74 protein-coding genes and 2 tRNA genes (1 of these 76 only partly in view) are annotated in these 82,366 nt (G+C 59.9%); 46 read left to right on the top strand and 30 right to left on the bottom strand.

Features of this window, described 5'->3' with window-relative positions:
- Positions 1-140: 140 nt before the first annotated feature.
- Both KW838_RS25225 and pcaR read right to left on the bottom strand, forming a co-directional pair.
- Positions 141-1,487, bottom strand: a complete 1,347-nt coding sequence (locus KW838_RS25225) for an MFS transporter (RefSeq protein WP_102701024.1) — start codon at positions 1,485-1,487, stop codon at positions 141-143.
- Between the two features lie 124 nt (positions 1,488-1,611).
- Positions 1,612-2,454, bottom strand: a complete 843-nt coding sequence (gene pcaR / locus KW838_RS25220; RefSeq protein ID WP_007986334.1) for a pca regulon transcriptional regulator PcaR — start codon at positions 2,452-2,454, stop codon at positions 1,612-1,614.
- A 687-nt stretch (positions 2,455-3,141) separates the two neighbouring features.
- Between pcaR and KW838_RS25215 the strand changes: the two genes are divergently transcribed.
- Together KW838_RS25215 and KW838_RS25210 are read left to right on the top strand one after the other, a co-directional pair.
- Positions 3,142-3,342, top strand: coding sequence for a hypothetical protein (locus KW838_RS25215; protein WP_007976673.1), 201 nt, complete (start codon positions 3,142-3,144; stop codon positions 3,340-3,342).
- 376 nt (positions 3,343-3,718) lie between these two features.
- Positions 3,719-5,194, top strand: a complete 1,476-nt coding sequence (locus KW838_RS25210) for an inorganic phosphate transporter (protein ID WP_102701023.1) — start codon at positions 3,719-3,721, stop codon at positions 5,192-5,194.
- A gap of 271 nt (positions 5,195-5,465) precedes the next feature.
- Here KW838_RS25210 and ccoM read toward each other — a convergent pair whose 3' ends face one another.
- The 3 genes from ccoM to KW838_RS25200 all read right to left on the bottom strand — a co-directional run bounded on the left by ccoM (position 5,466) and on the right by KW838_RS25200 (position 6,326).
- Positions 5,466-5,576 carry a cytochrome c oxidase subunit CcoM gene (gene ccoM / locus KW838_RS29735; RefSeq protein ID WP_007976669.1) on the bottom strand — a complete coding sequence of 37 codons (111 nt, stop codon included), beginning with the start codon at positions 5,574-5,576 and terminating at the stop codon, positions 5,466-5,468.
- Between the two features lie 146 nt (positions 5,577-5,722).
- A complete protein-coding gene (locus KW838_RS25205) occupies positions 5,723-5,884 on the bottom strand; it encodes a hypothetical protein (RefSeq protein WP_173900828.1) in 162 nt (53 codons plus the stop codon).
- A 100-nt stretch (positions 5,885-5,984) separates the two neighbouring features.
- On the bottom strand, positions 5,985-6,326 hold the full coding sequence (locus tag KW838_RS25200) for a hypothetical protein (RefSeq protein ID WP_008054180.1): 342 nt from the start codon (positions 6,324-6,326) through the stop codon (positions 5,985-5,987).
- Between the two features lie 218 nt (positions 6,327-6,544).
- On the opposite strand from KW838_RS25200, the gene rapA reads away from it, so the two are divergent.
- Positions 6,545-9,391 carry an RNA polymerase-associated protein RapA gene (gene rapA, locus KW838_RS25195; protein ID WP_104450611.1) on the top strand — a complete coding sequence of 949 codons (2,847 nt, stop codon included), beginning with the start codon at positions 6,545-6,547 and terminating at the stop codon, positions 9,389-9,391.
- Between the two features lie 200 nt (positions 9,392-9,591).
- Here rapA and KW838_RS25190 read toward each other — a convergent pair whose 3' ends face one another.
- Positions 9,592-10,941 carry an MFS transporter gene (locus KW838_RS25190; RefSeq protein WP_218503868.1) on the bottom strand — a complete coding sequence of 450 codons (1,350 nt, stop codon included), beginning with the start codon at positions 10,939-10,941 and terminating at the stop codon, positions 9,592-9,594.
- Between the two features lie 361 nt (positions 10,942-11,302).
- On the opposite strand from KW838_RS25190, the gene KW838_RS25185 reads away from it, so the two are divergent.
- Positions 11,303-11,668: a YkgJ family cysteine cluster protein gene (locus KW838_RS25185; protein ID WP_102701020.1), complete on the top strand. Its 366-nt coding sequence runs from the start codon at positions 11,303-11,305 to the stop codon at positions 11,666-11,668.
- A 146-nt stretch (positions 11,669-11,814) separates the two neighbouring features.
- The gene (locus KW838_RS25180) at positions 11,815-14,031 is read left to right on the top strand and encodes a bifunctional diguanylate cyclase/phosphodiesterase (protein WP_305730006.1); all 2,217 of its coding nucleotides are present in this window, start codon (positions 11,815-11,817) and stop codon (positions 14,029-14,031) included.
- Here KW838_RS25180 and KW838_RS25175 read toward each other — a convergent pair.
- Entirely contained in the window at positions 13,988-14,884 is an 897-nt protein-coding gene (locus tag KW838_RS25175; protein WP_218503866.1) for an NAD(P)-dependent oxidoreductase, read from the bottom strand. The genes KW838_RS25180 and KW838_RS25175 overlap by 44 nt on opposite strands.
- A gap of 195 nt (positions 14,885-15,079) precedes the next feature.
- Between KW838_RS25175 and KW838_RS25170 the strand changes: the two genes are divergently transcribed.
- Positions 15,080-17,278 carry a hypothetical protein gene (locus KW838_RS25170; RefSeq protein WP_102701017.1) on the top strand — a complete coding sequence of 733 codons (2,199 nt, stop codon included), beginning with the start codon at positions 15,080-15,082 and terminating at the stop codon, positions 17,276-17,278.
- Between the two features lie 274 nt (positions 17,279-17,552).
- Here the strand turns inward: KW838_RS25170 and KW838_RS25165 are convergent, their stop codons facing one another.
- Complete coding sequence (locus KW838_RS25165; protein WP_102674187.1) at positions 17,553-17,858, bottom strand: DUF2288 domain-containing protein; 306 nt, start codon at positions 17,856-17,858, stop codon at positions 17,553-17,555.
- 350 nt (positions 17,859-18,208) lie between these two features.
- Here KW838_RS25165 and KW838_RS25160 point away from each other — a divergent pair, with 350 nt between their 5' ends.
- The 5 genes from KW838_RS25160 to KW838_RS25140 all read left to right on the top strand — a co-directional run bounded on the left by KW838_RS25160 (position 18,209) and on the right by KW838_RS25140 (position 23,212).
- On the top strand, positions 18,209-19,336 hold the full coding sequence (locus KW838_RS25160) for a branched-chain amino acid ABC transporter substrate-binding protein (protein WP_095965097.1): 1,128 nt from the start codon (positions 18,209-18,211) through the stop codon (positions 19,334-19,336).
- A 233-nt stretch (positions 19,337-19,569) separates the two neighbouring features.
- Positions 19,570-20,493 carry a high-affinity branched-chain amino acid ABC transporter permease LivH gene (livH, locus tag KW838_RS25155; protein WP_007976647.1) on the top strand — a complete coding sequence of 308 codons (924 nt, stop codon included), beginning with the start codon at positions 19,570-19,572 and terminating at the stop codon, positions 20,491-20,493.
- The gene (locus KW838_RS25150) at positions 20,490-21,746 is read left to right on the top strand and encodes a high-affinity branched-chain amino acid ABC transporter permease LivM (protein ID WP_102701016.1); all 1,257 of its coding nucleotides are present in this window, start codon (positions 20,490-20,492) and stop codon (positions 21,744-21,746) included. The genes livH and KW838_RS25150 overlap by 4 nt, the downstream gene beginning before the upstream one ends.
- The gene (gene livG / locus KW838_RS25145) at positions 21,743-22,510 is read left to right on the top strand and encodes a high-affinity branched-chain amino acid ABC transporter ATP-binding protein LivG (protein WP_007976644.1); all 768 of its coding nucleotides are present in this window, start codon (positions 21,743-21,745) and stop codon (positions 22,508-22,510) included. Before KW838_RS25150 ends, livG begins: the two co-directional genes overlap by 4 nt.
- On the top strand, positions 22,511-23,212 hold the full coding sequence (locus KW838_RS25140) for an ABC transporter ATP-binding protein (protein ID WP_218503865.1): 702 nt from the start codon (positions 22,511-22,513) through the stop codon (positions 23,210-23,212).
- A gap of 162 nt (positions 23,213-23,374) precedes the next feature.
- Here the strand turns inward: KW838_RS25140 and KW838_RS25135 are convergent, their stop codons facing one another.
- Positions 23,375-24,283 carry a LysR family transcriptional regulator gene (locus KW838_RS25135; RefSeq protein ID WP_102701015.1) on the bottom strand — a complete coding sequence of 303 codons (909 nt, stop codon included), beginning with the start codon at positions 24,281-24,283 and terminating at the stop codon, positions 23,375-23,377.
- Positions 24,284-24,390: 107 nt separating this feature from the next.
- Between KW838_RS25135 and KW838_RS25130 the strand changes: the two genes are divergently transcribed.
- On the top strand, positions 24,391-24,990 hold the full coding sequence (locus tag KW838_RS25130; protein ID WP_218503864.1) for a short chain dehydrogenase: 600 nt from the start codon (positions 24,391-24,393) through the stop codon (positions 24,988-24,990).
- Between the two features lie 12 nt (positions 24,991-25,002).
- Here KW838_RS25130 and KW838_RS25125 read toward each other — a convergent pair whose 3' ends face one another.
- Positions 25,003-25,359 carry a hypothetical protein gene (locus tag KW838_RS25125; protein WP_218503863.1) on the bottom strand — a complete coding sequence of 119 codons (357 nt, stop codon included), beginning with the start codon at positions 25,357-25,359 and terminating at the stop codon, positions 25,003-25,005.
- A gap of 173 nt (positions 25,360-25,532) precedes the next feature.
- Here KW838_RS25125 and KW838_RS25120 point away from each other — a divergent pair, with 173 nt between their 5' ends.
- Both KW838_RS25120 and KW838_RS25115 read left to right on the top strand, forming a co-directional pair.
- The gene (locus tag KW838_RS25120; protein WP_218503862.1) at positions 25,533-26,201 is read left to right on the top strand and encodes a COG3650 family protein; all 669 of its coding nucleotides are present in this window, start codon (positions 25,533-25,535) and stop codon (positions 26,199-26,201) included.
- Between the two features lie 95 nt (positions 26,202-26,296).
- A complete protein-coding gene (locus KW838_RS25115) occupies positions 26,297-27,910 on the top strand; it encodes an NAD(P)/FAD-dependent oxidoreductase (protein ID WP_218503861.1) in 1,614 nt (537 codons plus the stop codon).
- A gap of 95 nt (positions 27,911-28,005) precedes the next feature.
- On the opposite strand, the gene KW838_RS25110 is transcribed toward KW838_RS25115, so the two are convergent.
- Positions 28,006-29,103 (bottom strand): PLP-dependent cysteine synthase family protein, encoded by a 1,098-nt coding sequence (locus KW838_RS25110; protein ID WP_177323520.1) that lies wholly within the window; start codon positions 29,101-29,103, stop codon positions 28,006-28,008.
- A 247-nt stretch (positions 29,104-29,350) separates the two neighbouring features.
- On the opposite strand from KW838_RS25110, the gene nhaA reads away from it, so the two are divergent.
- Entirely contained in the window at positions 29,351-30,538 is a 1,188-nt protein-coding gene (gene nhaA / locus KW838_RS25105; RefSeq protein WP_218503860.1) for a Na+/H+ antiporter NhaA, read from the top strand.
- 103 nt (positions 30,539-30,641) lie between these two features.
- On the opposite strand, the gene KW838_RS25100 is transcribed toward nhaA, so the two are convergent.
- Positions 30,642-31,106: a glycine zipper 2TM domain-containing protein gene (locus tag KW838_RS25100; RefSeq protein WP_007971612.1), complete on the bottom strand. Its 465-nt coding sequence runs from the start codon at positions 31,104-31,106 to the stop codon at positions 30,642-30,644.
- Between the two features lie 164 nt (positions 31,107-31,270).
- Here KW838_RS25100 and KW838_RS25095 point away from each other — a divergent pair, with 164 nt between their 5' ends.
- A complete protein-coding gene (locus tag KW838_RS25095; protein ID WP_218503859.1) occupies positions 31,271-31,507 on the top strand; it encodes a hypothetical protein in 237 nt (78 codons plus the stop codon).
- A 5-nt stretch (positions 31,508-31,512) separates the two neighbouring features.
- On the opposite strand, the gene pdxH is transcribed toward KW838_RS25095, so the two are convergent.
- The 5 genes from pdxH to dinG all read right to left on the bottom strand — a co-directional run bounded on the left by pdxH (position 31,513) and on the right by dinG (position 39,386).
- Entirely contained in the window at positions 31,513-32,160 is a 648-nt protein-coding gene (pdxH, locus tag KW838_RS25090) for a pyridoxamine 5'-phosphate oxidase (protein ID WP_218503858.1), read from the bottom strand.
- 24 nt (positions 32,161-32,184) lie between these two features.
- A complete protein-coding gene (locus KW838_RS25085; RefSeq protein WP_218503857.1) occupies positions 32,185-33,192 on the bottom strand; it encodes an OmpA family protein in 1,008 nt (335 codons plus the stop codon).
- 113 nt (positions 33,193-33,305) lie between these two features.
- Positions 33,306-34,451 carry a serine hydrolase domain-containing protein gene (locus tag KW838_RS25080; RefSeq protein WP_218503856.1) on the bottom strand — a complete coding sequence of 382 codons (1,146 nt, stop codon included), beginning with the start codon at positions 34,449-34,451 and terminating at the stop codon, positions 33,306-33,308.
- Between the two features lie 192 nt (positions 34,452-34,643).
- Positions 34,644-37,145 carry a beta-galactosidase gene (locus KW838_RS25075; protein ID WP_218503855.1) on the bottom strand — a complete coding sequence of 834 codons (2,502 nt, stop codon included), beginning with the start codon at positions 37,143-37,145 and terminating at the stop codon, positions 34,644-34,646.
- A gap of 96 nt (positions 37,146-37,241) precedes the next feature.
- Positions 37,242-39,386, bottom strand: a complete 2,145-nt coding sequence (gene dinG / locus KW838_RS25070) for an ATP-dependent DNA helicase DinG (RefSeq protein WP_007971623.1) — start codon at positions 39,384-39,386, stop codon at positions 37,242-37,244.
- 99 nt (positions 39,387-39,485) lie between these two features.
- Between dinG and KW838_RS25065 the strand changes: the two genes are divergently transcribed.
- Entirely contained in the window at positions 39,486-39,950 is a 465-nt protein-coding gene (locus tag KW838_RS25065; protein WP_218503854.1) for a CopD family protein, read from the top strand.
- A 189-nt stretch (positions 39,951-40,139) separates the two neighbouring features.
- On the opposite strand, the gene KW838_RS25060 is transcribed toward KW838_RS25065, so the two are convergent.
- From KW838_RS25060 to KW838_RS25045, 4 genes are all read right to left on the bottom strand, one after another.
- Complete coding sequence (locus tag KW838_RS25060; RefSeq protein WP_218503853.1) at positions 40,140-40,898, bottom strand: collagen-like protein; 759 nt, start codon at positions 40,896-40,898, stop codon at positions 40,140-40,142.
- A complete protein-coding gene (locus KW838_RS25055) occupies positions 40,891-41,169 on the bottom strand; it encodes a DUF1145 domain-containing protein (RefSeq protein WP_218503852.1) in 279 nt (92 codons plus the stop codon). Before KW838_RS25055 ends, KW838_RS25060 begins: the two co-directional genes overlap by 8 nt.
- 148 nt (positions 41,170-41,317) lie before the next feature.
- Positions 41,318-42,025 carry an OmpA family protein gene (locus KW838_RS25050; protein WP_218503851.1) on the bottom strand — a complete coding sequence of 236 codons (708 nt, stop codon included), beginning with the start codon at positions 42,023-42,025 and terminating at the stop codon, positions 41,318-41,320.
- A gap of 91 nt (positions 42,026-42,116) precedes the next feature.
- Positions 42,117-42,806 (bottom strand): OmpA family protein, encoded by a 690-nt coding sequence (locus KW838_RS25045; RefSeq protein WP_102702555.1) that lies wholly within the window; start codon positions 42,804-42,806, stop codon positions 42,117-42,119.
- A gap of 189 nt (positions 42,807-42,995) precedes the next feature.
- Here KW838_RS25045 and KW838_RS25040 point away from each other — a divergent pair, with 189 nt between their 5' ends.
- Positions 42,996-43,493 carry a DUF6231 family protein gene (locus KW838_RS25040; RefSeq protein ID WP_007971634.1) on the top strand — a complete coding sequence of 166 codons (498 nt, stop codon included), beginning with the start codon at positions 42,996-42,998 and terminating at the stop codon, positions 43,491-43,493.
- Positions 43,494-43,795: 302 nt separating this feature from the next.
- Here the strand turns inward: KW838_RS25040 and KW838_RS25035 are convergent.
- Together KW838_RS25035 and KW838_RS25030 are read right to left on the bottom strand one after the other, a co-directional pair.
- Positions 43,796-44,975, bottom strand: a protein-coding gene (locus KW838_RS25035; RefSeq protein ID WP_218503850.1) for an IS3 family transposase whose coding sequence is annotated in 2 segments (ribosomal slippage) — positions 43,796-44,711 and positions 44,710-44,975 — 1,182 coding nt in all. Because the reading frame shifts where the segments join, the coding sequence is not laid out codon by codon here.
- A 110-nt stretch (positions 44,976-45,085) separates the two neighbouring features.
- Positions 45,086-46,882 carry an ATP-dependent endonuclease gene (locus KW838_RS25030; protein WP_218503849.1) on the bottom strand — a complete coding sequence of 599 codons (1,797 nt, stop codon included), beginning with the start codon at positions 46,880-46,882 and terminating at the stop codon, positions 45,086-45,088.
- A gap of 396 nt (positions 46,883-47,278) precedes the next feature.
- On the opposite strand from KW838_RS25030, the gene KW838_RS25025 reads away from it, so the two are divergent.
- The 3 genes from KW838_RS25025 (at position 47,279) to KW838_RS25015 (ending at position 48,552) form a co-directional block, all read left to right on the top strand.
- Positions 47,279-47,755: a YchJ family protein gene (locus KW838_RS25025; RefSeq protein WP_218503848.1), complete on the top strand. Its 477-nt coding sequence runs from the start codon at positions 47,279-47,281 to the stop codon at positions 47,753-47,755.
- 87 nt (positions 47,756-47,842) lie between these two features.
- On the top strand, positions 47,843-48,337 hold the full coding sequence (locus KW838_RS25020; RefSeq protein ID WP_102702557.1) for an LEA type 2 family protein: 495 nt from the start codon (positions 47,843-47,845) through the stop codon (positions 48,335-48,337).
- Positions 48,334-48,552 carry an SEC-C metal-binding domain-containing protein gene (locus tag KW838_RS25015; RefSeq protein ID WP_218503847.1) on the top strand — a complete coding sequence of 73 codons (219 nt, stop codon included), beginning with the start codon at positions 48,334-48,336 and terminating at the stop codon, positions 48,550-48,552. The genes KW838_RS25020 and KW838_RS25015 overlap by 4 nt, the downstream gene beginning before the upstream one ends.
- A gap of 210 nt (positions 48,553-48,762) precedes the next feature.
- Here KW838_RS25015 and KW838_RS25010 read toward each other — a convergent pair whose 3' ends face one another.
- Positions 48,763-49,269, bottom strand: coding sequence for a cysteine hydrolase family protein (locus KW838_RS25010; RefSeq protein ID WP_371317890.1), 507 nt, complete (start codon positions 49,267-49,269; stop codon positions 48,763-48,765).
- Between KW838_RS25010 and KW838_RS29655 the strand changes: the two genes are divergently transcribed.
- The 9 genes from KW838_RS29655 to KW838_RS24970 all read left to right on the top strand — a co-directional run bounded on the left by KW838_RS29655 (position 49,198) and on the right by KW838_RS24970 (position 59,323).
- A complete protein-coding gene (locus tag KW838_RS29655) occupies positions 49,198-49,458 on the top strand; it encodes a hypothetical protein (protein ID WP_256358967.1) in 261 nt (86 codons plus the stop codon). The two genes, KW838_RS25010 and KW838_RS29655, sit on opposite strands and share 72 nt — an antisense overlap.
- An 87-nt stretch (positions 49,459-49,545) precedes the next feature.
- Entirely contained in the window at positions 49,546-51,996 is a 2,451-nt protein-coding gene (locus KW838_RS25005; RefSeq protein ID WP_218503845.1) for a penicillin acylase family protein, read from the top strand.
- A gap of 202 nt (positions 51,997-52,198) precedes the next feature.
- A complete protein-coding gene (locus KW838_RS25000; RefSeq protein WP_218503844.1) occupies positions 52,199-53,233 on the top strand; it encodes a ligase-associated DNA damage response exonuclease in 1,035 nt (344 codons plus the stop codon).
- Positions 53,230-54,900 carry an ATP-dependent DNA ligase gene (locus tag KW838_RS24995; protein WP_218503843.1) on the top strand — a complete coding sequence of 557 codons (1,671 nt, stop codon included), beginning with the start codon at positions 53,230-53,232 and terminating at the stop codon, positions 54,898-54,900. The genes KW838_RS25000 and KW838_RS24995 overlap by 4 nt, the downstream gene beginning before the upstream one ends.
- A gap of 225 nt (positions 54,901-55,125) precedes the next feature.
- Positions 55,126-55,908, top strand: a complete 783-nt coding sequence (locus KW838_RS24990) for a transporter substrate-binding domain-containing protein (protein ID WP_008052144.1) — start codon at positions 55,126-55,128, stop codon at positions 55,906-55,908.
- Positions 55,909-55,964: 56 nt separating this feature from the next.
- Positions 55,965-56,693, top strand: a complete 729-nt coding sequence (locus tag KW838_RS24985) for an ABC transporter permease (RefSeq protein WP_095943917.1) — start codon at positions 55,965-55,967, stop codon at positions 56,691-56,693.
- Entirely contained in the window at positions 56,690-57,400 is a 711-nt protein-coding gene (locus KW838_RS24980; protein WP_102702564.1) for an ABC transporter permease, read from the top strand. The genes KW838_RS24985 and KW838_RS24980 overlap by 4 nt, the downstream gene beginning before the upstream one ends.
- A 26-nt stretch (positions 57,401-57,426) precedes the next feature.
- Positions 57,427-58,545 (top strand): succinylglutamate desuccinylase/aspartoacylase family protein, encoded by a 1,119-nt coding sequence (locus KW838_RS24975; RefSeq protein ID WP_218503842.1) that lies wholly within the window; start codon positions 57,427-57,429, stop codon positions 58,543-58,545.
- A 13-nt stretch (positions 58,546-58,558) separates the two neighbouring features.
- The gene (locus KW838_RS24970; protein ID WP_104450648.1) at positions 58,559-59,323 is read left to right on the top strand and encodes an ABC transporter ATP-binding protein; all 765 of its coding nucleotides are present in this window, start codon (positions 58,559-58,561) and stop codon (positions 59,321-59,323) included.
- Between the two features lie 130 nt (positions 59,324-59,453).
- On the opposite strand, the gene KW838_RS24965 is transcribed toward KW838_RS24970, so the two are convergent.
- Both KW838_RS24965 and dcd read right to left on the bottom strand, forming a co-directional pair.
- Positions 59,454-59,663 (bottom strand): hypothetical protein, encoded by a 210-nt coding sequence (locus KW838_RS24965; protein WP_015093806.1) that lies wholly within the window; start codon positions 59,661-59,663, stop codon positions 59,454-59,456.
- A 107-nt stretch (positions 59,664-59,770) separates the two neighbouring features.
- The gene (dcd, locus tag KW838_RS24960; RefSeq protein ID WP_007940589.1) at positions 59,771-60,337 is read right to left on the bottom strand and encodes a dCTP deaminase; all 567 of its coding nucleotides are present in this window, start codon (positions 60,335-60,337) and stop codon (positions 59,771-59,773) included.
- 353 nt (positions 60,338-60,690) lie between these two features.
- Between dcd and KW838_RS24955 the strand changes: the two genes are divergently transcribed.
- On the top strand, positions 60,691-60,900 hold the full coding sequence (locus KW838_RS24955; protein ID WP_002554837.1) for a cold-shock protein: 210 nt from the start codon (positions 60,691-60,693) through the stop codon (positions 60,898-60,900).
- A 136-nt stretch (positions 60,901-61,036) separates the two neighbouring features.
- On the opposite strand, the gene KW838_RS24950 is transcribed toward KW838_RS24955, so the two are convergent.
- On the bottom strand, positions 61,037-62,044 hold the full coding sequence (locus KW838_RS24950; RefSeq protein ID WP_218503871.1) for a DUF481 domain-containing protein: 1,008 nt from the start codon (positions 62,042-62,044) through the stop codon (positions 61,037-61,039).
- A 165-nt stretch (positions 62,045-62,209) separates the two neighbouring features.
- Between KW838_RS24950 and KW838_RS24945 the strand changes: the two genes are divergently transcribed.
- The 4 genes from KW838_RS24945 to KW838_RS24930 all read left to right on the top strand — a co-directional run bounded on the left by KW838_RS24945 (position 62,210) and on the right by KW838_RS24930 (position 66,999).
- On the top strand, positions 62,210-62,563 hold the full coding sequence (locus KW838_RS24945; protein ID WP_007971652.1) for an MGMT family protein: 354 nt from the start codon (positions 62,210-62,212) through the stop codon (positions 62,561-62,563).
- 44 nt (positions 62,564-62,607) lie between these two features.
- Entirely contained in the window at positions 62,608-64,167 is a 1,560-nt protein-coding gene (locus KW838_RS24940) for an AmpG family muropeptide MFS transporter (protein ID WP_102702777.1), read from the top strand.
- 143 nt (positions 64,168-64,310) lie between these two features.
- Complete coding sequence (locus tag KW838_RS24935) at positions 64,311-66,026, top strand: proline--tRNA ligase (RefSeq protein WP_102702778.1); 1,716 nt, start codon at positions 64,311-64,313, stop codon at positions 66,024-66,026.
- Between the two features lie 19 nt (positions 66,027-66,045).
- A complete protein-coding gene (locus tag KW838_RS24930) occupies positions 66,046-66,999 on the top strand; it encodes a hypothetical protein (RefSeq protein ID WP_102702779.1) in 954 nt (317 codons plus the stop codon).
- Positions 67,000-67,109: 110 nt separating this feature from the next.
- Here the strand turns inward: KW838_RS24930 and dinB are convergent, their stop codons facing one another.
- A complete protein-coding gene (dinB, locus tag KW838_RS24925; RefSeq protein WP_218503841.1) occupies positions 67,110-68,171 on the bottom strand; it encodes a DNA polymerase IV in 1,062 nt (353 codons plus the stop codon).
- A gap of 301 nt (positions 68,172-68,472) precedes the next feature.
- On the opposite strand from dinB, the gene KW838_RS24920 reads away from it, so the two are divergent.
- The 4 genes from KW838_RS24920 (at position 68,473) to KW838_RS24905 (ending at position 73,074) form a co-directional block, all read left to right on the top strand.
- Positions 68,473-68,549: transfer RNA gene (locus KW838_RS24920), tRNA-Met, on the top strand.
- Positions 68,550-68,781: 232 nt separating this feature from the next.
- Positions 68,782-68,858 (top strand) — tRNA-Met (locus KW838_RS24915).
- A gap of 278 nt (positions 68,859-69,136) precedes the next feature.
- Positions 69,137-71,779, top strand: a complete 2,643-nt coding sequence (mprF, locus tag KW838_RS24910; protein WP_102702693.1) for a bifunctional lysylphosphatidylglycerol flippase/synthetase MprF — start codon at positions 69,137-69,139, stop codon at positions 71,777-71,779.
- The gene (locus tag KW838_RS24905; RefSeq protein WP_218503840.1) at positions 71,779-73,074 is read left to right on the top strand and encodes a virulence factor family protein; all 1,296 of its coding nucleotides are present in this window, start codon (positions 71,779-71,781) and stop codon (positions 73,072-73,074) included. The genes mprF and KW838_RS24905 overlap by 1 nt, the downstream gene beginning before the upstream one ends.
- 244 nt (positions 73,075-73,318) lie before the next feature.
- On the opposite strand, the gene KW838_RS24900 is transcribed toward KW838_RS24905, so the two are convergent.
- On the bottom strand, positions 73,319-75,220 hold the full coding sequence (locus KW838_RS24900; protein WP_102702691.1) for a potassium transporter Kup: 1,902 nt from the start codon (positions 75,218-75,220) through the stop codon (positions 73,319-73,321).
- 286 nt (positions 75,221-75,506) lie between these two features.
- Here KW838_RS24900 and rimO point away from each other — a divergent pair, with 286 nt between their 5' ends.
- The 6 genes from rimO to tsaA all read left to right on the top strand — a co-directional run bounded on the left by rimO (position 75,507) and on the right by tsaA (position 80,747).
- Positions 75,507-76,844, top strand: a complete 1,338-nt coding sequence (rimO, locus tag KW838_RS24895; protein WP_025110809.1) for a 30S ribosomal protein S12 methylthiotransferase RimO — start codon at positions 75,507-75,509, stop codon at positions 76,842-76,844.
- 112 nt (positions 76,845-76,956) lie between these two features.
- Positions 76,957-77,430, top strand: coding sequence for a GNAT family N-acetyltransferase (locus KW838_RS24890; protein ID WP_218503839.1), 474 nt, complete (start codon positions 76,957-76,959; stop codon positions 77,428-77,430).
- A gap of 191 nt (positions 77,431-77,621) precedes the next feature.
- Positions 77,622-78,332, top strand: a complete 711-nt coding sequence (locus KW838_RS24885; RefSeq protein WP_007971163.1) for an rRNA pseudouridine synthase — start codon at positions 77,622-77,624, stop codon at positions 78,330-78,332.
- Between the two features lie 76 nt (positions 78,333-78,408).
- On the top strand, positions 78,409-78,879 hold the full coding sequence (locus KW838_RS24880; RefSeq protein WP_007971161.1) for a DUF1456 family protein: 471 nt from the start codon (positions 78,409-78,411) through the stop codon (positions 78,877-78,879).
- A gap of 210 nt (positions 78,880-79,089) precedes the next feature.
- On the top strand, positions 79,090-79,860 hold the full coding sequence (locus KW838_RS24875; RefSeq protein ID WP_218503838.1) for an SDR family oxidoreductase: 771 nt from the start codon (positions 79,090-79,092) through the stop codon (positions 79,858-79,860).
- A gap of 185 nt (positions 79,861-80,045) precedes the next feature.
- Positions 80,046-80,747 (top strand): tRNA (N6-threonylcarbamoyladenosine(37)-N6)-methyltransferase TrmO, encoded by a 702-nt coding sequence (gene tsaA / locus KW838_RS24870; protein ID WP_102699343.1) that lies wholly within the window; start codon positions 80,046-80,048, stop codon positions 80,745-80,747.
- A gap of 140 nt (positions 80,748-80,887) precedes the next feature.
- Here the strand turns inward: tsaA and fpr are convergent, their stop codons facing one another.
- Positions 80,888-81,667, bottom strand: coding sequence for a ferredoxin-NADP reductase (gene fpr, locus KW838_RS24865; protein ID WP_003443014.1), 780 nt, complete (start codon positions 81,665-81,667; stop codon positions 80,888-80,890).
- A 145-nt stretch (positions 81,668-81,812) separates the two neighbouring features.
- On the opposite strand from fpr, the gene KW838_RS24860 reads away from it, so the two are divergent.
- Positions 81,813-82,366 carry the 5' portion of a LysR family transcriptional regulator gene (locus KW838_RS24860; protein WP_033047456.1) on the top strand. 373 nt of this gene lie beyond the right edge of the window, so only the first 554 of its 927 coding nucleotides appear in the window; it begins with the start codon at positions 81,813-81,815; its stop codon lies off the right edge, out of view.

The following is an 82,366-nucleotide window of genomic DNA, read 5'->3' as shown; positions in this document are numbered from 1 at the left end:
CATCGCCGTTGCCACTCTGCCTCGAACAACTTGCCGCCTGCGCTGTATGAGCAACAGGCGGCTTAATGCTCCTACAGAGCGGTTCAAAAAAAATGAACCACTACACCGCAGGCTGCGATCTTTTCTGGCTACACCCCTAATCAGGTCGCATCCGCATGACTGACCATGCCCTTGATCACCACGGCCGTGGTCGCCAGCGCCGCCGGAATCACCAGTGCCGTCAGCACTTGCTCGAAGTTCCAGCCCAGCCCCAGCAGCGTCGCGCCCATCCACGCCCCGAGAATGGCGCCGAAGCGGCCGATCCCGAGCATCCACGACACGCCGGTGGCCCGCCCCTGAGTCGGGTAAAAACGTGCCGCCAGTGACGGCATCGCCGATTGCGCACCGTTGACACACATCCCCGCCACCAGCACCAGCGTCGCCAGTATTGTGATGTTGCCCAGGCTCTGCCCCACCGCGTAGGCAAACACCCCGGCCAGCAGGTAGAAAGTGCCGATGACCTTGTGCGGATTGAACCGGTCCATCGCCCAGCCCACGCCCACCGCACTCAGCACGCCACCGAACTGGAACAACGCGCCGATGAAGGCGGCCTGCTCCATGCTCGCGCCACTGTCACGCATCAGCGTCGGCAGCCAGCTGGTCAGCAGATAGACGATCACCAGGCCCATGAAGTAGGTCAGCCATAACAGCAAGGTGCCGACGCTGTAGGTGCCGGAGAAGATCACCGCAAACACATTGCGCGCCTTCACGGTTTTCTGTTCCGGCACGCTGAAGCTGGACGCCTGGGCCACCACCGTCGGGTCAATCGGCGCCAGTGCCTTGCGCACTTTGTCCGTCCCGCGGTTACGCACCACCAGGTAACGCGCCGACTCCGGCAGCCAGAACAGCAAAACGACGGCGAGGATCAGCGGCAGGACTCCGCCGATCAGCAGCAGGCTGTGCCAGCCAAAGGCCGGAATGAGCTTGGCCGAGATAAATCCGCCGCCGGCCATGCCGAGGTTGAAACCGCAGAACATGCTGGTCACCAACAGAGACTTCTTGCGCTCCGGGGTGTACTCCGACAGCAGGGTCGTGGCGTTCGGCATGCCGGCGCCCAGGCCCAACCCGGTTAAAAAGCGCAACACCAGCAATTGCTCGACGTTGGTGCTGTAGGCCGAAGCCAGGCTGAAGGCACCGAACAACAACACCGCCCCGACCAGTACGACTTTTCGCCCAAAGCGGTCAGCCAATGGCCCGGAGCCCAGTGCACCAAAGACCATGCCGATCAGAGCCGCGCTCATCACCGGCCCGAGGCTGGCGCGATCGATTCCCCAATCCTGCGAAAGGGCCGGCGCAATGAAGCCCATGGCCGCGGTATCGAGGCCGTCGAGAAAGACAATCAGGAAACACAGGATGACTACCCGCCACTGGTAGCGCGAAATGGGTTGGGCATTGATGAAGGACTGCACGTCAAGGCAGTTTCCTACAGCAGACTGGGGCTGGTTCATTATTTTTATTCCATGGATCACAGTCGAAAAGGGGCCAGCCGGGGCTGACGCAGACGCGACATTAATGATCCACAGGAAAGAGCGTCAATTCGCCAAACGCGACTCTGTGCGTTTATCGAACAGCTTAGGTGAACAATTGGGTACTGAGGTCGCGGCTGGCACTCAGCAGGCCAGGCAGAAAGCGTTGTTCCAGCTCGTTACGACTGACTCGCCCGGCGTGGGTGCTGACATTGAGGGCCGCGACCACCTGGCCGGAGGCGTCGTACACCGGGACGGCAATCGAGCGCAGCCCCTGCTCAAGCTCCTGATCGACGATGCACCAACCTTGCTGTCGCACCTCTTGCAGGCATTCGAGCAATGCCTCGGGGGTGTGAATCGTGCGACTCGTCTTGGCCTGCAGTTCGGCGTGGTCCAGGTATTCGCCCAGCGACGTGTCATCCAGAGCGGCCAGCAGAATCCGCCCCATCGACGTGCAATAGGCCGGCAGGCGCCCGCCCACCGACAGGTCCACCGAAATCAGGCGCTGGGTGGTCGCGGAGCGGGCGATGTACAGAATGTCATCACCTTCCAGCGTGGCCATGTTGCAGGCTTCGTGCAGCTGTTCGCTCATGCGGTCCAGATAAGGTTGGGCGGAAACCGCCAGCGGCGTTGATGACACATAGGCATGGCCGAGGGTCAGCACTTTGGGCAGCAACGAATAGGTGCGGCCGTCGGTGGTGGCGTAGCCGAGTTTGATCAGGGTGTGCAGGCAACGGCGCACGGCGGCGCGGGGAATTTCCGTGCGGTGGCTGATCTGGGCAATGGTCAGGTGCCGTTTGCGCTCCTGGAACGCTTGCACCACAGCCAGGCCACGGGCCAGGGACGTCATGAAATCCGGGTCGCCGGTCAGTGCCTGGATCCGTTTGGCCGGTGAGGCAACGATGGGGGGAGCCACTGAAGCGAAGGAATTGCGCATTTGATCGTTCATACAAGGTCCTTTTACCCACTCGGATCAGCGACTATTACAAAGGGCTACCGCCTTACGCTCAAGCCCGGCCTCTCAACTCCGGGCGATTATCGAACGCTCGACCGATAATCGCAATCCACTGTGTCAATCACCGAGTGCGCTGATATCCGTTTTTCGCTGAATCACGAACTCGTTTACAGCCGATCGCCCCAGGGCCTTAATGAGGCATTCTAAATACCGTAACTTGTTCGACTTAATGGCGTCAGAAAGGCATCGCAGCAATCAGGGATCAGTCGACGTTCTAGTAGAACGTAAAGTTCTGCACAACAAAACTGCCCCTCCCAAGACCTGCTTTTAACTCTTGGATATAGTGTTCTTCAAATAGGCCGCTATAATACAATTCAGTAGCACTCCGGTTTTTTTACTTGCCGGACCTGCTGCCCGGCAATGCGATGTTCCATCTCCGTTGCCCATTGCAAGCGCCAGATCTGCATTGCACCGCCTTGCCAGTGCGCTTGCTGAAACAGGAAACTGAAGCTACGTCAGCTGTTTATCTCTGGTGCCGTGGCCGCCTGTGACATGGAAGTATTGATCCCGGTTGTTGCCAAAACGATGCCTTGACGGGCATTGCCATTCGACGGACGTGATCAATCGATTTGATGCAGCGCGTTTTCACCAGAATTTATCCCAACTCAATCAGGTAGCACTGTGACGAAAGACGAACTGCGCGCGGAACTAGAGCGCCAGGAACAACGCTACAAGGAAGTTTACGGCGGAGAAGTCACCACTTACGCCGCTCAACCCGAACCGGAACGCAAACCCTGGCGTAAACGCGCCACCGTTCAGGATCAGGTTTTCCAGCAAGAACTTGAAAAAATGGAAAAGGAACTCAAAGCCGAAGAGCCATGACTGCTTCGGCCTGAACCTTACAAGGACCTGCCTCTGCACCTGTTAAAAGCGGGATGTATAGAGGTCGCCTTGCGCGCCCGCTACGAGCGGGCAGCGGCCACTGCCCTCCCCGGATGAAGGCAGATTTTGGTATCTGACATATTTCTCAGATATTTCGTACAGGTATTCGCCCCCATCCTTCAGCGGTGCGAATCTCTTGCTACGTCGATCTTTTCAAGAAAAATCAACAAGTTAAAAAACACAGCAAAACCCTTGGGTTTTGGGTGCCGCGGCAAAAAAATTCGTTGAAGAATGTTACCGATGAGCAGCTAGTGCATTGATTGGCAGTCTTTTCTGGCATAATCGCGCCCCCTTATGACCGGGTCAGAAAACCTTCATGATCGATTTATTCAGCGGACTGGATGCTTGGGTGCTTGTGAGCCTCTTGCTCGCCCTGGCCTTTGTCCTCGCCTTCGAGTTCATCAACGGCTTTCATGACACCGCTAACGCGGTGGCCACCGTTATCTACACCAAAGCCATGCCGCCTCACCTGGCGGTGTTTTTCTCCGGGGTGTTCAACTTCCTCGGCGTGCTGCTGGGCGGGGTCGGCGTGGCGTATGCCATCGTCCACCTGCTGCCGGTAGAACTGCTGATCAATGTGAACACCGGTCACGGACTGGCCATGGTGTTCTCGTTGCTCGCCGCCGCCATTACCTGGAACCTGGGCACCTGGTACTTCGGTATTCCCGCTTCCAGCTCCCACACGCTGATCGGTTCGATCCTCGGTGTCGGCCTGGCCAACGCCCTGATCAACGATATTCCGTTGGCCGACGGCGTGAACTGGCAAAAGGCGATCGATATCGCCATGTCACTGGTGTTCTCGCCAATGGCAGGTTTCCTGATCGCCGCGCTGATCCTGATCGGTCTTAAATGGTGGCGTCCGCTGTCGAAGATGCACAAGACACCGGAACAGCGCCGCAAGATCGACGACAAGAAGCATCCGCCGTTCTGGAATCGCCTGGTACTGGTGATCTCGGCCATGGCCGTGAGTTTCGTGCACGGTTCCAACGATGGCCAGAAGGGTATCGGCCTGATCATGCTGGTCCTGATCGGTATCGTGCCGGCGCAGTTCGTCCTCGACCTGAACAGCACGACCTATCAGATCGAGCGTACCCGCGACGCCACGCTGCACCTGAGCCAGTTCTACCAGCGCAACTCGGAAACCCTGGGCGAGTTCCTGGCCCTGGGCAAGAGCGTGGAAGGCGATCTGCCGGAGAAATTCCGTTGCAACCCGCAACAGACCGAACCGACCATCACCGCCCTGCTCGGTACCCTCAAGGGTGTAGCTGACTACCACTCGCTGCCGTCGGAAAGCCGCATCGAAGTACGTCGTTACCTGCTCTGCCTGGACGACACGGCGAAGAAGGTCAGCAAGTTGCCAACCCTCGGCGCCCGTGAAAAGGCTGACCTGGACAAGCTGCGCAAAGACCTGACCACTACCACTGAATATGCCCCGTTCTGGGTGATTCTGGCAGTGGCGCTGGCCCTGGGCCTGGGTACCATGGTTGGCTGGAAACGCGTGGTACTGACCATTGGCGAGAAGATCGGCAAGCAAGGCATGACTTACTCTCAAGGTATGTCGGCGCAGATCACCACCGCCAGCCTGATCGGCATGGCGAACATCTTCAGCCTGCCGGTTTCCACCACCCACGTGCTGTCCTCTGGCGTGGCGGGCACCATGGTCGCCAATAAAAGCGGCCTGCAAGGCGGCACCGTCAGAACCATCCTGATGGCCTGGGTATTAACCCTGCCAGCCACCGTGGCCCTGTCGGCCGGGTTGTTCTGGCTCGCTTCGAAGGCGCTTGGCAGCTGACAGGCAGCCAAACCAAAAAAGGCGCGCTCCGCAAGGAACGCGCCTTTTTTATTGCCATAATTGTCGCCACACCACAAATCATTGTGGGAGCGAGCTTGCTCGCGATAGCGGCCTTGCAGTCAATATAGATGCTGAATGTTATGGCCTCATCGCGAGCAAGCTCGCTCCCACAGGGTTTGCGTGTATCGATAGAGTTTTACAGGCAAAAAAAAGGGCAACCGAAGTTGCCCAAAATGCCTTGCGTGCTCATTACATCCAGAAAGAACTACGGTTATTTCCGCTTGTGCGAATCCTTCCAGATAAAAAGTCCGAACCCTGCAAAAAACACAAACATGAGGCTGACAGTCAGCACTCCGGCGATCACCACGTTGTCGAAAAACATGACGCGTCTCCTGCACTTGCCCTGTTGCGATAGAGCCAAGTTAACCAAACGGGCAGGAGAGAATATTGACCGGGATCAATGTCGCCCGAGACTGGGCAAGAGGAAGGGTAAAGATTGACCCGCATCAATGAATGCGGGGGGGAGGGTCAGCGCTTTTTCGGTTTGCTTTTCGGCTTTTTCTTCACCTTGCCCAACGGCATGGCTTGTTCGAACGCCTGGCGAACTTCATTGAGCCGTTTGTCATTGAGGTCATGAACACGCTTGGCGCGTTCCGCGTTGAGGTCAATCAGTTTGTCGTCTTGGCTCATGGCAGTCTGTGCATCGCTTGAAATGAGTTTCAGCCGCCGTAGCGTTCGGCAACCCTGCGCCAATAATGCGGCCTGACGGCCGCGCTGACCAGCCGCGCGCTCAAATCTCGATGTCGACCCACAGCCCCTGCCGCGGCTGATCTTCCATCAGCGGCGCCACCGGCACAGTGTTGTCGGCATTGAGTTCATCCCCGGGAATCGCCAGGTGCGCCTCGGGATCATTATCAGCCTCGTGGCGACGCCGTTCCTGCTCCTGCCTGCGCCGCTGCTCCTCGCGCAGCACCAGCCCGTCCTCTTCAGGATTACGCTTTTGCAGGTCGATGGTGCTTTCACTGGAGCTTTCCTGCACCGGCACCACCGGTGGAATATCCGGGCGCTGGCGGATCGGATCAGTCTGTGAAGTGATCGGCACGGCACTCAAGGGAAGCATCGGTGGCAGCATGGTTTTCGGTCTCCTGTCAGCAGGCTGTCGGCTGCGGGGATGGCGACTTGAGCCATCGGTCGCAAACTGTGACCCAATTGGCACTCATTAGTGCACTGAGCGGCGCGACATGCACAGGTGGGCTAACGTTTGACTGTGAGTTTTTCTGAGAGTCCTTTGGCCCTGAAGCCCTCATTCCGTTAAGATAGCCGGCTTTTTCAAGGTGGGAGTCAGGCAGCATGGCGCAGCAGTATCAACCGGGGCAACGCTGGATCAGTGACAGCGAAGCCGAGCTGGGTTTAGGCACCGTTCTGGCACAGGACGGCCGCTTGTTGACCGTGCTCTACCCGGCCACTGGCGACACCCGCCAGTACGCGCTACGGAATGCGCCTCTGACCCGCGTGCGATTTTCGCCGGGTGACTCCATCACTCACTTCGAAGGCTGGAAGCTGACCGTCCGCGAAGTCGATGACATCGATGGCCTGCTGGTTTACCACGGCCTCAACGGGCAGAACGAAGTGGTCACCCTGCCGGAAACCCAACTGTCGAACTTCATCCAGTTCCGCCTGGCCAGCGACCGTCTGTTCGCCGGCCAGATCGATCCGCTGGCCTGGTTCTCCCTGCGTTATCACACCCTGGAACACACCAGCCGTCAGTTGCAGTCCTCCCTTTGGGGCCTGGGCGGTGTGCGTGCGCAACCGATCGCGCACCAGTTGCACATTGCCCGCGAAGTCGCCGACCGTATCGCGCCGCGGGTTCTGCTGGCTGACGAAGTGGGCCTGGGCAAAACCATCGAAGCCGGCCTGGTGATCCATCGCCAGTTGCTCTCGGGCCGCGCCAGCCGTGTGCTGATCCTGGTTCCGGAGAACCTGCAGCACCAGTGGCTGGTCGAGATGCGTCGCCGTTTCAACCTGCAGGTCGCACTGTTCGACGAAGAGCGCTTCATCGAAAGCGATGCCAGCAATCCGTTCGAAGACACCCAACTCGCGCTGGTCGCGCTTGAGTGGCTGGTGGACGACGAGAAGGCCCAGGACGCGCTGTTCGCGGCAGGCTGGGACTTGCTGGTGGTCGACGAGGCGCACCACCTGGTGTGGCACGAAGATCAGGTCAGCCCTGAATACTCGCTGGTCGAGCAACTCGCCGAAACCATTCCTGGCGTACTGCTGTTGACCGCCACCCCGGAACAACTGGGCCAGGACAGCCACTTCGCCCGTCTGCGCCTGCTCGACCCGAACCGTTTCCACGACCTGCAAGCCTTCCGCGCCGAGAGCGAAAACTATCGCCCGGTGGCCGAAGCCGTTCAGGAGTTGCTGGATCAGGGGCGCCTGTCGCCGCAAGCCCACAAGACCATCCACGGTTTCCTCGGCAACGAAGGCGAAGCCCTGCTGGCCGCCGTCAACGATGGCGACACCGAAGCCAGCGCGCGCCTGGTGCGCGAATTGCTCGACCGTCACGGCACCGGCCGCGTGCTGTTCCGCAACACCCGCGCCGCCGTGCAAGGCTTCCCGGAACGCAAGCTGCACCCGTACCCACTGCCGTGCCCGGACGAATACCTCGAACTGCCGCTGGGCGATCACGCCGAGCTGTACCCGGAAGTCAGCTTCCAGGCCCAGCCGGACGCCAGTGAAGAAGAGCGCTGGTGGAAATTCGACCCGCGCGTCGAATGGCTGATCGACCAGTTGAAGATGCTCAAGCGCACCAAAGTGCTGGTGATCTGCGCCCACGCCGAAACCGCCATGGACCTGGAAGACGCCCTGCGCGTGCGTTCAGGCATCCCGGCCACGGTGTTCCACGAAGGCATGAACATCCTCGAGCGTGACCGCGCCGCCGCCTACTTCGCCGACGAAGAGTTTGGTGCGCAAGTGCTGATCTGCTCGGAAATCGGCAGTGAAGGCCGCAACTTCCAGTTCTCCCATCACCTGGTGCTGTTCGACCTGCCGTCCCACCCGGACCTGCTGGAACAACGTATCGGTCGACTGGACCGGATCGGCCAGAAGCACATCATCGAACTGCACGTGCCATACCTGGAAACCAGCCCGCAAGAGCGCCTGTTCCAGTGGTACCACGAAGCGCTGAACGCATTCCTCAACACCTGCCCGACCGGCAACGCCTTGCAGCACCAGTTCGGCCCGCGCCTGCTGCCGCTGCTCGAAGAAGCCGACGATGGCGAGTGGCAAGCGCTGATCGACGAAGCCCGCACCGAGCGTGAACGCCTGGAAGCCGAGCTGCACACCGGCCGTGACCGCTTGCTGGAGCTGAACTCCGGTGGCGCGGGCGAAGGCGATGCACTGGTGGAAGATATCCTTGAGCAGGACGACCAGTTCGCGCTGCCGATCTACATGGAAACCCTGTTTGACGCCTTTGGCATCGACAGCGAAGACCATTCGGAAAACGCCCTGATCCTCAAGCCGAGCGAAAAAATGCTCGACGCCAGCTTCCCGCTGGGTGACGACGAAGGCGTGACCATCACTTACGATCGCAACCAGGCGCTGTCTCGCGAAGACATGCAATTCATTACCTGGGAGCACCCGATGGTGCAGGGCGGCATGGATCTGGTGCTGTCCGGTTCCATGGGCAACACCGCCGTGGCGCTGATCAAGAACAAGGCGCTGAAGCCGGGCACCGTGTTGCTGGAACTGTTGTACGTCAGCGAAGTGGTTGCCCCGCGCTCGCTGCAGCTGGGCCGCTACCTGCCGCCGGCCGCCCTGCGCTGCCTGCTCGATACCAATGGCAACGACCTGTCGGCCCGCGTGTCGTTCGAAACCCTGAACGACCAGCTCGAAAGCGTGCCACGTGCCAGCGCCAACAAGTTCATCCAGGCCCAGCGCGACCAGTTGACGCCACGGATCAACGCCGGTGAAGCGAAGATCCTGCCGCGCCACACTGAACGTGTCGCCGAGGCGCAGCGTCGCCTGGCGGCCGATACCGACGAAGAACTGGCGCGCCTGACCGCGTTGCAAGCGGTCAACCCGACCGTGCGCGACAGCGAACTGGTGGCCCTGCGTAAACAACGCGAGCAAGGCCTGGCCATGCTCGACAAGGCTGCGCTGCGACTGGAAGCGATCCGGGTGCTGGTGGCGGGTTAACAACCCTCCTCCACCGCTATAAAAAAGAAGGCCCGCAGCGATGCGGGCCTTTTTTGTTTGCTTCAATTTCAGTAGTGCTGCTGATGACCTCATCGCGAGCAAGCTCGCTCCCACAGGTTTAGTGTTGACCACATAACCTGTGAACAACACTGACCACTGTGGGAGCGAGCTTGCTCCGGGCGGCGCTCCGACGATAGCGGTTAAGCAGTCACCACAGAACCTCCAGGCTCACCCACCGCCACCAACCCCTCCTTCATCCGTTTGGCATCGCGCACAAAACACCGCGAAGCCAGGAACAGAAACACCACGGTAAGCAACAGCGCCACCGGAATCAGGTACATCGCGTCATGCAGGCCAACCGCCTTGAACGCTTCGGTCATCTGCTCGGCGCCGGCGGCGAGCATCGCCGTGTGGGCGAAGTGATCGGACAAGGCTCCGACCACCACCGGCCCCAGGCCACCGCCCAACAGGTACAGCCCGGCAAAGAACAGCGCCATGGCCGTCGCCCGCAACCGCGGTTCGACCACGTCCTGAATCGCCGTGTAGACGCAGGTGTAGAAGTTGTAGGCAAACAGCCAGCCGACACTGAATACGGCGACGAACACACCGATCTCGATTCGCCCGGAATGCAGCGCCCACGCGGTGCAGATCGTCGAAATCACCAGGCTGAAAGCGGCAAACAATAGCCGCCCGTTGGCGACCCGCTGGTGAATCTTGTCCGCGATCCAGCCACCGAGGGTCAGGCCGACCAAACCGGTCACACCGACAATAACCCCGGTCGCCACCGCGGCTTCCTGCAACGGCATGAGGAAGTAGCGTTGCAGCATCGGCACCAGAAACGAATTGCAGGCATAGGTGGCGAAGTTGAAACACAGGCCCGCCATCACCAACCACAGGAAGGTGGGTACGGCCAGTACCCGACGGATCGGTCGATCGATCTTTTCCTGCGAAACCTGCACGCTCTCGGCGGCGCCGCGCTTCGGTTCCTTGATGAAAAACATGAAGATCGCGAGGACCAGCCCGGGCACCGCCGCGATAAAGAACGGCGCGCGCCAGCTGTCGAAGGCCTTGACCATCGCGCCGATGGTGAAGAACGCCAGCAACAGCCCCAACGGCAGCCCCAACATGAAGATGCCCATGGCCCGTGCCCGGCGGTGAGCCGGAAACAAATCGCCGATCAGCGAGTTGGCGGCTGGCGCGTAGCTGGCTTCGCCGATGCCAACGCCCATGCGCACGATCAGGAAGCTCCAGAAACTGCCCACCATGCCGTTGACGGCCGTCAACCCGCTCCACACCGCGAGTCCCCAGCCCATCAGCTTGCTGCGCGAGCCGGTATCGGCCATGCGCCCCAGCGGCAAGCCGGCAATGGCGTAGACGATGGTGAATGCCGTTCCGATGATCCCCAACTGGAAATCACTGAGGTGCCATTCCATGCGAATGGGCTCGATGATGATGGCCGGGATGGTGCGGTCGAAAAAATTGAACAGGTTGGCCAGGAACAACAGGAACAGGATGCGCCAGGCATTGGCCGCTTGGGTCGAGTTCTGCATGGGTCCGTCTCTTTTATTGTTTTTGGGGCGTCACTGCCCCCGGACTTTGCAATCTAGACAGACCGGCCACAACTGTCTTTCATTATTCGCCTGGCTGATACCTGCCCATGGCGCACATGCCTGTGGGAGCGGGCTTGCTCGCGAAGGCGGTGTGTCATTCAACAACTTTACTGACTGACCTGACGCATTCGCGAGCAAGCCCGCTCCCACAGAAGGTACGGCGTTCGCAGAGCGGATATTTCGCAGTTCGTCCGGCCGAAGAAAAATACCCTTCGCCCCCCCTTCCCAAGCCGTTGCCGAAGCCTAGAATAGCGGCCTGATTCCCCCCCTGTGTCTCCACTCCTCCTTACGATAATCGCCCATGTCCGAAGCCAGTCCGTGTCTGAATTGCGGTGCCTGCTGTTCTCATTTTCGCGTGTCATTTTTCTGGGGGGAGTGCGCCTCGTCCGGGGGGACGGTACCCGATGAACTTGTCGAGCAAATCAGCCCCAGCCGGGTCGCGATGATCGGCACCGGCTGCAAACCCGTGCGCTGCACCAGCCTGGTCGGAGACGTGGGCAGTACGGTGCAGTGCTCGATTTACGAAAAACGCTCCAGCACCTGTCGGGAGTTCGACGCTTCATGGGTCGATGGCCAGGCCAACCCCGATTGCGACGCAGCCCGTGCCGCGTTCGGCTTGCCGGCCCTGCAACCGGTGTTCGAGACGCCTCAGAAGCAAATCGCCTAAGTAATAGCACCAATCGCTATTAGGTTAATGTCAAAATATTTGGCACCAATGTGCCACTATCGCTTGCGCTCCATCCATGCCCTCTATACTCCATGACGTTCGCTGGCGCTCTTGCTCCGGCCTGAAGGATAACGATGGGGCATGCTATGGAGTGGCTTGGTCTGCATTTCATTACCGAGCTACCAGAGAATGGGCAGGTCATACTCAATTGCACACATGACCCTTTTCTGGTGCTGCTGGCTTATCTGGTCGCCTGTGTCGGCTGTTTCGCGACACTGGACATGGCCGAGCGGGTTGCCCACGCTGAAAAAACCGCGTCCAAAACGCGCTGGCGCTGGGTGGGCAGCGGTTGCCTGGCGGGCGGTATCTGGGCCATGCACTTCGTCGCGATGCTGGCATTCCAGGCGCCTGTCGACCTTCACTACCAACTGCCTGTCACGGTGTTCTCGCTAACCATCGCGCTGCTCGCCGCGTGGCTGGCTATGCATACCCTCAGCCTTCCCGAGCTGAGTTTTCGACAGTGCCTCACGTCATCGATCGGGATCGGCCTGGGTATCGCGACCATGCATTACGTGGGCATGGCGGCCATGCACTCCAATGCTTCGGTCTATTACCATCCTGGCCTGTTTGCCCTCTCCATCGTGATCGCGATCGGTGCCGCGCTGGCAGCCCTGTTGCTGGCATGGTATCTGCGCAACGGCACCGGCATGCTGCACCAGCTCTTCAAATACTGCGCCAGCCTGCTGCTCGGGGCAGGCATCCTGAGCATGCACCTCACGGCCATGGCCGCCTTCAATCTGGTGTTGCCCAGCGACAGCCTGCCAGTACAAACCGGCGAACACAGCCACCTGCAACTGGCGCTGACCGTGACGGTCATGACCCTGCTGATCATCGGGAGCAGCATCAGCGCGGCACTGGCGGACAAGAAACTGCAACACAAGGACCACGACCTGCAGCGGGTCAACTCCCTGCTCAGCCAACTGGACCAGGCGCGCATGTCCCTGCAGCAGGTGGCGCACTACGACGCGCTGACCAACCTGATCAACCGTCGCGGGTTCAACCAGATCTTCGCCGAAAAACTCATCGAGAAAACCAACGAAGGCGGGATGCTGGCAGTCCTGTTCCTGGACATCGACCATTTCAAGCGGATCAACGACAGCCTTGGCCACGATGCCGGAGACGAACTGCTCAAAGTGCTTGCCGCGCACATCAAGAGCTCGGTTCGCAGTCACGAGGATGTGGTCGCACGCTTTGGCGGCGACGAGTTCTGCCTGCTCATCGACCTGCATGATCGTGACGAAGCGCGACAGTTGGCCCAACGCATCATGCTGAAAATGAAGGAGCCCATCGAACTGGCCGGCAGGCGCATGGTGATGACCACCAGCATCGGTATCAGCCTGTTTCCGGAAGACGGCAAGACCTGTGAGGAACTGTTGAAGAACGCCGACCTCGCGCTGTATCAGTCCAAGGGCAGCGGCCGCAACGGCTTGAATTTTTTCAGCGCCAACCTGAAAACCCGCGCCACGCTTGAGCTGCAACTGGAAGAAGAATTGCGCCACGCCCTGCGTGAAGACACCGGCCTGATGCTCTATTACCAGCCGATCTATGACCTCAAGACCGGTCAGGTCAGCAAGCTAGAAGCCTTGATCCGCTGGCAACACCCGGTCCACGGATTCCTCGTGCCGGATCGCTTTATCGCCATCGCCGAGGCCAACGGCCTGATCGCCGAACTGGACAACTGGGTGCTGCGCAAGGCCTGCGAGGATCTGGGCGAGTTGTCGCGCCAAGGCTGTGAAGACCTCAAGATCGCCGTGAATTGTTCGCCCCTGAACCTGGCGCGCGAAGAACTGGCCGATGAGATCGAGTACGCGTTGCGGGCCGCCGGTGTGGAGCCCCATCGGCTGGAGCTGGAAGTCACGGAAAACGCCTTGATGGGCAATATCGCCAATACACTGGTGTTGCTGCGGCAGATACGCGCCCTCGGCGTATCGCTGTCTATCGATGACTTCGGCACCGGCTATTCATCCCTGGCCTACCTCAAGCGCTTGCCGCTCAACACGCTGAAAATCGACCGTTCGTTCATCCAGGACATTCCCAAGGCGACCCAGGACATGGAAATTGTCCAGGCAATTATCGTCATGGCCCATACCCTGCAACTGCAAGTGGTCACCGAAGGGGTCGAAACCTTCGAGCAATACCAGTTCCTGGAAGACCATGGCTGTGACTTCGTTCAGGGCTATTTGCTCAGTCGGCCGGTGCCGCTGACCGAGTTACTCCCGGTGCTGAACGAAATCAACCAGCGCAAGCACGCCTACACGGTCACGACGCTGAGTCTGGCTCACGGTACATCTGCACTAATGTAGACGGGTCTTTTTCAAGGAAACCCTGGCTCCCGTGCAAACGCATCAACTGCGCGGCCAGCCCGCTGATCGGTGTCGCCGAACCCTGCTCACGGGAAAACTTAACTGCGGCATCCAGATCCTTGAGCAAGGTGCGCACGTGCCACTTGACCGGTTCGAAACGGTTTTCAGCCATCTGCGGGGCCAGGAACTGCAAGGGTTTCGAATCGGCAAAGCCGCCGGCCAGCGCTTCGGCGATCAGGCTTGCGTCAACCCCGGAACGTTCCGCCAGCGCGACCACTTCGGCAATCACCAATGCATTGCAGGCGACGATCATCTGATTGCACGCCTTGGTCACCTGCCCTGCCCCGACACCGCCCATGTGTGTCACACGTTGCCCCAGGTTCAACAGGACAGGCCGGACCCGTTCCAGATCCTGTGCGTCACCGCCGACCATGATCGCCAGGCTTCCAGCTTCTGCGCCGACCACGCCACCGGACACCGGCGTGTCGAGCCAGTGCATGCCGGTTCTACCGGCGAGGTCTGCGGCCATCTCCCGCGTGGCGTTAGGCTCCAGGCTGGAAAAGTCCACCAGCAGCTGGCCTTTTCCTGCCCCCTCGACAATGCCTGCCGGACCAAACACTACCTCGCGTACGACCGCCGTATCGGCCAGGCACAACATCACCACGTCAGCGTGCTGGCACAGTTCGGCCGGGCTGGCGACCTGGCGCGCGCCAGCCTCGACCAGTGGCTTGCACTTGTCCGGATTGCGATTCCATACCGCCAGCGGATAACCCGCGGCCAGCAGTCGCCGGCACATCGGCAACCCCATCAGGCCGATCCCGGCAAACCCCAACGAAGGTAGCGTTGACATCATTTAGCCTCCTTTTGATTAAAGATCGCCAAATACTGGCCGATTCATCATGACTTAGGGAAGGATTCCCCCGAGCAATGCTCAGGCCAAAGACCAAGGCATGGTCCAGGTACGCGCTGAAAAAAGACGCGATTCTATTCCGTGACGGTTCGACGACAGTGAGTCGGCCAACCAATCAGCCCAGGTAGATGGCGAACAATGACTTCTAAAAACAACCCGGCCACTGCGGTAACCGATCTGACGTTGAGCCCCGCGGCCAACAGCCCGTCATCACCGAAGCCATTGATTCAATCCCGCCCGCTGGCGACCCAGCAATACCTCTACTTCACCGAAACCAACACCGACCGCATCCTCGATAACCTCGATGGCCTGCGCGACATGGTCTTCCCGCGCCCACCGCATCTGGAAGGCGACAGCGAACAGCACAGCGACCAGGAATTCCCCTCGGTGTGCCTGATCGGCCTGGGCCGCTGCGGCTCGAACATTGCGCTGGACGTGGCAGAGCTGGTGTACAACGCCCGCAAGTTCTACCTCAACGAATTCAACAACGAAGATCGCCTGTCACCGGACAAGCGTTTCGCCGAAAAGGGCTACAGCCCGGCCCAGTGGATCCGCAACAACCTGCGCCTGGGCCAGAACAAGAACACCAAGCCGGTGTTTCTGGTCGAGCCGCTGGTGATGCTCGGCGACCTGGACAAAGACATCGCCGGACGCATCCGCTTCTCGCGCAAGGGCGAGAAAAGCGGCTTCCTGCGCGACTACAGCAAAATGAAAATCATGGACCTGTCGGAAGTCCACGCCGGTGGCGCCGGTAACGCGCCGATCCTGGGCCAGTACCTGGCCAAGATCATCCTGAACAAGGACACCCAGCGTTTCTCCAGCCCTGACTGGAAAATGATTCACTCGTACCTGATCGACAGCTGCGGCATCAAGGCCAACCAGTCGCGCCTGTATTTCTCGATCTTCAGTGCCGGCGGCGGTACCGGTTCGGGCATGGCCTCGGAATTCGGACTGGCCCAGCAGCACTCGTACATGAACAAGACGTTCGACACCAAGCCGATGGACGAGCACGACAGCAAGAGCGGCCACTCCTTCGTCTTCGAACCGATCTTCACCAGCGGCATCTGTGTACTGCCGAACATTTCCGACCACCGCAGTGAAATGTCCGAGGCGCTGCACATCAACGCCGGCCGCCTGCTGTGCAAATACCTGTCGGAAGAGTGGGACTTCTCCTACAACTTCGCCAACGAAGACAGCAGCGAAGCCAGCGTCATGGGTCGCATCCGCCCATGGAACGCGATGATGCTGATTTCCAACGACATCATGCGTTACGCCGAAGAGAACGATGACGGCAATATCCAGAACATTGATGTCAATGCCATGGAAAAGCACGCCAACCAGTACATCTCGCAGCAGATATTCAACATTCTGACGGCTCAGGCGGTCACCACCGACTACGACCAGAACTATTTCCGTCGGGCCGGCATCGACATCGGCGAAACCATTCGCCTGGACGCCAACGACCTGTTCATGAGCCTGGCCGGCCCGGTGGCGATTGCCTATGCCGAGTCCGTGGTGCCGGAAACCCCGCCGCCAAGCAACGACAAGTTCAAGGTGTTCGAGAAAGAGCCGCAGCGCCTGAACATCGACGACCTGTTTTTCCGTTCGATCGACCTGCCGCACTTCAACAAGGTCACCCAGGCCATCGAAGGCATCAGCCTGTTGCCGATCGAGTCCAAGCGCTATCGCGCGTCGCTGGAGCAGTACAAGAACTCGGGTTACGACGCGGCGGCCCTGCACGACCTGCACTTCTTCAAGAATTGCTCGTCGGTGGTGTCGATCGTTTCCTTGCCGAAGGACTACAAGCTGTCCTACATGGACCTGAACCGGTTGAAGACCCACCTCAACAGCCTGTTCCCCAACACCACGCTCAAGCGCTACGCCCTGGTGATCGGTGCCTCGGCCAACCTGTCCCTGACCACCCTGATCGCCAAGAGCCCGTGCCTGTCGGACGATTTCCTGACGCTGATCGTGGCCTTTATCAAGCGCTGCTTTGCAAAGAATCCGTACCGATTCGACGAAACCCTGGATAACTCGATCCTGGACTTCATCATCAACGAACAGTTCGATGAAGACCGGATCGACGAGTTGCTCAACGAATTCGAGAATCCGGCGAAGATCCTCGATACCAACTGGTACGCGATCAAGCCGATGTATGAGAAGAAGTATCGCGAGCTGATCAACGACAAGGAAAAATTCGTCTCGATCAACGACATCCGCCTGTCGCGGGACTGCGTGAAGAAATCGATCAAGTACCTGCGCGAGATCTATCGTCACCGCATCGGCAAGACCAAGGTTATTTCGCTGAATAACCATACGGGCAAGACTGCTTACTAAGGCGCAAAACCGCGTCGCCCGCATCGCGAGCAGGCTCGCTCCCACAGTTGACCGCGATCCCTGTGGGAGCGAGCTTGCTCGCGATGGCGGCCTTGAATTCACTGCAAATCCACATCCAGAAACAATTGAGCAGCCGTTCAGTTGCCCTCCCAACTGTTCCCGTTACGTTTACGTCACCGTGAGGCTGTGGCCTTTCTCTACGGCAACATGCCATCACGCTACTCGGCTACACACTTTCCTGCCTGAAGGGAGTGCACCAAACCGGTGCAACCGTTTAAACCTGCGCCCTTTCCTGGATCAGAATCCACGGCGAAACAACCACCGCCCACAACTGCGGATCACGTTCAAAAAGATCCAGCGCCCGCGTTTCAGACAGCTTGGCGAGCTTGTCAGCAGCCAGCCAGGCAGCCACTTTCTCCCCTTCATCCTGGGCCACGGCCTCGGCGGCGGCGATCAGATCCAAGCCAGGATCGACCCACAATAGGGCACCCTTGGCAAAGAACGGCTCCAACTCTTTCCAGGTAATAGATGCGGTTTCACCAAGCAGCTTGGCATAGAGGGTGCTAGGTTCTTGATTCATGGGACTGTCCGAAAAAGAAATCGACGCAGATGATAACGTCGGTGGACTGGCAGAAAAACCCGGATGCAATTGAGTGACCGAAATGAAAAGCGCAGGAAAGCCAGGGAATGCAGTGAATCCGGCTATAAGCCCCTCAACGCCCCGCCGCAATTCTGTCTTTTTCTTTCAATAAAGCGACACTTGCAGGTTTTGCCCCTCGGCGCTGCCTTCCCAGGCTGACAATCGGCGCTCTACACTGTACCGGTACAGTTGCCGAGGGGCTTTTCCGGGGAATGTCGTAGATATCTGACCCGGTTCTGCTGCTTACGGCGCCAGGACTATAAAAACTACAACAGTAAGAGTGGAGCACTATGACTAAGGCTACTAAGCAGATTTCCAAACTGTTTGCCGCTATGGTTCTGGCCGGGGTTGCCAGCCATTCGTTCGCAGCTGACACCATCAAGATCGGCATCGCCGGCCCTAAAACCGGTCCTGTAGCCCAATACGGCGACATGCAGTTCAGCGGCGCCAAAATGGCCATTGAACAAATCAACGCCAAGGGCGGCGTAGACGGCAAGAAACTCGAAGCCGTTGAATACGATGACGCCTGTGATCCAAAACAAGCGGTAGCGGTCGCGAACAAAGTCGTCAACGACGGCGTCAAGTTCGTGGTCGGCCACCTGTGCTCCAGCTCCACTCAACCGGCTTCGGACATCTACGAAGACGAAGGCGTGATCATGATCACCCCGGCTGCCACCAGCCCGGACATCACCGCCCGTGGTTACAAAATGGTCTTCCGTACCATCGGTCTGGACAGCGCCCAGGGCCCTGCCGCCGGTAACTACATCGCCGACTTCGTCAAACCGAAAATCGTTGCCGTCCTGCACGACAAACAGCAGTACGGTGAAGGCATCGCCAGCGCCGTGAAGAAAACCCTGGAAGGCAAAGGCGTCAAGGTTGCCGTGTTCGAAGGCGTCAACGCTGGCGACAAAGACTTCTCCTCGATGATCGCCAAGCTCAAGCAAGCCAACGTCGACTTCGTCTACTACGGCGGCTACCACCCTGAGCTGGGTCTGATCCTGCGTCAATCCCAGGAAAAAGGCCTGAAAGCCAAGTTCATGGGTCCGGAAGGCGTGGGTAACGACTCCATTTCGCAGATCGCCAAGGACGCTTCCGAAGGCCTGCTGGTGACCCTGCCGAAATCCTTCGACCAGGATCCGGCCAACGTTGCCCTGGCTGATGCGTTCAAAGCCAAGAAAGAAGACCCGAGCGGTCCGTTCGTGTTCCCGGCCTACTCGGCTGTGACCGTGATTGCCGATGGTATCAAGGCTGCCAAGTCCGAAGACTCCGCCAAAGTGGCTGAAGCCATCCACAAAGGCACCTTCAAGACCCCTACCGGCGACCTGAGCTTCGACGAGAAAGGCGACCTGAAGGACTTCAAATTTGTGGTTTACGAGTGGCACTTCGGCAAACCAAAAACTGAAGCCAAGCCTCAGTAAGGCGCTGCCTGACTGACTGCCAATAAAGCCCACGGCGTGCCGTGGGCTTTGTTTTACGAACGTACTTGGGCCGCGCTGGCGTGATCCGCCAGTCTCCCCACCTGAAAATCTCAAAACCGTCATCAGCGGTTCGCTGGCAAACCCCGAATTCGAAGTGGATGCAGATCCACGGGGCTCGGGCGGGAAAATGACTCCACCAGTGAAATGCGTATCAGGTTTTTAGGAGCGCTGTAATGCCTGACATCTATCACTTTTTCCAACAGCTGGTTAATGGCATGACCATTGGCAGCACGTATGCCCTGATCGCCATCGGCTATACGATGGTCTACGGCATCATTGGAATGATCAACTTCGCCCACGGCGAGGTGTACATGATCGGCTCCTACGTGGCGTTCATCGCCATCGCCGGGCTGGCCATGCTGGGACTCGACAGCGTTCCGCTGTTGATGACCGCCGCTTTCCTTGCAACCATCGTTGTCACCAGTGCATATGGCTACAGCATCGAACGGATCGCCTACCGCCCCTTGCGCGGCAGCAACCGTCTGATCCCGCTGATCTCCGCCATCGGCATGTCGATCTTCCTGCAGAACACCGTTCTGCTGGCGCAAGACTCCAAGGACAAATCCATCCCCAACCTGATTCCGGGCAATATTGCCTTTGGGCCAGGTGGCGCACATGAAGTGCTGATTTCCTACATGCAAATCGTGGTGTTCGTGGTGACCCTGGTCGCCATGCTCGGCCTGACGCTGTTCATCTCCCGCTCCCGCCTGGGCCGCGCCTGCCGCGCCTGCGCCGAAGACATCAAGATGGCCAACCTGCTGGGTATCAACACCAACAACATCATCGCCCTGACCTTCGTCATCGGTGCCGCGCTGGCGGCCATCGCGGCCGTGCTGCTGAGCATGCAATACGGCGTGATCAACCCGAACGCCGGTTTCCTGGTCGGCCTCAAGGCCTTCACCGCAGCGGTACTGGGCGGTATCGGCAGCATTCCGGGCGCCATGCTCGGCGGGCTCGTCTTGGGTGTGGCGGAAGCCTTTGGTGCCGATATCTTCGGCGACCAGTACAAGGACGTCGTGGCGTTCGGCCTGCTGGTTCTGGTGCTGTTGTTCCGGCCAACCGGCCTGCTGGGCCGTCCGGAGGTTGAGAAGGTATGACTAGGAATCTTAAACAGGCGCTGTTCAGCGCCTTGCTGGTGTGGGCCGTGGCCTACCCGGTACTCGGTCTGAAGCTGACCATCGTCGGCATCAACCTCGAAGTTCATGGCACCAGCGACGCCACCCTGATCACCATCGCGGTGTGCTCGGTGCTGATGTTCCTGCGTGTGCTGTTCGACCAGCAGATCAGCTCGGCCTGGCGTTCGTCGCCAAGCATGCCGCTGATTCCGGCCAAGGCCAGCAACTTCCTGACCCTGCCGACCACGCAACGCTGGGTCATCATCGCGCTGATCGCCGGTGCCCTGGTCTGGCCGTTCTTCGGCTCCCGCGGTGCGGTGGATATCGCCACGCTGGTGCTGATCTACGTGATGCTCGGCCTCGGCCTGAACATCGTGGTCGGCCTGGCCGGCCTGCTCGACCTCGGTTACGTCGGTTTCTATGCCGTCGGCGCCTACAGCTACGCGCTGTTGTCGCATTACTACGGCCTGAGCTTCTGGATCTGCCTGCCGATTGCCGGCCTGATGGCGGCCACTTTCGGCTTCCTGCTGGGCTTCCCGGTGTTGCGCTTGCGTGGTGACTACCTGGCGATCGTGACCCTGGGCTTCGGTGAAATCATCCGTCTGTTCCTGCGCAACCTGACCGACATCACCGGCGGCCCGAACGGCATCAGCAATATCGAGAAACCAACGTTCTTCGGCTTGACCTTCGAACGAAAAGCCGCGGAAGGCCTGCAAACCTTCCACGAGTACTTCGGCCTGGAATACAACTCGATCAACAAGGTGATTTTCCTTTACCTCGTTGCCCTGTTCCTGGCGCTGGCTGCGCTGTTCGTCATCAACCGTTTGCTGCGCATGCCGTTGGGCCGTGCCTGGGAAGCGTTGCGTGAAGACGAGATCGCCTGCCGTGCACTGGGCCTGAACCCGACCATCATCAAGTTGTCGGCCTTCACCCTGGGTGCGAGCTTCGCCGGTTTCGCCGGCAGCTTCTTCGCCGCTCGCCAGGGCCTGGTGACGCCGGAGTCCTTCACCTTCATCGAGTCGGCGATCATCCTCGCCATCGTGGTACTCGGTGGCATGGGCTCGCAGCTGGGCGTGATCCTCGCTGCCGTGGTGATGATCCTGCTGCCGGAAATGATGCGTGAGTTCAGTGAGTACCGCATGTTGATGTTCGGTGCCTTGATGGTACTGATGATGATCTGGCGCCCTCAGGGTCTGCTGCCCATGCAACGTCCTCACATGGAGCTGCGCAAATGAGCCGCGAGATCCTTAAAGTAGAAAACCTGAGCATGCGCTTCGGCGGCTTGCTGGCGGTCAATGGCGTGGCCTTGAGCGTAAAAGAGAAACAAGTGGTGGCATTGATCGGCCCTAACGGCGCTGGCAAGACCACCGTGTTCAACTGCCTGACCGGTTTCTACAAGCCGAGCGGCGGCAGCATCCTGCTGGACGGCGAGCCGATCGAAGGCCTGCCGGGTCACAAGATCGCCCTCAAAGGCGTGGTGCGGACCTTCCAGAACGTACGGTTGTTCAAGGACATGACCGCGGTCGAGAACCTCTTGATCGCCCAGCACCGTCACCTGAACACCAACTTCCTGTCCGGCCTGTTCAAGACTCCGTCGTTCCGCAAGAGCGAGCGCGAGGCCATGGAATACGCCGAGTACTGGCTGGACAAGGTCAATCTGCGTGAGTTCGCCAACCGTCCGGCCGGCACCCTGGCCTACGGCCAGCAACGTCGCCTGGAAATCGCCCGCTGCATGATGACCCGTCCACGGATCCTCATGCTCGACGAACCGGCCGCCGGCCTGAACCCGAAGGAAACCGAAGACCTCAAGGCGCTGATCAGTGTGCTGCGTGAAGAGCACAACGTGACCGTCCTGCTGATCGAACACGACATGAAACTGGTCATGAGCATTTCCGACCACATCGTCGTGATCAACCAGGGTACGCCCCTGGCCAACGGCACGCCGGAACAGATCCGCGACAATCCTGAAGTGATCAAAGCCTACCTGGGGGAAGCGTAAATGCTGCAGTTCGAAAACGTTTCCACCTTCTACGGCAAGATCCAGGCTCTGCACAGCGTCAACGTCGAAGTCCGCCATGGCGAGATCGTGACGCTGATCGGCGCCAACGGTGCCGGCAAGTCCACGCTGCTGATGACGCTTTGCGGTTCGCCGCGCGCCCACAGCGGCAGCATCCGCTACATGGGTGAGGAACTGGTCGGCCAGGACTCTTCGCAGATCATGCGCAAGAGCATTGCCGTGGTGCCGGAAGGTCGTCGGGTGTTTTCCCGGCTGACCGTGGAAGAAAACCTGTCGATGGGCGGCTTTTTCACCGCCAAGGGCGACTATCAGGAACAGATGGACAAGGTCCTCGGACTTTTCCCACGCCTGAAGGAGCGCTTCAACCAGCGTGGCGGCACCATGTCCGGCGGCGAACAGCAAATGCTCGCCATCGGCCGTGCACTGATGAGCAAGCCCAAGTTGTTGCTGCTCGACGAGCCGTCGCTGGGTCTGGCACCGATCATCATCCAGCAGATCTTCGACATCATCGAACAGCTGCGCAAGGACGGTGTGACGGTGTTCCTGGTCGAGCAGAACGCCAACCAGGCACTGAAAATCGCTGACCGCGCCTACGTTCTGGAGAACGGCCGGGTAGTGATGCAAGGCACTGGTGAAGCGCTGCTGACCGACCCGAAAGTGCGCGAAGCGTACCTCGGTGGCTGAGCCTTTGCGGTAAACAAGAAAACGGCCTTTGCGGGCCGTTTTTTTATGCCTGCGAATACGATCCTTGTAGGAGCTGCCGCAGGCTGCGATCTTTTGACGTTGATCTTTTAAGATCAAAAGATCGCAGCCTGCGGCAGCTCCTACAAGGGTCCGTGTGTGGGTTCAAAGTCGATCCAGCGCCTCCCCACTGCGCTTGAACCAACCGATCAAATAGTCCGCCAGCACCTGCGTACGCTTGGGCAAACCGCCCTGATACGGATGCACCAGGTACATCGGCATGCTGCGGGTCTGATAATCGCGCAGCAGCCATCGCAAACGTCCGTCGGCCAGTTCTGTTGGCAAACAGTAGGACGGCAGGCGCGCAATACCGGCACCGACCAGTGCGGCTTTCTTCAACAAGTTGTAGTGGTTGCTGGCAAACGGCCCCGACACCCGCACCCGCAACAACTCATGCTGCTGGTGATACAGCCATTCTTCGCGGCCGCTGTAATGGCTGTTGAGCAAGCAGCGATGCTCGGCCAGCGCCTGGGGTGTTTGTGGTTCACCGTATTGTTCCAGATAGGCCGGGCTGGCACAGGTCAACTCTTGCCACGCCAGCAACGGGCGCGCCACCAGTCGCTGGTCAAGGGCCACCTCAGAGCGAATCGCCAGGTCGAAGCCGTCGCGGGACAGGTCGCGGTAGTTGTTGTTGAGCTCCAGTTCGATCTGCACCTGGGGATACTGGGTCGAGAACTCCAGCAACAGCCCGTCGAAGAAGGTTTCCCCGAGCGACACCGGCACCGTCATCCGCACCGGTCCGGCCATGTCGTCCTTCAAACGCGCCAGGGCTTGGCGCGCCCGCTCGACTTGCACCACCAGCGCCTGGGCCTGGGGCAACAACGCAGCGCCAGCGGCGGTCAGGCTCAAGCGGCGGGTGGTGCGCTGCAACAGCACCACGGAAAACTGCGCTTCCAGCTGGCTGATGCGCTTGGACAGCTGGCCTTTGCTGCAACCGAGCTGCTGCGCCGCCAAGGTGAAACTTCCCGCTTCGATCAATACGGCGAACGCGGCCAGGTCATCCATCTCGCTCATGGATTGTTTCCATTTGAAAACCAAAGGTTGCCTATTAGCGCGCTTATCTGCAGAAAAAACCACCCTAAACTGATACCTCGTTCAACCCACAACGAGGATCAGCCCCCATGAAAATTCTTTTGATCGGCGCAAACGGCACCATCGGTTCGGCAGTCGACCAGGAACTGTCGCAACGCCACGAAATCATCCGGATTGGCCGCAACAGCGGCGATTTTCAGGTGGATATCAGTGATAGCGCCTCGATTCGCACATTGTTCGAGCAGACTGGCAAATTCGATGCCCTGGTGTGTGCCGCCGGCAACGTGACCTTCGCACCGCTCAACGAGATGACCGAAGAAAGCTTTGCCTTGGGCCTGAAAGACAAGCTCATGGGCCAGGTCAATTTGCTGTTGATCGGCCGCGACTTCGCCAATGACGGCGCGTCGTTCACCTTCACTACCGGCGTACTCAGCCACGACCCGATTCGCAGTGGTGCCTCGGCGGCGCTGGTCAACGGTGCACTGGACAGCTTCGTCCGCGCCGCCGCCATCGAGCTGCCGCGCGGCCTGCGGGTGAACTCGATCAGCCCCAACGTCCTGGTCGAAGCCATGGGCAAGTACGCGCCGTACTTCCGTGGCTTCAAGCCAGTTCCTGCGGCAGATGTGGCCTTGGCCTACGCCAAAAGCGTGGAAGGCCTGCAGACAGGTCAGACCTTTCACGTAGGCTGAGCCGGTTCCAGCTCAATCAACCAAGGTGGGCAATAGGTCTTTGGCGATGGCTTTCGGGATGGACACCTGGAACTTCGCGCCCAAGGCCGATTGCACCGTCGCCGTAGAAATCTTCCAGCCATTGATCGACAGCGTCAATTTCTGGCCTATCGATTCATGGGTAATGCGCTTCATACGCTCAGCTGCTTCAGGACTGAGCGTGACATTCATTTCATATCCCGATTGAAGCCTGTCGCTGTCCTTCAACAGCAACTCCATCCGGGTGAAGTCGGTTGCCGAAGACAAATTGATCTCGGCAGCGTGACTGCCCGTGGCCCCCGTCATCACCAACAGAAACACCCCGATCTTCCAGCCCATTGCCTGTTTCATATCCGCTTCCTGCAAAAAAACGGCAGCTTACCTTTGGCATCCTGATACTCGGCATCGGAATAATTCACAAGATGTTGCCGCAAATCGCCCTCTACTTTTCCAGAGATCCATTCCAGCCTTGTGATGAACGGTCAGCCTGAGTAACGTGGCGGCACTTGCCAGGAGACCCCAAGATGCGTGTTGCCCGTTCCTTAGTCCTCGTTGCCCTGCTTCCGCTGTTCGCCGCTTGCCAGTTGTTCGAGGGTGAGCGGCAGAACGCCTCCCATGTCGGCCAGACACGCATGCAAGGCCAGTTGACTGCAGCGGACGGCAAACTGCTGTTCCAGCCGTGCAACCAGTCTGCGCGCTACGTGGTCAACGACACCGGCGGTACCAGCGTCCTGCAGCAGGCCGCCAGCCTGGCGGACAAGCAAGGCAAGCTGTTTGCCGACGTGCGCGGGCGGGTTGTGGCCGGCAGCGGTGGTGACGGCCAGCTCGATCTGGAGCAGTTGTACCGCGTCGAGCGCTCGAGCAACGCGTGTGAGGATCCGAATTTCAAGCTGCTGATCCTGCGCGCCGCCGGCCACACCCCGGAGTGGAGCGTGAAAGTCAGCGGCAAAGGCATGGTCATCGACCGGGCCGGCCAGCCCCCCCTGGCCGTACCTTACGTCGAAGAGCAACTGGGCGATGGCCGTTTCAACCTCAGCACCGAAGCCAACAACCAGCACATCGAACTGTGGGTTGCACCGCAACGCTGCGTCGACAGCAGCACCGCCAGCATCCAGCACATGAGCGCCGAGCTGCGCATCGACGGTCAGGTACAGCGCGGCTGCGGGTATTTCGGCGGATCGCGCGACGACTGATCGTTTAAGCCTCACGGGCCTGCGCCTTTGAGGCTTATAATCGCGGGTTTCAAACGCCCTGGCGCAGTTGTGCGCCCCGCGAACCGGATCCCGCCATGTTACGAATCACCGAACTCAAGTTGCCGATCGACCATCCCGATGAAGACCTGCGCCCTGCCATCGTGCAGCGCCTGGGTATCGCCAGCGATGACCTGCTCGACTTCACCTTGTTCAAGCGCAGCTACGATGCGCGTAAAAAGTCCTCCGAGCTGTGCTTCATCTACACCATCGACCTTGAAGTTCGCGACGAGGCGGCGGTGCTGCACACGTTCGCCGATGACCGTAACGTCAACGTGGCGCCGGATGTCAGCTATAAAATGGTTGGCCAGGCACCGGCCGACCTGAGCGCACGTCCGATCGTCGTCGGCTTCGGTCCGTGCGGGATTTTCGCCGGGCTGCTGCTGGCGCAAATGGGCTTCAAGCCGATCATCCTCGAACGCGGCACCGAAGTCCGCCAACGCACCAAGGACACCTGGGGACTGTGGCGCAAAAGCGTGCTCAACCCGGAATCCAACGTGCAATTCGGCGAAGGCGGCGCGGGGACATTCTCCGACGGCAAGCTCTACAGCCAGATCAAGGATCCGAAGTTCCTCGGTCGCAAGGTCCTGCACGAGTTCGTCAAGGCCGGCGCACCGGAAGAAATCCTCTACGTCAGCAAGCCGCACATCGGTACGTTCCGTCTGACCGGCGTGGTGGAAAACATGCGTGAGCAGATTCGCGCCCTGGGCGGCGAAGTGCGCTTCCAGCAGCGTGTCACCGACGTCCTGATCGAAGACGGTCAACTGGTCGGCGTCGAACTCAATGGCGGCGAACAGATCCATTCGAAGCATGTGATCCTGGCCCTCGGCCACAGTGCCCGCGACACCTTCCGCATGCTCCACGGCCGTGGTGTGTATATGGAGGCCAAGCCTTTTTCGGTGGGTTTCCGCATCGAGCACCCGCAGTCGCTGATCGACCGTGCGCGCCTGGGCAAGTACGCCGGGCACCCAAAACTCGGCGCCGCCGACTACAAACTGGTGCACCACGCCAAGAACGGCCGTTCGGTCTACAGCTTCTGCATGTGCCCGGGCGGCACCGTGGTGGCGGCGACGTCCGAGCCGAACCGCGTGGTCACCAATGGCATGAGCCAGTACTCGCGTAACGAGCGCAATGCCAACTCCGGGATCGTTGTCGGCATTACCCCGGAAGTCGATTATCCGGGCGGCCCGCTGGCCGGTATCGAGCTGCAGGAACGCCTGGAGTCCCACGCCTTTGTGCTGGGCGGCAGCAACTACGAAGCCCCGGCGCAACTGGTCGGCGATTTTATCGCGGGCACGCCGTCCACCGAACTGGGCAGTGTCGAGCCGTCCTACAAGCCAGGCGTTGCCCTGGGTGATCTGGCGCTGGCACTGCCGGCGTTCGCCATCGAAGCGATTCGCGAAGCCTTGCCGGCGTTCGAGAAGCAGATTCGTGGCTACTCGCTGCACGACGCGGTGTTGACCGGCATCGAGACTCGCACCTCCTCGCCGCTGCGTATTACCCGCAACGAGTCGATGCAGAGCCTGAACGTGAAAGGCTTGTTCCCGGCCGGTGAAGGTGCCGGTTATGCGGGCGGGATTCTGTCGGCGGGTGTGGACGGGATTCGGATTGCCGAGGCTGTGGCTCGGGATATCCTTGGCCTGGAGGCTTAAGGTTTAAAGCAAAAGATCGCAGCCTTCGGCAGCTCCTACAGGATTTACACCATCCCCTGTAGGAGCTGCCGAAGGCTGCGATCCTTTCATTCGTGTCAGATATTGGCGCGCAACACGCTGGCGGGCAGCGGCTCACCCCGCTCCACCGTCGCCGCGACCGCAGCCATCAAACCACTCAACTCATAGCCCTGGGCCTTGAGCCACTGCGGATCGTAATAGGTCGTGGCGTAACGTTCGCCGCTGTCACACAGAATCGCCACCATCGACCCCGTCTCCCCTGCCGCTTTCATGTGCTGAGCGGCCATCAGGGCGCCGATCAGGTTGGTCCCGCTCGACCCGCCCACATGGCGTCCCAGGCGTTCCGCCAGGTAGTGCATGGCCGCCAGTGACAGGGCATCCGGCACCTTGACCATGGCGTCGATCACCTTGGGCAGAAACGACGCCTCCACACGCGGCCGGCCAATGCCTTCGATGCGCGAACCGTGGTCCAGTCGCAGGCTGGCATCACCGGTCTGGTAGTAATCAAAGAACACCGAACGCTCGGCATCGGCACACAGCACGCGGGTGCAATGCTGGCGATAACGCACGTATCGGCCCAGTGTGGCCGTGGTGCCTCCGGTGCCGGGGCTGGAAATCAGCCAGCTCGGCTCGGGATGCTGCTCGAATCGCATCTGCTGAAAAATCGACTCGGCAATATTGTTGTTCGCTCGCCAGTCGGTGGCGCGCTCGGCGTAGGTGAACTGATCGATGAAGTGCCCGTCGTGCTCACGAGCCAGACGCTCGGACTCGGCGTAGATCTGGGTCGGGTCGTCGACCAGATGACTTTGGCCACCGTAGAAGGCGATCTGCGCGATCTTTTCCTTTGAGGTTGTCGCCGGCATCACCGCAATGAACGGCAAGCCCAGCATGCGCGCAAAATACGCTTCGGAAATCGCCGTGGAACCGCTGGAAGCCTCAATGACTGGCGCACCGGGTTTGAGCCAGCCGTTACACAGCGCATACAGGAACAGCGAACGGGCCAGGCGGTGCTTGAGGCTGCCCGTGGGGTGGCTGGACTCATCCTTGAAATACAACTCGATGCCCGGAAAACCCGGAAGCGGCAAGGGGATCAAGTGGGTGTCGGCGCTGCGCTGGAAATCGGCTTCGATGATCCGGATCGCCTCGCGGGACCACTGTCGGTTGTCGCTCATGATGGTTTTCTCGTTGAATCGGGCAGGAGTTGGCCTTTGTACGAGGCCCATCCCACAAGCTTAGGAAAAATCCTGCATCCGGCACAGGTACAGCTGCGATCCAATACGTCCGACAACTGCTAGGCTCAGCTCGCTGGCGACTGATCACTCTGTAACGACATATAACAAAAAAGAATATAACTTTTGTTTTAACAACTAACGGTACTTGTTAGGGTGTAACACCTTTTGAATTCACAGATGGAGAGCGACCTTGCCTCTGCGTAGCACTTTCACGCGTTTCTTTCAGTTGGAAGCTGCCAGCGGTCTGTTACTGATCGCCGCTGCCGTTCTGGCTCTGATTATCAACAACTCACCGCTGTCCTGGCTGTACAACGGCCTGCTGGACACTCCGGTGGTGGCCCAGATCGGCGCGCTGAAAATCGCCAAGCCGTTGCTGCTATGGATCAACGACGGCCTCATGGCGCTGTTCTTCCTGCTGATCGGCCTGGAAGTGAAGCGCGAAGTCCTCGACGGCCAGTTGTCCAAACCGTCGCAAATCGTCCTGCCTGGGGCGGCGGCCATTGGCGGCATGGTGGTGCCGGCGCTGATCTACTGGTACCTCAACCGCGACACGCCACCGGCCCTCAACGGCTGGGCAATCCCGACCGCGACCGACATTGCCTTCGCCCTTGGCGTGCTGGCGTTGCTTGGCAAACGGATTCCGGTCTCGCTGAAACTGTTCCTGATGACCCTGGCGATCATCGACGACCTCGGCGCGATCATCATCATTGCGATCTTCTATTCCGGTGCACTGTCGACCCTCTCCCTGGCGCTGGCCGCAGCCTGTATTGCGGCGCTGATCGGGATGAACCGGCTTGGCGTAGTCAAGCTCGGGCCGTACATGATCATTGGCCTGATCCTCTGGGTCTGCGTGCTCAAGAGCGGTGTCCACGCCACGCTGGCCGGCGTAACCCTGGCTTTCTGCATTCCGCTGCGCACAAAAAATGCCGAACCTTCGCCACTGCTGGCCCTGGAACACGCCCTGCACCCGTGGGTGGCCTACGGCATCCTGCCGCTGTTCGCCTTCGCCAACGCCGGCCTGTCCCTGAGCGGCGTCACCGTCGAAAGCTTCACTCATCACGTTCCCATGGGCATCGCCATCGGGCTGCTGCTGGGCAAGACTGTCGGTGTCTTCGGCCTGACCTGGCTGGCCGTGAAAACCGGTATCGCGGCCCTGCCCCAAGGCGCCAATTGGGGCCAGGTACTAGGCGTAGCGATTCTATGCGGTATCGGTTTCACCATGAGTCTGTTTGTCGGCTCACTGGCCTTCGAGCCGGGCGTGAGTGATTTCGCCGGGATGGACCGCATGGGAATCCTGACCGGTTCGATTCTGGCCGCGCTGATCGGTTATGCGGTAACCGCGATGGCGAGTCGCAAGAGCTCCGCCCTGGTCTCCTGATAAACCGCGATATCGCCTGACGCCAATCAAGATTCACCTGCGCTGTAAAACAAAAAACCCGATCAGTCACCTGATCGGGTTTTTGTTTATCCGGTGTCTGCGCTTAGTGCGAAACGCGGCTGGTACCATTCACACTGGCGATGCGCACACGCTCGCCAACACGGAACACTTCGTTCGGCTGAACTTCCTGAACGTAGGCGCGCATGCTGCCATCGTCTTCGCGCACGGTGATTTCCACGCCCTGGGTGCGGGTCATGCCCTCTTCTGCGGCCGAACCGATCAGGCCGCCAGCGACTGCGCCGATGACCGCAGCAACGATACTGCCTTTGCCGCCACCGATGGCGCTGCCGCCAACGCCGCCAACCACTGCGCCTGCAGCGCCGCCGATCGGGGTTTTGGTGCCTTCGATTTTCACCGGACGCAATGCTTCGATGGTACCCATGCGAACGGTCTGCACGCGACGCGCCTCGTCACGGGAATAGGAGTCACCGGTCAGGCTCGATTGGCAACCAGTGAGCAACATCGCCATCGTGGAAAAGGAAGCAACCAGCAGAACAGACTTACGCATAGCATCAACTCCAAAGAAACAGATGTTCATTAAACTCCGCAGCTTGACGCTTGTCACGGCACCGCCCGGGTAAAATTGCTTTGATTCAGGCTCCGTTAAGGCGCCTCCACGAACTCACACAGTAGCGGCAAAATCGGAAAACCGCCCACTGGCCAAGGATTTTCATGGACTACTTTATCATCGTCGTCACGACGGTTTCCGGTTTGTACTTCCACGGGTGGCTGTACGTGCGGATCAAACGCTGGATGGACCGCGACCTGGCGCTAGCGCTGGCGGGCAAGGACGAGCAGAAAAAAGCCTTCATGCTCGAACAATTGGCGAGTGCCCAGGCGCAGAAGATCAAGCGTCGAGACCTGCCGAAGTGGCTGGAGGCCGCTGCGGCAGGCTATCCCGATCGGTAGACTGTTCAGGGTGCCAGACGTTCAAGAATCCAGTCGGCGCCCTGCTGGCGGTAATTGAGGCGGTCGTGCAGGCGACTCGGGCGGCCCTGCCAGAACTCGATGCGCTCCGGCAACAGGCGATAACCGCCCCAGTGTTCCGGGCAATGGGGCTGGGTGTCGCTGAAACGTTGCTCGGTGTCCTTGAGCAGCGCTTCGAGCTCGCCACGATCGGCGATCACGCGGCTTTGCGGCGATGCCCAGGCTCCCAGGCGACTGCCCAGAGGACGAACCTGATAATAGGCGTCGGACTCCTCGGGCGTCACCTTCACCACCCGCCCTTCGATGCGCACCTGGCGCTCCAGCGCCGGCCAGAAAAACGTCATGGCCGCGAACGGATTCGCGGCCAGATGCTGGCCCTTGGCGCTTTCGTAGTTGGTGAAAAAGGTGAACCCCAGTTCGTCCAGGCCCTTGAGCAACAGAATGCGACAGTGCGGTCGACCGTTCTGGTCGACGGTGGCCAGGGTCATGGCGTTGGCTTCCACCGGCGCCTGCTCGGTTTTCACCGCGTCGGCGAACCACTGGTGAAACAACGCAAACGGCTCGGCCGGGGCTTGTGCCTCGGTCAGGCCGTCACGGGTGTAGTCACGACGCATATCAGCCAGGCCCTGGGTCATGGCGCATTCCTTTTGGTTAACAAATCACTGCTTTGCAGTATCAGTGGCGGCGACTTTCTTGTCAGCCGTGGAGGCTTTGGCTGGCGTGGTTTTCTTTGCCGGCGTTGCGGTTTTCGCAGGTGCTTTCTTGGCCGCTGCTTTTTTCGCCGGGGCTTTTTTCACCGCTGGAACAGCAGCCTTTTTAGTCGCCGGGGCTGGTGTCACAGGCTTGGCGACCGGCTTGACGTCCGCGGCAGCGACCATGCTCACAGGCGCCGGCGCCGGCATGTTGTACTTGCTCAACAGCGCGACCATGGTGTTTTGCGGGGTCACCAGCAGCTCCACGCGGCGGTTCAGCGCGCGGCCTTGCACACTGTCGTTGGCGGCACGCGGCGCATCACCGCCCAGGCCACGCAGCATCAGGCGATCACGCTGCAAACCACTGAGACGAAAAATCGCCGCAACGGACTGGGCACGCTCCTGGCTCAATTTGACGTTGGCAGGCGCCGCGCCGGACGTATCGCTGTGGCCGAGGATCAACACAGCGGTCTTTGGATCGGCTTCAAGGATCTTGGCAACGCGGGTAAACGGACCGAGCGTGACCGGCAGCAGCATGGCCGGACGATCAGGGTTGAACGAGCCTTCGACCGGTGCAGTGACCACCAGCACGTTTTCGCGGCGCTCGAGTTGCAGGTTGCTGTCCTTTACCGCCTCGCGCAGACGCGGTTCGTAGTCGTCAAGCCAGGCCTGAGTGACCTTCGGGTCCGGCATCGGCACGGCCTTCGAGGCGCTCTTCTCGTTACCGCCGAACGGCCACCACCACTTGCTGCCGCTATCGGTTTCGGCCTTGGCCACTGCCACGGGTTTGACTTCAGGTTTCACCTCCGGCTTGGCCACGGGCTTGCCAGCGCTGTCGTCGGAACCGAACGGCCAGTACCAGTGGCTGGCGCTTTCAGTCTTGGCGACAGGTGCCGTCGCGTCTTTCTGTGGAGTCTGTGCGCAACCGGTAATGGCGAAGCACAGGGCCAAGGCGAGGGTTTTATTGGATGACATTGGATATCCACAAAAATGAAGTCAAAAAAATCAGGCCACGTCGGCCCGCACAAACTGACGTTTTGAAACTCAAAAGGCTATCGGGTTCCAGCCCTGGAGACCGACAGCCGCTTTTACAGACAAGTGGCCAGAACCCGCACCAGCTTTTGCGCGCGCGGGTCCATCAAGACGTAGGGGCCCAGGGTATTTGTCACAAATCCGAAGGCTACATCGTGCTCCGGGTCGGCAAAGCCGATGGAGCCGCCGGCACCCGGATGACCAAACGCCCGCGGGCCAAGGCCGAAGGTGGCATTGGCAACGTCCGGTTGATCAAGCATGCAACCCAGGCCGAAACGGGTCCGGGTCAGTAAAGTCTTGTCCTCGCCGAGGCTGTGTTCACGCGTCAACTCATCGAGCATTTCGCTTTCCAGCAGGCTGCCGTCGAGCAGGCCGGCGTAGAAACCGGCCAGGCTACGGGCATTGCCGTGGCCATTGGCGGCCGGCTGCTGCATGCGTCGCCACTCGGGTTTGTTGGTGCTGGTCATGATCGACGGCGGATTGGTGAACGCCCGGGTCGTCATGGCCGTTGGCTCACGCATGGTCACTTGCAGCAGGCGCTGGGCAGCGGCATCGCCGACATTGCCCTTGCCCCGTGCAATGTGGGCCACGCGATAGAACTCTTCGTCGGCCAGCCCCACGTGGAAGTCCAGGCCCAAGGGTTTGGCGACCCGCGCGACAATGGATTCCCCCGGCCCACGACCGTCGGCACGGCGCAGCAATTCGCCGACCAGCCAGCCATAAGTGATCGCTGCGTACCCGTGGCCTTCGCCCGGCGTCCACCACGGCGTTTCGGCAGCCAGGGCGTCGACCATGGTTGGCCAGTCGTAGAGGGCTTCGGGGGTCAGCAGCTCGCGCAATGCCGGAAGGCCGGCTTGATGGCAGAGCAGTTGACGCAAGGTGACGGACGCTTTGCCGGCAGCGGCAAATTCGGGCCAGTAGCGCGCCACCGGCGCATCCAGTTGCAACTTGCCTTCGGCCACCAGTTGCAGCGCGGTGACGGCGGTAAAGGTCTTGGTGCAGGAGAACAGATTGGCGATGGTGTCGCTGTGCCAGGCCTCGGCCCCGTCCTTGTCGGCGGTGCCGGCCCACAGATCGAGGACGGTTTCGCCACCAATCTGAATGCACAATGCTGCGCCACGCTCCTGGGGATCGTCGAACAGCGCCGCGAAAGCCTCTCGCACCGCTTCGAACTTAAGCTCGTAATGACCCTGAATCTGCACCCGCAACTCCCCGGATTAACGCTCTACAAAGTGGCGGGCATTGTTCCAGCCCTTGAGGGTTTTGGGAACAGGGTCGGGCTGGGCGGTCCATTCAAGATCAAAAGATCGCAGCCTGCGGCAGCTCCTACAGTGGCAAGGCGTACCCCCCTGTAGGAGCTGCCGCAGGCTGCGATCTTTTTCAAGTGTCAGAGATTAATGGCCCTTCCCCGAATGCCCACCTGCATGTTCGGCGCCCTTCCCCGGCCCCTTGCCAGCCTCGGCCTTGCGACCACCCTCGGCGTCGTGGCTGGCTTTGTCGGCGGCGGCCGCAGCCTTCCCGGCCTCTTTGCCCATTTGTTCGACCGTCGCCAGGTTGCTCTTGCGCACGCTGTCGACAAAGCCCTGGAACGGCAGATCCGTGATGCCCACCAACCCGAAGTGACCGTTTTCACCGTCAAGCAGGCGCCCGGTGACCGGTTGATCGAGGTACTGGAACCAATGCACGCCAACAATCGACGGCTCGCTCATTGCCTGCTTGAGGAAGTTGGCATATGCCGCACCTCGGTCTTCCTCTTTCGCCAACGGCGTGACGCCGCCCCAGAACGGCCCACGATCAGCCGAACCGAAATTGAACTCGCTGATCAGCACCGGTTTGTCGAGACTGCGCAACTTGGCGAAGTCGTAACCGTCCTGGGGTTGCAGGGTGTACATGTTGAAACTCAGCACGTCGCAATACTGGGCGCAGGACTCCACGGCTTCCGGCGTGCTGATGGCGAAACGGCCACCGAGCAGCAGCTGGTTTGGCGCGTGCCATTTCAGAGAGTCGGAGAGGGTCTTGAAGTAAGTGTCGGCGAAGACCTTCTGGAAGTATTTGAAGTCGGCTTCGATTTCCGGGTGCTCGGCGCTCGGGAGCGGTGGCACGAATCCCGGATCCTCCATCAACTCCCAGGCGGGCAGATCAATGCCCCAGGCTTTCGACAGGCCCGCCTGATTGCGGTACTTGTCACGCAGTTGCTTGAGGAATGCACGTTTGGCCGGCACGTCGGTGGTCATTTTCAAGGTGCCGTAGGCCAGGGCATAACGGGCTTTCGGATCATCCCCGGGACCGGCCCAGGCCAGTTCGTTGTCGGCGTAGTAACCGATCAGCCACGGATCGTCACGATGGTCGCGGGCGGCAATCGCCACTGCACGCTCGGTGGCCATGGCAAAACGCGGGTCGAACGGGTCGGGCATGCCGCCCCACCAGTCGGTCCCGGTGCTGATGCTGGCGTAGTCGCCGACGATCGACAGCGGCAAGGTGTATGGCACGCGATCGGCATTGCCCAGTACCGGGGCGCTCCAGTTGCCGATGGTGTTGAAGCCCCAGGCCTGCAGGCGATCAAGGGTGTGACTGGCCCAGCGTTGCTCGTCGAACAACGCTTTGCACGGTTCGACAGATGTTGGCTCTGCCGCTGTTGCCAGCGTCGCTTCAGTCTTGGCTGCTTCGGCGACGCCAGACTCGGCGGTTGCAGGAGCGACAGGTTGCTCCGCAGCCTTGGTCGCTGTCGCTTCAACCGCATCCGCCTTGGCCGCCGCGGCGACTCCCGCTTTGGTTTCGCTGCCCAACGCGCAAGGATCGCCATACAGACGTTGCAGGTTGGCACCGTAGAAGTCGTACCAGCGCCCGGCATTGTAGCCGCGCCCTTGATCGGCACCATTGCCGCCACGGTTGTTGCCTTCGCCGTAGTGGCTGGCCAGCGCCTCGTCAGCCTTGGGCAGGGAGTCGAACATCCACTCGCGACCGGCCACATAGGTCTGGTTGACATCCGGGGCCACGGTATTGACCCCAAGGGAATAGAACGGATGACCTTCAGGCGTCACCAGATACCAGCGACCGTTGCGCTTCTCGGTGCGGAAAAAGCCACTGGCCTTGAATGACGGGCCGTTGGTCAATCCACCGAATTTGTCCAGCGAAGACTTCTGACGCTCAGCCAGCCAGGTTTTCAGTTGTTGCTGTTCCTTGGCGGCAGCGCTTTTCAGCTGCTCGTCGTTGCTGACTTTTTCCGGCCATTTGGCCCGGGTCGACTGGCCATACGCATCCACCAAGCCGCCATACACGGCTTGGCTGACCGACTCGCCGTCCTGCACACCAAAGCGCTCCAGCAGGATGCTTTGCGCGGCTTTGGGCTGGTCCATCGACAACGTCACGGACACCACCTGGCTGCGATCCAGCTCACCGGCGCTGTTGGCCAGCAACACACGCTGGCCCTCAACGGTCATCGGCATCGGCGGGCCGGCCTTCATGCCCTGGCTCAGCGGCGATGTCGCTTGCAGCGGCACCAACAGGGTTTGCGCAGGGCCGGCCGGCAGATCGACGCGGCTGACCAGGGTCTTGCCGTCGTTGCTCTGGATGGTCACGTACAAGGTCAAGGCCCAGTTCATCGCGCTCTGGATCCGCAGGCTCATGACGCCCGATTGCGACCAGTCCCAGGCACCGGTTTGCGGGGTCAGGCGCAACGTCGGTCGGGCGACCGGGTTGAAGGTCACCCGGCGCAGCACTTCGCCTTCAGGGGTTTGCTCGGCGTTGGATTGCGGCAGGCTGGCGTCCTGTGTCGCCACCTGGACCACGTCGGCGGGGCGCACAAAGTTGAACAGCGTCTGCTGGCTGGCAGGTGCGGCCAACAACGGTGTTGCGAACAACAGGGCAAATACGGCAGGCAACGAACGGCAAATCATGAGAACGACATTCTCCCTTACGACCTTCAATGGGCCAGTGAAAAAGCGATGGCAGAGAGATAGACAACGCGGCGGGCAAAACTGCCCACCGGTGCTTCAGGAAATTTCTCGACGGAACGGCGGCAACGCGTTGAGGATGGCTTTGCCATAGCGCTGGGTTACCAGGCGCCGGTCGAGCAAGGTGATGGTGCCGCGGTCTTCTTCGGTGCGCAGCAAGCGACCACAGGCCTGGACCAGTTTCAGCGAGGCGTCCGGTACGGAGATTTCCATGAACGGATTGCCGCCACGGGCTTCGATCCATTCCGACAGCGCCGCTTCGACGGGATCATCGGGTACCGAGAATGGAATCTTGGCAATGACCACGTGCTCGCAATAGGCACCGGGCAAGTCGACCCCTTCGGCAAAGCTGGCCAGGCCGAACAGAACGCTGGAATCCCCGCCGTCGACCCGCGCCTTGTGCTTGTTCAGGGTTTCCTGCTTCGACAGGTTGCCCTGAATGAACACTTGCTTGCGCCAGTCGCGGTCCAGGCCATCGAACACGTCCTGCATCTGTTTGCGCGAGGAAAACAGCACCAGCGTGCCCCGCGAGCCCTCGACCAGTTCCGGCAGATCACGAATGATCGCGGCGGTATGTGCCGCTGCATCACGAGGATCGGCGTTCAGGTTCGGCACCCGCAGCACACCGGCGTCGGCATGATGGAAGGGGCTTGGCACCACCGCTGTCACGGCTTTTTTCGGCAGGCCGGCGCGCATGCGGAAGCGGTCGAAGGTACCGAGGGCGGTCAAGGTCGCCGACGTCACCAGGCAGCCATACGCCACGTTCCACAGATTACGGCGAAGCATTTCCGCCGCGAGGATGGGACTGGCGTTGACCTCGATGTCGAACAGCGATCCGCTTTCGGCCAGGGTCAGCCAGCGGGCCATGGGCGGGTTGTCTTCCGGGTCTTCGACGGTGAAGGCGGTCCACAGCTCCCAGTTGCCGGAAGAGCGCGACAACAGGCTGCCGAACAGCGGGTACCACTCTTCAGCCTGGTTGCTGGCGATGCCAATGTTGACCTCGCCGTCCATGCCTTCCTTGAGCAGGTCGGTCAGGCGGGTGAACAAGTCGGTCAGCCGTGCGAAGCCTTTCTTCAGTTCGATGCCCATTTCACGCATGTGCTCGGGAATCACCCCGCCGACGAATCGGTGACGCGGGCGCTCGCGGCCTTCGACGTCTTCGCCGGGTTTGAAGTCGGCAATCTGCTCGCACGCGGTGAACATGAACTGCTGCTGGGTCTTGATCTCCCGCGCCAGCTCCGGCACCTGCTCGATCAACTTGCCCAGGTCGCCCGGCAACGGGTGCTGGGCCAGCAATTTGGTGAGGTTCTTGGCGGTGGTTTCCAGCCAGTCGGCGGTGGAGCGCAGGCGCGTGTAATGGGCGAAGTGGCCGATGGCCTTGTCCGGCAGGTGATGGCCTTCGTCGAACACGTAGATGGTGTCGCGCGGGTCCGGCAGTACGGCGCCGCCGCCCAGGGCCAGGTCAGCCAGGACCATGTCGTGGTTGGTGACGATCACGTCGACCTTGCCCATGCCTTCGCGGGCCTTGTAGAAAGCGCACTGGCCGAAGTTCGGGCAATGACGGTTGGTGCACTGGCTGTGATCGGTGGTCAGGCGCGCCCAGTCGGCGTCTTCCAGGGCGGTGGACCAACTGTCGCGGTCGCCGTCCCACTTATTGCCGGCGAGCTTCTCGATCATGCTGGTAAACAGCTTCTGGCTGGCCTCGTCGACCTCGATCTTGAAGCCTTCTTCTTCGAACAGTTGCGCAGTGGCAGTCTGCGCGTGGCCTTCCTGGAGCAACATGTCGAGTTTGGACAGGCACATGTAGCGCCCGCGCCCCTTGGCCAGGGCGAAGCTGAAGTTCAACCCGCTGTTGCGCATCAGGTCGGGCAAGTCCTTGTAGACGATCTGCTCCTGCAGGGCCACGGTGGCCGTGGCGATCACCAGGCGCTTGCCGGCGGCCTTGGCCGTGGGAATCGCCGCCAGGCTGTAGGCCACGGTCTTGCCGGTACCGGTGCCGGCTTCCACCGCGACAATCGCGGGGTCGCCACTGCGCCGGCCTTCGTCGTCGGTGTCGATGTCACCCAGGACCTTGGCGATTTCGGCGATCATCAGGCGTTGGCCGTAGCGCGGCTTGAGGCTCTTGGCTTCGAGAAAACGCGAGTAGGCGCCCTGGATCGTGGTTTTGAGTTCGGTGCTGATCATGGATTGTCGGGCGCAAAAAACGCTGGATAAATTTTCAGTGGTTCGGATCGACGGCTATCATACCCCGCTAATGAATCCTGCGCAGAACGGAGTACCCGAATGACACCTTTTAGCCTCATATATAGCCTGCATGTACTGGCGGCCCTGGTCTGGGTCGGCGGCATGTTTTTCGCCTGGATGGTCCTGCGCCCCGCCGCGATCACGGCACTTGAAGGCCCTGCCCGGCTGAAGTTGTGGGTAGAAGTGTTTCAAGGTTTTTTCCGCTGGGTCTGGGTGGCGGTGGTGCTGTTGCCGGTCAGCGGCGTGGGCATGCTGCATATGCACTTCAACGGCTTTGAAGCCGCTCCGCGCTATGTGCAAGTGATGATGGGCCTGTATGTGGTGATGACCGCGCTGTTTATCCGCATTCAGGCGCTGATGCTGCCGGAGCTGCGCACCGCCGTGGCCGAACAGGATTGGCCGGCGGGTGCTGCGATACTGGGGCGGATTCGCCGGTTGGTGGGGATCAATCTGTTGGTGGGGTTGGCTGTGGTGGCGATTGCGGCGGCTCGGCCGATGTTTTGAAGTACCTGTGGCTGGAGTTGCTGTTGTGGCGAGGGAGCTTGCTCCCGCTGGGTCGCGAAGCGACCCTGATTCGGTATCCGCAACGTCCCTGAAGGTATGCGGTGCCCGGTTTGCGACGGCTTCGCCGCCGAACGGGGGCAAGCCCCCTCGCCACAGACAAGCTCCCTCGCCACGGGTTCTCGGCGTTTCTTACAACCGCTGCACAGTCACCGAACCCGCCGCACCTTCAGTCCCCGGCTGCCCGTCGGCGCCAGGTTTGCCGCTCTTGCCGCCATCGGCCTTGTAGACCAGGCAGCCCTTGGCCTTGCCGCCAGCACCCGGCTTGCCGCCCGGGCCGGCCAGGCCACCGGCACCGCCAGCCACCTGCACCTTGATCCGGTCTGCCGGAAAGTCGTGCGGCACTGCCAGCCTGACCAACGCACCCGGCGCGCCTGGTTGACCATTGCTGCCATCACTGCCATCGGCACCGCGACCGGCCTGGCCCCAGGTGCAGCCAGGATCCTCACCGTTGGCGCCATCCAGGCCGACAAATCCAGGTGCGCCTGCGCCGCCTCGAGCGTCCACCAACAATTGCGGCGCATTCAGTGTCTTGATCTGCAAATCAAGATTGCGCCCGGAGCGGGCGGCCTTCTGGTAAGTCCCGGGCGCGCCACGCGCGGTGATCTGGCTGCCTTCGGACAAATCAGCGCGACGGACCTTCAGCGCCAGCGCCTGCTCTCCCGGCACAATGGCGATACGCGCTTCACGTCCCAGATGCAACTCACCCACGGTGACTTCGGTGACGTTGGAAGGAATCAGCAAGGTGCCGTAATCGGCCACTTCCAGGCGTTCCAGTTGCAGGGTGCTGGCGGTGTTGGGCAAGCGCATCAGCGAGTTGGGTTCGACACTCACCACCTGTGCGCTGGCCAATGGACTGATGAGTGCGGCGAGCAGACAGAATTTACGCATGGGAAGCCTTCGAAGCGCTGGGGGCTGGAATGGTTTGCAGGTGGAATACACCGAAAATGACGATCTTCAGGCGGTCAAGCCAGGGATGGGCGCGACCTCGCAGGCTGCGATAGCACAACAGTGCTTCCAGAAGATGGATGAACCCCAACAGGCCGCCGGCCAGATTGACCAACAGGTGCAGCGGAAAGACAAATGGCGTGAGCTGATTGACCAGCACCACCAACCAGAACAGCAGGGTCAATAACCGCCCCAGCCCCCATAAGACCTTCATACGCTCCCCCGATGAGAATTATTGTTTGGACGCACAGTAACGGCTTCCGCGCGGGATAAGCCAGAGGGCAACGGAAAAATCTTCATGAAGGCCGCCGAACGGCCGTCGCAGCGCTCACAACTGTCGCTCGACGGCTCTATCTCTTGGCTCAGCGGTTTATATGCAGTTCCACGCGACGGTTTTTCGCACGACCTTCGTCCGTGTCATTGTCGGCAATCGGCTGACTTTCGCCCCTGCCTTCGCTGGTGACTTTGTTCGGCGCCACACCCTGGCTGATCAAGTATTCCGCCACGCTGCTGGCGCGTCGCTCCGACAAGGCCTGGTTATAGGCATCAGAACCGACGCTGTCGGTATGGCCGACCACCTTGATGCTGACCACATCGGCATCCAGGAACTGGCTCATCAACGCATCCAGTTGACTCTTGGCCGTCGGGGTCAGGTCGGATTGATTGAAGACAAACAGTAGATCGCTCAGCGTAATGACTTCGGTTTGCGCAGGCTCGGTCTGGACCCTGTCCGGGTACTGCGGCACCGGGCAACCGCGATGGTCGACCACGGTATTGGCGGGAGTATCAGCGCAACGGTCGCGCCGGTCGAAAACGCCGTCGCCGTCTTCGTCGCCATCCTGGGCGTAGCAGATCAAGCCGCCGGACAAGATACCCAGCGCCGCCCCACCCGCGGCCCAGGCGCCACTCTCGATTGCGCCCAGGCCACCGCCGACCAGGCCGCCGATGAGGCTGCAGATTGGCCAGGTGCGTTGATTGAGGGGGGCAGTGCCATCGCTGTGGGTCGCGCAGCCGGTCAAGAGGCTGCCAAGTAGCAGAACCGGCAAGACGGTCCTTGTGAGAACGATCATATTGAAAGCTCCTGTGTCACCGGCCCATACCGGTTACACAGGAGTAAAGACCCGCATCCGCGACTGCACAAGGCGCGGATGCGAGGGGGAGTCAACGCTGGATTTTGATTTCCGTACGACGGTTCTGTGCGCGACCGTCAGCGGTTTTGTTGTCCGCAACCGGCTGGCTTTCACCGGCACCGACCACCGACACGAAGTTGCTGCGAGGTACGCCTTGCTCGATGAGGTATTCAACCACCGAGTGGGCGCGTTTATCCGACAGTTTCTGGTTGTAGGCGTCGCTGCCCACGCTGTCGGTATGACCGGTTACAGTCAGTTGAGCAGTCGGGGCTTCAGCTTTCAGGCGAGTGGCAATCTTGTCGAGGACCTGTTTATCGGACGAGGTAAGCGTGGCTTTATCAAACTGGAAGTGAACATCGCGGATGACGATGGTTTCTTCCTTGACCACAACCACCTCTTCGACCACAGGCGCTGGTGGTGGGCAACCGTTGGCATCGACCTGAACGCCTTTAGGCGTGCCCGGGCACTTGTCGCGACTATCCGGCACACCGTCGCCGTCTTCATCGCCATCACCGTGCACCCAGCAATAAGCCGCTGCCGTACCGCCGACGAGCAGAGCACCATACCCTGCCCATGCCGAGCTTTCGGTCGCACCGAGGCCCGCACCCACGACACCACCAACCGCCGCACAGGTCGGCCAGTCGGTTTTCTGCAAACCTGCGCAACCAGTCAACACACTGGTTAGCAGAACCAAGGGTAATGCTGTCCGAACTATGCTCATCTAGTTTTCTCCTGAAGGATCGGCTTAGAACCGATTCAGGTAGTAAAGACCCGAGTATTAAACTCCGCCAGCAATGGGCCATGCTGTTTATTCAGGCATTAACGGCAGCTTGGCGCATTTGTCGCCAAGCCGCTCTAGGCCCGAACGTCCGGGCAGGCTAGTCTTGGCAGATCTGATTGAGGATCTTCGATGATTGCAGGTATTTCTTCACGCACGCCGCAGCAGGCACTGGCCGCTTTACTTGACCGATATGCCCCCGCGCGCCTGTTGTTGATCGGCGCCAGCGAATTCCCGGCACTGGAAGCATTCAAACTCGCGCACCCGGACAGCTGCGTTGCTTTCGCGGCCCCTGGCCCATTGCCCGACGAATTGGCGGCCCGCCGATTCGACCTGGCCCTGGTGGTCGATTGCCTGGAGCATTTGCCCAAGCGCGACGGCCTCAACCTGTTGGGCGGCATCCGCAACCTCAACGCCAGCCGCATCGCCGTGCTGGCGGATCTGCCGGCTTGTGGCTGGCAGGAAACGGACTTTTTCTCCCTGGCCCTGCAAGCCAGCGAACGCTTTCAACGGGACGAACAGGTCTTGACCCTGTTTACCTACGATCTGCTTGAATACAAACAAGTCCCTGACTGGCTCAATTCGCGCTTCTGGGCCAATCCGGAAAACTTCGGGAAATACTGGTGGTAAACCCATGAATATCAATGGCTTACCTCAAAATGAACGCTATCACCGCTATGCCCGAGCAGGGCCAAGTGTCACCAGCCTTGTCACCAGAAGCCTTTGCAGGATCTCTCGGTCTGGCATTATCGACGCTCAGGCATCTACTACCTCAGAGTCCGTCCAAGGGGCTGCTCTCCCTTTGCTCCACCGATAGGCCGACCGCAATGCAGTTCTCCAAGGACATCCTCCTGACACTGGCTAAGTTCCACCTCGACCGCCCTGAGGCGACGTGGGGGACCTCAAGGAGCGCATCAAGGACATTGCAGTGGTCAACTAATTCCGGACACCTCAATAGGTGGTGTCGACGCCATTGCCCGTTCGTAAACGGTCGGTAGCAGATATCCCAGTTTTGAGTGCAGCCGCTCGTTGTTGTAAAACCCAACGATGTATTCAGTGATGTCACGTATCGCTTCGGCGTGGTTGGCGTAATCGCGCCGCCATACCCGCTCCATTTTCAAACTCAGGAAGAAGCGCTCCATTACTGAGTTGTCCCAACAGTTACCTTTACGGTTCATGCTTTGCTGCATGTTATTTCTTGTCAGCAGTGCCCTGTAGCTCGCGCTGGCGTACTGGCTACCGCGATCCGAGTGAGTAATCAGACCAGGTGGCGGTTGACGCTGAGCAACTGCCAGCTGCATTGCACTACACATCAACTCGGCAGGCATGTTCGGGGCCATGGACCAACCCACGATCTTGCGTGAGAACAAGTCCAGTACCACGGCCAGGTACAGCCAGCCGCTACGGGTCCGGATATAGGTAATTTCCGCCACCCAGGTCTTGTTCACCGCCTCGGGTTCGAATTGGCGATTCAACACATTTTCGGCAATCGGCCGGTCGTGGTTGCTATCGGTCGTGTGCACAAACTTGCGCTTCCAGGCCGAACGTAGACCGTTGGCGCGCATCAAGCGACGAATTTTATAAACGCCTATTTCCATGCCCTTGGCACGCAACGCTTTACGCAACGGGTGACTGCCATAGCAGCCGCCACTCGCAGCAAACGACGCCTTGAGTTGCACCGTCACGGGACAAATCGATGCTGGCGCTCCAGCACGCTTGTTGGCCTCGTAGAAACCGGATCGGCTGATACCCAGCAGCCGACAGACATACGCCACCGAATTAGCCTTCTGTTGCAGCTGCCGAACCAGGCGATACGTTACTTCAGCTCGCGGGCAAAGAAGGCGGTGGCTTTTTTAATACATAGCTATCCATCTTGAGCTGGCGGTTTTCCTGCTCCAGTTGCCGGATGCGCTGTTGCTCAGCCGTCAACGGTTTGCCGATTCCGGCCTCTCCCAGCTGTTCAGCCTCGTACTGCTGTACCCAACGGCGGACGGCGGTCTCACCAATATTCAGGTCGCGACAGACCTGCGGAACGGTCAGCCCTTGGTCCTTGATCATCTGTACGACTTGCAGCTTGAAGCTGTCGTCGAATGCCCTGAGTTTGCCAGTCATGAAAAACTCCTCGATAGATGCATTCTCCACCTATCGAGGTGTCCGGGGAAATTAGACCACTACACTTCAGCAAAGCATTCCCGATAACCTCCCCCCCGAAACTCTAAGCCTTACTTGCTTAGAGCTTCAACAGCCTTGAAAAATGTCTTTAGGTCTTCTGCAATTTCTTTAGAGGTCAGCACTGCAGCAACATCATCTCGCGAAATTTTAAAATGTTTCTTAAGGGAGTCACCTTGCGTAAACATTTCTTTAGCATGTGCATCTCTGATACTTGGGGCCACGTCACTTTTCGTCGTGTCATCTGGCAGAGCCAATGCATGCCCATCTTTTTTAAAGAACGCTTCAACCTCGGCCACATCTACTTCTGCAGCTCTTGCGATAGCAGCTTTGCAAAGGAGATACCCCTCAATGTGCCTCCGCCTCCACTTCATAACAGTGAAGCCTTCTTCTTTATTTGTGAACCCTCTATCAATCAGGGACTCTGCCACTGTATTAGCAGCCTCATCATCCCGATCTCGAATACTGATACATTTGAGCTCAGGAATTTCCTTTTTCAACTGCCTGAAAAGCTGAAGACGCTCAGAGGCCGTACCAGTCCAATACCATGGAGTAACATTTTGCGGCCACTTAAAACCAGCCTGTTCAGCGAGTTTCTGCAGGAATCTGAGATCACTTGGAGCTTCAAGGATGAGCATCCGTTTGTTTTGCATCAATGAATGTATTGTCGGCGTATGAATCGAGCCAATACCGGATAAAACCTTAATCCTGCCATCAGGAGTGGATAGGTACTTAGCCCCTGTTTTGACGACCGACAAAATACGATCGTGCTCATGCAGTCTGATAAGCTCTGGCGAATGTGTCGCCATTAAGATCTGCTTCCTTTGCACTTTTGCCAAATCTTCAAGCGACTGAAGCAAATCTTTTTGAAGCGCCGCATTCAAATGAGCATCGGGCTCATCAAGTAGGACCACGTCCACCTCAGGGGACAGCGACAGAGCGTACACACTAAGCCATTGAAGGAACCCTTGCCCCTCAACCATCAAGTCCCGAGCATTAAAACCAGGATGACTCTTGAACACACCTTTGGAATCAACTTCCCCTTTGACACACCGAACCTTCAAATAGCTGTGCCACCGTTCATTGAATGGCACAATTCTTATATCAGTGCCAAACATGTTTTGCATCGCGGAAACCAAAACCTCCCATGGATCATTTTTCCGCAACCAAGCAAGATCGCTGTCCTTCAATTTAGTGCGGTTCTCTAACAACCTTGCACGTTGCCGCTTGTTCTCTTCATGTAGATCAAACAGAACGTTCCTGACCACTCCTCCTGAGAGCCCCTGACCGACAAAACGCTCACGCATCGCCGGGGTTAACCTACCCTCTCGATCAGTAATACCCGCAAAGGGAGGTAGGTAAGCTACAGAGGGAACACTTCCAGCGATCGGATTTCCGTCCGCATCAACAATCTCTTCTAAGGTTAGATTTGTAGACGTCGCTTTTACAAACAGTCGATCGTTCGCGAGCGACATTCCCATTTCTAAAAAGCGCTCCTCGCCCTCTTCATCATCCCAAAAAACCTTTATCTTCAGCGTATAGCCATCCACCTCATCAACTTTACTTGTCTTCAGATTATGCCAAAGGTGTGCCAAGGAGGGGACTTGCAGGGGAGTGAAGTCAACTATCCCTAACCCCACACCGGATTTACCTCCTGCCTGCACCCAACCCTCACGCCCTTTTTCAATTTCGATCAGAGTTTTACAAAACTGCCACGCGGCAAGGGCTTGCAGAATAGTGGATTTTCCAGAGTTATTTCCGCCAACTACCAGTGAGAGCTCATCTTTGAGCACTATGGAAGCTTTGGGATAACGTTTAAAACGGTGAAGCATCACTTTCTTGATAAACATTTACATTCCAAAGGTAAGTCATTTCGGTGAAAAGACAGTTTGGCTGCCTGCATCACTGGTATTTGCTTGGGCCGGATGGTAGCGAAAAGCCACCCAACCATCCACCGTGTACCTTCGAACTCAGATGAATTTATGCTGCTCAAGAAATCTACCGAGCCCTTCCAGGACTTCCAGGACTTCCTTTCTATGCAGCCCCACACGAGTGATGACTCCCGACTGAAATCGCCCCTGCTAAGATCAAGCAAGAATCTGCCAGACTGTCATTAATCCTGTCACCACTGTGTCACCAGCTACTATTGAGGTCACCTATGAAGCCCGCTACGATTGGATTCCCACCAATACCCCAACAGTTCTGGGCCAATCCGGAAAACTTCGGGAAATACTGGTGGTAATGCAATGAGTACATCCATTTGCCCTTGCGGCAGCGGCACCCTGCTTGACGCCTGCTGCGGTCACTACCATGCCGGACACCCGGCGCCGTGCGCCGAAGCCTTGATGCGTTCGCGCTACTGCGCCTACGTGCTGGGGTTGGTCGACTATCTGGTGGCCACCACCCTGCCCGCCCAACAGGCCGGCCTGGACCGTCAATCGATCAGCGACTGGAGCGCGCAAAGTACATGGCTGGGCCTTGAGGTGGAAAGCTCCGAAGTGCTGGGTGGCCAGCCTGAACACGCTTTCGTGACTTTCACCGCGCGGTGGCACGACAGCAGTGGCGAGCACAGCCATCGAGAGCGCTCATCGTTCGTACAGAACACTGGGCGCTGGTATTTCATCGACCCGACCGTGCCACTCAAACTCGGGCGCAATGACCCCTGCCCGTGTGCCAGTGGACAGAAGTTCAAGAAATGTTGTGCGGGTTACTTCAGCAGCTAGTCCATGGAATGACTGTCCACCACGCAGGAGCTGTCGAAGGCTGCGATCCTTTGGGTCTAGACTGGAACTCAAGGGAGAAACACCACGATGATCATCCGCCGCGGCGCACTCTGTCTGCTCACCTTGTTCCTGACACTGGGACTCGGCGGCTGTGCGTCGTGGTTCGACGACGACTTGCCGGACCCCGAGGTCCATCTGGTGAAGGTCGAGGCGGTCAGCACCAAACTGCTGGAGCAGAAATTCCTCCTGCACTTTCGCATCGACAACCCCAACGACAGCGACCTGACGGTGCGCAGCCTGGAGTACCGCATTCACCTGGGTGACATACTGCTGGCCGACGGCGAGTACGAACACTGGTTCACCATCAGCCCCAGGCACAGTGCCTACTTCAAGGTACCGATCCGCACCAACCTGTGGTCCAAGGTCCGTGATCTGGCCAAACTGCTGAAAAAATCCGACCAACCCATTCCCTATCGTCTGGAAGGTGAACTGGAAACCGGTATATTCATCGCCCACTACGTGCACCTGGCGCGCAATGGCGTGATAATCGCCGCCGATTTAATTCCGGAGCAACACCGATGACCCAGCAACCCCATGTCCACGGCCCTGACTGCAACCACGACCACGATCACGATCATGGCCATCAGCACCATGATCACGACCACGGCCATGTCCACGGTCCGAACTGCGGCCACGCCCACCAGGAACCGGTGCGCAATGCCCTGAAAGACGTCGGCCGCAACGATCCGTGCCCATGCGGCAACGGCAAGAAATTCAAGAAGTGCCACGGCGCTTGATGCTTCGGGCGAAGACTTGCTTCGCCTGTTGAATCGCCATCGCGAGCAGGCTCGCTCCCACACTCGATCTACGCCAGACAACGGTCCTGCGAATGCAGGTCCCATGTGGGAGCGAGCTTGCTCGCGATTGCAGTATCACATTCAACATAGAGGTCGACAGACCTGACGCCATCGCGAGCAAGCTCGCTCCCACAGTGATTAGACAGATACTTAGTCGGCCGACAGGATCTGCGCACTGCTGACCACCGTCGCATATTCGCCATGCAGATTCCCCAGCGACATCGCATGCACCTCTTCGGCGCTATGGGCATGGCCGAAAAAATCAGCCTTGTCGAAGGTAAAGCACGCATCCTCGACCACCCAGGTATCAAACCCCAGGTTGCCCGCGGTGCGCGCCGTGGACTCCACCGAGTTGTGGGTCGCGACGCCCACGATGATCAACTGCCCGATCCCTGCCTCTAGCAACTGCGTCTGCAGCCCCGTCGAACAAAACGCATCCGGCACCTGCTTCTGGATCAAGCGTTCACCAGTCATTGGCGCGAACCGCTCCTGAAACTCCACGCCCGACTGCTGCGGCCAGAACACCGAGTCCTCCGAGCGGGACAGGTGCTGCACATGGATCACCGGCCGAGCGGTGCGCCGCCAATGACCGAGCATTTCCAGCATGCGCTCTTCGGCCTGAGGATTATTCCTGCGGCCAAGCCTGGGGTGAAGGATGCCTTTTTGTTGATCGATGATGATCAGTGCCGCGTTTGCCTTGAGCTCCATGCCGATTTTTCTCCAGGATTGTTGACCGTGTCGCACTTCAACATTGCCGGTTACGGCTGGCAAGCCACCCTTGAAAGTCAAAAGATCGCAGCCTTCGGCAGCTCCTACGGAGATACGCCGACCTTTGACAAATCCTGAAATAACCTCTTACCCCGCTTGCGCGGCCATCGCCTGCTCACTAACGTAGCGCCTTTATTGCGCCACCACCCCCGCAGGAGCTTTGCCATGGCCTCGCCAGCCCTTACTCATTTTTTACCCCGGTTCGGCGTTGCCGCAGCAGTGGCGGGCGTCTTGAGCCTGACCGGTTGTCAGAACTTCAACGCCCAGGACACCCTCCCGCCAACCTCCGGCGTGCAACCGCTCAAGGGCCTGGCGCAGAACGTTTCGGTGCGTCGCAATGCCATGGGCATGCCGCTGATCGAAAGCAACAGCTTCCACGACGCGCTGTTCACCCTCGGTTACGTGCATGCCAGCGACCGCATCACGCAGATGGTCACCCTGCGCCTGCTGGCCCAGGGCCGATTGGCCGAGATGCACGGCGCGGACCTGCTGGATGCCGACCGTTACATGCGGGCGGTCAACCTGAAGAAAAGTGCCGGCGAGTTGTACAAGGCCTCTTCGCCGCGCCTCAAGCGTTTCTTCGAAGTCTATGCCCGGGGCGTCAATGCCTACCTGTTCCGCTACCGCGACAAACTGCCGGCGGACCTCGCGGCCACCGGCTACCGGCCTGAATACTGGCAACCGGAAGATTCGGCGCTGATTTTCTGCCTGTTGAACTTCAGTCAGTCGACCAACCTGCCGGAAGAGATTTCCTCGCTGGTACTGGCCCAGACCGTCACCACCGACAAACTGGCGTGGCTGACGCCGTCCGCGCCCGATGAAAAACTGCCGGTCGCCGAGAGCGAAAAACTCCAGGGCCTCAAGCTCAACGGGCAAGTACCGGGCCTGGCCGAACTCAGCAAAGCCACGGGACAACTGTCGGACCTCAACCTGCTGGGCGCCACCTCGTCGAACAACTGGGCCATCGCCGCGCAACGCAGCCGCAGCGGCAAGAGCCTGTTGGCCAGTGACAGTCATGGCCCGCTGGGCGTGCCTTCATTGTTCAGTTACGTGCAGATTCGCGCACCGAAGTATCAGGCGTCCGGCGTGACCATCGCGGGCCTGCCGATGGTGCTCGGTGGGTTCAACGGTAAAGTGGCGTGGAGCATGGCGTCCGTGATGGGCGACAACCAGGACCTGTTCCTGGAGAAGATCAAGCGCCAGGGCAACGGGCTTACCTATGAAAACGCCGGGAAGTGGCAGCCGGCGATCGTGCGCAACGAAACCTATTTCGTCAAAGGCCAGCGGCCGATTCGCGAAGCGGTGTACGAAACCCGCCATGGCCCGCTGCTCAACAGCGCCCAGGGCACCTTGCTGGCCAATGGTTTCGGCCTGGCCTTGCAGATGCCGAACTTCACCGACGACAAGACCCTGGACGCGTTCTTCGACCTGTCCCGCGCCCAGAGCGCCGAGAGAGCGTCGGATGCCAGCCGCGAAATCCGCGCCATCGCACTGAACCTGGTGTTTGCCGACGCCAGCCACATCGGCTGGCAGGTCACTGGCCGCTACCCGAACCGCCGCGAAGGCGAAGGCCTGCTGCCCTCGCCGGGTTGGGAAGGTCGCTACGACTGGGACGGTTATGCCGACCCGATGTTGCATCCGTACGACCAGGACCCGGCCCAAGGCTGGCTCGGCACCGCCAACCAGCGGGTCATTCCCCATGGCTACGGCATGCAGTTGTCCAATTCCTGGGCCGCTCCGGAGCGCGGCGAGCGTCTGGCCGAACTCGCCGGCGCAGGCAAACACGACAGCCGCAGCCTGATCGCCATGCAGTACGACCAGACCACGACCTTCGCGGCCAAGCTGAAGAAAATGTTCGAAGCGCCGGGCTTGGCCCAGCCACTCAAACAAGCCATCAACGCCTTGCCGGTGGCCGATCGCGCCAAGGCACACGAAGCCTACAGCCGCTTGATGGCGTTCGATGGCAAGCTCAGCCCGACCTCCACCGATGCGGCCATCTACGAACTGTTCCTGCAGGAAAGCACCCGGCAGATCTTCCTCGATGAACTGGGCCCGGAAAGCAGCCCGGCATGGAGGGCCTTTGTCGCCGATGGCAAGTTGTCCTACGCGGCCCAGGCCGATCACTTGCTGGGGCGTGAGGACAGCCCGTTCTGGGATGACGTGCGCAGCGCGCAGAAAGAAGACAAACCGGCCATCCTCGCCCGCAGCCTCGCCGCTGCGATCAGCGCCGGCGACAGCCAGTTGGGCGGCGATCACAAGGCCTGGCAGTGGGGCAAACTGCACCGCTATGAATGGAAGAACAGCAGCGGCCAGACGGTACGCGGCCCGCTGCCGGCCGGTGGCGATCACACCACACTCAACACCGCCGCCTTCGCCTGGGGCCAGGACTTCAACACCACGCTGGCGCCCGCCATGCGCTTTATCGTCGACTTCGGTCAGTCCGAACCGCTGATGGCGCAGAACGGCACCGGTCAGTCCGGTAACCCGGCCAGTGCGAACTACCTCAACAGCATCGAACCCTGGCTCAAGGGCCAGTACATGAGCCTGCCGATGCAGCCGCAGAACTTCGACAACGCCTATGGCAAGAATCGACTGACGCTGACACCCGGCAAGTAACGCTGATCCCTGTGGGAGCGGGCTTGCTCGCGAAAGCGGACTGACATTCAAAGTAATTGTTGAATGTTCAATCGCTTTCGTCGGAACGCCGCCCGGAGCAAGCCCGCTCCCACACTCGTATTTCATCCGCCCATAAGCCCGATAGAACTTCTCGCCCCGCGCCAACCTCATAGCTAACAAGTCTCTCCACTCTGGCAACGCCATGGACCTTGTTATCTCGCGTCCCGAAGGTTTGTACTGCCCCGCCGGCGATTTCTATATCGATCCGTGGCGACCGGTCGAGCGCGCCGTGATCACCCACGCCCACGGCGACCATGCCCGCACCGGCAATCAGCACTACCTGGCGGCGGCGCCCGGCGAGGGCATTCTGCGCGTGCGATTGGGCCAGGACATCAATCTGCAAACCCTGCGCTATGGCGAACGCCTGCTGCATCAAGGCGTGTTCCTCAGTTTTCATCCTGCCGGTCACGTACTCGGCTCGGCGCAGGTACGACTGGAATACGGTGGAGAAGTCTGGGTGGCCTCCGGGGACTACAAGACCGAGCCCGACGGCACTTGTGCAGCGTTTGAACCCGTACGCTGCGACACCTTCATCACCGAGTCGACCTTTGGCCTGCCGATCTACCGCTGGCAACCCCAGGTGCAAGTGTTTGCCGAGATCAATCAATGGTGGCAAGCCAACGCGGCGGTCGAAAAAACCAGCGTGCTGTTCTGTTATTCCCTCGGCAAGGCCCAGCGCATTCTCCATGGCATCGATGCGCGACTGGGCCCCATTCTCGTGCATGGCGCCGTGGAACCCATTAACCGGATCTACCGCGAAGCGGGGGTTCATTTGCCGCCCACGATTGATGCCGCCGACATCAAAAAGAGCGACCCGATGATGCGCAAGGCGTTGGTGCTCGCACCGCCTTCGGCGGCGAACAGCAGCTGGATGCGTCGCTTCGTCGATTACAGCGACGGTTTCGCCAGTGGCTGGATGCGTTTGCGCGGAACACGTCGGCGGCTCGGTGTAGACCGAGGTTTCGTCCTGTCCGACCACGCCGACTGGCCAGGTTTGCTGTGGGCCATCGAACAGACCGGTGCCGAACGGGTCATGGTGACCCATGGATCGAGCGGCGCACTGGTACGTTATCTGCGCGAGCAGGGGCTTGATGCCATGGCGTTCGATACCCGATACGGTGAAGACGAAGAAGCCCCTGCCCACGCCGATACCGAACTTGCCGCGGTGCTGCCATGAAGGCATTCGCTGAACTGTACGCCAGGCTCGACGCCTCGACATCGAACAACGCCAAACTGGCGGCGATGCAACACTACTTCGCCCAGGCCACACCGGAAGATGCCGCATGGGCGGTGTACTTTCTGTCGGGAGGGCGTCCCCGGCAATTAGTACCCGTGCGGGTACTGCGCGAACTGGCGGTGGCGTTTTCCGGTTTGCCGCAATGGCTATTCGAAGAGAGTTACCAGGCCGTCGGTGATCTCGCGGAAACCATTTCGCTGGTTCTGCCGCAAGCGCCGCACCGTTCAACCGACGGGTTGGCCACGTGGGTGGAGGACAAACTGCTGCCACTGCGCGGCGAAACACCGCAATCCCTCGCGCAAAGGTTACCGGCGCTGTGGGCGCAACTGGACCGGGTGAGCCTGATGGTCTGCATCAAACTGATCACCGGCAGCTTTCGCGTCGGGGTGTCCAAATTACTGGTCACCCGCGCCCTGGCAGCCATGGCCCGTCTCGACAGCAAACGTGTGGCGCAGCGGCTGGTGGGTTACACCGATCAGGCCCACCGCCCCAGCGCCGCCAGCTACCTGCAACTGATCGCCGCCGAATCCCCGGATGAACATGCCCAGCGTGGCGGCCAGCCCTACCCGTTTTTCCTCGCCCATGCCTTGTCGTCGCCCGTGGAACAATTCGAAGCGCTGCTCGGTCCTGCCCGGCACTGGCAGGCGGAATGGAAATGGGATGGCATCCGCGCCCAGGTGATCAAGCGCAGTGGGCGACTGTGGATCTGGTCGCGGGGGGAAGAGTTGGTATCCGAACGCTTCCCTGAACTGGACAGTTTGATTCTGAACCTTCCCGACGGGACAGTGATCGACGGCGAGATCGTCGCCTGGAAGTCTGCGCCAACCGGCGTCGAAAAGGCTTTTGAACCCGCCGTGCAACCTTTCGCCCTCCTGCAACAACGAATCGGTCGCAAGACCCTGGACCGGAAAATCCTCGATGAAGTGCCGGTGGTGCTGCTCGCCTTCGACTTGCTCGAATGGCAGGGAGAAGACTGGCGCAACCGGAGTCAGTCCGAGCGTCGCGCACAACTGGAACGGGTGGCCGGTGACTGCGCCAATCCGCGGTTACGCCTATCGCCATTGTTGACCGGCGACACCTGGATCGACCTCGCCCGCCAGCGCGATACATCCCGCGCCCTCGGTGTCGAGGGCCTGATGCTCAAGGCGCGCGATGCCCGGTATGGCGTCGGCCGGACCAGGGACATGGGCGTGTGGTGGAAATGGAAAGTCGACCCGTTCAGCGTTGATGCCGTGCTGATCTATGCGCAACGGGGGCAAGGGCGCCGGGCCAGCCTCTACAGCGATTATACGTTCGCCGTCTGGGACGGCCCGCCAGAGGCCAGTGAACGCACCCTGGTGCCGTTTGCCAAAGCTTACTCAGGGCTCAGCGATGACGAAATCCGCCAGGTCGACAGCATCGTGCGCAAGACCACAGTGGAAAAATTCGGCCCCGTGAGCAGCGTCCAGCCAAGCCTGGTGTTTGAATTGGGCTTTGAGGGAATCGCCCTCTCCCGTCGTCACAAGAGCGGCATTGCCGTGCGCTTTCCGCGTATGTTGCGCTGGCGCAAGGATAAGTCGGTCGACGAAGCCGACAGTTTGACGACCCTGCAAAATCTGCTCAGCTAACCCCTCAATCCCTCCTCAAATATTTTTCTTTTTGAGTCGAACTGGTGCGGCCATTTCCCTGCGCCCGTTTTCGTGCATAAATCTGTCTCCGGTTATTTCCAGACACCTTTTAAAACGCTTGTTCGGCACTCTGGTTCGGAAATTGCTACTTTCAACAGGTCTTACGCTTTCCAGTAACAATAATTCTGCGCCACGAGCGCTCATATTGGTTTTAGGGATTGAATAATGAAAAAAGCATTGCTGACCCTTTCTGCACTGGCATTGTGCATGGCTGCTGGCTCCGCCATGGCGAAAGAATACAAAGAACTGCGTTTCGGCGTTGACCCTTCCTACGCACCGTTCGAGTCGAAAGCGGCCGATGGCAGCCTGGTAGGCTTCGACATCGATCTGGGGAACGCGATCTGCGCCGAACTGAAGGTCAAGTGCAAGTGGGTCGAAAGTGACTTCGATGGCATGATCCCTGGCCTCAAAGCCAACAAATTCGACGGCGTGATCTCGTCGATGACCGTTACCGAAGCCCGTGAAAAAGTCATCGACTTCTCCAGCGAGCTGTTCTCCGGCCCAACCGCCTACGTGTCCAAGAAAGGTTCTGGCGTGACTGAAGACGTCGCCTCGCTCAAGGGCAAGACCGTCGGCTACGAACAAGGCACCATCCAGGAAGCCTATGCCAAAGCCGTTCTGGACAAGGCCGGCGTGAAAACCCAGGCCTACGCCAACCAGGACCAGGTCTACGCCGATTTGACTTCCGGTCGTCTCGATGCAGGGATCCAGGACATGCTGCAAGCCGAACTGGGCTTCCTGAAGTCGCCACAGGGCGCCGACTACGATGTCAGCAAGCCGGTCGACAACGCTTTGCTGCCATCCAAGACAGCCATCGGCATTAAGAAAGGTAACACCGAGCTGAAAGCACTTTTGGATAAAGGTATCAAAGCGTTACACGATGATGGCACCTACGCCACCATTCAGAAGAAACACTTTGGCGATCTGAATCTGTACAGCGGCAAATAATGCCCGGCGCCCATCTCGCGATGGGCGCTTTTTTCATCCGATCAGGTTGCTGATTTATGTTCGAAAACCTATTAGAAAATCTGGGGCTCTCTGCCTTCAGCCTCAAGGGCTTCGGTCCGCTGCTGATGCAAGGCACCTGGATGACGATCAAGTTGTCGGCGTTGTCGCTATTGGTGGCCGTGTTGCTCGGGCTGCTCGGCGCCAGTGCCAAGCTGTCAAAAGTCAAACTGATGCGCGTGCCTGCCCAGCTCTACACCACCCTCATTCGCGGCGTTCCGGACCTGGTCCTGATGCTGTTGATCTTCTACAGCCTGCAAACCTGGCTGACCTCCCTGACCGATTACATGGAATGGGAATACATCGAGATCAACCCGTTCAGTGCCGGGGTCATTACCCTCGGCTTCATCTACGGTGCGTATTTCACCGAAACCTTCCGTGGCGCGATCCTCGCCGTCCCGCGGGGTCAGGTCGAAGCGGCCACCGCCTATGGCCTCAAGCGCGGCCAGCGTTTCTGGATCGTGGTGTTCCCGCAGATGATGCGTTATGCCCTGCCGGGTATCGGCAACAACTGGATGGTGATGCTCAAGGCCACCGCCCTGGTGTCGATCATCGGCCTCGCCGACCTGGTCAAGGCCGCCCAGGACGCCGGCAAGAGCACCTATCAGCTGTTTTACTTCCTGGTGCTTGCTGCATTGATCTACCTGGTGATCACCAGCGCGTCCAACTTCATCCTGCGCTGGCTTGAGCGTCGTTACTCCGCCGGTACCCGGGAGGCCGTACGATGATCGAACTTCTGCAGGAATACTGGAAACCCTTCCTCTATAGCGACGGCAACAACATCACCGGCCTGGCCATGACGATGTGGCTGCTCAGCGCTTCGATCTTCATCGGTTTTATCGTGTCGATCCCGCTGTCCATCGCCCGTGTATCGCCGCATTTCTACATCCGTTGGCCGGTGCAGTTCTATACCTACCTGTTCCGTGGCACGCCGCTCTATATCCAGTTGCTGATCTGTTACACGGGGATCTACAGCCTGGCCGCCATTCGGGCCCAGCCAGTACTGGACGCATTCTTTCGCGATGCGATGAACTGCACGATCCTGGCCTTCGCCCTGAACACCTGCGCCTACACCACGGAGATTTTCGCCGGGGCAATCCGCAGCATGGCCCACGGTGAAGTGGAAGCGGCCAAGGCTTACGGCCTGACTGGCTGGAAGCTGTATGCCTACGTGATCATGCCGTCAGCCCTGCGTCGCTCGTTGCCGTATTACAGCAACGAAGTGATTCTGATGCTGCACTCGACCACCGTGGCCTTCACCGCGACCATCCCGGACATCCTGAAAGTCGCGCGGGACGCCAACTCGGCGACATTCCTGACCTTCCAGTCCTTCGGCATCGCCGCGCTGATCTACCTGACCGTCACTTTTGCGCTGGTCGGCCTGTTCCGCCTTGCCGAACGCCGATGGCTGGCCTTCCTCGGGCCGACCCACTAGGTCTCAACCTGCTTCAGGAACAACAGATGCGCCACCAGAAACATGACCTGCTGGCCCCGCTGCCGGGGACCGCACGACAGATCCACAGTTTTCACTTCGGCCCACAACCGGCCAACGGCAAGATCTACATCCAGGCCTCCCTGCACGCCGACGAAATGCCCGGCATGCTGGTGGCCTGGCACCTCAAGCAACGCCTGGCAGAGCTGGAAGCCGCCGGTCGCCTGCGCAGCGAAATCGTGCTCGTGCCCATCGCCAACCCGGTAGGCCTGGAACAGGTGGTGATGGATGTGCCGCTGGGCCGCTACGAGCTGGAAAGCGGCCAGAACTTCAACCGCTGGTTCGTCGACCTCAGTGAAGAAGTCGGCAACGCGATCGAGGGCAAGCTCGGTGACGATGCGCAGCACAACCAGCAACTGATCCGCAGCAGCCTGCGCGAGGCACTGGCCCGGCAGACGGCCGACACCCAATTGCAATCCCAGCGCCTGACCCTGCAACGACTGGCCTGCGACGCCGACATGGTGCTCGACCTGCATTGCGACTTCGAAGCGGTCGCGCACCTGTACACCACCCCGGATGCCTGGCCGCAGGTCGAGCCGCTGGCCCGTTACATCGGCGCCGAAGCCAGTCTGCTGGCGACGGACTCTGGCGGCCAGTCGTTCGATGAATGCTTCACCCTGTTGTGGTGGCAGTTGAAAGAGCGCTTCGGCGAACACTTCGACATTCCGCCGGGCAGTTTTTCGGTAACTGTCGAATTGCGCGGCCAGGGCGACGTCAATCATCCGCTGGCAAACCGTGATTGCCAGGCACTGATCGATTACCTGATCCATTACGGCGCGATCGCCGGTGAATCCGCGCCCCTGCCCGACCTGCCCTATCCGGCGACACCGCTGGCCGGTGTAGAACCGGTAGCCACGCCTGCCGGCGGGCTGCTGGTGTTCACCGCGCTGCCGGGGCAATACCTGGAAGCGGGGCAACTGATCGCCGAGGTCATTGATCCGATCAACGATCGCGTCACTCCCGTTCACTGCACCGCCGCCGGGCTAATGTACGCCCGCTCGCTGCGCCGCATGGCCACTGCCGGCATGGTGATCGCCCACGTCGCGGGCACCGAAGCCTATCGCAGCGGCTATCTACTTTCGCCTTGAGGATGCACGCCCCATGTACAAATTGACCATCGAAGGCCTGCATAAAAGCTATGGCGACCATGAAGTCCTCAAAGGTGTTTCGCTCAAGGCCAGTACCGGCGACGTCATCAGCCTGATCGGCGCCAGTGGCTCGGGTAAAAGTACCTTTCTGCGTTGCATCAACTTCCTGGAACAACCCAACGACGGCGCCATGAGCCTCGACGGGCAGAACATCCGCATGATCAAGGATCGTCACGGCATGCACGTGGCCGATGCCAATGAACTGCAGCGGATTCGCACCCGCCTGGCCATGGTGTTCCAGCACTTCAACCTGTGGAGCCACATGACGGTGCTGGAAAACATCACCATGGCGCCGCGCCGGGTGCTGGGCTGCGACAGGAAAGAAGCCGAGGACCGCGCCCGGCGCTACCTCGACAAGGTGGGGCTGGCCTCCCGTGTGGCGGACCAGTACCCGGCATTCCTGTCCGGCGGCCAGCAACAAAGGGTCGCGATTGCGCGCGCACTGGCGATGGAACCGGAAGTCATGCTGTTCGACGAACCGACCTCGGCGCTGGACCCGGAACTGGTGGGCGAAGTGCTCAAGGTGATCCAGGGCCTGGCCGAAGAGGGCCGGACCATGATCATGGTGACCCACGAAATGAGCTTTGCCCGCAAAGTGTCGAGCCAGGTGCTGTTTCTGCACCAGGGCCTGGTGGAGGAAGAAGGCGCGCCGGAAGACGTGCTGGGCAACCCGAAAAGCGAGCGGTTGAAGCAGTTCCTCAGTGGCAACCTGAAGTAACGTCTACAGAAAAACCTGTGGGAGCGGGCTTGCTCGCGAAAGCGGTGTGTCAGGCGGCATGAATGCCACTGATACTCCGCTTTCGCGAGCAAGCCCGCTCCCACTTTTTTGTTCTATAGCGCCTGAACTATCAGACAACAGGCGCGGGCGGTGGCTCATCCGGCAAAGTAGGTTCGCCAGGCTCCATCGGCTGTTCATTCGGGGTATCAGGATCAGGCTGGCCGGGAATGCCCCCTGCCATGCTGACGGGCGGATGTGCCAACAAGGACCAGGCCAGAACGCCAACCTGATTGGGTTCAAGCCTTGCCAGTTCGGCACTGATTCGCGGATCGATCTTCATTCGGCACTCCTGGGCGATGGCCCGACCCGCCTTGCGCGGATCGGAACAGTACACTCCATAGAGTGTACGCCCGCCCAGGAATTCCCGACATTTGTCGGACGGTTGACTCAGGTGCGCGGCAGGGTCACGCCACGCTGGCCCTGATACTTGCCGCCACGGTCCTTGTAGGACACTTCACACTCTTCATCCGACTCGAGGAACAGCATCTGCGCCACGCCTTCGTTGGCGTAGATTTTCGCCGGCAGATTGGTGGTGTTGGAGAATTCCAGGGTCACGTGACCTTCCCACTCAGGCTCGAGCGGCGTGACGTTGACGATGATGCCGCAGCGCGCATAAGTGCTTTTACCCAGGCAAATGGTCAATACATTGCGCGGAATGCGGAAGTATTCGACGGTGCTGGCCAGGGCGAAGGAGTTCGGCGGAATGATGCACACGTCGCTGTGGATGTCGACGAAGCTGCCGGCGTCGAAGTTCTTCGGGTCGACGATAGCCGAATTGATGTTGGTGAACACCTTGAAATGATTGGTGCAACGCACGTCGTAGCCGTAGCTCGACACGCCGTAGGAGATCACACGGCTATCGTCGCTGCCGCGCATCTGGCGCTCGACGAAAGGCTCGATCATGCCGTGTTCCTGCGCCATGCGGCGAATCCACTTGTCCGATTTGATGCTCATGGCGGGTGTCCTGAATTGCGAGGTCGAAAAATTCTGTCCGGCATCTTACCGGGCGCGCCGCCGGGTTCAAAGTCCGGGGTGCAATTCTCGCCGAACAGGCAGGAATTACGCGCGTTGGCGACGAACCGTCACACCGCCGATCCTTAAAACAGAGAAACCTTCGCAAGAAGCATTGGCACGTCCCGGAAAAAGGGTTAAGGTGGCGTCACTGTGCTGCTTGTGTCACTGAGAATCTCTACACGATATGTTGAATTTCGATCCAACCATCTACAAGAATTTTTCCTGCTCTTTGCACTCAGTCTCGGCCAGGGTTCTTCCTGAGTCGCAGTTATCTTTGTTCAAGGAGTTACACCATGTCTAATCGCCAAACCGGTACCGTTAAGTGGTTCAACGATGAAAAAGGCTTCGGCTTCATCACCCCACAATCCGGTGACGACCTGTTCGTTCACTTCAAAGCTATCCAGTCCGACGGCTTCAAAAGCCTGAAAGAAGGCCAACAGGTTTCTTTCATCGCTACCCGCGGTCAGAAAGGCATGCAAGCTGAAGAAGTTCAAGTTATCTAACTTGTACTTGCTTTAGTAAAAAGCCCCGCCCTCAACAGCGGGGCTTTTTTGTGCCTGTGTGTTTTCCCAGGCAAAAAAAGATCGCAGCCTGCGGCAGCTCCTACAGAGCTGCCGCAGGCTGCGATCCTTGAGCGTCTTACCAGGTCACGCCAAACCCTGCGGTGTAGCGTGTCTTGTCCAGATCCGCATCGTCGGTACCGCTGATGATGTCCCGCTCTGCCTTCAGGTTCAACGAAGCCCAGTCAGTCACTTTGTAGCGCAACCCCATCTCGGCATCGAGTGCGTAGTCGGCCACGCCCGACAGCGGCTTGCCGACCTCACCATTGGTGAAGAATTCGACACGCTTGCCGATCAGGTAGCGGTTGTAGTCCCACGTCATGGCCAGGGCGTAGAAACTTTCCTTGCTGCCATCGGAGAAATCATAGTCCGTGCGGTTGACCAGCGAACCCAGGGAGAACGCCCCGAGTTCGTTATCCCAGAACTGATAGCCGGGACCCGTACCAACGGTGCGTTGACGGGAAAGGTCTTCGACCTTGTCGCGCTTGTACACCAGGCGCCCCTGCCAGAACCATTGCTCGGTCAGGAACCGGTCGATGGAGTACTCGGCCCGCCAGTTGTCCGTGGTCACCACGTCGTCCTGGAACTCGCGGTTGTATTCGCCTTCGGCGGTATGCCGCCAGCGACCGTGGCGCGCAGTGGTCTTGAAATCGATGTCGTAGTCATCGGTGTCGTTTTCCGCCCGCTGATAATCCAGCGCGACATCGACATTGCCTTTCCAGACCAGATCCTCGACCACCGGTTTTGGCTTGAGAATCTGCTGAATGCTCGCCAGCTCGACCGTCTTCGGTGCCTCGCCGTTGGCCAGCGTGACCTTGCCGGCGTCCGCCGCTTTCAGCGACTTGGCTTTCTCGCCCGTGTAGGCATCCTGCTTGACCAGCAACTCCTGATCGCTGTCCAGGGTCTTGACCTGCTTCCAGTCGATCGTCACCGCACCGGCATACTCGGTCTGGATCAGCAGCTTGCCGCCATCGAACAGCGTGATCTTGCCACTGAGCTTGTCTCCGTTCTTCAGCCACACGGTATCGGCTAGCAAGGGAGTGGAGGCGCCAAGGACAGCGAGACATAGCAGGGATCTGGACAACAACATAAGCAAAATACAGGCTCGGGATTGCGAAAAAATCGGCATTATCCGTAGGAATAAGGCCCTGACAAGGACTGACCCGACTATTTCTGTTGAGTTCATTTCTCAAGCGCCCGTGCAGGAATTACTCTACAGACGGTAAAGCAGACTTCTTCAGGACTGACGGACGTGACCGATCCAACCGATGAACCCGAGAGCGCAGCGCAAATCCGACGCACGGCGCTGTACCTGACTCTGGCGCAAGTTCCCGAGGGCAAAGTCGTCAGCTACGGCCAGTTGGCCGAGCTTGCAGGATTGGGTCGCGCCGCTCGCTGGGTAGGCCGCACACTCAGCCAATTGCCGAGCGACAGCAAACTGCCCTGGCACCGCGTTCTGGGCGCAAACGGGCGTATCAGCCTGCCGGTCGGCAGCCCTTCGGGCGATGAGCAGCGCGCACGATTACGCATGGAGGGCATCAGTGTCCTGAATAATCGTGTTGATATTCAGCGCCATGGCTGGCGTCCGGTAGAGCACAGCGGTTAGAGTGCGCGCTTTGTTTCCGTATTTCTTGAGGCAGACTCCAGCCCATGCCCCGTAAAACCTGGCGCGCCGCGCTCGCCGCTTATGCCAGCCCCTCGACACTCGTGCTGTTGCTGCTTGGCTTCGCCGCCGGCCTGCCCTACATGCTGGTGTTTTCGACACTTTCGGTCTGGCTCCGTGAAGCCGGCGTGGCTCGTGAAACCATTGGCTATGCAAGCCTGATCGGCCTGGCCTATGCCTTCAAATGGGTCTGGTCGCCCTTGCTCGACCAATGGCGACTGCCATTGCTCGGCAAACTCGGCCGACGACGATCCTGGCTCGTATTGTCCCAGGCACTGGTCATCCTGGGCCTGATCGGGATGGGTTTCTGCGACCCGCAAAAGCATCTGTCCTGGCTGATCGCCATTGCCGTGGTCGTCGCTTTCGCATCAGCGACGCAAGACATTGCAGTGGACGCCTACCGCCTGGAAATCGCCGAAGACAATCGCCAGGCCGCCCTGGCCGCCAGCTACATGTCCGGTTACCGGGTCGCCGCGCTGCTGGCTACCGCAGGCGCGCTGTACTTCGCCGAAGGCTTTGGCTCCACCGGCTTCAACTACAAGCATTCGGCCTGGGCCGGCACTTACATCCTGTTCGGCGCGCTGATGGTCCCGGCACTGCTGACGTCCTTGTTCATGCGCGAACCACCCGTGCCGTTGCGCACGCAACTGCAGGCCGGGCGCTACAGCTTCATGCATCAACTGGCCTCGGTGTTCGTGCTGATCATTTTGCTGGTGTCCGTGCCAGCCATGTTCACCCAGCTCTACAACACCGACTTCGCCAGCGTACTGTTCGAAGGCGTGAGCCTGCTCGACCTGCTGCTCGAAGACCGCGCATTCCTGCGGGCCATCCTCTACATCACGCTCACCGCCCTGTGCCTCTCGGCCATGGGCCGTCGCGGCCTGGCGCCGGTGCTGACGCCGGTCAACGACTTCATCCTGCGATACCGCTGGCAAGCGCTGCTGTTGCTCGGCCTGATCGCCACCTATCGGATGTCCGATACGGTCATGGGGGTGATGGCCAACGTGTTCTATATCGATCAGGGGTTCACCAAGGACCAGATCGCCAGCGTGAGCAAAATCTTCGGCCTGATCATGACCCTGGTCGGCGCCGGCATGGGCGGCCTGCTGATCGTGCGTTTCGGCATCCTGCCAATCCTGTTCATCGGCGGCATCGCATCCGCGGCGACCAACATCCTGTTCCTGATGCTCGCCGACATGGGCCCCAACCTGAACATGCTGGTACTGACCATCTCCCTGGACAACTTCAGTTCAGGCCTGGCCACCTCGGCCTTCGTGGCCTACCTGTCGAGCCTGACCAACCTCAAGTTCTCCGCCACCCAGTACGCCCTGCTCAGCTCGATCATGCTGTTGCTGCCGCGCCTGATCGGCGGCTACTCAGGGGTCATGGTGGAGAAGTTCGGATATCACGATTTCTTCCTGATTACCGCCCTGCTGGGCGTCCCGACCCTGCTGCTGATCGCCCTGCACTGGTTCCAGGAGAGCCGCCGCGCAGGTCCGACACCCACCCCGGAACCAGTGCAGACCCCAGTCGTCGAAGAATCGTAGCTTTTTTACGCAGGAATATTCGCGGAGGGCCGAGTGAAACGCGCCCTCCTGCCACACCACCGACCGCACGCCTGTACGCCAGCGGATCTCGCCCGTACAATGCTCCGTCATTTCTCGTCATCAGCAATCGATAACGGCCAACCATGCGCACCAGTCAATTTTTGCTCGCCACACAAAAAGAAACGCCTTCCGACGCGGTCGTGATCAGCCACCAGCTGATGCTGCGCGCCGGCATGATCCGCAAACTTGCCTCGGGCCTGTACACCTGGCTGCCGATGGGCTTGCGGGTCATGCGCAAGGTCGAAGCCGTCGTTCGTGAAGAAATGAACGCCGCCGGCTCTCTCGAAGTGTTGATGCCGAGCACGCAACCGGCCGAGCTGTGGCAGGAATCCGGGCGCTGGGAAGAGTACGGCCCTGAATTGCTGCGCTTCAAGGATCGCCACGGCCGCGACTTCTGCGCCGGCCCGACCCACGAAGAAGTCATCACCGATCTGATGCGCAACGAGTTGAGCAGCTACAAGCAGCTGCCGATCAACCTGTACCAGATCCAGACCAAATTCCGTGACGAAATCCGCCCACGCTTCGGCTTGATGCGCGGTCGCGAATTCATCATGAAGGACGCCTACTCGTTCCACGCTGACCAGCCTTCGCTGCAGATCACCTACGACCGCATGCACCAGGCCTACTGCAACGTGTTCACCCGTCTGGGCCTGAAGTTCCGCCCTGTTGAAGCCGACAACGGCTCCATCGGCGGTGCCGGTTCCCACGAGTTCCACGTGCTGGCCGAGTCCGGTGAAGACGACATCGTGTTCAGCAACGGCTCCGACTACGCCGCAAACATCGAGAAAGCCGAAGCCGTGCCACGGGAAACCTCGCGCGCCGCTGCGACCGAACAACTGCGTCTGGTCGACACGCCGAACGCCAAGACCATTGCGCAACTGGTCGAAGGCTTCAACCTGCCGATCGAGAAAACCATCAAGACCCTCGTGGTGCACGCCGAAGAGAAAGGCAAGCTGATCGCCCTGATCATCCGTGGCGACCATGAGCTGAACGAAATCAAGGCCGCCAACCAGCCAGGCGTGGCCAGCCCTCTGGTCATGGCCTCGGAAAGCGAACTGCGCGAAGCCATTGGCGCCGGCGCCGGTTCCCTCGGCCCGTTGAACCTGCCGCTGCCGATCATCATCGACCGCTCCGTCGAACTGATGAGCGACTTCGGCATCGGTGCCAACATCGACGACAAACACTACTTCGGCGTGAACTGGGAGCGCGACCTGCCTGTTCCGACCGTTGCCGACCTGCGCAACGTCGTGGCCGGTGACCCGAGCCCGGACGGCAAAGGCACCCTGGAAATCAAGCGCGGCATCGAAGTCGGGCACATTTTCCAGCTGGGCAACAAGTACAGCAAAGCGATGAAGTGCGAAGTACTGGGCGAGAACGGCAAGCCGGTCACCCTGGAAATGGGCTGCTACGGCATTGGCGTGTCCCGCGTGGTGGCGGCTGCCATCGAGCAGAACAACGACGAAAACGGGATCATCTGGAGCGACACACTGGCGCCGTTCCAGATTGCCCTGGTGCCGCTGCGCTACGAAACCGAGCAGGTTCGCGAAGCCACGGACAAGCTGTACGCGGAACTGACCGCTGCCGGCTTCGAAGTGCTGCTGGACGACCGTGACAAGAAAACCAGCCCGGGCATCAAGTTCGCGGACATGGAACTGATCGGCATTCCACACCGGATCGTGGTCAGCGACCGCGGCCTGGCCGAAGGCAACCTGGAATACAAGAGCCGTACCGAGGCCGACGCACAAGCGTTGCCGGTCGCCGACGTGCTGTCCTTCCTTCAGGCCCGCATCCGCCGCTGATAGCAGATATAGAGACGTCATGTTCAAGCGAAACACCTTAGGCCTCGGTGGCGCCGCCTTGTGCGGCGCCCTGCTGGTCAGCGGCTGTGCCAACCACATGTCACAACGCAGCGAGCACGAGGAACGGGTCGAGCGCAAATTGCTCGATCACAGCCTGCAGATCGATGTCGGTGAGCCCAAGGTGCTTGAGCTGCCGCAACGGCGGGTGAAAATCCACGAGCAGAAGACTTTCGAAGTCACCGAGTACGAAGTCACGCGTCACTATGACCGCTATACGCCGTACCAACCCTGGCGGGAGATCTACGAAATCCCGCTGGGCGCGGTGGCCGTGGTGGCGGGTGTCGGTGCCAACGTGGTCAATGTGTTCACCCTCGGCAATCTGCCGGACAGCGTGACCAAGGACTGGCTGAGCTACGGTTTTGCCGGGCTCAACCCGTTCATGAACGTGCAGTCCCATGGCCGCGCGCAGCAGAACCTGGCCGGTATTGATGAAGTCCAGCGCGACAAACGCACGGAGTACTCAAGCCTGCCCTGGAGCGAGCGCCCGGTCGAGGTCAAGGCCGGCAAGGAAACCTTCGAACTGACCACCGACAAAAATGGCGTGTTGCGCCTGAATCTGTTGGATAACCCGTTCGCCGAACATGACATCAATCATCTGAGCCGCTTGCTGATTCGTGTTGAGGCTGCCCAGGACAACGTGCACGCCGATTCCACCCTGGCCGTCAGCAGCACCTTGCGCAGCAAGCTCTATGAGGCCCACGGGCTGATTTATGACGATCTCGAAGGCGACGAAGTCAGCCAGTGGGTCCACCGGGTCAAACGCCTGTCGGAGCTGGGTCTTGAAGAAGAAGCCAGTGAGCTGGAACAGAGCCTGATCGAGCTGACGCGCAACGATCCGGAATTGCAGACCGAGTTCCTGAAGTCGCTGGCCCGCAATGGCGAGCGGCTGGTGGCGAATCCGGGACTGAACTAAGCCCCCAAAAGCTTCGCGAGCAGGCTCGCTCCCACATTGGATTTGTGAACACTCAAATCCAATGTGGGAGCGAGCCTGCTCGCGAAGAGGCCCGCAAATTCACCACCCAACTACCGCTCAAACAACTCCATCTGCTCGAACCCGCCCCGCAAGTCCTCCAGCCGCACGCCCACACCCAACAACCGCACTGGCTTACCGCCACGATTGAAGGCCTGGGTCAGCATCAACTGATAACTTCCCAGATCCCGCCCTGCCCCGGCCTGCTCCAGTGTCGTCTGCGTGAAGTCGTGAAATTTCACTTTGACGAATGGCTTGCCCGGACGATAACTGCTGTCGATTCGCGCCATGCGACCGGCCAGGGTCTCCAGCAGCTCGGGCAACTTATCCAGGCAACTCTTCAGGTCCGGCAGGTCAACGTCGTAGGTATTTTCGACACTGATTGACTGACGACGACTGTCGTTGTGCACCACCCGCTCATCAATCCCGCGGGCCAGGCTCCAGAGTCGCTCACCAAAGCTGCCGAACTCACGCACCAGCGCCAACTTGTTCCACTCGCGCAGTTGCAGGCAATCAGTGATCCCCAGCTTGCCAAGCTTGTCGGCGGTGACTTTGCCGACCCCGTGCAGCTTGCTCACCGGCAAGCCACTGACAAAGTCCTCGACCTGGTCCGGCGTGATGACGAACAGCCCGTTGGGCTTTTTCCAGTCACTGGCGATCTTGGCCAGAAACTTGTTCGGCGCCACGCCCGCCGACACGGTGATGTGCAACTGATTGGAGACCCGGCGCCGGATGTCCTGGGCAATTCGCGTTGCACTGCCAGCGAAATGCGCGCTGTCCGACACATCGAGGTAGGCCTCGTCGAGCGAGAGCGGCTCGATGATCTCGGTGTAATCGCGAAAGATCGTGTGGATTTCCCTGGACGCTTCTCGATAGGCGTCCATGCGTGGCTTGACGATGGTCAGGTCCGGGCACAGCTTCAAGGCATGCCCCGAGGACATCGCCGAACGCACCCCGTACGCCCGCGCCTCATAGTTGCAGGTGGCGATCACCCCGCGCCGGTCCGCCGACCCGCCCACCGCCAGTGGCTTGCCGGCCAGACGCGGGTCGTCACGCATCTCAATGGCGGCGTAGAAACAGTCACAGTCGACGTGGATGATCTTTCGCTGAGTCATGGCAAAGCAGAGTTCAAGGCAAGGAAAAGGCGTGTTGGTGTGACGGACATCCAGTATCTCACCGACACCTGTATATAGCACCAGTAGTCTGAATGTTCTTTTCGACGCGTGGGAAATGTCGTTGGTAAATTTATTTTTTCAATCAGAAAAACATTCCCGATAGAGCCGCAGGCCTTGCCCCACCTGCCTCACAGGCTGACCAACCCACCCATCGGCAAGCTAACCGATTGAAGCGAAACAGGTTTTATCGGAATTGAAGGTTGACACCCCGGCGTATCTCTATAGAATGCCGACACACAGACGCGGGATGGAGCAGTCTGGTAGCTCGTCGGGCTCATAACCCGAAGGTCGTCGGTTCAAATCCGGCTCCCGCAACCAAACATCAAAAAAGGCTACTCGAAAGAGTGGCCTTTTTTGTGCGCGCTTGTTTTGTGTCGCCTGGCGTCGAAACAAGGTCTGGAGACTCAGCGACGACAAAACCGGAAATCGTTCTGATTCCGAAACTTAGGTCATCACTGCGACCGTTTGCCGCAACTCAACGTTTATTTGACCCGTTTCAGGATTAACGGTTGACACCCCGGCGTATCTCTATAGAATGCCGCCACACAGACGCGGGATGGAGCAGTCTGGTAGCTCGTCGGGCTCATAACCCGAAGGTCGTCGGTTCAAATCCGGCTCCCGCAACCAAACATCAAAAAAGGCTACTCGAAAGAGTGGCCTTTTTTGTATCTGTTGAAAAAGTCCTTTCGCAACAATGATCTGTCACTGTGCAGCAAGCCGTTTGGGGCCACCCATGCGCCGGGTTCAGACTATGCTCAATCGCAGGCTGAAGCCTTCACGACCGATGTCGCGCCGTCCCCGTCGCCCGGTGACAGGCGTTAATATTTGTGATTATTTTTTTCTACAGGGATTGGTAACTTGGCTGGATACCCCCATCCTGTCGCGCACAATCCAAGAGGTGATTGATGCGCGCCAACTCGTCTGATTCACAAGACACCGTCACAGCGACACAACCGATCAAGGCTGAGCGTTTGCGCCTGCTTGATCGTTTAAGCAAATACCGTCAACCCATTGGCCTGGCGATCACCCTGCTGCTGTTCGCGATCGCGTTGGTTGCCTGCCGCCACCTGCTGAGCGAACTCGACCTTTACGCGCTGCACGACTCGATCCTCGAAGTTCCAAAACCTGCCTTGCTGGGCGCCTTGGGCGCAACCGTGGTGGGCTTCATCATTTTGCTTGGCTACGAATGGTCGGCCAGCCGCTATGCCGAGGTGAACCTGGCGCCGCGCACACTGGCACTGGGCGGTTTCACGGCCTTTGCCATCGGCAACGCCATCGGCCTTTCAATGTTGTCGGGCGGCTCGGTTCGCTATCGCCTCTATGCTCGTCATGGCCTGGGAGCGGCTGAAGTCGCCCGCATGACGCTGTTCGCCAGCCTCTCGCTGGGTTGCGCCCTGCCGCCGCTGGCCGCCCTGGCGACGCTCAGCGACCTGCCTGCCGCGGCCACCGCCCTGGGACTCTCCGAGACATTGCTTGGCGTAGTGGCCAGCGCCGTGCTCGTGCTGTTTTCGGTGCTGGCCATCGGTATCTACCGTCGCCGGTTGCCGGAACAGCCTTACCCGGACAACCTGCTGGTCAGGATCGGGCGCCGCACCCTGCGCCTTCCAGGAACTCGCCTGACGTTCCTGCAGTTGATCATCACCGCCCTGGACGTTGCCGCCGCCGCAACGGTGCTGTATCTGCTGCTGCCGGAAACGCCGCCCTTCGGTGCGTTCCTTCTGGTGTACCTGCTGGCTTTGGCCGCCGGTGTGCTCAGCCACGTGCCGGGCGGTGTCGGGGTGTTCGAGGCGATCTTGCTGGCGGCCTTTTCCGACACCCTGGGTGCTGCGCCGCTGGCGGCCGCCCTGCTGCTCTATCGCTTGATCTACGTGGTCCTGCCCTTGCTGGTGGCCTGCCTGCTGTTGCTGGTCAACGAAGGTCAGCGCCTGTTCCAGACACGCCAGACGTTGCGCGCGGCCTCAGGCCTGGCGGCGCCGATACTGGCGGTGCTGGTGTTTCTGTCCGGGGTTGTCCTGCTGTTCTCCGGCGCCACCCCGGAAATCGACACCCGCCTGGAACACATCGGTTTCCTGATCCCCCATCGACTGGTCGATGCTTCGCACTTTGGCGCCAGCCTGGTGGGCGTGCTTTGCCTGTTGCTGGCCCAGGGCCTGCGCCGCCGGTTGTCGGCCGCGTGGATGTTGACCACCATCCTGTTGCTGGTCGGCGCCCTGCTCTCACTGCTCAAGGGTTTCGACTGGGAAGAAGCCAGCCTGATGGTGCTGACGGCGAGCCTGCTCGGGGTATTCCGCCGCTCGTTCTACCGCCCCAGCCGCCTGACCGAAGTACCGTTCTCGCCGCTGTACCTGGTGGCCAGCCTGTGCGTGCTCGGGGCGTCGATCTGGTTGCTGCTGTTTGCCTATCAGGACGTTCCGTACAGTCATCAACTCTGGTGGCAATTCACTCTGGACGCCGATGCCCCTCGCGGCCTGCGTTCGCTGCTCGGGGCTGCCGTGCTGCTGGTCGTGGTGTCGCTGACCTGGTTGCTGCGCACCGCGCGCCCGGTCATTCACCTGCCGACACCCGAGGAGCTGGAGCGCGCCAGCAAGATCCTCATGGCCTCCGCACAACCCGATGGCGGCCTGGCCCTGACCGGTGACAAGGCGCTGCTGTTCCACCCCAACGACGAGGCGTTCCTGATGTACGCCCGTCGCGGCCGCAGCCTGGTGGCGCTGTATGACCCGATCGGCCCGGGCCAGCAGCGGGCGGAAATGATCTGGCAGTTCCGTGACCTGTGCGACATCCACCACGCCCGCCCCGTGTTCTATCAGGTGCGCGCAGAGAACCTGCCGTACTACATGGACATCGGCCTGACCGCGATCAAGCTCGGCGAAGAAGCCCGGGTCGACCTCAAGCGTTTTGATCTCGAAGCCAAGGGCAAAGAGATGAAGGACCTGCGCTACACCTGGAACCGTGGCACCCGCGATGGCCTGTCGCTGGAAATCTTCGAGCCGGGCCAGGCGCCGATGGATGAACTCAAGGTGATTTCCGATGCCTGGCTGACCGGCAAGAACGTCCGCGAGAAAGGTTTTTCGCTGGGCCGTTTCAGCGATGACTACCTGAAGTATTTCCGCATCGCGGTGATTCGTTTCGAAGGACGCCCGGTGGCGTTCGCCAACTTGCTCGAGACCTACGGCCACGACCTGGCCAGCCTTGACCTGATGCGCGCGCACCCGGACGCCCCGAAGCTGACCATGGAATTCATGATGGTCGGCCTGATTCAACATTATAAAAACCATGGATACGCGCGTTTCAGCCTGGGCATGGTGCCGTTGTCGGGGTTGCAACCCCGTCGCGGCGCGCCATTGACCCAGCGCCTGGGCTCGATGGTATTCCGCCGTGGTGAGCAGCTGTACAACTTCCAGGGCTTGCGCCGCTTCAAAGACAAGTTCCAGCCTGATTGGGAACCCCGTTATATGGCCGTGCCCGCCGGACTCGATCCGCTGGTTGCGCTGGCCGACACTGCCGCCCTGATCGCGGGCGGCTTGACCGGATTGGTGAAACGCTGATGATTCAACGCTCCTTGCGGTATGTATTGGGCACACTGGTGATAGTGGCCCTGATTCTCGGTGGCGGTTACTGGTACCTGAAACGCCCGGCACCGGAACCGACCCTCGAATGGCTGACCCCGACCGACGGTGCGGCGATGACCCGTGTCATCCCCGGCACCACGCCACGCGCCCAGGTGCTGGTGGCGGTCAACGAAGACCAGAAACTCAGCGACAAACAATTGATGACCCTGAGCCGCAGTGGCTCGACGCAGATTGTCCAGGTGATCCTGCCCAAGGACTGCCTGCTGCAAAGTCGCGCCCTGCAATCGGGCCTGAGGGAACTCGAAGGCCCGGCGACCCTGGTCAGCGGCATCGGCCCGGGTGCCGTGCTGGCCTGGCGCTGGTTGTCCGAGCAGAAGAATGACAAGGCCCAGGCCATCTCGGTCGACCTGGCCCTGGAAAAGGGTGGCTGCACTCACCTGCTGCCCAAAAGCGCAGCCCACGGTCACTGGCTGGTCGCGTGGAACGACAACCCGGACGACACCAGTGCCGGCTTCGTGCGTAATCAGCCGAATGCCGAAACCAGCATCAGCGACTACGACATCAACCTGCCGCAAGTGCTGAACAACGAACTGCGCAAGATCCTCGTCGGCGGCGACAAAGCCGCTGGTGGCCTGCAGATTCCGGTGGTCGAAGTGCCCGCCGGCCAGGCCAGGGACACCGTGACCCTGTTCCTGTCCGGTGACGGCGGCTGGCGCGACCTCGACCGCGACGTGGCGGGCGAGATGGCCAAGATCGGCTACCCGGTGGTCGGCATCGACACCCTGCGCTACTACTGGCAGCACAAGAGCCCCGAGCAAAGCGCGCTGGACCTGACCGAACTGATGCAGCACTACCGGCAGAAATGGGGCACCAAGCGCTTCATCCTGACCGGTTACTCGTTCGGTGCCGACGTACTGCCGGCGATCTACAACCGCCTGGCCGAATCGGAACAGCAACGCGTCGATGCGATCATCCTGCTGGCCTTCGCCCGCACCGGCAGCTTCGAGATCGAAGTCGAAGGCTGGCTCGGCAACGCTGGCAAGGAAGCCGCCACCGGCCCGGAAATGGCCAAGCTGCCAGCCGCCAAAGTGGTGTGCATCTACGGTGAAGAAGAAACCGACGAGAGTGGCTGCACCGACAAGACCGCGGTGGGCGAAGCCATCAAGCTGCCTGGCGGCCACCACTTCGACGAGAACTACCCGGCGCTGGCCAAGCGTCTGGTGGAGGTGATCGAGAAGCGGCAGGTGAAGGAAACGGCTGCTGCAGAGTGATCTGAGCAGCCGAAAAAAGCCCCCGCTACCTCACGGTAGCGGGGGCTTTTTCATTCCTGCATGCACCACACACCCCCTGTGGGAGCGAGCTTGCTCGCGATAGCGGTAGATCAGTCAGCATTTCTGTTGAATGTGGCACCGCCATCGCGAGCAAGCTCGCTCCCACAGAGGTTCTGAAGTATCCAGCGACCGTCCACAAAAAAGCCCCCGCCGCCGCAAGGCAACGGGGGCTTTTTGATGAGGCTTACATCTCCACCTGCGTCCCCAACTCAATCACCCGGTTCAGCGGCAGATTGAAGAAACGCAAATTGCCGTTGGCGTTCTGCAACATGAAGGCAAACAGCGCCTCCCGCCAGCGTGACATGCCTTCAAGCTTGGAAGCGATGACCGTTTCGCGGCTGAGGAAGTACGTCGTGCGCATCGGGCTGAAGTCCAGTTCGTCGAGGTGACACAGCTTCAACGCCTTCGGTACGTCCGGTTCGTCGGTGAAGCCGAAGTGCAGGATCACCCGGAAGAAACCTTCGCCGTAGGAATCCACCTCGAAGCGCCGCGTCGGCGGCACCCGCGGGATGTCTTCGTACACCACCGTCAGCAGTACCACTTGCTCATGCAGCACCTGGTTATGCAGCAGGTTGTGCAACAGCGCGTGGGGCACGGCATCCGGCCGCGCCGTGAGGAACACGGCAGTACCCTGAACGCGATGGGGTGGTTGTACCGCGATACTGCTGATAAAGATCGGCAGCGGCAAACCACCCTCATCGATGCGCTCGACCAGCAACTGCTTGCCGCGCTTCCAGGTGGTCATCAGCACAAACAGCGCGAAACCGGCGATGACCGGGAATGCACCGCCCTGAACGATTTTCGGCACGTTGGCGGCGAAGTACACACCGTCTACCAACAGGAAACCCAACAGGATCGGCACCACAAGCACCGGTGGCCACTTCCATAGCAACAGGATCACCGCGGACACCAGGATACTGGTCATCAGCATGGTCCCGGTCACGGCCACACCGTAGGCCGAGGCCAGGGCGCCGGAGGATTCGAACCCCAGCACCAACAGCACCACGCCGACCATCAACGCCCAGTTCACCGCGCCGATGTAGATCTGGCCCTGTTCGGCACTGGACGTGTGCTGGATATGCATGCGCGGAATGTAACCGAGCTGGATCGCCTGACGGGTCAGGGAGAACGCACCGGAAATCACCGCTTGCGAAGCAATCACCGTGGCCAGGGTCGACAGGCCGACCAGCGGGATCAATGCCCAGCTCGGTGCCAGCAGGTAGAACGGGTTACGGGCAGCTTCCGGATCACCCAGCAGGAGCGCGCCCTGGCCGAAGTAGTTCAGCACCAGCGCCGGCAGCACGAGGATGAACCAGGCACGAGCGATCGGCTTGCGACCGAAGTGCCCCATGTCCGCGTACAGTGCTTCGGCACCGGTCAGTGCGAGTACCACGGCACCGAGAATCGACAGGCCCATGCCCGGATGGACCATGAAGAAACGTACGCCCCACACCGGGTTCATCGCTTCCAGGACTTCCGGGTGCTGGCTGATGCCATAGACGCCCAGCGCACCCAGCACCAGGAACCAGGTGACCATGATCGGCCCGAACAGAATACCGATGCGCGCCGTGCCGTGACGCTGGATCAGAAACAGCGCGACCAGCACCACCAGCGACAATGGCACCACCCAATGGTCGATACCTTCGAATGCCAGCCCCAGGCCTTCAATCGCCGACAGCACGGAAATCGCCGGGGTAATCATGCTGTCGCCATAGAACAGCGCCGCACCGATCAGCCCGCAAACCACCAACAACGTGCGCAGCTTCGCGTGGCCCGCCGCCGCCCGCCGGGCCAGTGCGGTCAAGGCCATGATCCCGCCTTCGCCCTGGTTGTCGGCGCGCAGTACAAACATCATGTACTTGATCGACACGACCCAGATCAGCGACCAGAAAATGAGTGCCAGAATCCCCAGCACCCCGTCATGGTTGACCGGCACGCCATAGCCGCCGGAAAACACTTCCTTGAGGGTGTACAACGGACTGGTGCCGATATCGCCATAAACCACCCCGACTGCCGCGACCAGCATGCCGATCGGCTTCACCGCCGAATGCTCGGCACCGGCAGCCTGACTACTTGCCTGACCCATCCACCACTCCTACTTCTCAGACCCGGGCTTCTTTGAAAGAAGCACTATGCTTTGTCGTGCAGCATGCGCTGTTTTACATAAGGTTACAGACGTTTTGTTGACTGTAAAAAACCAGTAAAGCGTAACGGCGCGAAGCATAGCGCAGCACTCGTCGTATTTCCCTGCATAAAGCTGGTCAAGTGGGCTTACCATCGCTAGAATTGCGCACTTTTTGATCAGAGGCGCCCAAGCGTCCGTCTGTCGCCCCGCCTTTAGGCCGGAGGCACTCCCTATACCGAGGTTAGACATGTCCACCACTCCTGCGCCGGCCAATCCAAAAGTTGGCTTCGTATCCCTGGGTTGCCCCAAAGCACTGGTCGACTCCGAGCGCATCCTTACCCAGCTGCGCATGGAAGGCTATGACGTCGTGTCCACCTACCAGGACGCCGACGTCGTGGTGGTCAACACCTGCGGCTTCATCGATTCGGCCAAGGCCGAGTCCCTGGAAGTGATCGGCGAAGCCATCAAGGAAAACGGCAAGGTCATCGTGACCGGCTGCATGGGCGTCGAAGAAGGCAACATTCGCGACGTACACCCGAGCGTGCTGGCCGTGACCGGTCCGCAGCAGTACGAGCAAGTGGTCAACGCCGTGCACGAAGTCGTGCCGCCACGCCAGGACCACAACCCGCTGATCGACCTGGTGCCGCCACAAGGCATCAAGCTGACTCCGCGCCACTACGCCTACCTGAAGATCTCCGAAGGCTGCAACCACAGCTGCAGCTTCTGCATCATCCCGTCGATGCGCGGCAAACTGGTCAGCCGTCCGGTGGGCGACGTGCTCGACGAGGCCCAGCGCCTGGTCAAGTCCGGCGTCAAGGAACTGCTGGTGATCTCCCAGGACACCAGCGCCTACGGCGTCGACGTGAAATACCGCACCGGTTTCTGGAATGGCGCGCCGGTGAAAACCCGCATGACCGAACTCTGCGAAGCCCTGAGCACCCTCGGCGTCTGGGTTCGCCTGCACTACGTTTACCCGTACCCGCACGTTGACGAGCTGATCCCGCTGATGGCCGCCGGCAAGATCCTGCCGTACCTGGACATCCCGTTCCAGCACGCCAGCCCGAAGGTGTTGAAGTCGATGAAGCGCCCGGCCTTCGAAGACAAGACCCTGGCACGCATCAAGAACTGGCGCGAAATCTGCCCGGACCTGATCATCCGTTCGACCTTCATCGTCGGCTTCCCCGGCGAGACCGAAGAGGACTTCCAGTACCTGCTGAACTGGCTGACCGAAGCCCAGCTCGACCGTGTCGGCTGCTTCCAGTACTCGCCGGTTGAAGGCGCACCGGCCAATGACCTGGACCTGGAAGTCGTCCCGGACGACGTCAAGCAGGACCGTTGGGAGCGCTTCATGGCGCACCAGCAGGCCATCAGCTCGGCGCGCCTGCAAATGCGCATCGGCCGTGAGATCGAAGTGCTGGTCGATGAAGTCGACGAGCAAGGCGCCGTGGGTCGCTGCTTCTTCGACGCCCCGGAAATCGACGGTAACGTATTCATCGATAACGGCAGCAACCTCAAGCCGGGCGACAAGGTCTGGTGCAAAGTGACCGACGCCGACGAATACGACCTGTGGGCTGAACAGATCTAAACGCAAAAAATACAAAAAGCCCCGCTCTCTTGACGAGATGCGGGGCTTTTTTACGGCTATCGTTTGCACATGGAAGGATTCCTATCAACCACTGCATAAGAGGCAGACGGGCATGCGTCAGCATTCGGTCATCCACACGCCGAAACTCGGTGACTACGAAGAATTGACCCGGGTCTGGGAGGCCTCGGTGCGCGCCACCCACGACTTCCTGCCGGACAGCTACATCGAGCTGCTGAAAAACCTGGTGCTGACCCGCTACCTCGACTCGGTGATGCTGATCTGCACCAAGGATTCGAGCCAGCGCATCACCGGATTCGCCGGCGTCGCGGCCGGCAAGATCGAAATGCTCTTCATCGACCCCGACCATCGCGGCCAGGGCCTGGGCAAGAAATTGTTGCGTTATGCCCTGGAACACCTGAACGCCGATGAACTGGACGTCAACGAACAGAACCCGCAAGCCCTCGGCTTTTACTTCAAGCAGGGTTTCGAGGTCATCGGTCGCTCGGAAGTCGATGGCATGGGCCAGCCGTATCCGTTGTTGCACATGCGTATGCGTCAAAACCACAAACGTTCACAGCACGGCTGACACAAACACGAACCAGATGTGGGAGCGAGCCTGCTCGCGAAGACGGTGTGTCAGACACCATTGATGTCAGCTGACAGATTGCATTCGCGAGCAGGCTCGCTCCCACAAAAAGCCTCACGGCGTAAATGGAACCGGGATTAACCGGCGCCAGGCAGGTACAATGCCTACCCCCTTTTTGTTACGGCCCTGACATGACTGACCCGATTCGTCTCTCCAAACGCCTCATCGAACTCGTCGGCTGTTCCCGTCGGGAGGCTGAGCTGTTCATCGAGGGCGGCTGGGTCACCGTCGACGGCGTGGTCATCGACGAGCCGCAATTCAAGGTCGACACCCAGAAAGTCGAGCTTGATCCAGAAGCCAAGGCCACCGCACCGGAACCGGTGACCCTGCTGCTCAACGTGCCGGCCGGCATGGACGCAGACACCGCCATGGCCACCCTCGGCGCCGAGACCCTGAGCGAAGAACACCGCTACGGCAAGCGCCCGTTGCGCGGGCACTTCCTGCGCCTGACCGCCAGCACCGACCTGCAGGCCAACGCCAGCGGGCTGCTGGTGTTCACCCAGGACTGGAAAATCCTGCGCAAGCTCACCGCCGACTCCAGCAAGATCGAGCAAGAGTATGTGGTCGAGGTTGAAGGCGAGATGGTGGCTCACGGCCTCAACCGTCTGAACCATGGCCTGACCTACAAGGGCAAGGAGTTGCCGGCGGTCAAGGCCAGCTGGCAGAACGAAAACCGCCTGCGCTTTGCCATGAAAAACCCGCAACCGGGCATCATCGCCCTGTTGTGCCAGGCCGTCGGCCTGAAGGTCGTCGCCATCCGTCGTATCCGCATCGGCGGCGTGTCCATCGGCAAAGTGCCCGTGGGGCAATGGCGCTACTTGTCTGGCAAAGAGAAGTTCTAAGGCTTTGCGCACCGCCACACTTTTCGGTGCTGCTGTTTTCGGCGGCACCCATAGCTGAATTATCAGGACCGCACACATGATCCATAACGACGTACTGCGCAGCGTGCGCTACATGCTCGACATCAGCGACAAGAAAGTCATCGAGATCATCAAGCTCGGCGGCCTGGACGTGACCCTGGCAGACCTGGTGACCTATCTCGACAAGAAAGAGGAAGACGAGGAAGGCTTCGTGCGCTGCCCCGACGAAGTCATGGCACATTTCCTCGACGGCCTGGTGATCTTCAAGCGCGGCAAGGACGAAAGCCGTCCGCCGCAGCCGATCGAAGTGCCGGTGACCAACAACATCATCCTGAAAAAGCTGCGGGTCGCATTCGAACTGAAAGAAGACGACATGCACGCGATCCTCAAGGCTGCCGAGTTCCCGGTGTCCAAGCCTGAGCTGAGCGCGCTGTTCCGCAAGTTCGGCCACACCAACTATCGCCCGTGCGGCGACCAGTTGTTGCGCAACTTCCTCAAGGGCCTGACCCTGCGCGTTCGCCCGCAATAAATCACCGCGCCCCTCTGTAGGAGCTGCCGCAGGCTGCGATCTTTTGATCTTGCTTTTAAAAATCAAAATCAAAAGATCGCAGCCTGCGGCAGCTCCTACACAGGTGGTTCAGGGCTTGGCCGTATGGCCATTCATTCCGCGCAAAAATAGTGGCTCCGTTTCGAACGGCTGACGACTAGGGTGTAAAGACCTCAGCTCTCAGGATTCGCCATGCATCCCTACTTTTCCCTGCAAGGCCGCACCGCCCTGGTGACCGGCGGCACCCGTGGTATCGGCAAGATGATCGCCAAGGCCTACGTCGAGGCGGGCGCCACCGTGTACGTCTGCGCCCGGGACGCCGAAGCCTGTCGGCAAACCGCCGACGAACTGGGAGCGCTTGGACACTGCCACGCCATGGTGGCCAACCTCGCCACCGAAGAGGGCGTCCTGCAACTGGCCACACGCCTGGGCGAGCAGATTTCCCATCTGGACATCCTGGTGAACAATGCCGGCACCACCTGGGGTGCACCATTGGAGAGCTACCCGATCAAGGGCTGGGAAAAAGTCATGCAGCTCAACGTGACATCGGTATTCAACTGTATCCAGCAGTTCCTGCCCCTGCTGCGCAAGGCCGGCTCAGCGCAGAATCCCGCGCGGATCATCAACATTGGTTCGGTGGCCGGGATTTCATCCTTCGGCGAACAGGCGTATGCCTACGGGCCGAGCAAGGCGGCGCTGCATCAACTGTCGAGGATTCTGGCGCGCGAACTGGTGGGACAGCACATCAATGTCAATGTGATCGCCCCGGGTCGCTTTCCGAGCAAGATGACCCGGCACATTGGCGATGATGAACAGGCACTGGCTGAGGATACGGCGCTGATTCCAATGAAGCGCTGGGGCCGCGAGGAAGAGATGGCGGCGCTGGCGATCAGTCTGGCGAGCACCGCAGGAGCTTACATGACCGGGAATATCATTCCTTTGGACGGCGGATTCAGTCTGTAGATCGGCGGCGCGCCCATCGCGGGCAAGCCACGCTCCCACAGGGTTCTAGAGCGCACACAAATTTTGTGTCCATCACAAAACCTGTGGGAGCGTGGCTTGCCCGCGATGACGGACTGACAGGTGCCACCGGGCTAGAGGTCGTGTGGGTTATCATGCCTGCCTTCATTCCGCCTCGACCTCAAACCATGACCTACAGCGTTTCCCCCATCGGCTTCGTGCGCTCCTGCTTCAAGGAGAAGTTCGCCATTCCGCGCCAGCCACAACTGGCCCCGGCCGCCCGTGGGGTGCTGGAACTGGTGGCTCCGTTCGATCAAGGGGACGCGGTGCAGGGCCTGGAGCAGGTCAGCCACGTGTGGCTGCTGTTCCTGTTCCACCAGGCTCTGGAGGAAAAGCCTCGCCTGAAGGTCCGCCCTCCTCGCCTCGGCGGCAATAAAGCCATGGGCGTGTTCGCCACCCGCGCCACCCACCGCCCCAATGGCATCGGGCAATCAGTGGTGAAACTGGACAGGGTCGAAGCCAACCGCCTGTGGATCTCGGGTATCGACCTGCTGGATGGCACGCCGATTCTCGATATCAAGCCCTACGTGCCCTACGCCGACATCATCGATACAGCCACCAACAGCATCGCCAGCGCTGCGCCGCAGCTGATTCCCGTGCAGTGGACGGACACAGCGCTGCTGCAGGCTCACGAGCATGCCAAGCGCCTTGAAGAGCCCTTGGTTGAGCTGATCGAGCAATGCCTGGCACAGGATCCACGCCCGGCCTATCAAATACCTGCACCCGAGCGGGAATACGGTGCGCAGTTCTGGGATCTGGATGTGCGTTGGCATTACCCGACACCGGAGCTGATCCGCGTCCTGGAAGTCATTCCCGCATCCCACCTGTAGGAGCTGCCGCAGGCTGCGATCTTTTGATTTTGATTTTTAAAAACAAGATCAAAAGATCGCAGCCTGCGGCAGCTCCTACATGAAAGCAAAAAGCCCGCGTTGCCTTGAGGCAGCGCGGGCTTTTCAATGATGCAGGTTGCTTATTTCTCTACGAACGCACGCTCGATCAGGTAGTCACCCGGCTCGCGCATCCGCGGCGAAACTTTCAGGCCGAAGCTGTTCAACACTTCGCTGGTCTCGTCGAGCATGCTCGGGCTGCCGCACAGCATGGCGCGGTCGTCCTGCGGGTTGATCGGTGGCAGACCGATGTCGCTGAACAGCTTGCCACTGCGCATCAGGTCGGTCAGGCGACCTTCGTTCTCGAACGGCTCGCGGGTCACGGTCGGGTAGTAGATCAACTTGTCACGCAGGGCTTCGCCGAAGAACTCGTTCTGCGGCAGGTGCTCGGTGATGAACTCGCGGTAAGCGACTTCGTTGACGTAACGCACGCCGTGGCACAGGATCACTTTTTCGAAACGCTCGTAGGTTTCCGGGTCCTGGATGACGCTCATGAACGGCGCCAGACCGGTACCGGTGCTGAGCAGGTACAAATGTTTGCCAGGCTTCAAGTCGTCCAGTACCAGCGTGCCGGTAGGCTTCTTGCTGATGATGATCTCGTCGCCTTCCTTCAGATGCTGCAACTGCGAAGTCAGCGGACCATCAGGCACCTTGATGCTGAAGAACTCGAGATGCTCTTCCCAGTTCGGGCTGGCAATCGAGTAAGCGCGCATAAGCGGGCGGCCGTTGGGTTGTTGCAGGCCGATCATCACGAACTGACCGTTCTCGAAGCGCAGGCCCGGATCACGGGTGCACTTGAAGCTGAACAGAGTGTCGTTCCAGTGGTGAACACTGAGGACACGCTCGTGGTTCATGTTGCTCATGTACGTGGGACTCCTGGAGATTGGTCTGCGCGTGTTCGGTGTGCTCTGCAAGAAAGCCAGCTCTGCGCAATTGCATCGCATTCTAAAGGCAGAGACAATATCTGTTAAATGGATTATTAAGATAAGGGTTATCGGTTATATCGATATGCGATTTACTCTCCGTCAACTTCAAGTATTCGTCGCCGTCGCCCAGCAGGAAAGCGTGTCCCGTGCTGCGGGCCTGCTCAACCTCTCGCAATCGGCGGCGAGCACCTCGATCACCGAACTGGAGCGCCAGTGCAGCTGCCAACTGTTCGACCGCGCCGGCAAACGGCTGAGCCTGAACGCCCTCGGTAAACAACTTTTGCCGCAAGCGGTCGCCCTGCTGGATCAGGCCAAGGAAATCGAAGACCTGCTCAACGGCAAGTCCGGTTTCGGCTCGCTGGCCGTTGGCGCGACCCTGACCATCGGCAATTACCTGGCCACCCTGCTGATCGGCAGCTTCATGCAGCGCCATCCGGAAAGCCAGGTGAAGCTGCACGTGCAGAACACTGCCAACATTGTGCAGCAGGTGGCTCACTATGAAATTGACCTGGGTCTGATCGAAGGCGACTGCAGTCACCCGGACATCGAAGTGCAAAGCTGGGTCGAGGACGAACTGGTGGTGTTTTGCGCCCCTCAGCATCCGCTGGCCAAGCGCGGCACGGCCACCATGGACGA

The sequence above is a fragment of the Pseudomonas sp. PDM27 genome, from assembly GCF_019219205.1.
GTDB lineage: Bacteria > Pseudomonadota > Gammaproteobacteria > Pseudomonadales > Pseudomonadaceae > Aquipseudomonas > Aquipseudomonas laurylsulfatiphila.
Note: the sequence above shows the minus strand (reverse complement) of the source record. Positions and strands in the feature narration are given on the sequence as shown.

Coding starts and splice junctions, on each gene's coding strand:
- KW838_RS25120 (WP_218503862.1), top strand. CDS start 25,533: ATGCGTGTTGCCCGTTCCTTAGTCCTCGTTGCCCTGCTTCCGCTGTTC.
- dinG (WP_007971623.1), bottom strand. CDS start 39,386: ATGATCAGCACCGAACTCAAAACCACGATCCAGGGCGCCTACTCGCGT.
- KW838_RS25210 (WP_102701023.1), top strand. CDS start 3,719: ATGATCGATTTATTCAGCGGACTGGATGCTTGGGTGCTTGTGAGCCTC.
- KW838_RS25165 (WP_102674187.1), bottom strand. CDS start 17,858: ATGAATCAAGAACCTAGCACCCTCTATGCCAAGCTGCTTGGTGAAACC.
- KW838_RS24930 (WP_102702779.1), top strand. CDS start 66,046: ATGTTCAAGCGAAACACCTTAGGCCTCGGTGGCGCCGCCTTGTGCGGC.
- dcd (WP_007940589.1), bottom strand. CDS start 60,337: ATGAGCATCAAATCGGACAAGTGGATTCGCCGCATGGCGCAGGAACAC.
- mprF (WP_102702693.1), top strand. CDS start 69,137: ATGCGCGCCAACTCGTCTGATTCACAAGACACCGTCACAGCGACACAA.
- KW838_RS25065 (WP_218503854.1), top strand. CDS start 39,486: ATGACACCTTTTAGCCTCATATATAGCCTGCATGTACTGGCGGCCCTG.
- KW838_RS25130 (WP_218503864.1), top strand. CDS start 24,391: ATGAAAATTCTTTTGATCGGCGCAAACGGCACCATCGGTTCGGCAGTC.
- KW838_RS25190 (WP_218503868.1), bottom strand. CDS start 10,941: ATGCAGAACTCGACCCAAGCGGCCAATGCCTGGCGCATCCTGTTCCTG.
- KW838_RS25175 (WP_218503866.1), bottom strand. CDS start 14,884: ATGATGTCAACGCTACCTTCGTTGGGGTTTGCCGGGATCGGCCTGATG.
- livH (WP_007976647.1), top strand. CDS start 19,570: ATGCCTGACATCTATCACTTTTTCCAACAGCTGGTTAATGGCATGACC.
- KW838_RS25000 (WP_218503844.1), top strand. CDS start 52,199: ATGGACCTTGTTATCTCGCGTCCCGAAGGTTTGTACTGCCCCGCCGGC.
- fpr (WP_003443014.1), bottom strand. CDS start 81,667: ATGAGCAACATGAACCACGAGCGTGTCCTCAGTGTTCACCACTGGAAC.
- KW838_RS25135 (WP_102701015.1), bottom strand. CDS start 24,283: ATGAGCGAGATGGATGACCTGGCCGCGTTCGCCGTATTGATCGAAGCG.
- KW838_RS25075 (WP_218503855.1), bottom strand. CDS start 37,145: ATGATTTGCCGTTCGTTGCCTGCCGTATTTGCCCTGTTGTTCGCAACA.
- rimO (WP_025110809.1), top strand. CDS start 75,507: ATGTCCACCACTCCTGCGCCGGCCAATCCAAAAGTTGGCTTCGTATCC.
- ccoM (WP_007976669.1), bottom strand. CDS start 5,576: ATGTTTTTCGACAACGTGGTGATCGCCGGAGTGCTGACTGTCAGCCTC.
- KW838_RS24875 (WP_218503838.1), top strand. CDS start 79,090: ATGCATCCCTACTTTTCCCTGCAAGGCCGCACCGCCCTGGTGACCGGC.
- KW838_RS25005 (WP_218503845.1), top strand. CDS start 49,546: ATGGCCTCGCCAGCCCTTACTCATTTTTTACCCCGGTTCGGCGTTGCC.
- KW838_RS25185 (WP_102701020.1), top strand. CDS start 11,303: ATGTCCGAAGCCAGTCCGTGTCTGAATTGCGGTGCCTGCTGTTCTCAT.
- KW838_RS25160 (WP_095965097.1), top strand. CDS start 18,209: ATGACTAAGGCTACTAAGCAGATTTCCAAACTGTTTGCCGCTATGGTT.
- KW838_RS24905 (WP_218503840.1), top strand. CDS start 71,779: ATGATTCAACGCTCCTTGCGGTATGTATTGGGCACACTGGTGATAGTG.
- KW838_RS24965 (WP_015093806.1), bottom strand. CDS start 59,663: ATGAAGATCGATCCGCGAATCAGTGCCGAACTGGCAAGGCTTGAACCC.
- KW838_RS24975 (WP_218503842.1), top strand. CDS start 57,427: ATGCGCCACCAGAAACATGACCTGCTGGCCCCGCTGCCGGGGACCGCA.
- KW838_RS29655 (WP_256358967.1), top strand. CDS start 49,198: ATGACCGAGCATTTCCAGCATGCGCTCTTCGGCCTGAGGATTATTCCT.
- KW838_RS25095 (WP_218503859.1), top strand. CDS start 31,271: ATGGACTACTTTATCATCGTCGTCACGACGGTTTCCGGTTTGTACTTC.
- KW838_RS24900 (WP_102702691.1), bottom strand. CDS start 75,220: ATGGGTCAGGCAAGTAGTCAGGCTGCCGGTGCCGAGCATTCGGCGGTG.
- KW838_RS25180 (WP_305730006.1), top strand. CDS start 11,815: ATGGAGTGGCTTGGTCTGCATTTCATTACCGAGCTACCAGAGAATGGG.
- KW838_RS24940 (WP_102702777.1), top strand. CDS start 62,608: ATGCCCCGTAAAACCTGGCGCGCCGCGCTCGCCGCTTATGCCAGCCCC.
- KW838_RS25125 (WP_218503863.1), bottom strand. CDS start 25,359: ATGAAACAGGCAATGGGCTGGAAGATCGGGGTGTTTCTGTTGGTGATG.
- KW838_RS25115 (WP_218503861.1), top strand. CDS start 26,297: ATGTTACGAATCACCGAACTCAAGTTGCCGATCGACCATCCCGATGAA.
- tsaA (WP_102699343.1), top strand. CDS start 80,046: ATGACCTACAGCGTTTCCCCCATCGGCTTCGTGCGCTCCTGCTTCAAG.
- KW838_RS25030 (WP_218503849.1), bottom strand. CDS start 46,882: ATGTTTATCAAGAAAGTGATGCTTCACCGTTTTAAACGTTATCCCAAA.
- KW838_RS25085 (WP_218503857.1), bottom strand. CDS start 33,192: ATGTCATCCAATAAAACCCTCGCCTTGGCCCTGTGCTTCGCCATTACC.
- KW838_RS24890 (WP_218503839.1), top strand. CDS start 76,957: ATGCGTCAGCATTCGGTCATCCACACGCCGAAACTCGGTGACTACGAA.
- KW838_RS25205 (WP_173900828.1), bottom strand. CDS start 5,884: ATGAGCCAAGACGACAAACTGATTGACCTCAACGCGGAACGCGCCAAG.
- KW838_RS24935 (WP_102702778.1), top strand. CDS start 64,311: ATGCGCACCAGTCAATTTTTGCTCGCCACACAAAAAGAAACGCCTTCC.
- KW838_RS25015 (WP_218503847.1), top strand. CDS start 48,334: ATGACCCAGCAACCCCATGTCCACGGCCCTGACTGCAACCACGACCAC.
- KW838_RS24985 (WP_095943917.1), top strand. CDS start 55,965: ATGTTCGAAAACCTATTAGAAAATCTGGGGCTCTCTGCCTTCAGCCTC.
- KW838_RS25020 (WP_102702557.1), top strand. CDS start 47,843: ATGATCATCCGCCGCGGCGCACTCTGTCTGCTCACCTTGTTCCTGACA.
- KW838_RS25140 (WP_218503865.1), top strand. CDS start 22,511: ATGCTGCAGTTCGAAAACGTTTCCACCTTCTACGGCAAGATCCAGGCT.
- KW838_RS24970 (WP_104450648.1), top strand. CDS start 58,559: ATGTACAAATTGACCATCGAAGGCCTGCATAAAAGCTATGGCGACCAT.
- KW838_RS24955 (WP_002554837.1), top strand. CDS start 60,691: ATGTCTAATCGCCAAACCGGTACCGTTAAGTGGTTCAACGATGAAAAA.
- KW838_RS25060 (WP_218503853.1), bottom strand. CDS start 40,898: ATGCGTAAATTCTGTCTGCTCGCCGCACTCATCAGTCCATTGGCCAGC.
- KW838_RS25040 (WP_007971634.1), top strand. CDS start 42,996: ATGATTGCAGGTATTTCTTCACGCACGCCGCAGCAGGCACTGGCCGCT.
- KW838_RS25050 (WP_218503851.1), bottom strand. CDS start 42,025: ATGATCGTTCTCACAAGGACCGTCTTGCCGGTTCTGCTACTTGGCAGC.
- KW838_RS25045 (WP_102702555.1), bottom strand. CDS start 42,806: ATGAGCATAGTTCGGACAGCATTACCCTTGGTTCTGCTAACCAGTGTG.
- KW838_RS25025 (WP_218503848.1), top strand. CDS start 47,279: ATGAGTACATCCATTTGCCCTTGCGGCAGCGGCACCCTGCTTGACGCC.
- livG (WP_007976644.1), top strand. CDS start 21,743: ATGAGCCGCGAGATCCTTAAAGTAGAAAACCTGAGCATGCGCTTCGGC.
- KW838_RS25055 (WP_218503852.1), bottom strand. CDS start 41,169: ATGAAGGTCTTATGGGGGCTGGGGCGGTTATTGACCCTGCTGTTCTGG.
- KW838_RS25100 (WP_007971612.1), bottom strand. CDS start 31,106: ATGCGTAAGTCTGTTCTGCTGGTTGCTTCCTTTTCCACGATGGCGATG.
- KW838_RS24990 (WP_008052144.1), top strand. CDS start 55,126: ATGAAAAAAGCATTGCTGACCCTTTCTGCACTGGCATTGTGCATGGCT.
- KW838_RS25225 (WP_102701024.1), bottom strand. CDS start 1,487: ATGAACCAGCCCCAGTCTGCTGTAGGAAACTGCCTTGACGTGCAGTCC.
- KW838_RS25200 (WP_008054180.1), bottom strand. CDS start 6,326: ATGCTGCCACCGATGCTTCCCTTGAGTGCCGTGCCGATCACTTCACAG.
- dinB (WP_218503841.1), bottom strand. CDS start 68,171: ATGACTCAGCGAAAGATCATCCACGTCGACTGTGACTGTTTCTACGCC.
- pcaR (WP_007986334.1), bottom strand. CDS start 2,454: ATGAACGATCAAATGCGCAATTCCTTCGCTTCAGTGGCTCCCCCCATC.
- KW838_RS24885 (WP_007971163.1), top strand. CDS start 77,622: ATGACTGACCCGATTCGTCTCTCCAAACGCCTCATCGAACTCGTCGGC.
- KW838_RS25150 (WP_102701016.1), top strand. CDS start 20,490: ATGACTAGGAATCTTAAACAGGCGCTGTTCAGCGCCTTGCTGGTGTGG.
- rapA (WP_104450611.1), top strand. CDS start 6,545: ATGGCGCAGCAGTATCAACCGGGGCAACGCTGGATCAGTGACAGCGAA.
- KW838_RS24980 (WP_102702564.1), top strand. CDS start 56,690: ATGATCGAACTTCTGCAGGAATACTGGAAACCCTTCCTCTATAGCGAC.
- KW838_RS24880 (WP_007971161.1), top strand. CDS start 78,409: ATGATCCATAACGACGTACTGCGCAGCGTGCGCTACATGCTCGACATC.
- KW838_RS24995 (WP_218503843.1), top strand. CDS start 53,230: ATGAAGGCATTCGCTGAACTGTACGCCAGGCTCGACGCCTCGACATCG.
- KW838_RS25170 (WP_102701017.1), top strand. CDS start 15,080: ATGACTTCTAAAAACAACCCGGCCACTGCGGTAACCGATCTGACGTTG.
- pdxH (WP_218503858.1), bottom strand. CDS start 32,160: ATGACCCAGGGCCTGGCTGATATGCGTCGTGACTACACCCGTGACGGC.